This is a genomic window from Kitasatospora sp. NPDC058478, from assembly GCF_042720345.1.
GTDB lineage: Bacteria > Actinomycetota > Actinomycetes > Streptomycetales > Streptomycetaceae > Kitasatospora.
In genome coordinates this window covers 57,672-169,926 of record NZ_JBHXML010000005.1, presented here as the reverse complement: position 1 = coordinate 169,926, position 112,255 = coordinate 57,672, and the positions used below count along the sequence as shown (strand labels likewise).

Annotated in this window: 99 protein-coding genes and 2 pseudogenes (1 of these 101 running past the window's edge); 61 read left to right on the top strand and 40 right to left on the bottom strand. The window is 72.9% G+C overall.

The window, feature by feature from the left end:
• Window positions 1-106: 106 nt before the first annotated feature.
• On the top strand, window positions 107-508 hold the full coding sequence (locus ACFWPT_RS04610; protein ID WP_380479544.1) for a VOC family protein: 402 nt from the start codon (window positions 107-109) through the stop codon (window positions 506-508).
• On the opposite strand, the gene ACFWPT_RS04605 is transcribed toward ACFWPT_RS04610, so the two are convergent.
• Window positions 469-909, bottom strand: coding sequence for a DUF6191 domain-containing protein (locus ACFWPT_RS04605; protein WP_380479542.1), 441 nt, complete (start codon window positions 907-909; stop codon window positions 469-471). The genes ACFWPT_RS04610 and ACFWPT_RS04605 overlap by 40 nt on opposite strands.
• Before the next feature lie 39 nt (window positions 910-948).
• Here ACFWPT_RS04605 and ACFWPT_RS04600 point away from each other — a divergent pair, with 39 nt between their 5' ends.
• From ACFWPT_RS04600 to ACFWPT_RS04580, 5 genes are all read left to right on the top strand, one after another.
• Window positions 949-1,707: a dienelactone hydrolase family protein gene (locus tag ACFWPT_RS04600; protein ID WP_380337019.1), complete on the top strand. Its 759-nt coding sequence runs from the start codon at window positions 949-951 to the stop codon at window positions 1,705-1,707.
• A 336-nt stretch (window positions 1,708-2,043) separates the two neighbouring features.
• Window positions 2,044-2,994, top strand: coding sequence for an alpha/beta fold hydrolase (locus tag ACFWPT_RS04595; protein ID WP_380479540.1), 951 nt, complete (start codon window positions 2,044-2,046; stop codon window positions 2,992-2,994).
• 117 nt (window positions 2,995-3,111) lie between these two features.
• Window positions 3,112-5,298, top strand: a complete 2,187-nt coding sequence (locus ACFWPT_RS04590) for a serine/threonine-protein kinase (protein WP_380479538.1) — start codon at window positions 3,112-3,114, stop codon at window positions 5,296-5,298.
• Window positions 5,295-5,597: a glutaredoxin domain-containing protein gene (locus tag ACFWPT_RS04585; RefSeq protein WP_279634944.1), complete on the top strand. Its 303-nt coding sequence runs from the start codon at window positions 5,295-5,297 to the stop codon at window positions 5,595-5,597. The genes ACFWPT_RS04590 and ACFWPT_RS04585 overlap by 4 nt, the downstream gene beginning before the upstream one ends.
• 821 nt (window positions 5,598-6,418) lie before the next feature.
• Window positions 6,419-8,056 carry a M4 family metallopeptidase gene (locus tag ACFWPT_RS04580; RefSeq protein ID WP_380379857.1) on the top strand — a complete coding sequence of 546 codons (1,638 nt, stop codon included), beginning with the start codon at window positions 6,419-6,421 and terminating at the stop codon, window positions 8,054-8,056.
• Window positions 8,057-8,150: 94 nt separating this feature from the next.
• Here ACFWPT_RS04580 and ACFWPT_RS04575 read toward each other — a convergent pair whose 3' ends face one another.
• The 3 genes from ACFWPT_RS04575 to ACFWPT_RS04565 all read right to left on the bottom strand — a co-directional run bounded on the left by ACFWPT_RS04575 (window position 8,151) and on the right by ACFWPT_RS04565 (window position 11,684).
• Window positions 8,151-9,488: an MFS transporter gene (locus ACFWPT_RS04575; RefSeq protein ID WP_380479536.1), complete on the bottom strand. Its 1,338-nt coding sequence runs from the start codon at window positions 9,486-9,488 to the stop codon at window positions 8,151-8,153.
• Between the two features lie 343 nt (window positions 9,489-9,831).
• Window positions 9,832-10,836 carry an ABC transporter substrate-binding protein gene (locus ACFWPT_RS04570; protein ID WP_380479534.1) on the bottom strand — a complete coding sequence of 335 codons (1,005 nt, stop codon included), beginning with the start codon at window positions 10,834-10,836 and terminating at the stop codon, window positions 9,832-9,834.
• A 59-nt stretch (window positions 10,837-10,895) separates the two neighbouring features.
• A complete protein-coding gene (locus tag ACFWPT_RS04565) occupies window positions 10,896-11,684 on the bottom strand; it encodes a MerR family transcriptional regulator (protein WP_380479532.1) in 789 nt (262 codons plus the stop codon).
• A 332-nt stretch (window positions 11,685-12,016) separates the two neighbouring features.
• Here ACFWPT_RS04565 and ACFWPT_RS04560 point away from each other — a divergent pair, with 332 nt between their 5' ends.
• From ACFWPT_RS04560 to ACFWPT_RS04550, 3 genes are read left to right on the top strand one after another with little or no spacing between them, the layout of a single operon-like run.
• Window positions 12,017-13,579, top strand: coding sequence for a flavin-containing monooxygenase (locus tag ACFWPT_RS04560; protein WP_380379848.1), 1,563 nt, complete (start codon window positions 12,017-12,019; stop codon window positions 13,577-13,579).
• On the top strand, window positions 13,576-14,559 hold the full coding sequence (locus ACFWPT_RS04555) for an alpha/beta fold hydrolase (protein WP_380479530.1): 984 nt from the start codon (window positions 13,576-13,578) through the stop codon (window positions 14,557-14,559). Before ACFWPT_RS04560 ends, ACFWPT_RS04555 begins: the two co-directional genes overlap by 4 nt.
• A complete protein-coding gene (locus ACFWPT_RS04550) occupies window positions 14,556-15,461 on the top strand; it encodes an SDR family oxidoreductase (protein WP_380479528.1) in 906 nt (301 codons plus the stop codon). The genes ACFWPT_RS04555 and ACFWPT_RS04550 overlap by 4 nt, the downstream gene beginning before the upstream one ends.
• A gap of 114 nt (window positions 15,462-15,575) precedes the next feature.
• Here ACFWPT_RS04550 and ACFWPT_RS04545 read toward each other — a convergent pair whose 3' ends face one another.
• Window positions 15,576-17,015 carry a PLP-dependent aminotransferase family protein gene (locus ACFWPT_RS04545; protein WP_380479526.1) on the bottom strand — a complete coding sequence of 480 codons (1,440 nt, stop codon included), beginning with the start codon at window positions 17,013-17,015 and terminating at the stop codon, window positions 15,576-15,578.
• Between the two features lie 231 nt (window positions 17,016-17,246).
• Here ACFWPT_RS04545 and ACFWPT_RS04540 point away from each other — a divergent pair, with 231 nt between their 5' ends.
• Complete coding sequence (locus tag ACFWPT_RS04540) at window positions 17,247-17,843, top strand: LysE family translocator (RefSeq protein ID WP_363367350.1); 597 nt, start codon at window positions 17,247-17,249, stop codon at window positions 17,841-17,843.
• An 82-nt stretch (window positions 17,844-17,925) separates the two neighbouring features.
• Here ACFWPT_RS04540 and ACFWPT_RS04535 read toward each other — a convergent pair whose 3' ends face one another.
• The 4 genes from ACFWPT_RS04535 to ACFWPT_RS04520 form a co-directional block, all read right to left on the bottom strand.
• Window positions 17,926-18,930, bottom strand: a complete 1,005-nt coding sequence (locus ACFWPT_RS04535) for a serine hydrolase domain-containing protein (RefSeq protein WP_380479524.1) — start codon at window positions 18,928-18,930, stop codon at window positions 17,926-17,928.
• Window positions 18,927-19,859 carry a DUF6895 family protein gene (locus tag ACFWPT_RS04530; protein WP_380376941.1) on the bottom strand — a complete coding sequence of 311 codons (933 nt, stop codon included), beginning with the start codon at window positions 19,857-19,859 and terminating at the stop codon, window positions 18,927-18,929. The genes ACFWPT_RS04535 and ACFWPT_RS04530 overlap by 4 nt, the downstream gene beginning before the upstream one ends.
• Window positions 19,856-20,623: a hypothetical protein gene (locus ACFWPT_RS04525; protein ID WP_380479522.1), complete on the bottom strand. Its 768-nt coding sequence runs from the start codon at window positions 20,621-20,623 to the stop codon at window positions 19,856-19,858. Before ACFWPT_RS04525 ends, ACFWPT_RS04530 begins: the two co-directional genes overlap by 4 nt.
• Before the next feature lie 204 nt (window positions 20,624-20,827).
• The gene (locus ACFWPT_RS04520) at window positions 20,828-21,028 is read right to left on the bottom strand and encodes a hypothetical protein (protein ID WP_063349965.1); all 201 of its coding nucleotides are present in this window, start codon (window positions 21,026-21,028) and stop codon (window positions 20,828-20,830) included.
• Window positions 21,029-21,184: 156 nt separating this feature from the next.
• Between ACFWPT_RS04520 and ACFWPT_RS04515 the strand changes: the two genes are divergently transcribed.
• Both ACFWPT_RS04515 and ACFWPT_RS04510 read left to right on the top strand, forming a co-directional pair.
• Window positions 21,185-21,958, top strand: coding sequence for an SDR family oxidoreductase (locus tag ACFWPT_RS04515; protein WP_363367066.1), 774 nt, complete (start codon window positions 21,185-21,187; stop codon window positions 21,956-21,958).
• Window positions 21,959-22,121: 163 nt separating this feature from the next.
• Window positions 22,122-23,963, top strand: coding sequence for an ABC transporter ATP-binding protein (locus ACFWPT_RS04510; RefSeq protein WP_063349967.1), 1,842 nt, complete (start codon window positions 22,122-22,124; stop codon window positions 23,961-23,963).
• Window positions 23,964-24,050: 87 nt separating this feature from the next.
• Here the strand turns inward: ACFWPT_RS04510 and ACFWPT_RS04505 are convergent, their stop codons facing one another.
• Window positions 24,051-24,719, bottom strand: coding sequence for a 1-acyl-sn-glycerol-3-phosphate acyltransferase (locus ACFWPT_RS04505; protein WP_063349968.1), 669 nt, complete (start codon window positions 24,717-24,719; stop codon window positions 24,051-24,053).
• Window positions 24,720-24,893: 174 nt separating this feature from the next.
• Between ACFWPT_RS04505 and ACFWPT_RS04500 the strand changes: the two genes are divergently transcribed.
• Window positions 24,894-25,106 carry an EF-hand domain-containing protein gene (locus ACFWPT_RS04500; protein WP_063349969.1) on the top strand — a complete coding sequence of 71 codons (213 nt, stop codon included), beginning with the start codon at window positions 24,894-24,896 and terminating at the stop codon, window positions 25,104-25,106.
• A 148-nt stretch (window positions 25,107-25,254) separates the two neighbouring features.
• On the opposite strand, the gene ACFWPT_RS04495 is transcribed toward ACFWPT_RS04500, so the two are convergent.
• Window positions 25,255-27,465, bottom strand: coding sequence for a CDP-glycerol glycerophosphotransferase family protein (locus ACFWPT_RS04495; RefSeq protein WP_380479519.1), 2,211 nt, complete (start codon window positions 27,463-27,465; stop codon window positions 25,255-25,257).
• A gap of 774 nt (window positions 27,466-28,239) precedes the next feature.
• On the opposite strand from ACFWPT_RS04495, the gene ACFWPT_RS04490 reads away from it, so the two are divergent.
• Both ACFWPT_RS04490 and ACFWPT_RS04485 read left to right on the top strand, forming a co-directional pair.
• The gene (locus ACFWPT_RS04490; RefSeq protein ID WP_063349971.1) at window positions 28,240-28,506 is read left to right on the top strand and encodes a hypothetical protein; all 267 of its coding nucleotides are present in this window, start codon (window positions 28,240-28,242) and stop codon (window positions 28,504-28,506) included.
• Window positions 28,507-28,745: 239 nt separating this feature from the next.
• Window positions 28,746-29,192 carry a YjbQ family protein gene (locus ACFWPT_RS04485; RefSeq protein WP_380479517.1) on the top strand — a complete coding sequence of 149 codons (447 nt, stop codon included), beginning with the start codon at window positions 28,746-28,748 and terminating at the stop codon, window positions 29,190-29,192.
• Between the two features lie 87 nt (window positions 29,193-29,279).
• On the opposite strand, the gene ACFWPT_RS04480 is transcribed toward ACFWPT_RS04485, so the two are convergent.
• Window positions 29,280-29,870 carry a DUF1990 family protein gene (locus tag ACFWPT_RS04480; RefSeq protein ID WP_380479515.1) on the bottom strand — a complete coding sequence of 197 codons (591 nt, stop codon included), beginning with the start codon at window positions 29,868-29,870 and terminating at the stop codon, window positions 29,280-29,282.
• Between the two features lie 242 nt (window positions 29,871-30,112).
• Between ACFWPT_RS04480 and ACFWPT_RS04475 the strand changes: the two genes are divergently transcribed.
• Complete coding sequence (locus tag ACFWPT_RS04475) at window positions 30,113-30,331, top strand: hypothetical protein (RefSeq protein ID WP_363367075.1); 219 nt, start codon at window positions 30,113-30,115, stop codon at window positions 30,329-30,331.
• A gap of 133 nt (window positions 30,332-30,464) precedes the next feature.
• Here ACFWPT_RS04475 and ACFWPT_RS04470 read toward each other — a convergent pair whose 3' ends face one another.
• Together ACFWPT_RS04470 and ACFWPT_RS04465 are read right to left on the bottom strand one after the other, a co-directional pair.
• Window positions 30,465-33,518, bottom strand: coding sequence for an AAA family ATPase (locus ACFWPT_RS04470; protein ID WP_380479513.1), 3,054 nt, complete (start codon window positions 33,516-33,518; stop codon window positions 30,465-30,467).
• Window positions 33,515-34,684, bottom strand: a complete 1,170-nt coding sequence (locus ACFWPT_RS04465) for an exonuclease SbcCD subunit D (protein ID WP_380479509.1) — start codon at window positions 34,682-34,684, stop codon at window positions 33,515-33,517. Before ACFWPT_RS04465 ends, ACFWPT_RS04470 begins: the two co-directional genes overlap by 4 nt.
• A 361-nt stretch (window positions 34,685-35,045) precedes the next feature.
• Here ACFWPT_RS04465 and ACFWPT_RS04460 point away from each other — a divergent pair, with 361 nt between their 5' ends.
• The 4 genes from ACFWPT_RS04460 (at window position 35,046) to ACFWPT_RS04445 (ending at window position 39,056) form a co-directional block, all read left to right on the top strand.
• Window positions 35,046-35,327, top strand: coding sequence for a hypothetical protein (locus tag ACFWPT_RS04460; RefSeq protein ID WP_380479507.1), 282 nt, complete (start codon window positions 35,046-35,048; stop codon window positions 35,325-35,327).
• A 669-nt stretch (window positions 35,328-35,996) separates the two neighbouring features.
• Entirely contained in the window at window positions 35,997-36,866 is an 870-nt protein-coding gene (locus ACFWPT_RS04455) for a hypothetical protein (protein ID WP_380376915.1), read from the top strand.
• A gap of 205 nt (window positions 36,867-37,071) precedes the next feature.
• Window positions 37,072-37,770, top strand: a complete 699-nt coding sequence (locus ACFWPT_RS04450; RefSeq protein ID WP_380479505.1) for a hypothetical protein — start codon at window positions 37,072-37,074, stop codon at window positions 37,768-37,770.
• Window positions 37,771-38,258: 488 nt separating this feature from the next.
• Window positions 38,259-39,056 (top strand): SGNH/GDSL hydrolase family protein, encoded by a 798-nt coding sequence (locus ACFWPT_RS04445; protein ID WP_371520625.1) that lies wholly within the window; start codon window positions 38,259-38,261, stop codon window positions 39,054-39,056.
• Window positions 39,057-39,248: 192 nt separating this feature from the next.
• Here ACFWPT_RS04445 and ACFWPT_RS04440 read toward each other — a convergent pair whose 3' ends face one another.
• Window positions 39,249-40,139, bottom strand: coding sequence for a nitroreductase/quinone reductase family protein (locus ACFWPT_RS04440; RefSeq protein WP_380479502.1), 891 nt, complete (start codon window positions 40,137-40,139; stop codon window positions 39,249-39,251).
• A 292-nt stretch (window positions 40,140-40,431) separates the two neighbouring features.
• Between ACFWPT_RS04440 and ACFWPT_RS04435 the strand changes: the two genes are divergently transcribed.
• Entirely contained in the window at window positions 40,432-40,818 is a 387-nt protein-coding gene (locus ACFWPT_RS04435) for a hypothetical protein (protein WP_244293498.1), read from the top strand.
• An 82-nt stretch (window positions 40,819-40,900) separates the two neighbouring features.
• Here ACFWPT_RS04435 and ACFWPT_RS04430 read toward each other — a convergent pair whose 3' ends face one another.
• Together ACFWPT_RS04430 and ACFWPT_RS04425 are read right to left on the bottom strand one after the other, a co-directional pair.
• A complete protein-coding gene (locus ACFWPT_RS04430; RefSeq protein ID WP_380479552.1) occupies window positions 40,901-42,079 on the bottom strand; it encodes a polysaccharide deacetylase family protein in 1,179 nt (392 codons plus the stop codon).
• Window positions 42,080-42,351: 272 nt separating this feature from the next.
• Window positions 42,352-44,244 carry an AMP-dependent synthetase/ligase gene (locus ACFWPT_RS04425; RefSeq protein WP_380479499.1) on the bottom strand — a complete coding sequence of 631 codons (1,893 nt, stop codon included), beginning with the start codon at window positions 44,242-44,244 and terminating at the stop codon, window positions 42,352-42,354.
• Between the two features lie 553 nt (window positions 44,245-44,797).
• Here ACFWPT_RS04425 and ACFWPT_RS04420 point away from each other — a divergent pair.
• The 5 genes from ACFWPT_RS04420 to ACFWPT_RS04400 all read left to right on the top strand — a co-directional run bounded on the left by ACFWPT_RS04420 (window position 44,798) and on the right by ACFWPT_RS04400 (window position 51,106).
• Window positions 44,798-47,695, top strand: a complete 2,898-nt coding sequence (locus tag ACFWPT_RS04420; RefSeq protein WP_380479497.1) for a nitrate- and nitrite sensing domain-containing protein — start codon at window positions 44,798-44,800, stop codon at window positions 47,693-47,695.
• On the top strand, window positions 47,692-48,111 hold the full coding sequence (locus ACFWPT_RS04415; RefSeq protein ID WP_063349983.1) for a roadblock/LC7 domain-containing protein: 420 nt from the start codon (window positions 47,692-47,694) through the stop codon (window positions 48,109-48,111). The genes ACFWPT_RS04420 and ACFWPT_RS04415 overlap by 4 nt, the downstream gene beginning before the upstream one ends.
• An 8-nt stretch (window positions 48,112-48,119) precedes the next feature.
• Window positions 48,120-48,641 carry a DUF742 domain-containing protein gene (locus ACFWPT_RS04410; RefSeq protein ID WP_380479495.1) on the top strand — a complete coding sequence of 174 codons (522 nt, stop codon included), beginning with the start codon at window positions 48,120-48,122 and terminating at the stop codon, window positions 48,639-48,641.
• A 127-nt stretch (window positions 48,642-48,768) separates the two neighbouring features.
• Complete coding sequence (locus tag ACFWPT_RS04405; protein WP_380479550.1) at window positions 48,769-49,320, top strand: ATP/GTP-binding protein; 552 nt, start codon at window positions 48,769-48,771, stop codon at window positions 49,318-49,320.
• Between the two features lie 952 nt (window positions 49,321-50,272).
• Window positions 50,273-51,106, top strand: coding sequence for a winged helix-turn-helix domain-containing protein (locus ACFWPT_RS04400; protein WP_380479493.1), 834 nt, complete (start codon window positions 50,273-50,275; stop codon window positions 51,104-51,106).
• A gap of 81 nt (window positions 51,107-51,187) precedes the next feature.
• Here ACFWPT_RS04400 and ACFWPT_RS04395 read toward each other — a convergent pair whose 3' ends face one another.
• Window positions 51,188-51,970 (bottom strand): IclR family transcriptional regulator, encoded by a 783-nt coding sequence (locus ACFWPT_RS04395; protein WP_380479491.1) that lies wholly within the window; start codon window positions 51,968-51,970, stop codon window positions 51,188-51,190.
• Window positions 51,971-52,438: 468 nt separating this feature from the next.
• On the opposite strand from ACFWPT_RS04395, the gene ACFWPT_RS04390 reads away from it, so the two are divergent.
• From ACFWPT_RS04390 to ACFWPT_RS04365, 6 genes are all read left to right on the top strand, one after another.
• Complete coding sequence (locus tag ACFWPT_RS04390) at window positions 52,439-53,461, top strand: ABC transporter substrate-binding protein (protein ID WP_380479488.1); 1,023 nt, start codon at window positions 52,439-52,441, stop codon at window positions 53,459-53,461.
• A gap of 113 nt (window positions 53,462-53,574) precedes the next feature.
• Window positions 53,575-54,603, top strand: a complete 1,029-nt coding sequence (locus tag ACFWPT_RS04385) for an NrtA/SsuA/CpmA family ABC transporter substrate-binding protein (protein ID WP_380479485.1) — start codon at window positions 53,575-53,577, stop codon at window positions 54,601-54,603.
• Window positions 54,600-55,466 (top strand): ABC transporter permease, encoded by an 867-nt coding sequence (locus ACFWPT_RS04380; RefSeq protein ID WP_380479483.1) that lies wholly within the window; start codon window positions 54,600-54,602, stop codon window positions 55,464-55,466. The genes ACFWPT_RS04385 and ACFWPT_RS04380 overlap by 4 nt, the downstream gene beginning before the upstream one ends.
• Window positions 55,463-56,221 carry an ABC transporter ATP-binding protein gene (locus ACFWPT_RS04375; protein WP_380479480.1) on the top strand — a complete coding sequence of 253 codons (759 nt, stop codon included), beginning with the start codon at window positions 55,463-55,465 and terminating at the stop codon, window positions 56,219-56,221. The genes ACFWPT_RS04380 and ACFWPT_RS04375 overlap by 4 nt, the downstream gene beginning before the upstream one ends.
• A 63-nt stretch (window positions 56,222-56,284) precedes the next feature.
• Window positions 56,285-57,190 carry an ABC transporter substrate-binding protein gene (locus ACFWPT_RS04370; protein ID WP_380479478.1) on the top strand — a complete coding sequence of 302 codons (906 nt, stop codon included), beginning with the start codon at window positions 56,285-56,287 and terminating at the stop codon, window positions 57,188-57,190.
• A 3-nt stretch (window positions 57,191-57,193) separates the two neighbouring features.
• Window positions 57,194-58,267, top strand: coding sequence for an LLM class flavin-dependent oxidoreductase (locus ACFWPT_RS04365; protein ID WP_380479476.1), 1,074 nt, complete (start codon window positions 57,194-57,196; stop codon window positions 58,265-58,267).
• A 98-nt stretch (window positions 58,268-58,365) separates the two neighbouring features.
• Here the strand turns inward: ACFWPT_RS04365 and ACFWPT_RS04360 are convergent, their stop codons facing one another.
• Complete coding sequence (locus ACFWPT_RS04360; protein ID WP_063351537.1) at window positions 58,366-59,355, bottom strand: aldo/keto reductase; 990 nt, start codon at window positions 59,353-59,355, stop codon at window positions 58,366-58,368.
• A gap of 437 nt (window positions 59,356-59,792) precedes the next feature.
• Here ACFWPT_RS04360 and ACFWPT_RS04355 point away from each other — a divergent pair, with 437 nt between their 5' ends.
• The 6 genes from ACFWPT_RS04355 to ACFWPT_RS04330 all read left to right on the top strand — a co-directional run bounded on the left by ACFWPT_RS04355 (window position 59,793) and on the right by ACFWPT_RS04330 (window position 64,534).
• A complete protein-coding gene (locus ACFWPT_RS04355; RefSeq protein WP_380479473.1) occupies window positions 59,793-60,812 on the top strand; it encodes an LLM class flavin-dependent oxidoreductase in 1,020 nt (339 codons plus the stop codon).
• A gap of 239 nt (window positions 60,813-61,051) precedes the next feature.
• A complete protein-coding gene (locus tag ACFWPT_RS04350; RefSeq protein ID WP_380479470.1) occupies window positions 61,052-61,618 on the top strand; it encodes a TetR/AcrR family transcriptional regulator in 567 nt (188 codons plus the stop codon).
• A gap of 130 nt (window positions 61,619-61,748) precedes the next feature.
• Window positions 61,749-62,369, top strand: coding sequence for a DUF4865 family protein (locus ACFWPT_RS04345; RefSeq protein ID WP_380479467.1), 621 nt, complete (start codon window positions 61,749-61,751; stop codon window positions 62,367-62,369).
• Between the two features lie 17 nt (window positions 62,370-62,386).
• The gene (locus ACFWPT_RS04340) at window positions 62,387-62,935 is read left to right on the top strand and encodes a carboxymuconolactone decarboxylase family protein (RefSeq protein ID WP_380479465.1); all 549 of its coding nucleotides are present in this window, start codon (window positions 62,387-62,389) and stop codon (window positions 62,933-62,935) included.
• Window positions 62,932-63,927 carry a phosphotriesterase gene (locus tag ACFWPT_RS04335; protein ID WP_380479463.1) on the top strand — a complete coding sequence of 332 codons (996 nt, stop codon included), beginning with the start codon at window positions 62,932-62,934 and terminating at the stop codon, window positions 63,925-63,927. The genes ACFWPT_RS04340 and ACFWPT_RS04335 overlap by 4 nt, the downstream gene beginning before the upstream one ends.
• A gap of 97 nt (window positions 63,928-64,024) precedes the next feature.
• Window positions 64,025-64,534 (top strand): GNAT family N-acetyltransferase, encoded by a 510-nt coding sequence (locus ACFWPT_RS04330; RefSeq protein ID WP_380479461.1) that lies wholly within the window; start codon window positions 64,025-64,027, stop codon window positions 64,532-64,534.
• A 38-nt stretch (window positions 64,535-64,572) separates the two neighbouring features.
• On the opposite strand, the pseudogene ACFWPT_RS04325 reads toward ACFWPT_RS04330, so the two are convergent.
• The 5 genes and pseudogenes from ACFWPT_RS04325 to ACFWPT_RS04305 form a co-directional block, all read right to left on the bottom strand.
• A pseudogene (locus ACFWPT_RS04325) lies at window positions 64,573-64,752 on the bottom strand (hypothetical protein); the annotation flags it as partial.
• A gap of 224 nt (window positions 64,753-64,976) precedes the next feature.
• Window positions 64,977-65,741 carry an SDR family NAD(P)-dependent oxidoreductase gene (locus ACFWPT_RS04320; protein WP_063349995.1) on the bottom strand — a complete coding sequence of 255 codons (765 nt, stop codon included), beginning with the start codon at window positions 65,739-65,741 and terminating at the stop codon, window positions 64,977-64,979.
• A 104-nt stretch (window positions 65,742-65,845) separates the two neighbouring features.
• Entirely contained in the window at window positions 65,846-65,983 is a 138-nt protein-coding gene (locus tag ACFWPT_RS04315; RefSeq protein WP_380479548.1) for an HNH endonuclease, read from the bottom strand.
• 321 nt (window positions 65,984-66,304) lie between these two features.
• On the bottom strand, window positions 66,305-66,379 hold the full coding sequence (locus tag ACFWPT_RS04310; protein ID WP_380479546.1) for a hypothetical protein: 75 nt from the start codon (window positions 66,377-66,379) through the stop codon (window positions 66,305-66,307).
• 85 nt (window positions 66,380-66,464) lie between these two features.
• Window positions 66,465-67,613: pseudogene (locus tag ACFWPT_RS04305) on the bottom strand (reverse transcriptase domain-containing protein); the annotation flags it as partial.
• 794 nt (window positions 67,614-68,407) lie between these two features.
• Between ACFWPT_RS04305 and ACFWPT_RS04300 the strand changes: the two are divergent.
• Window positions 68,408-69,028 (top strand): TetR family transcriptional regulator, encoded by a 621-nt coding sequence (locus ACFWPT_RS04300; RefSeq protein WP_380479459.1) that lies wholly within the window; start codon window positions 68,408-68,410, stop codon window positions 69,026-69,028.
• A 211-nt stretch (window positions 69,029-69,239) separates the two neighbouring features.
• Window positions 69,240-70,382, top strand: coding sequence for an esterase family protein (locus ACFWPT_RS04295; RefSeq protein WP_063349997.1), 1,143 nt, complete (start codon window positions 69,240-69,242; stop codon window positions 70,380-70,382).
• 105 nt (window positions 70,383-70,487) lie between these two features.
• On the opposite strand, the gene ACFWPT_RS04290 is transcribed toward ACFWPT_RS04295, so the two are convergent.
• A complete protein-coding gene (locus ACFWPT_RS04290; RefSeq protein ID WP_063349998.1) occupies window positions 70,488-70,817 on the bottom strand; it encodes a MoaF N-terminal domain-containing protein in 330 nt (109 codons plus the stop codon).
• Between the two features lie 209 nt (window positions 70,818-71,026).
• Between ACFWPT_RS04290 and ACFWPT_RS04285 the strand changes: the two genes are divergently transcribed.
• On the top strand, window positions 71,027-72,361 hold the full coding sequence (locus ACFWPT_RS04285) for an esterase/lipase family protein (protein WP_380479457.1): 1,335 nt from the start codon (window positions 71,027-71,029) through the stop codon (window positions 72,359-72,361).
• Window positions 72,358-72,636, top strand: a complete 279-nt coding sequence (locus tag ACFWPT_RS04280) for a hypothetical protein (RefSeq protein ID WP_380378558.1) — start codon at window positions 72,358-72,360, stop codon at window positions 72,634-72,636. The genes ACFWPT_RS04285 and ACFWPT_RS04280 overlap by 4 nt, the downstream gene beginning before the upstream one ends.
• Window positions 72,637-72,655: 19 nt before the next feature.
• On the opposite strand, the gene ACFWPT_RS04275 is transcribed toward ACFWPT_RS04280, so the two are convergent.
• Both ACFWPT_RS04275 and ACFWPT_RS04270 read right to left on the bottom strand, forming a co-directional pair.
• Window positions 72,656-73,276, bottom strand: coding sequence for a hypothetical protein (locus ACFWPT_RS04275; RefSeq protein ID WP_159398545.1), 621 nt, complete (start codon window positions 73,274-73,276; stop codon window positions 72,656-72,658).
• Window positions 73,277-73,460: 184 nt separating this feature from the next.
• Complete coding sequence (locus ACFWPT_RS04270; protein WP_079136010.1) at window positions 73,461-74,258, bottom strand: IclR family transcriptional regulator; 798 nt, start codon at window positions 74,256-74,258, stop codon at window positions 73,461-73,463.
• Window positions 74,259-74,446: 188 nt separating this feature from the next.
• Between ACFWPT_RS04270 and aceB the strand changes: the two genes are divergently transcribed.
• Complete coding sequence (aceB, locus tag ACFWPT_RS04265) at window positions 74,447-76,099, top strand: malate synthase A (RefSeq protein WP_380479454.1); 1,653 nt, start codon at window positions 74,447-74,449, stop codon at window positions 76,097-76,099.
• Between the two features lie 153 nt (window positions 76,100-76,252).
• Window positions 76,253-76,639 carry a gamma-glutamylcyclotransferase gene (locus tag ACFWPT_RS04260; RefSeq protein ID WP_079136011.1) on the top strand — a complete coding sequence of 129 codons (387 nt, stop codon included), beginning with the start codon at window positions 76,253-76,255 and terminating at the stop codon, window positions 76,637-76,639.
• Window positions 76,640-76,928: 289 nt separating this feature from the next.
• Here ACFWPT_RS04260 and ACFWPT_RS04255 read toward each other — a convergent pair whose 3' ends face one another.
• From ACFWPT_RS04255 to ACFWPT_RS04225, 7 genes are all read right to left on the bottom strand, one after another.
• Entirely contained in the window at window positions 76,929-78,314 is a 1,386-nt protein-coding gene (locus ACFWPT_RS04255; RefSeq protein ID WP_380479451.1) for an 8-oxoguanine deaminase, read from the bottom strand.
• A 68-nt stretch (window positions 78,315-78,382) separates the two neighbouring features.
• Window positions 78,383-79,861, bottom strand: a complete 1,479-nt coding sequence (locus tag ACFWPT_RS04250) for a nucleobase:cation symporter-2 family protein (RefSeq protein ID WP_380479449.1) — start codon at window positions 79,859-79,861, stop codon at window positions 78,383-78,385.
• Between the two features lie 301 nt (window positions 79,862-80,162).
• Window positions 80,163-81,083 (bottom strand): factor-independent urate hydroxylase, encoded by a 921-nt coding sequence (gene pucL / locus ACFWPT_RS04245; RefSeq protein ID WP_380479447.1) that lies wholly within the window; start codon window positions 81,081-81,083, stop codon window positions 80,163-80,165.
• A 32-nt stretch (window positions 81,084-81,115) separates the two neighbouring features.
• Complete coding sequence (uraH, locus tag ACFWPT_RS04240; RefSeq protein WP_063350005.1) at window positions 81,116-81,451, bottom strand: hydroxyisourate hydrolase; 336 nt, start codon at window positions 81,449-81,451, stop codon at window positions 81,116-81,118.
• A 90-nt stretch (window positions 81,452-81,541) separates the two neighbouring features.
• Window positions 81,542-82,045, bottom strand: a complete 504-nt coding sequence (gene uraD / locus ACFWPT_RS04235) for a 2-oxo-4-hydroxy-4-carboxy-5-ureidoimidazoline decarboxylase (RefSeq protein WP_380479445.1) — start codon at window positions 82,043-82,045, stop codon at window positions 81,542-81,544.
• 274 nt (window positions 82,046-82,319) lie between these two features.
• Window positions 82,320-82,700, bottom strand: a complete 381-nt coding sequence (locus tag ACFWPT_RS04230) for a helix-turn-helix domain-containing protein (protein WP_380378546.1) — start codon at window positions 82,698-82,700, stop codon at window positions 82,320-82,322.
• The gene (locus tag ACFWPT_RS04225; RefSeq protein ID WP_079136014.1) at window positions 82,697-82,942 is read right to left on the bottom strand and encodes a thiamine-binding protein; all 246 of its coding nucleotides are present in this window, start codon (window positions 82,940-82,942) and stop codon (window positions 82,697-82,699) included. The genes ACFWPT_RS04230 and ACFWPT_RS04225 overlap by 4 nt, the downstream gene beginning before the upstream one ends.
• A gap of 234 nt (window positions 82,943-83,176) precedes the next feature.
• On the opposite strand from ACFWPT_RS04225, the gene ACFWPT_RS04220 reads away from it, so the two are divergent.
• From ACFWPT_RS04220 to ACFWPT_RS04165, 12 genes are all read left to right on the top strand, one after another.
• Window positions 83,177-84,013 carry a TIM barrel protein gene (locus tag ACFWPT_RS04220; protein ID WP_380479443.1) on the top strand — a complete coding sequence of 279 codons (837 nt, stop codon included), beginning with the start codon at window positions 83,177-83,179 and terminating at the stop codon, window positions 84,011-84,013.
• Between the two features lie 139 nt (window positions 84,014-84,152).
• Window positions 84,153-85,040, top strand: coding sequence for a 2-hydroxy-3-oxopropionate reductase (locus ACFWPT_RS04215; protein ID WP_380479441.1), 888 nt, complete (start codon window positions 84,153-84,155; stop codon window positions 85,038-85,040).
• Window positions 85,041-85,512: 472 nt separating this feature from the next.
• Complete coding sequence (locus tag ACFWPT_RS04210) at window positions 85,513-86,655, top strand: glycerate kinase (RefSeq protein WP_380479438.1); 1,143 nt, start codon at window positions 85,513-85,515, stop codon at window positions 86,653-86,655.
• 274 nt (window positions 86,656-86,929) lie between these two features.
• Window positions 86,930-88,333 carry an allantoinase AllB gene (gene allB, locus ACFWPT_RS04205; RefSeq protein WP_380479435.1) on the top strand — a complete coding sequence of 468 codons (1,404 nt, stop codon included), beginning with the start codon at window positions 86,930-86,932 and terminating at the stop codon, window positions 88,331-88,333.
• 9 nt (window positions 88,334-88,342) lie between these two features.
• Window positions 88,343-89,602: an allantoicase gene (gene alc, locus ACFWPT_RS04200; RefSeq protein ID WP_363367151.1), complete on the top strand. Its 1,260-nt coding sequence runs from the start codon at window positions 88,343-88,345 to the stop codon at window positions 89,600-89,602.
• Between the two features lie 123 nt (window positions 89,603-89,725).
• The gene (locus ACFWPT_RS04195) at window positions 89,726-91,186 is read left to right on the top strand and encodes a catalase (RefSeq protein ID WP_380479432.1); all 1,461 of its coding nucleotides are present in this window, start codon (window positions 89,726-89,728) and stop codon (window positions 91,184-91,186) included.
• 364 nt (window positions 91,187-91,550) lie between these two features.
• Window positions 91,551-92,330 carry an IclR family transcriptional regulator gene (locus ACFWPT_RS04190; RefSeq protein ID WP_063350013.1) on the top strand — a complete coding sequence of 260 codons (780 nt, stop codon included), beginning with the start codon at window positions 91,551-91,553 and terminating at the stop codon, window positions 92,328-92,330.
• Between the two features lie 272 nt (window positions 92,331-92,602).
• Complete coding sequence (locus ACFWPT_RS04185) at window positions 92,603-93,520, top strand: metal-dependent hydrolase (protein ID WP_380479429.1); 918 nt, start codon at window positions 92,603-92,605, stop codon at window positions 93,518-93,520.
• Between the two features lie 124 nt (window positions 93,521-93,644).
• On the top strand, window positions 93,645-94,730 hold the full coding sequence (locus tag ACFWPT_RS04180; RefSeq protein ID WP_380479426.1) for a PDR/VanB family oxidoreductase: 1,086 nt from the start codon (window positions 93,645-93,647) through the stop codon (window positions 94,728-94,730).
• A gap of 27 nt (window positions 94,731-94,757) precedes the next feature.
• Window positions 94,758-95,621 (top strand): M24 family metallopeptidase, encoded by an 864-nt coding sequence (locus tag ACFWPT_RS04175; RefSeq protein ID WP_380479424.1) that lies wholly within the window; start codon window positions 94,758-94,760, stop codon window positions 95,619-95,621.
• Complete coding sequence (locus ACFWPT_RS04170; RefSeq protein WP_380479421.1) at window positions 95,618-97,402, top strand: SDR family oxidoreductase; 1,785 nt, start codon at window positions 95,618-95,620, stop codon at window positions 97,400-97,402. The genes ACFWPT_RS04175 and ACFWPT_RS04170 overlap by 4 nt, the downstream gene beginning before the upstream one ends.
• A 115-nt stretch (window positions 97,403-97,517) precedes the next feature.
• Entirely contained in the window at window positions 97,518-98,138 is a 621-nt protein-coding gene (locus tag ACFWPT_RS04165; protein WP_380479419.1) for a LysE family translocator, read from the top strand.
• Between the two features lie 9 nt (window positions 98,139-98,147).
• Here ACFWPT_RS04165 and ACFWPT_RS04160 read toward each other — a convergent pair whose 3' ends face one another.
• The 5 genes from ACFWPT_RS04160 to ACFWPT_RS04140 form a co-directional block, all read right to left on the bottom strand.
• Window positions 98,148-99,440 (bottom strand): XdhC family protein, encoded by a 1,293-nt coding sequence (locus tag ACFWPT_RS04160; protein ID WP_380479417.1) that lies wholly within the window; start codon window positions 99,438-99,440, stop codon window positions 98,148-98,150.
• 268 nt (window positions 99,441-99,708) lie between these two features.
• A complete protein-coding gene (locus tag ACFWPT_RS04155) occupies window positions 99,709-101,226 on the bottom strand; it encodes an NCS2 family permease (RefSeq protein ID WP_380479415.1) in 1,518 nt (505 codons plus the stop codon).
• Between the two features lie 334 nt (window positions 101,227-101,560).
• Entirely contained in the window at window positions 101,561-103,930 is a 2,370-nt protein-coding gene (gene pucD, locus ACFWPT_RS04150) for a xanthine dehydrogenase subunit D (RefSeq protein WP_380479413.1), read from the bottom strand.
• Entirely contained in the window at window positions 103,927-104,415 is a 489-nt protein-coding gene (locus ACFWPT_RS04145) for a (2Fe-2S)-binding protein (RefSeq protein ID WP_063350020.1), read from the bottom strand. The genes pucD and ACFWPT_RS04145 overlap by 4 nt, the downstream gene beginning before the upstream one ends.
• Complete coding sequence (locus ACFWPT_RS04140) at window positions 104,412-105,299, bottom strand: FAD binding domain-containing protein (protein ID WP_363367168.1); 888 nt, start codon at window positions 105,297-105,299, stop codon at window positions 104,412-104,414. The genes ACFWPT_RS04145 and ACFWPT_RS04140 overlap by 4 nt, the downstream gene beginning before the upstream one ends.
• A 451-nt stretch (window positions 105,300-105,750) precedes the next feature.
• On the opposite strand from ACFWPT_RS04140, the gene ACFWPT_RS04135 reads away from it, so the two are divergent.
• On the top strand, window positions 105,751-107,343 hold the full coding sequence (locus tag ACFWPT_RS04135; protein WP_380340180.1) for a PucR family transcriptional regulator: 1,593 nt from the start codon (window positions 105,751-105,753) through the stop codon (window positions 107,341-107,343).
• 139 nt (window positions 107,344-107,482) lie between these two features.
• On the opposite strand, the gene ACFWPT_RS04130 is transcribed toward ACFWPT_RS04135, so the two are convergent.
• The gene (locus tag ACFWPT_RS04130) at window positions 107,483-108,631 is read right to left on the bottom strand and encodes an alpha/beta hydrolase (protein WP_380479409.1); all 1,149 of its coding nucleotides are present in this window, start codon (window positions 108,629-108,631) and stop codon (window positions 107,483-107,485) included.
• Window positions 108,632-108,943: 312 nt separating this feature from the next.
• On the opposite strand from ACFWPT_RS04130, the gene ACFWPT_RS04125 reads away from it, so the two are divergent.
• The 4 genes in view from ACFWPT_RS04125 to ACFWPT_RS04110 are tightly spaced (at most 2 nt apart) and all read left to right on the top strand, a layout consistent with a single transcriptional unit that may run on beyond the window.
• Window positions 108,944-109,963: a sugar ABC transporter substrate-binding protein gene (locus ACFWPT_RS04125; RefSeq protein ID WP_063350024.1), complete on the top strand. Its 1,020-nt coding sequence runs from the start codon at window positions 108,944-108,946 to the stop codon at window positions 109,961-109,963.
• Window positions 109,960-110,991 carry an ABC transporter permease gene (locus ACFWPT_RS04120; protein WP_063350025.1) on the top strand — a complete coding sequence of 344 codons (1,032 nt, stop codon included), beginning with the start codon at window positions 109,960-109,962 and terminating at the stop codon, window positions 110,989-110,991. Before ACFWPT_RS04125 ends, ACFWPT_RS04120 begins: the two co-directional genes overlap by 4 nt.
• Window positions 110,988-111,848: an ATP-binding cassette domain-containing protein gene (locus tag ACFWPT_RS04115; RefSeq protein ID WP_380479407.1), complete on the top strand. Its 861-nt coding sequence runs from the start codon at window positions 110,988-110,990 to the stop codon at window positions 111,846-111,848. The genes ACFWPT_RS04120 and ACFWPT_RS04115 overlap by 4 nt, the downstream gene beginning before the upstream one ends.
• A 2-nt stretch (window positions 111,849-111,850) precedes the next feature.
• Window positions 111,851-112,255: the 5' end (the start) of an ROK family glucokinase gene (locus ACFWPT_RS04110; protein ID WP_063350026.1), read on the top strand. Its footprint extends 702 nt past the window's final position; only the first 405 of its 1,107 coding nucleotides appear in the window; it begins with the start codon at window positions 111,851-111,853; the stop codon falls past the right edge of the window.

Genomic DNA, 112,255 nt, shown 5'->3' with positions numbered 1-112,255 from the left:
ACAACCGGAGGACAGCCCAGCAGGGCGTCAGTCAGTGGCAGAGCCACGACCACCAGGGACCCGGTTAGAACTATCAGTGTCAGTGGTATCGGCTAGGGTCGCGGCCATGATCGATTCGACGACGCGGGTCCGTATCGCCCGGCCCTCGCGCGACCTCGCGGCGGCCGAGCGTTTCTACGTCGGCGGCCTCGGCCTCGACGTGCTGTGGCGCACCACCGAGCGGGTGTCCGGCGAGCACGACCTGCTGATGGTCGGTCCGCCCGGCGGAGCCTGGCACTTCGAACTCACCCACGACCCGGAGAACCCGCTGGAGCCCACCCCGACGGTCGACGACCTGTTCGTCGTCTACCTCGGTGCGCCGGTGGACGACGCCCTGGTCGCCCGGCTGGAGGCCGCCGGCGGCACCCCGGTCCGGGCCCACAACCCCTACTGGGAGGAGTTCGGCGTGACGATATCCGACCCGGACGGCTACCGGCTGGTGCTCTGCTCCCGTGCCTGGGGGGCCTGAGCGCCTGTCCGACCCCGTCCGGTCTCACCGCCCGTCCCGCCCTTGCCGTGCAGCACCGCCACGCCCCGGTCCAGGTCCACGCCGAAGTGCGGTGGCGCTCCGACCTGGGCGTCGTCCCGCAGCGTCAGCTGTTCCCGCCGCTGTTCGACCTGCACCCGCTTGCCCGGACTGAACAGCGCCTGCAACTCCTCCAACCCGCCGCCCAGGCCCACCCCGGTGCTCCCGCCGCCCCGCCGCCAACGCCCCGACGACTCGCCCCGGATCTGCCACGCGATCAGGAGCATCAGCCCGATCGCCGCCGCCGCCACGCACGCCACATCTACGATCACACCCATGTACGCCCAACGCCGGGCGGTCGCACCCGCGTTCCCCGCGGGCGCCGCGTCGGTGGCGGCGTCCACCCGCTAACCTGCCGCGCGAACCGAAGGAGACCCCTCACCATGACCGTGCGCGGAACCACCGTGGACATCCCGACGGCGGACGGCACCGCCGACGCCTACCTCGCCCATCCCGACGACGGGCGGGCCCACCCCGGAGTCATCCTCTACATGGACGCCTTCGGGCTCCGACCCCAGCTGAAGGACATGGCCGACCGGCTCGCCCAGGCCGGGTACGCCGTGCTGGTCCCCAACGCCTACTACCGGAACGGCCGCGCGCCGGTCGTCGAACTGCCGCCGCTGATCGACCTGGAGAAGGACCCGACGATCTTCCAACAGATCGGCCCGCTGCTCCTCAGCCTCACCCCCGAGGTGACCGCCCGCGACGCGGACGCCTATCTGCGTTGGCTCGCCGACTCCCCGCTCGTCTCGGACGGCCCGGTCGGCCTCACCGGCTACTGCCGCGGTGCGTTGCTCGCCCTGTGGACGGCCGCCAGCCACCCCGACCGGATCGCCGCCATCGCCGGGTTCCACGGCGGCAACCTCGCCACCGATGCGCCGGACAGCCCGCACCTGGGCGCCTCCCGGATCACCGCCGAGGTGTACTTCGGCCACGCCGACGAGGATCCGTCCATGCCCGCCGAGCAGATCGAACGGCTCGCCGAGGCCTTCACCGCCGCCGGTGTCCGCCACCGGGAGGAGGTCTACCCGGGCGCCGCGCACGGCTACACCCAGGCCGACACCACCCGCTACGACGCCGTCGCCGACGCGCGCCACTGGGAGGCGGTGCTCGACCTGTTCAAGCGGACCCTGTCGGCCTGAGCCACCGGAGGGCCGGGGCGGCGGGCGCGGCGTGGCCCGGTCCGCCCCGGCCTGGTCCGCCCCGGCCTGGTCCGTGCAGGCGCGGGCCGGTGACGGCCTTGCGCCACAGCACCTCCTCTTCGTCCTCCAGTCGCGCAACGGACGCGAGGTGTTCGGGTCGGCGTGGAGCCGGGCGGTCAGGGTCTGGTGCCTGACAGTGAGTCCGGGCCCGGCCGTCGGCCGGGCCGCCGTGCGTCGGGGAGGTGCCCGGGACTCGTGGCAGTGGTGAGTAACGAACCCGCGTCACCCGGCACCACCGGCCGGGACCGGGCGGACGGATCCAGGGGGGAGCCGAACGTGCAGAAGACAGAGAACAGGCAGAACGCGCAGGAACCGTGGGACACGCAGGACACGCGGGACACGCGGGCCATGCGGGACGTGCAGGACGCCATCGGGCAGGCGCTGGCCGAGCGCGTCCCCGGCGGGGTCCGACAGGGCGAACTCGACCGTGGCGGGCGGGCATTGCGCTGGGTGGAGGCGGGGCGCGGCGGTCCGCCGGTGGTCCTGCTCGCGGGCTGCGGCACCTCGTCGCTGACCTGGGCGCCCGTGTTGCCCGAACTGGCCGCGCACAGCCGGGTCGTGGCGTACGACCGGGCCGGGCTCGGTGCCAGTGACCCCGATCGCGTCTCCGGCCCGTCGCTGGAGTCCCCGACCGGGGACCTGGCGGCCCTGGTGGAGCACCTCGGCGCCGGCCCGGCCGTCCTGGTCGGGCACAGCTGGGGCGGCCAGCTGGCCCAACTCCTCGCCTGGCGGCACCCGGAACTGGTGGCAGGCCTCGTCCTGGTGGACCCGGCGCACGAGGAGTTCCAGCCACCGACCGTCCGCGCCGCCGAGGCCGTCCTGTTGCGGGTGGGGCTACTCCGGGCGGCCTTGACGCCCGCCGCACGCCGTGCCGGGGGAGCTGTCGCGAGGGCCGAGGCGGCCGTCGAGGCACACCGTCACCAGCGGCTGACCGTCCTCGACGAGAACCGGCTGACGGTCCTCGCGGTCTCCGAGCTCCGGCGGCGGCGCGCGGCCGCGCGGCTGCCCGACGTGCCGGTGACCGTGCTGAGCGCGACCGACGGCCTGCCGGGGGCGATGCGCGCCCGCTGGACCGTCCTCCAGTCACACGTCGTCGCCGGCGCCGCGAAGGGGTCGCACATCGTCGTGCGCGGCGCCGGCCACCACGTCCACGCCGACCACCCGCAGGCCGTCGCCGCCGCCGTCCTGGAGGTGGTCGAGCACGCCCGGCAGGGCCGGGACAGCTGACGGCGGGGCCCTCAACCCCTGGCCGGACAGTGCCTGCTGACCGTTCGACCCCCTCTGGCACACTGGGGGGCCGAACGGCCCGCTGGGGAGGGTCATGACACACATGGGGGCGGGAGTATGAGGGGTCCGGGCGCCGTGCTCGGCGGGCGGTACACGCTGGTCGAGCGGATCGGCGGCGGGGGGATGGGTACGGTCTGGCGGGCCGACGACACGGTGCTGGCGCGGCCGGTGGCGGTCAAGATCCTGCACTCGGCGCTGTTCGAGGACGACACCTTCATCCAGCGCTTCCGCCGGGAGGCCCAACTGGTCGCCGCGATCGACCACCCGGCCGTCGTGGACGTCCACGACTACGGTGAGAGCGGCGGCGGTGCCGAGGGCCGGGAGGGCAGCGAGGGCGGCGAAGGCGGTGGCGCCGGGGAGCGCTGCGCCTACATCGTCATGGAACTGGTCGACGGCCGGCCGTTGGACCGGGTGCTCGCCGAGGAGGGCCCGATGCCTCCCGAGCGCGTCCTCGGTCTGGTCGCCGCCGCGCTGGACGGCCTGCACGCCGCCCACCGCCGGGAGATCGTGCACCGGGACCTCAAGCCGTCCAACCTGATGGTGCGTACGGACGGCCGGGTGACCATCACCGACTTCGGCATCGCCCGGGCGATCGCCAGCACCAAGATCACCGCCTCGCACGCGATCGTCGGCACCGCCCTCTACATGGCCCCCGAGCAGGCCGAGGGGACGGGCACCGGGCCGGCCTCCGACCTCTACTCGATCGGCGTGGTCTGCTTCGAACTGCTCACCGGGAAGCCGCCGTTCGTCGGCGAGAGCGTGTTGGAGGTCGCGCTCAAGCACGTCCGCCAGCCGGCGCCGGAGCTGCCGGGGGCCTTCCCGGCGGCGGTTCGAGAGCTGGTCGCGAAGGCGCTGGAGAAGAAGCCGGAGGACCGGTTCGCCGACGCCGCCGAGATGGCGGCCGCGGCCCGGGCGGCGATCGGCGCGAAGGACGCGGGCGCTGCGGCGGGTGCGGCCGGAGCCCCGGCCGACACCGGGACGGTCGACCTCAGAGCTGCGGCGGACGGGGGAGCGGCTGCGGGTGAAGAGGCCGGGGGTGGAGCGCCCGGGGGTGCCGGCGGGGCGAAGGCCGGTGCCGTGGTGCCGGTCGCGGACGGCGCCGACCAGCCCGCGTCGGGCGAGCGCCCGGCGTCGGGTGACGGCCCCGTGTCGGACGAGGTCGCGAAGGTGGGGCCGCAGCCGGTGACCGAGCCGGGCAAGCGCCGGTCACGTCGCGCACTGCTGGTGCCGGTGATCGTCCCCGTGGTCATCTCGATGGGCACGGCGACCGTCCTGCTGGTGGACCGCGGCCCCGGCCGGTCGGACGCGGCCGAGCCGCCCGCCGCCCAGCCGACCGTCGTCGTGACGGCCCCGGTGACCCCGGGCACGGGCACCCCGGCGGCCCCGGCCACGACGCCGCCCGCCACGCCGACACCCTCCGACACTCCGGTCGCGGCCCCGGCCGCCGACCAGCAGCCGAGCACCCAGAACCAGCCGGGCGCGCCCGTCCAGGCCCCCGCGCCGGGCGGCAACGGTGGCGCGGCGAGCCGGGGCACCGGCGCGGGCGCGGCAGGTGGCGGCAACGCGGCTGGTGGCGGTGGGGCTTCGGGCGGTGCCTCAGGCGGTTCTGCGGGAGGTGTCTCGGGCGGTTCCGCCGGCGGGGCTTCGGGCGGTCAGTCCAACCAGTCCGGCGGCGGGGGCGGGGGCGGCGCGGCAAACCAGCCCGCCAACCCCAATCCCAACCCGCAGCCCCCGGCCCAGAACGCGCCCGGTGGCTCCCCCGCCGGGGGCGGCTCCCCGTCCGGCGGCGGTTCTCCCTCGGGCGGCGGCAACCCGCCGGCCCCGCAGACCTCCACCCGGCCGCCGTCGTGCGGCGGCACCTCCTGGACCACCATCGTCAACGTGAAGGACGGCCGCCCGATCGGGATGGCCCGCGACGAACTGAGCGGCGACAACCCGATCGTGGTCGGCGGCGCGTCCCAGTACGGCTGGGTGCGGGCGACCAACCCCGGCTCCTGGATCAGTTTCAACGCCTGCAACAGCGGCGGGCCGCTGCTCGTCCAGACCATGGACGGCAAGGTCACCCTGAGCGGAGGCTTCAGCTTCCTGACCAACTGGACGGTGCGCAGCGGGTCCGCCCAGGGCTCCTACACGCTGGCCGACTACCAGAACCACAGCTGCATGACCGACAACGGCCCGGGGAACGCGGTCACCATGGTGACCTGCACCCCCGGCAACACGGCCCAGGAATGGCGGTTCCAGTGACAGCGACCGACGGAGCCGACGACGGCGTGGTCCTCTACTGGCGTCCGCTGTGCACGTTCTGCATGAACCTGCGCCTGGCGCTGCTCTTCACGCGCCTGCGCTACAGCCGGCGGTTCACCATGGTGAACATCTGGAAGGACCCGGACGCCGCCGCCTTCGTCCGCTCGGTCGCGGACGGCAACGAGACCGTGCCGACCGTCACCGTGGCCGGGCGACCGATGGTGAACCCGTCGATTCGCCAACTGCTCGCGGCGGTCCGGGAGTACGCGCCGGACGTGCTCCCGGGGAGGCCTCGCTGACCGGTCCGGGCGAGGAGCGGCACCCCTTTGCCCTCCCGACCTCGACCCCGACCCCGACGCTGCCGCTGCCGCTGCCACTGCCGCTTCTGCGACCGGACGGGCCCGGCGCCGGCGGCGGTTGAGCGCGTGTGCCGACCCGGCCCGGGTGTCCGTACGGGCAGGTCGCCCGGGAGTCGGGGCGGGCGAGCGGGGCGCCGCGGGAGCCGGGCGCCATCGCAGTTGTCGGTGGAGGAGGGGAAGTTGTGGGACACGGGGCCTTGTCGGCTCCGGTGCGCCCCAGGGTGTCGCGCTCAACTCACCGACTGCGCTGAGGAGTCGGGCGAACACGAGGTTCGGCGGCACTAGCAGATGGCCCGGCGGCGGGCAAGGGTGGCAGGTGGCGGGACCTCGCCAAGCGGATGTCAAGATTCCGTATGGGAAGTTCTACAGGGATGTAAAAGTCGATTCCGGCCCGCTCGGCTCCGCGCGCCGAATCGACGTTCGACGGTCGATCGGACATCGGCGCAGGCGGTCGGCCGTGGTTCGGGTGGGAACCCACTGCAAGGCGCGGTGAATTGCCCCGTTTTGCCCACCACTTGAGAGCCCCGGCGAGCTGGCGGGACCTGGCCAATCGCTGAAGTAAACCTGTCAATTCACCTGCTGGATTGTCATGCTTTTGGACAGCCCCGGCGGTAGCCCCCACCCCCACCCCTTGGTGGCTCGCCGCTCGACCGCCCGGGGTTTCAGCACGTCAGCGCCCATTCCGCCCCACAGGTGCCGACCCCGGCCCCCGGAACGCGGCGCGACCGCGTCCACACGCGGTTTCCCGGAAGGACTCGCACGTGAAGCGAAAGCTCGCAGCTGTCGCCGTACTGTCGGCCACCGCCCTGCTGACCGGTGTGATCCAGGTGAGCACCGCCGCCCAGGCCAGCCCCGTCGCCGGCCTCCAGACCCAGGCCGACCACCAGCACGCGGCCGTGCTCGCGCTGGCCGGCGGCCAGTCCGGCCCGCTCGCCAAGGCCCTCGCCCTCGGCGAGAAGGAGCGGCTCGTCGCCAAGGACGCCGTGGTCGACAAGGACGGCACCCGGCACCTGCGCTTCGAGCGCACCTACGCCGGCCTGCCGGTGCTCGGCGGTGACCTGGTCGTCCACCAGAAGGCCAACGGCTCGGTCAAGTCGGTCGACAAGGCGGTCTCCGCCAAGCTCGCGCTGCCGAGCCTGACCCCGCAGATCCCGGCCGACCAGGCCGCCACGCAGGCCACCGGCGCGGTCAAGGCCACCGTCGGGGTCACCCTCGACGCCGACGAGTCCCCGCTGGCCGACGTGCACCAGACCGGCAAGGCCGAACTGGTCGTCTGGGCGACCGACGGCAACCCGCGCCTGGCCTACCGGACCACCGTCGAGGGCGTGCGCGCCGACGGCACCCCGAGCAACCAGGTGCTCGTCACCGACGCCGCCACCGGCAAGGTGCTGTCCACCCACGAGAAGATCCAGACCGCCGCCGGCACCGGCAAGGGCGTCTTCGTCGGCCAGGTGCCGCTCACCACCGCGCAGAGCGGCTCCAGCTACTCGCTGAAGGACGACAGCCGCGGCGGCCAGTCCACCACCGACATGAGCAACGGAACCGCCGGCAACGGCTCGCTGTTCGCCAACACCTCCAACAACTTCGGCGACGGCACTGCCGGTAACCGCGAATCCGCCGCCGTGGACGCCCAGTTCGGCGCGGCCACCACGTGGGACTTCTACAAGAACACCTTCGGCCGCAACGGCATCCGCAACGACGGTGTCGGCGCCGCGAGCCGCGTCCACTACGGCTCCAACTACGTCAACGCCTTCTGGGACGACAGCTGCTTCTGCATGTCCTACGGCGACGGCAACGGCGACGCCGCCCCGCTCACCGAGATCGACGTGGCCGGCCACGAGATGAGCCACGGTGTCACCGCCGCCACGGCGAACCTCAACTACGCGGGTGAGTCCGGCGGCCTCAACGAGGCCACCTCCGACATCATGGGCACGATGGTCGAGTGGTACGCCAACCTGCCCTCCAACCCGCCGAACTACTGGATCGGCGAGCTGATCAACCTGAACGGCAACGGCACCCCGCTGCGCTACATGGACCAGCCCAGCAAGGACGGCCAGTCCGCCGACTCCTGGTCCGCCGACGTGGGCAACCTCGACGTGCACTACTCGTCGGGCGTGGCGAACCACTTCTTCTACCTGCTGTCGGAGGGCAGCGGCGCGAAGAGCATCAACGGGTTCGACTACAACAGCCCGACGGCCGACGGCTCCTCGCTCGCGGGCATCGGCCGGGACAAGGCCGCGCAGATCTGGTACCGCGCGCTGACCGTCTACTTCACCTCCACCACCGACTACGCGGGCGCCCGGGCGGGCACCCTCAGCGCGGCGGCGGACCTGTACGGCAACGGCAGCGCCGAGTACAACGCGGTCGCGGCCACCTGGACGGCGGTCAACGTCAACTGACAACCGCCTGAGTGGGCCCTGCCGAATCGTGGGTGCCGGCCGGCAGGGCCGTACGGCGGGGGCGACGGTGTGCGGACCACCGTCGCTCCCGCCGTCATGTGCGCGGGGCGCGGCGCACGGGCGCGGTGATGCGAGGTTGGGCGCCGGAACCGCCAGGCCGACCGTCAGATCGACCTTCGGTCGGAGCGGTCGGAGCGGTCGGAGCGGTCGGAGCGGTCGGAGCGGTCGGAGCGGTCGGAATATGGCGGCGGTAGCGCTGTTCGGTCGCGGTGCACGCGGCGAGCAGCAGGGCGGTCGCCGCCGCGGCCGCGGTGATCGCGAACGGCGCGGCGGCCGCGAAGTGCGTGGTCGCCCAGCCGCCCAGGAAGGTGCCGGCCGACTGAGCCAGGATCAGCGCGCTGACCAGCGCCGCCATCGCCTCGCCCAGCCGGACGGCCGGCACCGTCCGCTCGACCAGGCCGAACATCGTGATCATCTGCGGTGCGACCGCCACCCCGAGGAGGCCCACGGCGGTGGTCAGGCTCCACAGGCTCCCGGCGGAGACGAGCAGGACGCAGGCGGCGGCGAACAGCAGCACCGTGCCCGCCCGCAGCCGGGACGCCAACTCCCACCGGGCGGGCAGGCCCGCGGCGGCGATCCCGGCCAGGGAACTGGTGAACCCGATGAAGCCGTACAGCAGTCCGGCGGCGCCCGGCCGGCCCAGGGCCTCCGTGGTGGCGGTCACCCCGACCTGCACCGAGCCGAAACACGCGCCCAGCAGCGCCATCCCGGCCAGCAGCAGGACGTAGGGCACGGTGAGCAGCCGCTCGGCGGAGCGGGCCGGGGACTTCGGAATGCCGGGGGAGGCCGTCGGGTGCAGCGCGAACAGGGTCGCGCAGACGCCGGACAGCACGGCCGCCACGAGCAGGCCGACGGCGGGGGAGGAGACGGTGGCGAGGACCCCGACCAGTGCGGGCCCGGCGGTGAAACCGACCTCGTCGACGATCCCGTCCAGCGACAGCATGACGGAGGTCAACTCCGTTTCACCAGCGGCCAATCGGACCCACCGGCTGCGCGACAGCGGGCCGACCAGCGGGACGGACAGGCCGACCACGGCGGCAGGCGCGAGCTGCCAGCCGAGGGCCGACCCGCGTTGCGAGGCGGCCACCAGCGCCACCAGTGCCGTCGCGTTGACCAGCGCGGCGACCAGCCCGGCCGTCCGCTGCCCGCGGCGGTCCGCCAGCCGACCCACCAGCGGACCGCCGACCGCCTGGCCGACCGCCAGCGCACCGGCGACCAGGGAGCCGCGCCACACGCTGTCGGTGTTCCGGCTCACCAGCAGCAGGGTGCCGATCGGGCTCATCGCGTTCGGCAGCCGACCGAGCAACGACCACAGCAGCACCCGGCCGCCGGTCAGTTGCGCTGCTGTACGGAACTTCACGACCGCGGACATCGGTACGCCCCCACACGGAGCCGGCGCGGGCGCCCGCCTCCCGTCACCGGCCCGACCAGGCGACAGCGACCTGCGGGTGAGCCTCGACGGTAGGGGCGCGCCCGGGGGGTGGGTAATCGGTCGATCGACCAGTGGCGTCGGGGGCGGGGGCGGGGCGGGGTTGGAGGAGTGGACAGCGGGCGAGGCGTGAGAGGCCGCGGCGAACAGATGACAGATAACAGATTTCAACATCTGTTATCTGTTTTCTGTTATCTGTCGGCCGTCATCTGTTCGCCGTTGTCTGTCGGGTGTCCGCCGCCGTCGGTCCGTGCGCCGCCGTCGGTCTGTGCGCTGCCGAGCGCGCTCAGGTCGCGAGGTCCTTCCGGATCTGGTCCAGGATCAAGCCGGCCCCGGTGTAGCCGATCCCGAGCATCCACAGGTTGTCGTCGACCCGGAACACCCGGCCGGTGCGGACGGCGTCCAGGTTCTTCCACAGTGCGCCATCGGTGATCCTGCCCTGGTCGGACTTGGCCGCGTCCCCGTAGACCGAGTAGAAGATGACGTCGGCCGCCGCCTGGTCCACCTGCTCGGGGCTGATCTCGACCGAGAACCCGGGCTTGTCCTGGTTGGAGGGCCGGCCGAGCCCGAGGTCCTTGAACAGCGAGCCGACGAAGGTGTCGTTGAGGTACAGCCTGGTCGGCGCGCCCGCGAGGAAACGAGCCATCTCGACCCGGGTGGCGGCGGCCTTGGCCGGGCCGCCGAGTGCGGTGACGAGGTCCCGCGCCTTCGTCCGGTACGTCGCGTCGGCCGCATCGGCTTCGGCCTGCCGGCCCATCGCCTCGGCGTGCAGCCGGACGTTCTCCTTCCAGGTGGGCCCGGTGGTCTTGGACAGTACGGTCGGCGCGATCTTCGCCAGTTCGTCGTACCGCTTGTCGTCGCGCACCTGGTTGCTCAGGATGAGGTCCGGCCGCAGCGCCGCGATCGCCTCCAGGTTGGGCTGTCCGATGGCGCCGACGGCCTTCGTCGCGGCCAGCCGTTCGGCGGGCAGGTAGGCGGGGAAGGGTGCACCCTCGGTGACGGTGGTCGCGCCGACCGGCGTGAGCCCGAGCGTGACCACCGAGTCCAACGCGTCGGTGTCCAGCGCCACCACCCGGGTGGCCCGGGCCGGTACGGTGCTCTCGCCGCGAGCGTGCCGGACGGTCCGTGGGCCGGCCCCGCTGGATCCGCCGGAACCGCCTGGCCCGCCGGACCCGCCGGTCGAACCGGCGGACGGCGCCGGCGAGTTCGGGCCGCAGGCGGCGAGTGCGAGGCCCGGGGCGAGCCCGGCGGCGAGGCCGAGCGCGGCGCGGCGACTGAGGGGTCTGGGCATCGGCGGTTCCTCCAACGGGCGGGCAGGGCGCGGGAATCCCTGCCCTCCCGTTGGAGGGGTTACGCCTCGGTGTCGTTCTCCCGTCGCTGGCGCAGCAGTTCGTCGTACTCGGCGGCCACCCGCCGGTCCATCGCGAGGGCGAACTGCGCGTCGATGACCGTACGGGCCAGCGGCCGCACCCGCAGGATGCGTTCGGTGAGCCGGGCCGCTTCGCCGGGCGGCAGCGGGGCGTCGGCGGCGAGGGCGCCGAGCAGGTGCTCGCCGACCACGTCGATGAAGATCTCGGCGATGGCTTCCACGTGCTCCTGGGTGCGTCGGCTGGCGTCCAGCACCACGGAGAGCGGTACGCCCTCGGCGACGAGTGCGGTGGTGGCGTCCATCAGGCGGCGGCTGATGTGGGTGATCCCGTCGTCGTCGATCGTGATGTAGCCCTGGGCGATCGACTCGGCGGTGTTCTCCTCGGTGAGCTGGTCGTTGAAGACGGTCTTGAGTTCGTCCCAGTCCAGGCGCACCGGGGTCTCGTCCGACCAGGGGGCGACGATCGCGGCCTCCAGCCCGATCAGCTCGGCGACGTCCCGCCCGCTCTCGCCGGCGCCGATCAGTTCGGCGATGCCGCCCAGGGTGTGGCCGCGGTCCAGCAGTTCGCCGATCATCCGCAGCCGGGCCAGGTGCTCCTCGCCGTACCAGGCGATCCGGCCCTCTTTGCGCGGCGGCTGGAGCAGTTTGCGCTCGCGGTAGAAGCGCAGCGTCCGGCTGGTGATGCCGGCCGCCTCGGCCAGTTCCTCCACCCGGTACTCGCGTTTTCCGTCACCCGCAGCAGCTCTGACCTTGTCCACGGCGATCAGCATAGGTCCGCCACCTCCGAAGGCTCCCGGAATCCGGGTGGCCGCGCTTCTTCCATCCGGTGTCAGCAAGGGCTACCCTGCCAATCATGCCAGTGATTACTGGCGCGATTGGCGAGGCTCCGATGCCAGTCGCCGGGGGAGCCCTCTCGGCAGTACGGCAAGGCAGTACGGCAAGGCAGTACGCAGGGCAGTGCGCAGAGCATCATGCAGAGCAGCACCAGAGCGATACCGCGGCGTCGCCCGGGCGCATCAGGGCAACGCCAGGGCGGTGCGAGAGCGGTCGAGCACAGTACGGCAGCGCGAAGATCATCGCCCCACCCTCAGGAGGAGGCCGCATGGCATCCAGCAGCAAGCGCCCCCGCCCCGGCACGTCCGGTGCCCCCGCGGCGGACGAGGCCGTCCCGCACGTTCGGGTGGCGGTGATCGGCTCCGGCTTCGGCGGTCTCGGCGCCGCGGTCCGGCTGCGCCGCGCCGGGATCACCGACTTCGTCGTCCTGGAGCGCGCGGACTCGGTCGGCGGCACCTGGCGCGACAACAGCTACCCCGGCTGCGCCTGCGACGTTCCCTCGCACCTCTACTCCTTCTCCTTCGCGCCCAACCCCGCGTGGCCGCGCAGCTTCTCCGGCCAGCCGGACATCCGCGCCTACCTGGAGAAGGTCGCCACCGTCTTCGGCCTCCGTCCGCACCTTCGGTTCAACACCGAAGTTCTGGAGGCGCGTTGGGAGGTCGAGCAGGTCCGCTGGCGGATCACCACCTCGGCCGGCCAGTGGACCGCGGACGCCGTGGTCTCCGCCGCCGGACCGCTGGCCGACCCGCAGATCCCCGACCTGCCGGGGCTCGGCACCTTCCCCGGCAAGGTGTTCCACTCCTCCCGCTGGGACCACGACTACGACCTGACCGGCAAGCGGGTCGCGATCGTCGGCACCGGAGCCTCCGCCGCCCAGATCATCCCGTCGATCCAGCCGAAGGTCGGCAAGTTGACGGTCTTCCAGCGCACGCCCGCCTGGGTCCTGCCGCGCCGGGACCGCGAGATCAGCCAGCTGGAGAAGTGGCTGCACGACCGCGTGCCGGTCACCGGGAAGATCCGCCGCGGCACCCTGTTCGCCCTCCGGGAGCTCCAGGTGGACGCCTTCGTGCGCCGCCCGGGAATGCTGCGCGTGGTCCAGCAACTCGCCGAACGCCACCTCGTCCAGGGCGTTCCCGACCCGGCCCTGCGCGCCAAGCTCACCCCGGACTACCGGATCGGCTGCAAGCGCATCCTGCTCAGCAACACCTACTACCCGGCGCTCGCCGCGGCCAACACCGAGGTCGTCGCCTCCGGCCTGCGCGAGCTGCGCGGCTCCACCCTGCTCGCCGCCGACGGCAGTGAGCACGAGGTCGACGCCATCGTCTTCGGCACCGGCTTCCACGTCACCGACATGCCCATCGGAGCCCGGGTGTTCGGCGCCAACGGCACCAGCCTGGCGGAGGAGTGGAAGGACGGCATGGAGGCGCTGCGCGGTTCGGCCGTGCACGGCTTCCCGAACCTGTTCTTCGTGATCGGCCCCAACACCGGCCTCGGCAACAGCTCGATGATCCTGATGATCGAGTCCCAACTGAACTACCTGATCGACGCGTTGACCACACTCGGGTCGATCGGTGCCACCGCGATGCAGCCCACCGCCCGGGCCCAGCGGCAGTGGAACCTCGAACTCCAGCACCGGATGGACCGCACCGTCTGGACCACCGGCGGCTGCCGAAGCTGGTACCTGGATCCGAACGGCAAGAACACCGTGCTCTGGCCCGGCTCCACCACCGCGTTCCGCCGCGCCACCCGCAAGGTCGACCTCGGCGAGTACGAACTGATCATGCGCGCCGGCCAGGACGCCGCCCCTGCCGTGCAGGAGGTGTCCGCATGAGCGCCGCCGAGCTGCCCGCCGAGTACGTCCCGCCGACGCCTGTCGAGGAGTTGAGCATCCGATCGGCGGACGGGATCCGGCTGCACGCCGAGGTGCACGGCCAGCCCGGGGCGCCCACCGTCGTGCTCGCCCACGGCTGGACCTGCTCAACCGCCTTCTGGGCTCCGGTGATCCGCCAACTCGCCGACTGTTACCGAGTGGTGGCGTACGACCAGCGCGGCCACGGGCACAGCGAGATCCCGCCGAGCCGGGTCCGCTACTCCACCCGGGCGCTGGCCGAGGACCTCTCCGCCGTCCTCACGCGGACCGTCCCGGCGGGGGAGAAGGCCGTCCTCGCCGGGCACAGCATGGGCGGGATGACCGTCATGGCCGCCGGCGGCCGCCCGGAGATCGCCGACCGGACCGCCGCCGCCGTCCTGGTCTCCACCGGGCCGGGGGAGCTGGTGGCCGAACTCGCCGTGCTGCCCGAGGCGGTGCGTTCCCCGGGGCTGCGCCGCTTCCTGAACCGCCAGCTGCTGCGCTCCCGGCTGCCGCTCGGACCGGTCTCGCCGGTCAGCCGTGTCGCGCTCAAGTACGCGACCATGGGCCCGGGTTCGTCCGCCGGGCAGGTGGAGGCGACGGCCCGGATCGTGCACGCCTGCCCGACCGCCGTCCGCGCCAACTGGGCGGGCGTCCTCGACCGTCTGGACGTCCACGCCGGGCTCGCCCGGCTCGCCGCACCGACCGCCGTCGTGGTCGGCACCGCGGACCGGCTGACCCCGCCGGTGCACGCACACCGGATCGTTGCCGAACTCGCCGACCCGCAGGGGCTGTTGCTGCTTCCGGGGGTCGGGCACATGGCGCCGCTGGAGCGGCCGGTGGAGGTCGCGGCCGAGATCCACCGCTTGGCCGCCGCGTACCTGTCCGCCGCGCCCGCTTCCGTCTCCGCTCCTGCCTCCTCCGCCTCTGCGCCCGTTTCCGAGAGGACCGCCGCCGTATGAACGCCATCCCGCCGTTGTCCGCACAGGTCGTCGTCGTCACCGGGGCCGCCCGCGGGGTCGGGGCTTCGCTCGCTCGCACGCTCGCCCGGCGCGGGGCCAAGGTCGCCCTCCTGGGGCTGGAGCCGGACGAGCTCAAGGCCGTCGCGGCGCAGTGCGGCGCGGCCGCGACCAGTTGGGAGGTGGACGTCACCGACCTCGACGCGCTCGGCGACGCCGCCCGCCGGATCAAGGAGCACTACGGCCGGATCGACACCGTGGTCGCCAACGCCGGCATCGCCATCGGCGGGCCGGTGGCGGACAGCGATCACCGGGCGTTCAGCCGGGTGATCGAGGTCAACCTGCTCGGCAGCGTCGCCACGGCCAGGGCCTTCCTGCCCGCCCTCGTCGAGAGCCGGGGCTACCTGCTGCAGATCGCCTCGCTCGCCGCGCTCACTCCCGCGCCGCTGATGAGCGCGTACTGCGCCAGCAAGTCCGGGGTGGAGGCCTTCGCCCACTCGCTCCGCGCCGAGGTCGCCTACCAGGGGGTCAAGGTCGGTGTGGGATACCTGAGTTGGACCGACACCGACATGGTGCGCGGCGCCGACGAGGACACCGTGCTCAAGCAGATGCGGACCAGGCTGCCGTGGCCGGCCAACAAGACCTACCCGCTGGAGCCCGCGGTGGAGCGGATCGCCGCCGGCATTGCCCGGCGGTCCGCCCACGTCTACGCGCAGGCCTGGCTGCGCGGCATGCAGCCGGTCCGCTGGCTGCTGCCGAGCCTGATCGCGGCTGTCGGTTCGCGCGACGTCGCCCGGATCGCGCCCCAGCTCGCCGCCACCGCCGCCTCCCGGTTGCGCGCAGTCGGTGCCGGCGGGGCTGCGGACACGGCGGTGCGAGGCGGTCGGAGCGGCGCCGGCGACTGACGGCCGTCGACTGACAGCTGACAGATTTCAACTGACAGATAACAGATAACAGATTTCAACAGCTGTTATCTGTTATCTGTCAGTTGTTCGTCCGCCTGGCCGTCCGCCCGCCCGTCACTCCATCCACTCCTCCGCCGTCCCCCGCGCGATCCGCGCCAGCGTCTCCAGCGCTCTCGCCAGCACGGGCAGCGGCGGCGAGGCCAGGGCGACCCGGACGGCGGACGGGGAACGCCGGGGGCCGGCGGCGAACGCCGCCGCGGGTGTGACGGCGATGCTCGCCCGCGCCGCCACCGCGACGAAGGTCTCCGCCCGCCAGGCCGCCGGCAGCTCCCACCACAGGTAGTACGAGCAGGGGTCGGCCCGGACGCGCTGCCCCGCCAGCGCCTCGCGCGCCAGCAGCTGACGCGCGACGGCGTCGGCGCGCTTGGCCGCCGCGACCTCGGCCACGGTGCCGTCCCCGATCCAGCGCACGGCCGCCTCCAGGGCGAACCCGCTGGGCGTCCAGCCGCCCGAGCGCAGTGCGCCCGCGATCCGTTCGCGCAGCGCGGCGGGGACAACCGCGAACCCGGTGGTCAGCCCGGGCGCGAGCCGCTTGGAGAGGCTGTCGACGAGGACGGTGCGTTCCGGCGCGAGGCTGGCGAGGGCGGTCAGCTCCGGGCGGAGGAAGGACCAGATCGCGTCCTCGACGGCCGGCAGGTCGAGGCGGCGCAGCTCCTCGGCGAGGGCGGCCGTCCGCTCGTACGGCAGGCTCCCGCCGAGCGGGTTCTGCAGCCTCGGCTGGACGTAGACGGCGCGCAGCGGCGCGGCCCGGTGGGCGGCGGCCACGGCGTCGGGCAGCAGTCCGTGCTCGTCGACGGCCAGTGGCACGAGCGTGATGCCCAGTCGCTGGGCGACGGCCTTGACCACCGGATAGGTCAGCGCCTCCACCCCCAGTCGGTGGCCGGGCGGCACCAGCGCGGACAGTGCCGCGGCGATGGCCTGCCGTCCGTTGCCCGCGAACAGCAGCTCCTCCCCGGCGATCTCCGGGGTGACCTCCCGGGACCCGCCCGTCCGATCCCCGGCCGTCCGATCCCCAGCCGACGGGTCCCCGCCCGCCCGGTCCCCGCCCGTCCGGCGTTCGTCGGACAGCAGTGCCGCGAACGCCTGCCGGGCCGCGCCCGTCCCGGCCGCGCCCACCGGCGCGAGTGCGGCACCCAGCGCGTCCGCCCGGAGCAGCGGCGCCAGGCCGGCGGCCAGGAGTGCGGCCTGCTCGGGTACGGCGGGGTAGTTGAGTTCCAGGTCCACCGGCGCGCGGGCCGGTTCGGCGAGTGCCACCTGCCCGCCGGTTGCCCCGCCGTCGGCCCCCTGTCCGGCCCGGACGAAGGTGCCGCGCCCGACCTCCCCGGTGGTCAGTCCGCGCCGGGTCAGTTCCCGGTAGACGCGCCCCGCCGTGGAGTTGGCGATGCCCCGGCTGCGGGCGAAGGCGCGCTGGGTGGGCAGTTGCTGGCCGGGTCGCAGCCGCCCGCCGGTGATGGCGTCGGCGATCTCGTCGGCGATCAGGCGGTAGTCGTCCATCGGCGGGACCCCTCCACGCAAGGTGATGGCATTGCACGGCATCGCATCGGCATTGCACCGAGTGCAAAGTCATCATTGCATTGAGATCGACGCCGGGCCTAGCCTCCTCGCATGGAAGCACTGACCCCCGCCGCTCCCGTCGCATCCGCCTCGTTCGACCTGCCCGCCGCATCCGCCCTGTCCGCCGTGGGTGGGCATGCCGTGCTCGGGATCGCCGCCGTGGCGCTCGGGATGGTGCTGACGCCGGGGCCCAACATGATCTACCTGGTCTCCCGGTCGATCGCCCAGGGCCGCCGCGCCGGGCTGCTGTCGCTGATCGGGGTCGCGGCCGGCTTCCTGGTCTACCTGGCCGCGGTGACGGCGGGCGTGGCCGCCGTGTTCTCGGTGGTGCCCGCCCTCTACACCGCGATCAAGCTGGCCGGCGCCGGCTACCTGCTGTGGCTGGCCTGGAAGGCCGTCCGGCCGGGCGGTACGGCGGTGTTCGCCCCGCAGCAGCTGCCGCCGGACCCGCCGCGCCGGCTGTTCGCCATGGGCTTCCTGACCTGCCTGCTCAACCCCAAGATCGCCATCATGTACATCTCGCTGCTGCCCCAGTTCGTGGCGCCCGAGCGCGGTCACGTCGCGGTGCAGAGCCTGGTGTTGGGGCTGACCCAGATCGTGGTGGCGGTCACCGTCAACGGGCTGATCGCGGTGAGCGCGGGCGGCATCGCGTCCTTCCTCAACCGCCGTCCCGCCTGGCTGCGGTTCCAGCGCTATGCGATGGGGACGGTCCTCGGCGGCCTCGCCGTCCACATCGCCGCCGACCGCGCCAAAGCCGTGGCAGCCTAGGCCCGCCCGCCGCCCGCCGCCCGCCGCCCGCCGCCCGTCGCCCGCCGCCTGGGCCGCGGCGCCGCACCCCCCAGGTCGGGTCCTAAGCCGCCCGCAGCACCTCGTACGCCGCCTGTAGGAACCGTCCGTCCAGCGACGGCCCGGTGTTGGCCAGGGCCGCCACCGCGGCCGACGCCTGGGGCGAGAACCCGACGAAGGCGGTGAACCCCCGGGTCGCCCCGGCGTGGAAGTACAGGTCGCGCCCGCCCGGGCGGCGATGGTTCCACACCAGGCACAGCTCGTCCGTCGAGCGCGGCAGCCGCAGCCACGGCCGCTGGACCTCGCGCAGCGCGGCCGCCAACTCGCCGTGGCCGCCGTCGAGATGCGCCCTCAGGTAGCGCAACAGGTCGGCCCCGCTCGCCCGGAGCGCGCCGGCCCCCGGCAGTCCGGGGATGCGCCAGGGCGGAAGTTCCTGTCCGCGCCGGTACCCGACCGCCCGCCCCGGCGGGTCCGCCGTACAGGTGGTGGCACCGAGGCCCAGCGGTCGGAGGAACCGTTCGGAGAGCAGTTCCCCGTAGGGCAACCCGCCCGTCTCGGCGAGTGCCCGCCCGAGCAGCGCGACGCCGTAGTTGGAGTACCGGTACCGGCTGCCGGGCCTGCACCGTACGGTGGTTCGGGCCACTCCGGCCCTCAACTGCTCGTCCCCGAACGCGGCGTAAGGATTGCTGAACCAGGTCGGCACGGCGCGCGCGGCCAGTCCGGGCGGCAGCCGGGGCAGGCCCGAGGTGTGGGTGGCCAGGTGCAGCAGCCGGATCGGCTCGGGGGAGCGGACGGTCACCGGGCGCCAGCAGTCCGGCAGGCGGTGTTCGACCGTGTCGTGCAGGGAGACGTCTCCGCGCGCGGCCATCTGTGCCAGCAGCAGCGCGGTGAAGGTCTTGCTGACCGAACCGAGTTCGAAGACGGTGTCCGGCGAGCATGCGGCCGTCCGCCCGTGCCCGAGCCGCCCGTGGCAGCGCACCTCCTCCGCGTCCCCGCGCGTGACGGCCACGGTGGCGTACGGTCCGGCCGCGCGCACCGCCTCCGCGACCGCCGGACCCAGCCCGTTCACGCGACCGCCGCGGTGGCCCCGAGTGCCCGGGCGAGCGTGATGCCACCGGCCACCACCGCGACGACGGCGGTGTGCTGGTGGTCCTGGAACGTCCGCTCGCGGTCCTCGTCGACCGGGTCGGTGTCGCGCGGCAGCAGGCCGTCCTCGTGCTGGGCGGCGGCCAGCGCGTCCCAGCCCTGCCGTCCGGTGGCCGGTTCGCCGATGCAGGCGTCGACCACGAGGAGTTCGGCGGCGAGGTCCCACTGGCCGATCTCCAGCCAGATGTCGAGCCAGGCCGGCAGCCAGTCGCGCACGTGGTCGCGCATCGGCTCCGGCAGGCCGTCCGGGCGGGCGCCCCAGTCCGTGAGGTGGAAGACGGTGTGGGTGATGTCGTAGCCGGTCATCCAGTTGACGGCCCACGGTTCGGGCGTGGCGCCCAGCCAGGTGCCGACGGCGAGTGCGGCCCAGTTCGGCTGGTGGGCGAGCCCGACGACCCGTCGGGCGTCGGCGACCCCCAGGCGTCGGTTGGGGTGGATCTCCTCGGCGTGCGCGGCCCGCAGCCGGCTGAGCGAATCGAGCAGTTCCTCCAGCGCGGGGTGGCGGTAGCCGGCCCGGGCGAAGTGGGCGTAGGTCTCCAGCGGGTCGGTCATGGTGAAGTGGCGCAGCTGCCGCTCGTACAGCAGGTCGCCCTCGCGCAGTTGCCCCCAGGCGTGGTCGAGCAGCGCGCGTGCGGTGCGGGTCTCGGTGGGCCCGGTGACGCCGTCGCGCAGGATCAGCGAAGCGGCCAGCGCGATCTCGCCGAGCGGCTTGTAGGCGTCGTCGGGGTCGGAGAGGTCGACCACGGTGTTGTCCGGGATCCGGCCGAGGCCGTCGGCGTGGGAGGCGTGCAGCCAGGCCAGCGCGCGGGAGGCGAGCCGCTGCGCGGTGGCGAGGACGTGGGTGTCGGTCATCGGACCCGGCTCCGTCGGTCGGTCGGCGGACGGGAGGAACGGTCGAGCATCCGACGGGCGACGGCCAGCTCAAGTCCGGTGCGGGCGCTGCCGTTACCGGCCAGCCGGATGCGTTCCAGGACGGGCTCGACCTCCAGCCGCAGCGGCCGGCCTTCGGCACCGGCCCAGGCGAGCCAGCGGGCGAGCCGGGCGGCGGTGGGGAGGCCGCGACGCAGCATGGAGCGGACGGTGCCGCGGGCAAGGGCCAGGGTGTGCGTGCGGGCGGTGTCGTGCACCGGGCCGTCGAGCCCGGGCAGCGCCAGGACGGACAGCTGCGCCATCCGTACCGACCAGGTCTGCCAGCCGACGGCCTCCGGGCCCGGAGGCGGCACGGGCGGTGGGGCACCGGTTCCGTACGGCGTGCGGGCGAGCACCTGCCCGGCCGCCCAGTCCTGCCATGCGATCACCAGTGCGGCGTCGGCCGAGCCCGACACCGAGGCCGCTGCCGAGGCCGCTGCCGGGTCCGGTGCCGGAAAGGCCTGCCGGGCCTCGGCCAGGAGTACGGCGGTGGGCCCGTCGGGCGCGGCCCCGGTGAGTAGTTGCGGGGCGAAGAGGTCCGCGCCGAGCACCCGCAGTGCGGCCAGGGTCGGGCGCGGTACGGCGCCGTCCGGGTCCGCGAGCGCGGCTGCGCCCCCGTCGCCCCGGAGGGCGTCGAGGGTCCGGCGCGCCACCCGTTCGACGGCTGCGGCGTACTCGTCGCGCAGTGGCGTCTCGGCGAAGGGCATCGGTGGTGTTCCTCCTGGTCGGGGAGCCCCCGGCGGGCGGCCTCGCGGGAGTGGGCTCGCGGGCGCGGGTTCACGAGAACGGGCTCACGAGCCCTCGTCAGGCCCGCCGAGGCGCCGGGGAAGGGGTGGGCCGGTCCACGTCGGTGGACCGGCCCCGCGATCGGGTCGCCCGGCTACCGGGTCGGTGATCGGGTCGCCCGGCTGCTAGCGGGTCGACTTCTCCTTCGGCGGCTTCGGCGACAGCAACAGCGCCAGCAGCAGGAGTCCGAGGGCTTCGGGCGAGTACGTGGGCGCGTCGGACACGACGGCCTCGTCCTCCACCATCAGGCTCGCGAGTGTGTCCGCCTCGGCGCGCGTAGCGGTCGGCGTGGTCGTCGTCCGGTGGGTCCGGCAGTGAGTAAGCATCAGAAGTGCCTCCTCAGTTGAGCGTCACCACCCGGTCGGGCGATGCCCCCGTCCGAACGGTAAGGGCGCGGTCCGGTACCTGCATCCGTAGACGGCCGGGCCGGGATAGTCCATTCGGAGTGGGCGCGGCCGCGGTGAGTCGGTACCGTCGGGGGCATGACCACAGCCTTGATCACCGGCGCGACCGCCGGCATCGGAGCCGCGTTCGCCCGCCGGCTCGCCCGCAGCGGCTACCGGCTCGTCCTGGTGGCCCGGGACACCGAGCGCCTGGAGCGCGCGAGCGCCGACCTGCACGCCGAGTACGGAGTCGAGGTGGAGGTGCTGACCGCCGACCTCGCCACCGACGAGGGGATCGCGGCCGTCGAGGCCCGGCTCGCCGACTCCGCCCGCCCGGTGGACCTGCTCGTCAACAACGCCGGTTTCGGCAACAAGGGCGCGTTCGGGACCGTCCCGCTCCAGGACGAGCTGGACATGCTGAAGGTGCACATCGAGGCGATCCTGCGGCTGACCACGGCGGCCCTGCCGGGGATGCGCGAGCGCGGTCGCGGCGCGGTCGTGAACGTGGCCTCGGTGGCGGCGTTCCTGCCGCGCGGCACGTACGGGGCGAGCAAGGCGTGGGTGGTGAGTTTCACCCAGGGCGTGCTGCGCGACCTCGGCGGCACCGGGGTGCGGATGATGGCGCTCTGCCCGGGCTTCACCCGTACCGAGTTCCACCAGCGGGCGGGCATGGGCACCGGCAACATCCCGGCCTGGTCCTGGCTCTCGGCCGAGCGGGTGGTGGCGGAGGCGATGCGCGACCTGGCCCGGGGTCGGTCGGTGTCCGTGCCGGGCAAGCGCTACAAGGCGGTGGTGGCCCTCGCCCGCCTGTTGCCCTCCGGTCGGCTGGGCGGCCTGTCCTCGAAGGCGGCGCGCAGCTACCGGACGAACTGACGCGGTCGGGGCGGTCGGGGCGGCCGGAGTGGCCGAGCGGTCGGGCGGCCGGAGGGGCGGTCGCCATGGGAATAGATCCAGCCTCACTATTAGCTAGTCTAACTATGAGCTATTCTCGCTATGCTGGCGGCCGTCCGACCGCCCCACCCACGGAGGTTTGCCCTTGAGACCCACCACCATCAACTGGACCCCGCCCGAACGCGCCCAGGGCGAGCCCCGCCCGCCGGCCCAGTGGCGGCGCATCCTCGCCCTCTTCCGCCCGTACACGGGCCGCCTCACGGTCGTCGGGCTGCTGGTGGCGGCCTCCGCCGTGGTGTCGGTGGCCTCGCCGTTCCTGCTCAAGGCCGTCCTGGACACCGCGATCCCGCAAGGCCGCACCGGGCTGCTCAGCCTGCTCGCGCTCGGCATGGTTCTCGCGGCCGTGGTGAACAGCATCTTCAACGTCCTGCAGACGCTGATCTCCACCACCGTCGGCCAGCGCGTCATGCACGACCTGCGCACCGCCGTCTACAGCCACCTGCAACGGCAGTCGCTGGCCTTCTTCACCCGCACCCGCACCGGCGAGGTGCAGTCCCGGATCGCCAACGACATCGGTGGCATGCAGTCCACCGTGACGTCCACCGCGACCAGCCTGGTCTCCAACTTCACCGCGGTGATCGCCTCCGTGGTCGCCATGGTCGCGCTCGACTGGCGGCTCACCGTCGTCTCGCTGCTGCTGCTCCCGCTGTTCGTCTGGATCAGCCGGCGGGTCGGCAACGAGCGCAAGAAGATCACCACCGAGCGGCAGAAGCAGCTGGCCGCGATGAGTTCGGCGGTCCAGGAGTCGCTGTCGGTCAGCGGCATCCTGCTCGGCCGCACGATGGGCCGCTCCGACTCGCTCGCCCGTGAGTTCACCGGGCAGTCCGACCAGCTGGCCGACCTCGAAGTGCGGGCCAGCATGGCCGGGCGCTGGCGGATGAACACCATCCAGATCGTCATGGCCGCGATGCCCGCGGTCATCTACTGGGCGGCGGGGCTGTCCGCGGCGGGCGGCGCACCGATCGTCTCGGTCGGCACCCTGGTCGCCTTCGTCACCCTCCAGCAGGGCCTGTTCCGCCCGACCGTCAGCCTGCTCTCCACCGGAGTGGACGTGCAGACCTCGCTCGCGCTCTTCCAGCGCATCTTCGAGTACCTCGACCTGCCGGTGGAGATCGCCGAGCCGCCGAAGCCGCGGAACCTGACCGACATCCGCGGCGAGGTCCGCTTCGAGGACGTCGACTTCCGCTACGACCCCGCGCAGGAACGGCCGACGCTCTCCGGGATCGAACTCAAGGTCCCGGCCGGGAGCTCACTCGCCGTGGTCGGTGAGACGGGCTCCGGCAAGACCACGCTCAGCTACCTCGTCCCGCGGCTGTACGACGTCACCGGCGGCCGGGTCACCATCGACGGCGTGGACGTGCGCGAACTGTCCTTCGACACGCTGGCCCGCGCGGTCGGCGTGGTCTCCCAGGAGACCTACCTCTTCCACGCCTCGGTCGCCGAGAACCTGCGCTTCGCCAAGCCGGAGGCCACCGACGCCGAACTGGTCGAAGCCGCCCGGGCCGCGCAGGTCCACGAGACCATCGCCGCCCTGCCGGACGGCTACGACACCCTGGTCGGCGAGCGCGGCTACCGCTTCTCCGGCGGCGAGAAGCAGCGCCTCGCGCTCGCCCGGACGATCCTGCGCAACCCGCCGGTGCTGATCCTCGACGAGGCCACCAGCGCACTCGACAACCGCACCGAACAGGCCGTCCAGCAGGCCGTGGACACCCTGGCCGCCGGCCGCACCACCATCACCATCGCGCACCGGCTCTCCACCGTCCGGGCCGCCGACCAGATCGCCGTCCTCGACCGTGGTGAGGTGGTCGAACTCGGCACCCACGAGGAACTGGTGGAGCTGGACGGCCGCTACGCGGCACTGCTGCGCCGGGAGGCGCCGGAGCCGGCCGCCGTCGTACCGGAGGCGGCCGCGCTCGGACACGTGTGAACGGCTCGCCCCGGTGCGGCGCGGCGAGGCGTGATGCGGCGGGTGTGATGTGGCGCGGCGAGGTGTGGCGCGGTGCGCGGCCGGGGCCTACGCGGCCTTCGGCGCCTCGTTGTAGCGCTCCGCGACCTCCTGGCCGGAGAGCCGCTGGATCGCCGCCATCACCTCGTCGGTCACCTGCCGACGGGCCTTCAGCGAGCGGGCCTGCCCGTGCAGCTCGTCGAAGTGCAGCGGCTCGCCGAACCTGACGGTCACCTTCTTGATCCGCGGCACCCGCTTGCCCACCGGCAGGATCTGCTCCGGTCCCTCCAGCGCCACCGGCACCACCGGCACGCCCGCGGTCAGCGCCAGCCAGGCGACGCCCGTCTTGCCCCGGTAGAGCCGGCCGTCCAGCGACCGGGTGCCCTCGGGGTAGATGCCGAAGGCCTTGCCGTCCTCCAGGATCTCCAGCGCAGACTCCAGCGAGGCCTGAGCGGAACGGTAGGTGCCGCGCTCGACCGGCACCGCGCCGATCGCCTCGAAGAAGTCCTTGGACAGCCGGCCCTTGAGCCCCGTCCCGGTGAAGTACTCGGCCTTGGCGAGGAAGTGGACCCGGCGCGGGGCGGTGAGCGGGATCACCACGCTGTCGATGAAGGACAGGTGGTTGCTGGCCAGGATGACCCCGCCCTTGCGCGGCACGTTCTCGATGCCCTCGATGGTCGGCCGCCAGATGCCGCGTGAGACGGGTTTCAGCACCAGCCTGGTGGCGAGATCGAGCATGGTCCCTCCCTGGACGAACGATCGCCCGGGAGGAGCCCGGGCCTGCAATCAGATCCGCAGACTACGACAACCACCCCCGCGGCCGTCCACTCCCGGCGACCGTGGCGCGCACCACGGCCGGGTAGGGTACGCCCGTCCGAACAGAGCGCAACCCCGCAGTACCAGGAGGGCACGATGGAGACCACCGAGGCGATCAAGGCCATGTTCGACCGTTTCGACAAGAACGGCGACGGCAAGATCACTCCGGCCGAATACGCACTGGTCGCGAACGAGATGGGCGACCACGCCGTGACGCTGTCGATGGCCGAGGCCCTGATCCATGCCATGGACACCCGCCACCAGGGCTTCCTGACCTTCGACGAGTTCCTGGCCGCCCGCCAGCGCTGAGCGTGCCGACGGGTCCGGTCGCCGTACCGGCGGCGCCGGGCCCGGTGCCGCACGGCTCCTCAAGGCCCCTCAGGGCTCCGCACGGCTCCTCACGGCTCCTCACGGCTCCTCACGGCTCCTCAGGGCTCCGGGAGCGCCGCGGGGCGCCTCAGGACTCCACCGGGAACACCCGGCGCACCACCCGCTCCGCCGCCCCGCCGTCGTCCCACGGGCAGAACCGCGCCCGGAAGCGGGCCCGCGCGGCCGGCTCCGGATCGCCCGCCAGCAGCGCCTTCGCCAGCCCGTCCGGGTCCACCGTGACGGCCCCCGGCGGCTGCTCGAACAGGTCGAAGTAGACGCCGCGCACCCGCTGGTACTCCTCCCAGTCCGGCGCGAAGATCACGACCGGCCGGTCCAGCACCGCGTAGTCGAACATCATCGACGAGTAGTCCGTCACCAGCGCGTCCGCCGCGAGGTAGAGGTCCTCCACGGTCGGGTGGGCCGAGACGTCGACGATCGCGGCCGAACCCTCGCCCGCCGCCAGGTCGCCCGGGCCGCCGGTGTGGAAGTAGTGCGTGCGCACCAGCAGGGTGAAGTCCGGGCCCAGCCGCCGGGCCAGCTCCCGGACGTCCAGCAGCGGCACGTAGCCGCCCTGGTCGCCGCGGTGGGTCGGGGCGTACAGCACGGCCGTGGTGTCCGGCCGCAGCCCGAACCGCTCGCGCATGGCCCGCACCTCGTCCGGTGTGGTGTTGGCCAGCCGGTCGTTGCGCGGGTAGCCGGTGTCCAGCATCTCGTACCGGCCGGGGAAGGCGCGGGTGAAGTGCTCGCTGGTGTGCGGGTTGGAGGAGACCAGGAAGTCCCAGCGGTCGACGGCCTCCTGGAGCCGTTCGAAGTCCATCCCCTCGGCGGCCTCGGGGCGTTCGCGCAGGTCCATGCCCATCGCCTTGAGCGGGGTGCCGTGTTGGGTCTGCACGTGCACGGTGCCCGCCCGCTTCGCCATCGTGCGCGGGAAGTTGACGTTGTTGACGAAGTACTTGGCGGTCGCCATCGCCTTGAGGTAGGCGGGGGTGTTGACGATCACGTACGGCACGCCGGGCGGCATGGTCGCGGCCTGCTTGCGGTTCTCCACCACCCACACGCCCCGGATCTGCGGCGCCAGTTCCCTGGCCTTCTCGTAGATCGCCGCCGGGCTGCACGCGTAACCCCGGTGCCAGTACGCCGCGTAGACCGCCAGGTGTTCGTCCAGCGGCAGCCGGCGGAAGGCGTTGTACGCGGTGAACCGCGCGCCGCTGCGCACGCCCTTCTTCACGGCCGGGGCCACCGCCCTTGCCCCGCGCTTGAGTTCGCGCGGCAGCTGCCCGGTGCGGCGCAGCTCCGCGTACGCGATCCGGGCGTCGCGCGCGGCCAGCCGGTACTGCACGCCGCGCACGCCGCCGGGGTAGCGGTAGCCGGCGGGGCGGTGCCGGGCGAAGTGCCGGGCGATCTGGCGGAAGAAGTCCTTGCGCCGGTCGGCGGGGACCAGCCCGGGGGTGTCGTAGACGTTCAGCGCCTGTCGGACGGTCCGGTCGAAGACCAGGGTGCGCAGTGCGTCGGGGACGGGCCGGCCGGGGCGGTCAGGGCGGTCCAGGAAGGCGAAGATCGCGTCGTACTGGGCGAACACGTCGGCGTGCTTGGGGGAGGCGGTGGCGGTGATCGCGCCGTCCCGGCCGCGCCGGTAGAAGTAGCAGGGGCGGTCGAGGTAGCGCAGCCGCCCGGCGGCCAGCAGCGCGGGGTAGGTGACCGAGATGTCTTCGTAGTAGCCACGGCCGAAGGAGACGCCGAGGCCCTCCAGGAAGGCGCGGCGGAACACCTTGTTCCAGACCGACATCACGGTCTGGAACAGCGCCGGGTGTTCGGCCAGCGTGCACCCCTCGACCAGCGGGGAGTCGGCCAGCACGTGGCGCCAGGGGTTCGGCTCGGTCTCGCCGTCCGGGTAGACGTGGGTGAAGCCGGTGAGCAGGACGTCGGCGGGCGTCCCGGGCCCGCGCTCCCGCTCCTGCTCCAGCTCCAGTTCGTCCAGGATCGCGCCCACCGTCCGCTCGGGCAGCCAGTCGTCGCTGTCCACGAACCAGACGTACTCGCTGCGCACCTGCGCCAGGGCGGCGGTGCGGGCGCCGCCGAGGCCCTGGTTCTCGGTGAGGTGCAGGACCCGCAGTCGGGGGTCGCGGGCCGCGTAGGCGTCCAGGATCGCGCCGGAGCCGTCGGGGGAGAGGTCGTCGACCGCGATCACCTCGAAACGGGACTCCGTGGCGGGGGTGTCGCCGAGGATCGAGTCGAGGCAGCGCGGCAGGAACCGCTCCACGCCGTGGACCGGGAGCACGATGCTGAGGAGGAGGGGCACGCTGGCCGAGTCTACCGATCGACCGGGTGCGACCTGCGGGGACGTCCGACCGGGGTGATCGGCCGAGGTGGCGGGCCGGGCTGACCGGCCGCGGTGGAACCGTGGCCACGATCGCCGCTGGGCCCGGAACCGCCGGTGCCGGGCCCTGAACGGGGCGGCACCGGCAGCCTGGCGGCGGCCCGGCCGACCCTCTACGGCCGACCGCCTTTCCGGGCACCTCGCGAGCCTGGCCACCGCAGCGTCGAGGCGGCCGGGCAGTGGCTCGCGGGAGCCGGAGTTCTTCATCACTCGAACACGCACCCGGGTGCGATGCGGGCGCGGACGCGTTCTCACAGATATTGCTTGGAGGATTCCCCGGAGTCAATCCCTCGAATGTGTTCACTTCATGAAGCCTGGAGGTATCGACCGGTCGCTTTGTCGACGACCCCGGCTGTCCCCTATATCCACCGCGGTATCCGCGTCGTGTCCACCGCCGCATCCGCCGCGGCATCCCCCATGGCCGCCGGACCGCCCGCCGGGCCGCGTGCGGGTCGCGTGCGCCCGGCGCGCGCCGCGCGGCCGGGCGCCGGACCTGCGCCCCGGGTACTGCTGACAGATGGCCGGTCGTGCACCATCATTGATGCCTAGTCGTGATCGCCCTGGTGGCCCCTGGTGCATCGTCAGTTGACGCCGCACGGTACGGTGGCACAACACCAAGGACGGTTGCGCGAAGGCCGTCCATCGCGGATAGTCTTCGCCTCACGGCCCTGGCGCCTCGTAGGGGTGGGAAAACTGATGGAACACATGCAAGTGCGGACTCGGCCCCGCGTGCCGGCGATCCAGTGCGGTGTCGGCACGACCGGCCGTCGGATCGACCGACACCTGGCCGTGCTCGGCGCGCCCGCGCTCCCGGCGGTGGACACCGCCGAGGCGCTCGGGTTGATAAGGGAGCTGACGCCGCGCGGCGCGGACGCCCCGACGGCCAAGCGTCGTCACGCGCGGATCTCGCTGCTGACGCCACTGCGCCGGCTGCGGCGAAGCCTCTTCGGCGGGCGCGGCTAGCGCCCGTCGGCCGGGGCCTACGGCTCCGCGGTCCGGGCCTCCCGGGCCACCCGGTGCGGATCGGGACCCCGACCCGGCGGACCACACGGACCGTCGGGTCTTCGGCGTGCCCGGATCCGGGCCCGCCCCGGCCGGGCCGATGTGGTCTAAACCTTTCAGCCTAGTGCACCTCACCGCCCCCACAGGCGGAGTCGGCGAGGTGCTGCGCGGGGCCCGCCGAGGTGGGTCAGGATGGCGCCATGGCGGACAACATCCACTCCACCCACCAGGGCCTCTTCCAGACCACCACCATCGAGATCACCACCGGCAGCCGAGAGGTCGCGCTCGACATCACCGACCGCTGTGCCGCGTTCCTCACCGAGCGGGCCGCCGGCCGCGACGGCCTGCTCAACGTCTTCGTCCCGCACGCCACCGCCGGAATCGCCGTCCTGGAGACCGGCTCCGGCAGCGACGACGACTTCCTCTCCACCCTGCGCGAACTGCTCCCCGCCGACGACCGCTGGCGCCACCGGCACGGCAGCCCCGGCCACGGGCGGGACCACGTGGTGCCCGGCCTGGTCGCCCCGCACGCCACCCTGCCGGTGATCGGCGGCCAGCTGGCGCTCGGCATCTGGCAGTCCGTGGTGCTGATCGACACCAACGGCGACAATCCGCGCCGGACGGTGCGGCTCTCCTTCTTCGGCTGACCCGACTTCTGCGGCCGGGACTCCCTCGGGCGGGGCTCCTTCGGCAGGGACTCCTTCGGCCGACATTCCTTAGGCCGACTCGACGCGCTACTCGACGGCGGGATCGGCCGGGCCCGCGGGCCCGGCCGGCTCGGCCACGGCGGCGGCCACCGCTGCCAGGTAGCGCTCGATCGCCAGGTACTGGCAGAGCAGCGCGACCGGCCGGCCCAGCCGCGCGTACCAGGCGGTCAGCCGGGAGAACGCCGACACCTCGAACCACACCTCGCCGGCGGCGTCCATGGACACCAGGAACGCCTCCTCGCCGCACTCCGGGTGCCCGGGGAGCGTGCCGTACGCGAAGCCGATCCGGTCCGGCTCCTCTACCGTCCACACCACCCGGCACGGGATCACCAGCCGGGGCCACCGGCTGCCCGGCAGGCTCAGTCGCAGCAGCACCGTCGACCCCGGCTCGGCCGGCGCATGCGGGTACACGGCGAAACCGGTGCCCAGCTGGCTGCCCCAGCCGAGCACGTGCCGCCCGGCCCGGGCCAGCACCTGAGGCCCTCGGCCCAGGTGCACCCGCCGCCGCAGGTGCGCGTAGCCGTCCGGCAGCGGGCCTCCGCGGGTGGCGCCGACCTCGGGGTAGGAGGGCGCGCTGGCGCGGGCGGCGAGCAGGCGCCGCTGGAGGTCGGTGGCCATGCGGTCACCGTAGCCGGGCGTTGCGGGCCCGCCGTCGGCGGGTCGCCCGGGGGCGGGGTGCACACGGGCGGGGCGGGGGCGGCCGGCCCGGTTCGGGCTGCGCCCGCTCCTGGACGGCGCCGCCGCCCTGATCGAGGAGTGCGGGGACCGGGTCAGGCTGGGTCAGGGCGGGCCGGCGCTCGGTTCGGGCTCGGGTCGGCGGCGCCTTGCGGCGGGGGCCGGGGGCGGAGTAGGAAGGCGGCATGAGCGACAGCGCGAGGAACGAGGACACGGCGGTCTGCGAGTTCGCCCCCGACGGCGGGGCGCAGGCGGCGCTGGTGCGCGATCCGGCGTCGACCGGGCCGCGGGCCGACTGCGTCCTGTGCGGGGAGCCGACCGAACTGCCCGCCGACCACCCGGGCAGCACGCTCTGCCCGGTCTGCGCCTGGCAGCAGGCCCAGCGGGTGGCCTGTTCGGGCTGATGCGAAGCAGCGCGCCCTAGCCGCGATGCCACCGGCTTGACAGCGTCCGCAAGCCGTTGACCTGCGGCGATTCTGGGGGCAGAAGGCCCCGGAAGGCCGCCTCAAAGCCGCTGGCAGTGTCCCTGGGCGGTCCCTAGGCGTCCTCCCTCCCGGCCAGGGCCAGGGTCGAGCCGCGTCGCCCCTTGCGGACCAGGAGCTGGGCGGGGATGCGGGTGCGCAGGTCGGCGACGTGACTGACGATGCCGACCGCCCGGTCGCGTTCACGCAGGCCGTCGAGGACGTCCATCACCTCCTCCAGGGACTGCTCGTCGAGCGTGCCGAAGCCCTCGTCGATGAACAGGGTGTCCAGCGGCATGCCGCCGGCCTCGTCGGTGACCACGTCGGCCAGGCCCAGGGCCAGGGCGAGGGAGGCGAAGAAGCTCTCGCCCCCGGAGAGCGTCGCGGTGTCCCGCTCGGTGCCCGTCCAGGCGTCGACCACCCGCAGGGCCAGGCCCGAGCGCTTGTTGCCGGTGCCCCGGTCGTCGCTGTGCACCAGGGTGTAGCGGCCGCCGGACATCCGGACCAGCCGGTCGCTGGCCGCCGCCGCGACCTGCTCCAGCCGGGCCGCCAGGACGTAGGACTCCAGGCGCATCCGGAGCCGGTTCTCGGTGGAGGTGCCGGCGGCCAGCGCCGCGAGCCGGTTGATCCGCCCGTACCGGGCCAGCGCCGGGGCCAACTCGTCCGCGAGGTCGGCCAGTTGCCGACCGATCGAGGCCAGTGCCGCGCACCGTTCGTCGGCCGCCGAGCGGTCGGCGTGGGCCCGGCCCAGCCGGTCGGTGGCGGCGCCGAGCGCGGCCGCGGCGGCGGGCAGGTCGACCGGCGGACGGGCCGCGGCCTCGGCCAGATCGGGCAGCGCGAGTTCGTGCCGGACGGCGGCGGACTCCGTCCGGTGCCGCTCCAGTCGGGCTGCCAGCCGCTCGCGCTCCGCGCGGGGGAGCAGCACGGCCAGGGCCTCCTCGGGGCTCGGGAAGCCCGCTGCGGCGGCGGCCTCGGCGAGCTCGCCCTCGGCGTCCCCGAGCCGGGCCAGCGCCTGCGCGCAGGCCCGCGCGGCCTCGGCCACGGCGGCGACCCGCTCGACCAGCCGCTCCAGCGCGGCCGCCCGCGCGGCGACGGAGGCCGCCTCGCCCCGGGCCGCGGTCACCCGTGCGGCGAGCTCGCGCTGTTCGTGCCGGAGCGCCTGGAGCCGGTCGGTGCGGACGGCGGCGCGCTCCCGGGCCTCGCGCAGCTCGGCGAGCCGGCGGTCCCGGTCGGCCGACAAACGGGCGATCTCCTGTTCGACCCGGCCGAGCGCCTCCGCCGAGTGCAGTGCCTCGCGGTGCTCGCGGTCCAGCTCGGCGAGGGCCTGCGCGAGCGCGTCGGCGCCCTCCGGCCCGGCTGCGCCGGTGGCGGTGGCCTCGCGGACCCGCAGCGCGGTGAGGGCCTGGTCCGCTGCCGTCCAGGCCTGTTCGGCGGCGGCCTGGGCCCGGCGGGCACGCTCCTCGTCGTCGGCGCCGACCCGGCCGTCGGCGGTCTCGGCGGGTGCCGGGTGTTCGGGTGAGCCGCAGACCCGGCACGCTTCGCCCGTGCGCAGTTGCTCGGCCAGCTCGGCGGCCATGCCCGCCAGCCGCCGCTCGCGCAGGCCGAGGCCGTACTCGCGGGCGTCCAGCGCGGCGGTGCGCAGGGCGGCGGTGCGCGGCTCGGCGGCGGCGATCTCGGCCCGCAGGCCGTCGCGCTCCCGGGCGGCGTCCAGGCGGGTGCTCAACTCGGACCGGCGGCCGTCGAGTTGCTCGACCAGCGCGCCCGCCGCCCGGGCCCGGTCCTGCTGCTCCTGGAGGCCGCCGAGCCGCGCGTCGTACTCGGCCAGCCAGTCCTCGGCCTCCTCGGCGAGCTCGTCGGCCCGCCGGCGCTCCTCGTCCAGGCTCCGCTGCTCGCGGGCGAGTTCGGCGCAGCGCCGCTCCTCCGCCCCGGCGGCCTCCAGCCGGACCAGCCCGGCCCGCAGTTCGCGTTCGGCCTCGGCCAGCTCGGCGGTCCCCGCTTCGGCGAGTGCCGGGCCCCCGGCGGCAGCGCTGCCCGCGCCGCCGGCGCCGGCCAGCACCTCGCGGTGCCGTCGCTCGGCCTCCCGGGCCCGCCGGTGCGCCTCGGCCGCGCCCTCGTGCAGCCGCAGCGCGGACTCCACCCCGACGGCCGCCTGCGCCACCGCCAGCCGCCGGCCATCCCGGGCCGCCTCGGGCTCGAACGCGGCCAGCCGGTCGGCCTGGAACAGCGCCTGCCGGTGGCGGTGCTGCCGCCCGGCCAGCTCCTCGGCGGCCGCGCGCTCGCCCTGGGCGGCGCGTTGCGCCTCCTCGGCGCCTGCCAGCGCGGCCCCGGCGACGGTGCGCTGTTCGGCTGCGCCGCTGCGCAGGATCGCCGCCCAGCCGAGCACCCTGGCGGTCAGGTCGGCGGCGTCCTCCTCGGCCGGCACCCAGCCCTCGGCGGGCTCGGCGCCCGGGCCGGCCGCCTGCTCGGCCTTGCTGGCGAGATCCCGCAGACGGCGACGGCCGGCCTGGACAGCGGCCTCCTGGACGCGCCGCTGCTCCGCGAGCCACCCCTCGACGTGCTGGAACCGTTCGGTGTCGAACAGCCGCCGCAGCAGCTTGCCGCGCTCCTCCGAGTCGCCCTTGAGGAAGCGGGCGAAGTCGCCCTGCGGCAGCAGCACCACCTGGCAGAACTGCTCCCGGTTCATGCCGATCAGCCGGTGGATCTCCTCCCCGGCCTCCTGGTGCGACTTGCTCACCGCCCGCCAGCCGGGCGTGCCGTCCCCCGCGTCGGCGGCCCACTCGCGCAACAGGGTCTGCGGTCGCTCGACGGTGGTGCCGGTGCCGACCTTCTTCGGCCGCCGCTGCTCCGGCAGCCGGGTGATCTGCAGCCGCCGCCCGCCGAGCGTCAGCTCCAGCCGGACCTCGGTCAGCCTGCGCGGCTCGGCGTGGTCGCTGCGCAGCCGGTTGGCCCGCCGGGTGCCGGGGACGTCGCCGTAGAGGGCGAAGCAGACCGCGTCCAGCACGCTGCTCTTGCCCGCGCCGGTGGCGCCGCGCAGCAGGAACAGGCCGCCGGCGGCGAGCGCGTCGAAGTCGACGCTCTCGCTGCCCGCGAACGGGCCGAACGCGCTGACGGTGAGCCGGTGCAGCCTCATCGGGGCAGGTCCGCCTTCCGGTCGGTGGTCTCCCGGACGCTCTCGAACCCGGCGCGCAGCCAGCCCAGCTCGTCCGGCTCCGGCTCGGCACCCGGGCGCACGTGCCGCAGGAAGCCCTCCGCGATCTCCAGGTCGGCCCGGCCGCTGACCCGGGCCGCGTACGACCGGGAGGGTTCGGCCTCGCTCTCCTCGGGGTCGAAGAGCAGTTGGAGGGTGTGCGGGAAGCGGCGGCGCAGCTTCTCCATCGGCTCGCTCGGGCGGGCCGCGTCGGTGAGCGTCGCCTGCACCCAGGCCTGCTCGTACGGCGCGTACCCGTCCTTGGTGAGCAGCGCGTCGAGGCTGTCGCGCAGGGTGGCGAGCGGGCGCGGGCGCGGGCAGTCGACGCGCTCGGCGGCGACCGAGCCGTCGGCCGCGAGGTCGACCAGCCACATGGTCTTGCGCTGGTCCACCTCGGAGAAGGAGTAGGCGAGCGGCGAGCCGCTGTAGCGCAGGTGCGGGGCGAGGGTCTGGCAGCCGTGCAGGTGGCCGAGCGCGGCGTAGTGCACGCCGTCGAAGACGGAGGCGGGCACCGAGGCGACGCCGCCGACCGCGATGTCCCGCTCGCTGTCGCTCGCCGTGCCGCCGGTGACGAAGGCGTGCGCCAGCACCACCGCGCGGGTGCCGGCCGGGCGGGCCGCGAGATCGGCCCGGACCAGGTCCATCGCCGCGCCGAGCACCGCCGCGTGCCCGCCGCGCTCCAGCCCGAACCGCTCGCGCACCAGCGTCGGCTCCAGGTACGGCAGCCCGTACACCGCCACCGGCCCGTGCTCGTCCGCCAGCAGCACCGGGGCGGCGCACTCGCCCGGGTCGGTGCGCAGGTGGATGCCGGCCCGGCCGATCAGCCCGGCGCCGACGCCGAGGCGGCGGGCCGAGTCGTGGTTGCCGCTGATGAACACCGTCGGCACGCCCAGCCCGGCCAGCCGGTGCAGCACGTCGTCGAACAGGGCGACCGCGTCCAGGCCCGGCAGCGCCCGGTCGTACACGTCCCCGGCGACGAGCACGGCGTCCACGCGCTCGGCCCGGACCACGTCCACCAGGTGGTCCAGGAAGGCGCGCTGGGCGTCGTGCAGGCTCTCCCGGTGGAAGGAGCGGCCCAGATGCCAGTCGGAGGTATGCAGCAGTCGCACTACAGCGCCCCTACCTGCACGTTTGCCACTTCCATGTCCTCCGAGTCAGCGCCGAGTCGGCACCGGTCACGCGGCCGGCGCCTGGTCAGTACCGAGTATCACAGGACCCACCGACAGAGCTCCGTCCATCACAGCCCTCAGCCTCTCACCCGCATCAGGGGACAGGCGGCCGCAGACGTCGGCGGTGATCCGGATCGTGGATCCCAAGGAAAATGGGCCGGGCCCCGCCTTCTCGGGTGGGGCCCGCTTTCCTTGTTTCACGAGGCCCCCGAGATTCGCCGCACAACTGGCGTTGATCGAATGTCTACTGGCCGCTGGTCCACTGTGAGAACTGACCCCTTCGAGTCCTTGGACAACCATAGTGATCAAGCGTGTAGTAGTTGGCGTAGCGGCAACTGCGCTGTTCAGCCTCGGTACCGGTGCGGCGCTTGCCCAGGCGGGTGCGGAAAGCACGGCAGTCGTCACGGCTTTCCCTGCGACGGGTGCGGCCGTTCCGGTCGGCACCGAGGAGGCCCACGCTCAGGCCTCCGTGCCCGGACGGACCGGCGAGGCCAGCACCGCCAACTGGCACTGGGTCAACGGCGGAGCACGCAACACCGTTGTGACTCCGGCGGGCTGGAGCGGCAAGCGCTTCGAGGAATGATATTTCGGGACTGCCCGCTGGTGCCCCTGCACCGGCGGGCATTTGCCGTAGTACGGCGCACCCGTTCACAGCTGGATCGTCGTCCAGAAGTGGTCCATCCAACTCGCTGCTTTTGCGGCCAGATCTACTGGTGCGCCCAAAGCTGCCGCCTATGGGGCTGTGTCTCCATGCGGCAGTCGCATGGTTCCCGACCTTAACGTCCGGTACTGACAATCCCGTCCGGATCGGGAGGCCCGGGGTCCTGGGGCGCGCGTGTTCGATTACTTGGGGTGGATTGTCAGTGGCTCTGTGTATGTTCCTCGACGTCGGCGGTTCCGGGGTCGGAGCGGTCGGCGGTGTCCGGTGCTGGGCTAGTCGGTGGGAGGAACCATGCGGGTGTGGTCGTTGGGTCGTGAGGGCTCCGGGGTTGCGGAGCGTTGTGCGGGGCGTTGTGGGGGCTGCCGGGGTTCCGGGGCCGTCGATGTCTTCGGGCGGTCGCGGGTCCGCCGGCGGGTGCTGCTGCGCGCCGGGCGGCGGGCCGGGGCGGACGGCGGACCGGGTGCTCCCGGCGGGGCCCGGCCGTCCGGTGGTGACCGGCCGCCGGGAGGGCGTGCGGGCGGGGCCGGTGCGCGGGGGCGCCGTGGCGGGCGGGCCCGGGGTGCTCCGCCGCCGCAGCCGGTGGCGGTCGCGGTGGCGGCGGCTGCGTCCGACTTCGCCGGCCTCGCGCGGTACGGGTTGTTCGGCCGGCTCGCCCACCAGGAGTACCTGCGGCGCTCGGAGGAGCAGCTGAGGGTCCTGCACGCGCAGGGCCTGGAGGTGCACCTGCGGGTCCTGGAGGCGGGTGACTACGAGGACTACTGCACGGCGCTCGGCCTCGACCCCCGGACGCCCGCCGCCCGGGTCGCGTACGCGGGCGATCCGGAGCTGGCCGGGGAGCCCTTCGTCTACGCGGGGGAGCGGCTGGCCGAACTGCTCCCGGTCCTGCTGGACGACCACCGGGCGCGGGTGCGGATGTCCGTCGCGGGCGTGGCCCTGCTGGAGGCGGTCGGCGACGACCCGGACGGGCAGCGGCGGCTGGCGGCGGTGATGGGGTACGTGACGTCGGCCTACCTCGCGCTGGCCGAGGGCGCGGGGGAGGGCTGCCACCTGCTGACGCTGCGCTGCCACGGCCCGGAGGACGGTGAGCAGCTCAGCTCGGCGGTGGAGGTCTGCGTGGAGGCGGGCGGCCTCTACCCCGCCGGGCGGGACACCGAGGCGTTCTGCGTGACGCTGGCGGCGGGGGTCGCCGGCGGCGGGGCGGGGGCGCTGCTGCTGCACGGTGATCCGGGTCTCCCGGCGCCCGGGGCCTCGGCCTCGGACGGGCCGTGGGTGCGCGGTTGGGCGCTGGCCGGCGGGCGGTTGCGGCCGATGACGGTGCACGAGGTGTTCGACGAGCTGGCCGACGACGCCGCGCGCGGGCTGCCGTTCCCGCCCGGGGTGGTCCCGCGACCGGGCTTCCCGCTGCCGGGCTTCCCGGAGCCCGCTTCCCCGTCGGAGGAGGGGGGTGGGCCGCTGGGGTGATCAGGGGGTTTCCACCCCTGCCATCCACCATGCGGCGCTGGGGACTGTTCATCGACCGCCTGTTCGGGGAAGATTCGGAGAAGATCAACAGCAGGAGCGTGCGGTGCCCCACGCCGCCGCTCCGGCCGCTCCGCTCCGTACCGTGCTCCGCAGGTCCGTCCCGCGCACTGCCGGTCCGGCGAGCCCGACAGCGAGAGGGGGACGCATGAGCCGGATCGAGTACAGCGCGGAGATCGCCGAGCTGCTCGGCAGGGTGCGCCGGCGTCCCACGGCGGGGTGGCCGTGGCGGCCGGGCGAGCAGGTGCCCGAGGGGCTGCCGGTGAAGCAGTCCTGGGGGTGGCTGTTCGCTCCGGACGGGCGGGTGCTGACCCTGGTCAACCCCAGGGACGGGATCTGCTCGCTCCCCGGCGGCTCGCTGGAACCGGAGGACGCCGGGGATCCGGCCTCCGCGCTGGCCCGGGAGGCGGCCGAGGAGGCCCAGGCCGTGATCGGCCGACCGTACTACCTCGGTTACCTCTACGACCGGGTCGGCTCGGCCAACGGCGGGCACGAGTGTGCGCGGGTCCGGATGGCGGCGGCGCTGCGCGCGGTCGGCCCGAGCGCGGCCGACCCGGCCTCCGGCCGGCACTACCGGCGGCTGCTGGTCGCGCCCGGACTCGCCGTCGAACTGCTCGGCTGGGGCGCGCCCGGGCTGCGCCAGGCCCGGGTGGCGGTCTCCACCGCCGCCCGTCGGCTCGGCGTGCCGGTCGCCGCGAACGAGGCGATCGAGGAGCTGCCGGTGGAGGGCTGCGTGGTCTTCCCCGGCGCCGTCTACCCGGATGCCGTGTGTCCGGACGCCGGTTACCCGGAGGCCGTCCACCCGGATGCGGTGTGCCCTAGCGAGCCTCACCCGGGCCTCGCGTAGCCGGAGGAGGGGCTGCCGGGTGACGGTGCCGTCCGCGTGATCCACGGTCAGGGCTTCGAGCTGGAGCCCGCGTGCGCCGGAGCCCGCGCGCGCTGACGCCCTTGCGTGAGAAGTCGGTTCGCGCGGAGTCGGGTCGTGTCGTGCCGGTTCGTGCCGGTTCGTGCCGCGCTGTGCCGTGGCGAGCCCCGGCGCGACGCGACGCGTCGTACGGCGGGGGTGGCCTGGCGATGGCCGTGCCGTAACGGTGTCCTGGCCGCGCCCTGACTACCAACTGACCACTCGCTGACTTTTTCACCGACCACTGTCTACGCGCGATGACCGACGTCGGTCGGCGTACACCGGCGCTGACCAGCGCCAACTCACGTCCTGTGGCCGATGGTTCACTTCTGCGTTGTCGGACTGCCCGTCAATGTCCTTGGCATGACCGCTTCCCGGTTCACCTACTGCCTGGTATCACTTCTGTGACCCATACCACACCAGGAGGTGCCATGCTCCGTCCAGCGCGCGCCATGTCCGTTGCCGCGATAGCGGCTCTGCTCACTCTGACCACGTTGTTCACCGCTTCATCCGCGAATGCGGCGAGCGTCAACTACGTCGCCCTCGGGGACTCCTACTCCGCCGGTGTCGGTGCCGGCAGCTACCTGAGCGACAGCGGCAACTGCAAGCGAAGCACCAACGCCTACCCGTACCTGTGGAAGAACGCGCACTCGCCGTCGTCCTTCTCGTTCGTCGCGTGTTCCGGCGCCAGAACCGGAGACGTCCTCAGCAACCAGATCTCCGCGCTGAGCTCCAGCACCACGCTGGTCAGCCTGTCGGTCGGCGGCAACGACGCCGGCTTCGCCGACACCATGAAGACCTGCGTGCTGGAGTCGGACAGCACCTGCCTCAGCGCCGTCAGCGCGGCCCAGAACTACGCCCGCAACACCCTGCCCGCCCAGCTGGACAAGGTGTACTCGACGATCCACAGCAAGGCGCCGAACGCCCACGTGGTGGTGCTGGGTTACCCGCACCTCTACAAGATCGGCGGCAGCTGCATCCTCGGCATCAGTGACACCAAGCGTGCCGCGATCAACGGCGCCGCCGACACGCTGGACGAGGTCATCGCCAAGCGGGTCGCCAACGCCGGCTTCAGCTTCGGCGACGTGCGCAGCATCTTCACCGAGCACGAGATCTGCGGCTCGCAGACCACCTGGCTCAACAGCGCCACCCTGCCGGTCGACGAGAGCTACCACCCGAAGGCCGCCGGCCAGTCCGGTGGCTACCTCCCGGTCTTCACCCAGTCGTAACGGCTTCGCGCCGGTAGGCCGTCGCATCGGCAGGCCCGTCACATCGGCAGGCCCGTCACATCGGCAGGCCTGTCACATAGGTGGGACCGTCGCGTCGGTAGGCCGTCGCTCCAGGACGCCGCCGAACCGGCTCGTGGGCCGTCGGCCCCCCTCCCCGAGCGTGGGGAGAGGGGCCGACGGCATTCGTGCGTCTCAGTCCCGGGCCGGACCGGGCCGGAGCGGCGGGAACGGGATCCCGGCGAGCGTCGGGAGCAGTTCCGCTTCCTCGTAGTCGAGGTGCGCCTCCAGCTCGGCCGACATCCGGTCCAACTCGGCCCGGAGCCGGTCCGGTTCGGTGACCTCGATCCCGGCCAGCAGTGCCACCAGCTCCTCCTTGATCCGCCCGATCACCAGGTGCTGTTCGCCCAGCTGTTCCAGCACCCCGGCCAGCTCCGGGTGGTTGCGCGCGAGCGCGGGGAAGATCGCAACGTCCTCGCCGCTGTGGTGGTGCGTCAGCCCCTCGCAGAAGGCGAGGCAGTGCTGGCGCAGTTGGAGCCCGAGGCCGGCCGGGCGGCCCGCGACGTGCGAGTGCGTCTCCTCCCGGACGTGGCGCAGCTGCGCACGCAGCCAGGTGTGGGCCTCCAGCAGCTTGTCGGCGAGGCTGCGCACCTCGCGCGCGGGTGTCTCGGGTCGTTCCAGGACGACCACCGGCAGTTCCCGGTCGGTGTTCGCCTGGTAGTCGCCGTACCCGGGTGCCTGCCGGACGACGGCCGCGAACAGTCGTTCCCGGCGGGCGCCTTCGGCGGGTACGGCGATCACGTCGAACGCCTCGGAGCCGAGTTCGACCCGGACCACCGGTCGGGCGAGCAGGTTGCGGTACCACTGCGGGTGGTCCGGCGCCCCGGCGGCGGAGGCGACGACCAGGAGCAGTCCCTCGGCCCGGACGTACCCGAGCGGCACGGTGTGCGGCTTGCCCGACCTGGCCCCGGCGGTGGTGAGCAGCAGCAGGTCGCCGCCCTCGAACGGGCCGCCGACCCGCCCGCCGTCGGCCCGGAACTCCTCGATGACGCTCTGGTTGAACTGGTTGACATGGTTCGTGGACATGGACATAGGTGTGGGTGAAGTCTCCTGCAGGGGTTGGGAGTCACGGCCACACGCGGTGCACGGGCGCGCACGCGGACACCACGGTGACCGCCTACGTCAGATCAGGGCAGCGGAGAAAGTGCTCATCGCGCATCGTCCCTCGGATAAAGGTGCTCGCTCGGCTGCCGGCCGGCCCACTACTCTGTGGCCGGCGCCGCGCTGCACGCCCCCATTAGAGCCACGCGCGGACGCCCTGTCAACGAGCAAGATCGCCGCCGAAAGATCGCCGACGCGGGATCGCCGATGAAGGGAAGTGAACGCCGTCGTGGAGCGCATCGTCGACCTCGACCACGCTGCCGAGCGGATCGCCGCCCGGGCCGTACGCTGGCGGGCCGCCGGTCTGACGGTCGGCGCGCTCACCTGGCGCGACGCCCTGGCCCCGTGGCCGCAGCCGCTGGAGACGGACCGCGCCCGCGTCACGGACCCGGACTCCGTCGGCGTCCAGGTCGTGGACCCGCTGTCCGGTGGCGAACTGCACGTGGTGCTGTTCCGTGGCGGCTGGGCCGATGTCGAGTACCTCGCCGCCGGCTGGGAGGAGCAGGACGACGCCGAGGGCGGCGTGATCCCGGCCAACGATTTCACCGGCGCCGCCGACTTCGACGAGCGCCTGCGCGGCTGGATGGCGCACGTCTTCGGCTGAGCCCGGCCGCCGGTGGACGGGAGCCCCGCGAGTGGGTGCCCCCGTCGGCGGGCTCCCTGGGGAGCCCGCCGGCGGCGACGCGTCAGCGCAGGTAGTCGACCAGGCCGGCCGGCTTGAGCCCGGCCGCGTCGGCAGCGGCGAGGGCGCGCTGGAGATCGGAGGCGAGGGTGTCGGTCCAGTGCATCAGGACGACGTCGCCCGGCTGCAGCAGGCCCGGGTGCCAGATGTTGGACGCGCCCCAGCTGAAGTCCGCGTCGGCGGTGAGCACGGTGCGGATGCCGCAGTTGGCGGCGGCCTGAAGGGTGTCGGCGTTCCAGGCGAAGTACGGCGGGCGGAAGGCCACCGGTGTGGTGCCGAACTGGCGGGTCAGGGCGTCGCGGGCGTCGCAGATCTCGATCTGCTGCTGCTCCAGCGGCAGTTTGCTGAGGTCGGAGTGGGAGACGCTGTGGTCCTGGATGGAGGAGCCGGGTACGGCCGTGACGCGCCGGAAGAAGTCGGGGTCGGTGCCGGCCGGCATCGGCAGCGGGAATGCGGTGATCGGCAGCCGGTGGTCGGCGATGACTTTCTCCGCCTCGGGGGTGCGCTGCCAGCCGTCGTCGACGGTGAAGAAGACGACCTTGTCGCTGGTGGGCACGGATCCGGCGGCTACGGCCGGGGCGGGTGCGGGGCCGTCCACCCGGACGTCGTCGACCGAGAACGGGCCCTGCTGGTACCAGCCGTGGACGTAGAGCCGGACGCTGTGCGCGTTCGGGCCGGTGGTGAACCGGGTGGTGAGCTGCTGCCAGCCGCCGCCGGTGGTCTCGGTCCAGGCCGGGGCGACGTCCCTGCCGGTGCCGGTGGCGCCCAGGTAGACGAAGGCGCCGCGGACCCAGGCCGAGGCGGTGTAGGCGGTGTTGGGCTGGACGGCCACGGTCTGCGCGCACTCGCCGGTGGAGTCGGCGGTGGCCGGCGTGACGGTGAGCGCGGAGGTGCCGGAGTGCGCGGCGGTGGTGGTGACGGCGGCTTCGGCCGGGCCGCCGGTGCAGTTCCAGCCGGGGACGGCGCCCCAGGCGGAGAGGTCGGGGGCGGGCAGTTCGAAGCCGGGGTTGGTGGCCAGGTTGACGGTCGGGCCGCTCGGGGTGTTCGGGCCGCTCGGGGCGCCGGCTGGGGCGGGCCCGGGGGCGGCGGAGGCCGCCGGGGCGGCGAAGGCGGTGAGCAGCGCGACGGAGGCGGCCAGCGCGGACAGGCGCGCGGACAGGCGCGCAGACGGGCGCGTGGACATCGACACGAGAGGACTCCTGCGTGTGGGGGACACGCCCGTGGGGAGGGCGTGGCGGAATCGGAACCCTGGAACCGGAACCCTGGAACCGGGCCCGTGGGGCGGGCCTCTGGAACCGGGCTCGCGGGACCTGGGTGCTCCCGGAGGGGCGGGAGCGGATGGTGCGCCGCACTCGGACCGAGGAGAAACAATGGACTGGACCAATCAGCCCGTCAAGGGAACGGCCGGTGAACCGAAGCCCACCGCACCTGCCACAAAAGGGACGAGACGATGCGTCAGGGGACGTACAACTCCGCGATGTCATCGGCGTAGTACTCGGCGATCGCCGCCCGGCGCAGCTTCAGGGAGGGTGTCAGCAGCCCCTGGTCCTGGCTGAACTCGCGGGGCAGCAGCCGGAACGCGCGGATCGACTCGGCCCGCGACACCGCCGTGTTCGCCGCCGCCACCGCGCGCTGGACCTCGGTGTGCAGCTGCTCGTCCGCGAGCACCGCCCACGGGTCCAGCTGCTCCAGCCCGTGCGTCTTCAACCAGTGTGCCAGCGCCGCCGGGTCGAGCGTGATCAGCGCGGCCACGTACGGGCGGTCGTCGCCCACCACCAGGCACTGGGAGACCAGTGGGTGCGCGGCCACCCGCTCCTCCAGCGCCGACGGGGCCAGGTTCTTGCCGCTGCTGGTGACGATCAGGTCCTTCTTGCGGCCGGTGATGGTCAGGTAGCCGTCCTCGTCCAGCCGGCCCAGGTCGCCCGTCCCGAACCAGCCGTCGATCAGGGACTCCGCCGTGCACTGCGGGTGGTTGAGGTAGCCGCCGAAGACCGAGCCGCCGCGCACCCAGACCTCGCCGTCGTCGGCGAGGGCCACCGACGAGCCCGGCAGCGGGTGCCCGACCGTGCCCAGCTTCTGCCGCCCGATCGGGTTGGCCGTGATCGCGGCGGACGTCTCGGTCAGCCCGTAGCCCTCGTACAGGTGCAGGCCGGCGCCGGTGAAGAAGAGGCCGAGTTCACGGCGCAGCGCGGAGCCGCCGCACATCACGCTGCGCACCCGGCCGCCGAGTACGGCCCGCAGCCGCTGGTAGACGGTCCGCTCGTAGGCGAGGTGGCGCAGCCGCAGCTTGGGGCTGGGCCCGGGCCCGCGCCCGAACGCCTTCTGCTCCCGGGCGGCGGCCCAGTCGACGGCCACCTGCCGGGCCTGTTCGAAGAGTTCGCCGCGCCCGGCGTCCTCGGCGGCCCGCCGGGCCTGCTGGAAGATCTTCTCGAAGACGTACGGGACGACGTGCAGGAAGGTCGGCCGGAAGGACTCCATCGCGGGCAGCAGGGCGTCGGTGGAGACCTCGGGGACGTGCCCGATCCGGAAGCCGCCGCGGATCGCCGCGACCTGCACGGCCCGTCCGTAGACGTGTGCCAGCGGCAGGAACAGCAGGGTGGACGGCTGTCCGCCGCCGGTGTCGTGGAAGGCCTCCCGCCAGCCGCCGAGCAGCGCGTCGGCCTCGGCGGCCAGGTTGGCGTGGGTGATCAGGCAGCCCTTGGGGCGGCCGGTGGTGCCCGAGGTGTAGACGACCGTGGCGACGTTCCCGGCCGTGACGCCGAGCCGCTGGCGGTGGACGAGCGAGTCGGGCACGTCACGGCCGTCCTCGGTGATCGCGGCGACGCAGTCGCGGTCCAGCTGCCAGATGCCGGTGAGGTCGGGCAGCGCGTCGCAGACCGCGCCGACCGTCATCGCGGCGTCCTCGTCCTCGACCAGGCAGGCCACGGCCTGGGTCTCGGCGAGGATCCAGCGCACCTGCTCGGCCGCCGCCGTGGGGTAGACCGGGACGGTGATCGCGCCGATCGACCAGAGCGCGTAGTCGAACAGCGTCCACTCGTAGCGGGTGCGGGACATCAGGGCGACCCGGTCGCCGTAGCGCACGCCCCGGGTGAGCAGGCCCTTGGCGAGGGCGAGCACCTCGTCGCGGAACTCCCGCGCGGTGACGCCCCGCCACTCGTCCCGCCACTCGTCCCGGTGCCCGAACCGGTGCCCGTCCCGGTGCTCGGCGGGGTCGGCGGGGCCCGGCGGGCCGACGCGGCGGGCCAGCTGCACCAGGTCCGGTGTGCGTTCGGCGGTGTCGTACAGCGAGTCGGCGAGTCCACCGGTGGCCTCGGGCCCGGCCACGGCGGGGGTGGTGAACTCGCGCACATTCCCCCCGTTGGCGTCTCGCGGCGGCACTGCCCGCGCCGGTGCCGGAACCGGTGTCGGCGCCGGAGGCCGTGGCGGCGGTGCCGGGCCGCGCAGGTGGAGCGAAACTATCGGATCGGCCTGTCACTGCCCAGGGTTGTGACCGTGACGCGACGAGATCGGCACCGGTCCCTGCGGAAGGTGTCGCCGCCGAGGAGGAACCGCGTGCGTTCGGTGACCGGGCAAACCGGGCGGCGGTGGATGATCCGGACGCGAGCCCGCAGTGACCGGGAGTCGATCCTGACGTGTGCGGGGCAAGCCGGGGAAGTGGACTGGTACGACCCTCGAACGAGTGGTCAGGGCGTAGTAGGCTCTCGCAGACCTGCGACCGGGGGCCTCCCGGCCAGGCCCGATCCGACGACGCACCATCCACGCCGACCAGCCCCGAAGCCGATTCCCGAAGCCCGCACCCGAACTCTTTCCGAAGCCCTTTCCCAAGCCTTTTCCGGCCGAGCCCCGCGGCTCCTCCGAACCGCTCCCCGTCCGCGCCTGGCACTTCCCGACCGAGGACTCCATGCGTCTGCGCAGCAGCTCGATCCGCGCGAAGATCATCGCGCTGCTCCTGGTGCCCATCGTCGCACTCACCGCGCTGTGGGTGTACGCGACCTTCGCCACCACCGGAGACGTCTGGGGCCAGCTGGAGATCAGCCGTACGTACAAGGAGTTCGGGACCCCGGTCGACCGGTACGCCGACGATCTGCAGAACGAGCGTCGCGCGGCCGTCCAGCGACTGGCCGTCCCGAACTCGCAGGTCGCCACGGACGCCTACGAACACGCCAAGGCCGCCACCGACCGCAGCCTCGACGTCCTGCGGCAGAAGAAGGACCACGCGGGCGGCAAGCTCTCCAGCTCCCAGCGCGGCCGCTTCCTGCAGATCATCGCCGCCGCCGACCAGATCGGACCGCTGCGCGCGCAGGTCGGCCGCTCCGCGCTCAACTGGGAGTTCGCGCTGGGGCAGTACAGCGACCTGGTCAAGCCGGTGTTCGGCTTCCGGTCCGCCTACGTCGCCCGGCAGACCGGCCAACTCCCGCGGCAGGGGACCATCCTGATCGAGCTGGTGCGCGCCCGCGAGTACCTCGCGCAGGAGGACGCGGCGATGGAGGGCCTGCGCGGCGGGGCGGCCAAGCCCACCGCCGAGCAGTACCAGGTCGCCCTGGACGCCCTGCACAACCAGCAGGCCCTGTTCACCGTCTACATCGCCGAACTCGAACCCGCGGACCAGTCCGACTACATCGCCCTGCGCGGCGGCGAGGCCTGGGCCGCGCTGGCCCGCGCCGAAGCGGACTTCGTCGGCGCCGGCGGCCCCGAGCGGGTCGCCCAGGCGATCAACGGCGACTCCTGGCGGGAGACCGCCGACCGGGCGCTCGGCGACCTCACCTCGATCAACACCCGGATCGCCAACGGGATCGGCGAGCGCGAACGGTCCGCCGCGATCGGGCTGCTCTGGCGCGGCGGCATCGCCGGTGCGATCGGCCTGGTCGCGGTCGTCCTGTCGGTGCTGATCTCCTTCCGGATCGGGCGCGGCCTCGCCCGCGAACTGATCGGACTGCGCAACGCTGCCAACGAACTGGCCGGCGCCCGGCTGCCCTCCGTCATGCTGCGGCTGCGCCGCGGCGAGGCGGTGGACGTCGCGGCCGAGGCACCCGAACTGCGCTTCGGGGCGGCCGAGATAGGCCAGGTCGGCCAGGCCTTCAACGCCGTCCAGCGGGCCGCCGTCGAGGCCGCCGTCGAACAGGCCGAACTGCGGCGCGGCGTCTCGGCGGTGTTCGTCAACCTGGCCCGGCGCAGCCAGGTGCTGCTGCACCGCCAGCTCACCCTGCTCGACACCATGGAGCGCCGCACCGAGAACCCGACCGAGCTGGCCGACCTCTTCAAGGTCGACCACCTCACCACGCGCATGCGGCGGCACGCCGAGGGCCTGATCATCCTCGCCGGCGGCTCGCCCGGGCGCGCCTGGCGCAAGCCCGTCCGGATGGTGGACGTGGTCCGCGCGGCGGTCGGCGAGGTCGAGGACTACGCCCGGGTGATCGTCCGGCCGTTCCCCGGCACCGGCCTGCTCGGCAGCGCCGTCGCGGACGTCACCCACCTGATCGCCGAACTCGTCGAGAACGCCGCGGTGTTCTCCCCGCCGACCACCCAAGTCACCGTCCAGGGTGAGGTGGTGGCGCACGGATTCGCGCTGGAGATCGACGACCGCGGGCTCGGGCTGAGTGATCAACTCCTCGCCGAAACCAACGAACGCCTCGCCGTGGAGCAGGAGTTCGACCTCGCCGACACCGACCGGCTGGGCCTGTTCGTGGTCAGCCGGCTGGCCCGGCGGCACGGCATCCGGGTCCACCTGCGCCCGTCCCCGTACGGCGGGACGACGGCGGTCGTGCTGATCCCGCGCGAACTGCTCGCCGAGGCGCCGGACGGCCTGCCCGAACCGCCGCCCACCGGACAGCGCTCCGCCCCGGTCCGGCGCGGACAGCGCGACCTGGTCGCCGTGCCCGCGCTCGGTGGTGGCGGTGGTGGCGGCGGTGCGGCGGAGGGCGCGGCTCGGGCCGCTGCCGGCTCTGCCGTCGGTGTCGGTGCCGGTGCCGGTGCCGGGTCTGCGGCCGGTTCCGTCGCGGGGGAGGACGAGCGGAACCGGGGCAGCGGCGGTCCACGGCCGTCCACGCCCGAGCCGGCCCGGACACCGGGCGGGCTGCCGCGACGGGCCTCGCGGACCAAGAGCGGGCCGGTGCTGGTGCCCGCGCCGCCCAGGGACGCCGAGGACGGTGCGGGGACGGGGCGCCACCGTCGGGACGGGCCGACCACGGCCGCTCCCGTCGTCGACGGGCCCGCGGACCTGCCGTTGGTCGCAGGCCCGCGGACCGAGGGCGGGCTGCCCCGGCGGGTCCGGCAGGCGAACCTCGCGCCGCAGCTCAAGGAGCAGCTGAAGGAGCGCCTCCGGGAACGGGCCGACAACGGGCCCGAGGACGAGGCCGCCCTCGCCGCCCGACGGGCCCGGGAGGCCCAGGAGGCCGAGCGGGCGCGTGAGCGCTCGCCCGAGGAGGCGCGGGCCACCTTCGCCTCGTTCCAGCGCGGCTTCACCCGAGGGCGCGGCGCCGCCACGCCCAGGTCGGCCCCGTCGAGTGCCCGGCCCGCCGCCGTACCCGCCTGGCAGCCGCCGGACCCCGCCCGGCGGGCGATCAGTCCGGCACCCGCCCCGGCGGCGCTGTCCGCGCCGCCGGACGGTGCGCGGGCACCGCTCGCCCGTCGGGTGCCGGCCGGCTCGCCCGTCCGGCGGAACCCGGCAAACCCTGCACCATCGGCAACACCTGCACCATCGACAACACCCGTACCAACAGCACCACCTGCACCATCGACAACACCCGTACCAACAGCACCACCTGCACCACCCGCTCCATCGGAAGGAACTGATTCATGACCACTTCGACGCAGCCGTCCGGGGACCTCAACTGGCTCCTGGACGACCTGGTGGGGCGCGTCGCGGCCCTGCGGCACGCCGTGATCCTCTCCAGCGACGGCCTGGCCACCGGAGCCTCCCGCGACCTCGACCGCGAGGACGCCGAGCACCTGGCGGCCGTCGCGGCCGGATTCCACAGCCTGGCCAAGGGCGCCGGCGGGCACTTCAAGGTCGGCGGAGTCCGCCAGACCATGGTGGAACTGGACGAGGCGTTCCTGTTCATCACGGCGGCCGGTGACGGCAGCTGCCTGGCCGTGCTGAGCGAGGCCGAGGCCGACATCGGCCAGATCGCCTACGAGATGGCGCTGCTGGTCAAGCGGGTCGGCGAGCACCTGGCCGCCGAGCCGCGCACCGAAGCCGCGCCGCCGGGGAGATGAGCGGTCCGATGGCGGATCCGAAGGCTGAGGCGGCGGGGCCGCCCGAGTCGTCCGGCTCGGGCGGCTCGGACGTGTCGGCCGGGGCGGTGGTGGAGCAGGTGGGCCAGGACGGGGCCGAGTCCGACCTGCTCCACCCGCGTGCCCCTGCCGACGACCGTTGGTTCGACGACGAGGCCGGCCCGGTCGTGCGGCTCTACTCGATGACCCGCGGCCGCACCCGGCCGGTCGAGGACGGCCTGTTCGACCTGATTTCGCTGATCACCGCCGCCGAGCCCGGACCGAACGCGGGGGCCGTGCCCGCGCACGTCCTCGACCCGGAGCACCAGACCCTCCTCGCCTGGTGCCGCCGCGAGCCGCTGTCCGTCGCCGAACTCGGCTCCTACACCGACCTGCCGGTCAGCGTCGTCCGGGTGCTGCTCGGCGACCTCTACGACGCCGAGCTGATCAGCGTCACCCGACCCGTTCCGCTCGCCGAGCTGCCGGACGAGCGCCTGCTGCGAGACGTGATCAATGGACTCCGTGCGCTCTGACCACGACGGCCGCGCCGCTGCCGGCGGCACCTCTGCCGGCAGTACCCCTGGTGGCGGCACCCCCGGCGGCCACGGCTCCGGCGGTCGCGCCAACGACCCGCGCTGGCGCGGCGGCCCGGCCGTCGCGGTGAAGATCCTCGTCGCGGGCGGCTTCGGCGCGGGCAAGACCACGCTGGTCGGCTCGGTGAGCGAGATCCGGCCGCTGCGCACCGAGGAGGAGCTCAGCGAACTGGGCCGCCCGGTGGACGACACCTCGGGCGTGGAGGCGAAGCGCACCACCACCGTGGCGATGGACTTCGGCCGGATCGACCTGCGGCCCGGACTCGCGCTGTACCTGTTCGGCACGCCCGGGCAGGACCGGTTCTGGTTCGTCTGGGACGAGTTGGCCCGCGGCGCGCTCGGCGCACTGGTGCTCGCGGACACCCGGCGGCTGGCCGACTGCTTCCCGTCGGTCGACTTCTTCGAGCAGCGCGGCATCCCGTTCGTGGTCGCGGTGAACTGCTTCGACGGCACCGAGCGGTTCTCCCCGGACGAGGTCCGCGACGCGCTCGACCTCGACCCGGACATTCCCGTGCTGCTGTGTGACGCCCGCCTGCGGGAGGACGGGAAGGAACTCCTGGTCGCGCTCGTCGAGCACGCCGCCGCCCGTCGCCACCGCGGCGCCCCGGCCCGAATCTGACGCCGCCACACCCCGGGCCGGGCGCTGCCGTGACCCGGTCTGACGACACCGCGTCCGGGTCTGACGCCTCCGCGCCCCCGGTCTGACGACACCGCGCCCCCGGTCTGACGCCGCCGCACCATCGGTCCGGCACTGCACCCGCACAGAGGCTTCACAGAGCCTCCGAGCCTCCCGACGTCTCATTCGGTTGTCCGCATCCCGGACGTTCGGTGTGCCGAAGGTTGCCTAGACCGGCCCGGCGTGGAAGGCTCTGGGCACGAAAGCCGCCCGGCCATGCCGTCGGGAGGGCCGGAAACGTTCCGTTCACGAAGGCGCGCATCGACGACGACGCGCCGTCGTGCAGAGCAAGGGGGAGGGCAGCAGGATGACCGTCGGCCAGCAACGCGCCACGACCGATCCCGCCCCCGTCACGCCGGTGCTCACCGTCCGTCGCTACATCGACCAGGCGCTGATCTGCAGCGCCTGTTGTCGGTGACCGGCCGGCCCCTTCCCGGTACGTCCCCGACGCTCCCGGCCCACCCGGCCGCCGTCTGACGCACCGCCAATCCCGTCGACCAGGCCGTAGCGGACCCGCCTCATCCGGCGTGCCCGCGACCGCCGATCCGGCCCCGCCTCGCGGAGAGACCACCAGTGAACATCGCCTGCACCAGCCCCGCCCCCGGCATCGCCGGCCGTCCCCGCTCGACCGGGGCGGCCTCCGCGATGTGCGCGGGTGGACCGGCCAGGCGGTGGAACGGGCGCGCGAACCGCGCCGGGGACAGCCACCAGGGTCGCCTCGACCTTGAGCCGTTCTGGCCGTCCCGGCAGCCGCACCTGTTCGATCAGACGTGTCCGGGCTCGCCCGGCGCGTCCCGGCCCTCCGCAGGCTGATTCCGGATCAGCCCGGCAGTACGCCCGGTCGACGCGCAGACGACTCCACCCCGTCCGTCACGCGCGAAATGAGCGGCACACCATGTCTTCTTCATCCACGGCCACCCTGCCCCTGCCCTCCGCGACCCCGCATCTGCGCGCGGTCCGCTCCGTCCCGGGCGTCGCCCCGGTCGGCTCCGGCGTCTCCGGCGCGCCGGGCTCCTCCGCCTCCCCGCTCTCGCACGGCTCGCCGGCCGCCGAGCGATGGCCCGGGGGAGCGGTCCGGCCCTCTCACGCGATCCCGTCCCGGCCGGCGGGCGCGGGCGTCGTGCCCCAGCCGGGCGCGGTCCTCCCGGCCGCGCCGGCGGCCCTGCTCGCCGCGCTGCCCGAGGGGGCGACCGTCGTCGCCGCGCTGCCGCAGGGCGCGCTGCCGCAGGGTCTGCTCGCCCAGTACGGCACGCAGTTCGGCGCCGGTACCGGGAATCCGATGGTCGGGTACCTGGTGCTCGTGCCGGCCGACAGCCCGGTGGCGGCGGTGCCCGCCGGCGCGCCCCTCGGCGGGCCCTCGGGTGTACAGCACGTCGGTGCGCACGCCGGTGTGCACGTGAGTGTGCCCGCACAGGCCGGTGTTCGCCCGGTCCGACCGGCCGGGCGCGGCATCGCCGTCGACGCCGAGCGGCGCAACGCCTACGTCGACGGGCGGCTGCTCGACCTCACCTACCTGGAGTTCGAGCTGCTCGCCCACCTCACCGAGCACCCGCAGCGGGTGCACACCCGGGATCACCTGGTCTCGGCGGTCTGGGGTTACGGCCACGTCGGCGACGGCCGCACGGTCGACGTGCACGTCGCCCGGCTGCGCCGCAAGCTCGGACCGGGCTACCGCGACACGATCGTGACGGTCCGTCGGGTCGGATACAAGTACACCCCGGCCAGCTGATCGGCCACCGAACTTCCTGCCGCGGCGGGTTGCCCGTGCCATCGCGCAACGGGCAGCCCGCTGCGGCATTGTGACGTGACGTCAGGCACGCTGATCGGGCGGCAGCAGCAGGACGGCGAGCGCGTCGGCGCAGGTGCGGGCGTGGCCCAGGAACCAGTCGAGGCGGTCGTCGGTCAGGTGCGCCGGGGTCGAGCGGACGGCCAGCGCGAACCGGGCCTGCCCGGTGCCGTCCAGGACGGGCACGGCCGCCGTCCGCACCCCGGCGGCCGACTCGCCGTCGTTGAGCGCGTACCCGGAGCTCCGGACCTTCGCCAACTCCTCGTCGAGCCGGGCCGGTTCGGTGATCGTCCGATCGGTGAACGACGGCAGCGGGCCGAGCGCCGACACCGTCGGCTCCCCCGGGCGCGGCCAGGCCAGCAGTACCTTGCCGAGCGCCGTGGAGTGCAGCGGCCGGCGCAGCCCGAGGCCGGTGTCCGGGCGGACGGAGGCCCCCACCAGGATGACCGCGTGCGGACCGCTGCGGATCGCGAGGTCCGCGGTCGCCCCGGTGCGTCGGGACAGCCGGTCCAACTCGGGTGCGGCCAGGTGCAGTCCGCGCTGGTGGAAGGTGAGTTGGCCGAGTTCGGCGACCGCCGGGCCGAGCCGGTAGCGCGCGGTCTGCTCGTCCTGCTCCAGGAAGCCGGCGCTGACCAGCGTCCGGGCCAGCCGGTGCGCGGTGGAGACCGAGAGGTCCATCCGGCGGGCCAGGTCGGAGGCGCTCAGGTCGGGGCCGTTGTCGTGGAAGCAGTGCAGCAGCCCCAGCGCACGCTGGACGGCCTGCGCACCGGCCGGCGGGCCCTGGACGGCGGTGGCGGCCTCGGCCATGGCACCTCGCGTTTCGGTTCGGGAATCCGGCTGGATCACCGGGAGGAGTCTCAGCGTAGGGCAGCGAGTGCTGCGGGATTGTGTCGACGACGTTGCAATGGAATGGCGTTGATGAACAAGTGATCCCACCATGTGGCAAAACCTTGCCTCCGGCTCGATCGTCGTGGAACGCTCCTCCCATCGCGCCGGACGCCCGCCGTCCGGCGCACCACCCGCAACCCCGACCCGCAGGAAGGAGCGACGCCGTGACGATCCACCGGTTCCTCGCCTCCTGCGCGTGTTGTCGCTGACGCTCCCCTCGCGTCGCACCGTCCGGCGTTCCCCGCCTCGCGCGACCCACCGCCCCGCCCGACTCGCCACCTCGTGCAACTCCCCGACGCCCCGGGCCCCGTGACCCGCGCGGCGTGCCCAGACCCGCAGCCTTCCGGCGCCCGCCGAACCCGCCCCCTCCGCAGAGGACCACACCCCGTGCCCAGCCCTTCCCCCAGTGCCCCCGACACCCTCTGGTTCACCCGCTGCCCGGTGCCCACCGCCACCGGGATCGCCGCCGACCAGGGGTGGCTCGCCCGCGAGTTCGCCGCCGACGGGATCGCCGTCCGCTCGCTCCAGGACGCCCCGCCGGAGGTGGCCGCCGACCACCACTACACCCACGCGCTCACCGGACTGTTCCGCGAGGGCGGCAACGTCCCGGCGCTGTGGGCCCGTTCGCGCGGCGAGCGGACCCGGCTGATCGGCCTCACCTGGATCGAGGAGCGCCAGGTGGTCCTGGTCCGGGCCGGCAGCGGCATCACCGGCCCCGGCGACCTGCGCGGGTTGCGGCTGGCGGTCCCACATCATGGCATCGGCATCGACTTCTGGCGGGCGATGGCCCTGGCCGGCTTCCGTGGCGCCCTCGGCCTCGCCGGGCTCACGCTGGACGACGCCGAGCTGGTCGACGTCCCGGGCCTGCCCGGCGGCGGGCAGTGGGCCGGCGAGCTGGCCGCGCTGCGGGACGGTGTGGTGGACGCCGTGTACGTGAAGGGGGCGCTCGCCGTCGAGGCGGCCCGCAGGGTCGGGGCGGAGGTGGCCGTGGAGCTGGACGCGGCGCCGGACCGCCGGGCCCGGGTCAACAACGGGACGCCTCGGCCGGTCACCGTCCACCAGCAACTGCTGGACGAGCAGCCGGAGCTGGTAGCCCGCTTCCTCGCCGTTCTGCTGGAGGCCGCCGACTGGGCGGCCGAGCGCCCGGCGGAGGTGGTGCGGATCCTGCGGGCCGAGACCGGCGCGGGCGCCGAGGGCGTGGCCGGGGCGTACGCGCCGGGCAGTCACCGCACCCTGCACCTGGACCTCTCGGCGGAGCGCCTGGAGCTGCTGGCGCAGCAGGAACGTTTCCTCGGGGACCGGGGATTCCTCGCCTCCCCGGTCGACATCCCCGGCTGGGCCGACCCGGAACCCCTGCGCGCCGCCCACGAGCTGCTGCGCGAACGGCGCCGCGCCGCGGTGGGCAGCTGAGCGCCGCCCGGCCGCCGGCTGACAGATCACAACTAACAGATTTCAGCAGACAGATTTCAGATAACAGATTTCGAAAGTTGTCACTTGTCAGCTGTCCTTCGTTTGGAGACCCCGTGACGACCCCCCGCCTCGCCCTCGCCGCCACCGCGCTGCTCGCCTCCACCGCACTGGCCGCCTGCGGCTCGTCCGCCGACGGGGCCAAGGCCTCCGCCGACGGCGGGGCCGGCGGCAAGGCCGACGTGGTGCTCCGCCTGCCCGACCCCGGAAACAACGGGTTCCTCGCCCGCGGCAAGAAGGACGGCTCGCTGGACAAGGCGCTGGCCGCTGTCCACGCCAAGGTCGCCTGGACCGGCAGCGCGGGCCCGTTCGCCCCGGCCGCGCAGGCCCTGTCCGCCGACCAACTGGACGTCGCCCTGGGCTCGATCACCTCGGCCGTCGCCGCGCTCGCCCAGAAGCCCGGCTTCAAGCTGTTCGCCCAGACCGCGCCCGACGGCGTCGGCGAAGGGATCCTGGTGAAGAACGACTCGCCCATCAAGTCCGTCCAGGACCTGGTCGGCCGCAAGGTCGCAGTCTCCCAGGGTGGCACCAGCGAGTACCTGCTGCTCAAGGCGCTGGAGAAGAACGGCGTCCCGGCCGACAAGGTCGAGCGGGTCTACCTGCGCGCCGACCAGACGGCCGGTGTCTTCAACTCCGGCCAGGTGGACGCCTGGGCGACCTGGAACACCTTCTCCACGCCCACCATCGCCAACGCCGGGGCGCACTTCCTGGCCAACGGCAAGGAGGTCGGCTCCGACAACTACGCCGTCTGGGCCGTCCGCAACGGCTTCGCCGACAAGCACCCCGAGGTGGTCAAGACCTTCTACACCTACCTGCGCGAGAACGGCCTCAAGGAGAAGGCGGACCCGGCCGCCTACCTCAACGTCTTCACCGACTCCGGCCCGACCGCCGTCACCCCCGCCGAGAAGGACATCGCGGTGAACGTCAGCGGGCAGGGCGCCGCCGCGGAGGCCATCTCCGACGCCGACACCGCCCGCTTCGGCACCGTCGCCCGGTTCTTCGCCGACCAGAAGGTCACCAAGCAACTCGTGGACGTCAAGCCGTACCTGATCGACATCAACAAGCTCGGGGACGGTGCCAAGTGACCACCGCCGCCCCCGAACGCACCACCGACGAGACCCGTCTCGCCCTCGACGCCGGACTCGTCACCCCGCACACCAGGCGGCAGCGGCCCCGCCCGCGCGCCCTCGCCGTGATCCTGCGCACCCTGGGCCCGCTCGCCCTGCTCGGCGGCTGGGCGCTCGCCTCCGCCACCGGCGCCCTCACCCAGGACGTCCTCGCCTCACCCGCCCAGGTCGCCGGAGCCGTCGGCGAGTTGTGGGGCAACGGCCAGCTCACCGATGCCCTCGGCGTCTCCCTCACCCGGGCCGGCCTCGGCCTGCTCTTCGGCGCGACCACCGGTCTGGTGCTCGGCGTGGTCACCGGCTTCACCCGGCTCGGCGAGGAACTGCTCGACTCCGCGATCCAGGTGCTGCGCACCGTCCCGTTCCTGGCGCTGGTCCCGCTGTTCATGGTGTGGTTCGGCATCACCGAGACCGCGAAGGTCGCCCTGATCGGCGTCGCCACCAGCTTCCCGATGTACGTGTCCGCCTCCGGCGGCGTCCGTAACACCGACCGCAAGCTGGTCGAGGCGATGCGCAGCTTCGGGCTCGGCCGCTGGGCCATCGTGCGCACCGTCGTCCTGCCCGGCGCGCTGCCCGCCCTGCTGTCCGGTCTGCGACTGTCGATGACGCTCAGCGTGATCGCCCTGATCGCCGCCGAGGAGATCAACTCCACCGAGGGGATCGGGTACTTGATGGCCCAGGCCCAGAACTACTCGCGCACCGACATCCTCGCCGTCTGCATCCTGATCTACGGGCTGCTCGGCCTCACCGCCGACGCGGTCGTCCGGGTCCTGGAACGCCTCCTCATGCCGTGGCGCCAGGCCGTCCAGGGAGCAGCCCGATGAGCACCGCCACCTCCGCCACTTCCGCCACTTCCGTGCCTGCGACCGCCGCTCCCGCGGCCGCCGCTCCGGCCGTCCATCTGCGGGGCCTGCGCCGGGTGTTCGGCACCCGGGCCGTCCTTGATGGCGTCGATCTCTCCATCGCCCGGGGCGAGTTCGTCGCCCTGCTGGGCGCCAGCGGCACCGGCAAGACCACCCTGCTGCGCATCCTCGGCGCGCTCGACCGGGCCGACGAGGGCACCGTGCTCGTCCCGCCGGTGCGTACGGTGGTCTTCCAGGAGCCCCGACTCGTCCCGTCCAAGCGGGTGTTGGCCAACGTCACGGTCGGCCTGCCGCGCGGTGCCGCCACCCGGGAGACCGGACTCAAGGCGCTCGCCGAGGTCGGCCTGGACAAGCACGCCGACGCCTGGCCGGCCACCCTCTCGGGCGGCGAGGCGCAGCGCGTCGCCCTCGCCCGGGCCCTCGTCCGCGAACCCCAACTGCTGTTGCTCGACGAGCCGTTCGCCGCACTGGACGCGCTCACCCGACTGCGCATGCAGGACCTGGTCGGCGACCTCGTCCGCCGCCACCGCCCCGCCGTGCTGCTGGTCACCCACGACGTGGAGGAGGCCGTCCGGCTCGCCGACCGCGTCGCCGTCCTGCGTGACGGCTTGCTCGTGCGCGACGAACCGGTCGCCGTCGACCACCCCCGCGACCCCGCCGACCCGGCCTTCGCCGACCTGCGCCGCCGACTGCTGGCGGACCTCGGCGTCCACTGACCCGTAAGCGGCCCCACCGAACCGTCCTCAAGACCGCCCGCCCGCACCACCGGAGTTGAACAGATGACCGTGACCCTCGGCGTCCACGCCAGCAACCCCTCGCTCTACTACCTCGCCCGACTGCCCTACCTGGACGAGGAACTGGCCCCGCTCGGCGAGACCGGCGCCTTCCACCACTATGCCGACGGCACCCGCACCGGTGCGCTGCTCGCCGACGGCACCATCGACTTCGGCGGGACGGGCTCGACCCCGCCGGTCACCGCCCAGGCGGCCGGCCACGACCTGGTGTACGCGGCGGTCTCCGCACCCCGGCATGACCACGGCGCCCTGCTGGTGCTGGACGGCGGCCCGGTCCAGGCGGTGGCGGACCTCAAGGGCGGCACCGTCGTGTTGGGCATCGGATCCTGGCAGACCCATCTGCTCGCCAAGGCCCTGCACGCGCAGGGGCTTTCGTACGCCGAGGACGTCACCCCGGTGCGCCCGGCGGCCGGCGAGGACCAGGCCCAGCGGCTGCGCGACGGCGAGATCGCGGGGTGGATCGCCCAGGGCGCCGAACTGGCCGCCGCCCGCCGGAGCGGGGGCTTTCGGGAGCTGATCCGCACCGGCGACGTCATCACCGACCGCTCGGTGTTCTTCACCCGCCGGGACTTCGCGACCGGGCGCCCCGAGGTGGTCGCCGCGATCGCCGCCGCGCTGCGCCGGGCGGACGCCTGGGTGGCCGCCCACCCGGCCGAGGCGGCCGCGATCGCGGCGGAGCAGCTGGGCGGCTCGGCCGTCGACTGGCAGACGGCGCTGGTCGCACTGCCGTGGCAACTGGAGCCCGCCACCGCCGGGTTCATCGCCGAGCAGCAGGAGGCCGCGGACATCTTCCACGGGGTCGGGTTCATCGACCGGGTGCTGACCGTCGCCGACGCCCATCTGCCCGCGCTGGAGGCCCCGGTGGCCGCCGCGCTCGCCAAGGCGGTCTGAACCGTGGCCTCCGAAGTCCTCTGGTACATCATCCCGCGCGAGGGCCACTACCCGTGGGAGCCGGCCGGCCGCCGCCCGGTGGATCTCCGCTACCTGCAGCAACTGGCGGGAAGCGTCGAGCGGTTGGGCTACACCGGCGCCCTGCTCGCGACCGACCTCTACGACGTGTGGACGCTCGGCAGTGCGCTCGCGGCCGCCACCACCCCGGCGTTCAAGCCGCTGCTGGCCGTCCACCCGGGGCTGGTCTCGCCCACCCTGCTGGCAAAGATGGCGCTCAGCTTCGACCGGATGCACGGCGGCCGACTGCGGTTCAACGTGGTCAACGGCTCGACCGCGCAACTGCGCGAGTACGGACTGGACGTCGAGCACGACGACCGCTACCGGCTCAGCGCCGAGTACTGGTCGATCGTCAAGCGCCTGACCGCCGGCGAAGTCTTCGACCACAAGGGCGAGTTCTACGAACTGAAGAACGCGGGCGCGAGCCTGCGGGAGCTGGCGCCGGTCCAGCCCGGTGGCATCCCGCTCTGGTTCGGCGGCAGTTCGGTGGCCGGCATCGAGATGGCGGCCGAGCGCGTGGACGTCTACCTGACCTGGGGCGAGCCGCCGCACCTGCTCAAGGAGAAGTTGGACCTGGTCCGGGCGCGGGCCGCCGCCCACGGCCGGACCCTGCGGATCGGGCTGCGGCTGCACCTGATCGTCCGCGATACCGAGGACGAGGCCTGGGCGGCCGCCGACCGCCTGCTCGACGTCACCAGCGAGGCCACGTACGCCCGCCAACTGGGCGGCGCGAAGGGTGAGGACGGGGTCGGCTGGCAGCGGCAGTTCCGCCAGCACGGCGGCAAGGTGCCCGCACGGGCCCGGGAGCTGGAGGCCTACCCGAACCTCTGGCCGGGAATGAGCCTGTTCCGCCCCGGCCCCGGTACGGCGGTGGTCGGCTCTACGGCCCAGGTGGTCGAGCGGTTGCAGGAGTTCGAGTCGCTGGGCGTCGACACCTTCATCCTCTCCGGTAACCCCCTGCTGGAGGAGGCCCACCGGGTTGCAGAAACGGTACTGCCCGCCCTGGGCATCCGCCGCTGACGGCTGACGGCTGACAGGTGACAACTAACAGCTGACAGATGATGAAATCTGTCAGCTGTTAGTTGTTCGCCCGTTCCGGCGGCAAGCCCCCTACCCGCTCAGAGGCTGAGTCGGTCGATCTCCGCGAGCTCCTCCGCGGTCAGCGGACCGCCCGCGAGCGCGTCGATGTTCTGGTCCAGCTGGGCGACGCTGCTCGCCCCGATGATCACCGAGACCACCCGCGGGTCCCGCAGGACCCAGCACAGCGCGAGCTGCGCCAGCGTCTGCCCGCGCCGCTCGGCGACCTTGTTGAGTGCCCGCAGCTGCTCCAGCTTCGGCCCGCTGAGCGCCTCCTCGGTCAGGAACCGCCCGACCGACATCCGCGAACCGGCCGGCACCTCGCCCGACAGGTAGCGATCCGTCAGCAGGCCCTGGGCGAGCGGCGAGTAGGCGATGAGGCTGGTCCGGGTCTCGCCCACCGCGTCCAGCACGCCCTCCTCCACGTACCGGTTGAGGATCGAGTACGCCGACTGGTTCAGCAGCACCGGCGTGCCCAGCTCGCGCAGGATCGCCACCGCCTCCCGGTGCTGCTCCGCCGGGTAGTTGGAGATCGCCGCGTACAGCGCCTTGCCCGAGCGCACCGCGCTGTCCAGCGCGCCCATCGTTTCCTCGAGCGGGGTGTCCGGGTCGTAGCGGTGGGAGTAGAAGACGTCGACGTAGTCCAGCCCCATCCGGTCCAGCGACTGGTCCAGGCTGGCCAGCAGGTACTTGCGGCTGCCGCCGTTGCCGTACGGGCCCGGCCACATGTCCCAGCCGGCCTTGCTGGCGATGAACAGCTCGTCGCGGTACGGGCGGAAGTCCTGGGCGAACAGGTAGCCGAAGTTGCGTTCGGCGCTGCCGTACGGCGGACCGTAGTTGTTCGCGAGGTCGAAGTGGGTGATCCCCCGGTCGAAGGCGCGGCGCAGCACCGCGCGCTGGACCTCCAGCGGCTGGGCGTCACCGAAGTTGTGCCAGAGGCCGAGCGAGACGGCCGGCAGCTGAACGCCGCTGCGGCCGGCCTTGCGGTAGGTCATCGAGGCATAGCGGTCATCCGCGGCGAGGTAGCTCATGCCGGACATCTTGCCAGTCGTCGCGGGCGGATCAAGCCCTTGCCCCGTTTCTGACCGGTGCTTATGCTCGCGGGGGATCGTACGCGTGCGAGGCGAAGGGGGAGTCACGATGACCGTCCAGGCTGTGACCCCACCCGCGACCGCACCCGAGATCGCAACCGTGTTCGCTGCCACGGCCACGGCCACGGCCACGGCCATGACCGCACCCGCGATCGCGACCGCCGTGCCCCGCTGTTGTCGTCGCCGCCGCTGCACCTCGCGCTGACGCCGCCCCAGAGCCGCTCCGCCGCGATCCCCTCCCGGTGCCGCCCGCGTGAGCGCAGCCCGTACCCGGGCGTTCCGCGCGGGCCGCCGCCGCCCCTCCTCGGCAGCCGTGCCCGCGCCTCGGGTCAGGGCGTCGCGCCGAGGCCCCATCGAGCGCCCCCAAGGAGACCGCCGTGCGGTTCACCGTCTCGTCCCTCGTCGCCAACGGACCCGATCCCGTGACCGGCGTCCAGCGCACCCCGCAGGAGAAGCTGTGGAACGTCATCGACCAGGCGGTGGTGGCCGAGCAACTCGGTTACGACGGCTACGGCGTGGGGGAGCGGCACGGTGAACCGTTCCTCTCTCCGGCGCCGCCGGTGCTGCTCAGCGCGATAGCGGCCCGCACCTCCACCATCCGGCTGTTCACCACGGTGACGGTGCTGAGCATCCTGGATCCGGTCCGGGTCGCCGAGGACTACGCCCTGCTCGACCAGCTCTCCGGAGGCAGGGTCGAGTTGATCATCGGCAAGGGCAACGACCCGCGGCACTTCGACCTGTTCGGCCTGCCCGAGGAGCGCCAGTGGGACGCGCTCGCCGAGAACTACGGCCTGTTGCGCCGACTCTGGCGTGAGGAGAGGGTGACCTGGGAGGGCTCGACCCGCCCGCCGCTCAAGGACACGGCCGTGTCGCCGCGCCCGTTGCAGGACCCGATCCCGGTGTGGCACGGCAGCGCGACCAGCACCCAGTCCACCGACCTGGCCGCCCGTTACGGTGACCCGCTCTTCTCCGCCAACTCCTTCCACCCGCTGGCCAAGTACCGCTCCCTGGTGGAGCACTACCGCGAGCGCTGGGCGCACTACGGGCGCGATCCGAGGGAGGCCAGGGTGGGCGCGAGCTTCGGCGGGCTGTACGTCGCCAAGCGCTCGCAGGACGCGGTCGAGGGCTTCCGTCCGTACTGGGACGCGATGTTCAGTTCGGCGGCCGGCCGGCACAACAAGTCGCCGTTCACCTCGCTGGAGGACGCGTTGGAACACGGTTCGGCCCTGGTCGGAAGCCCGCAGCAGGTGATCGAGAAGATCCACCGCTATCACGAGGCCTTCGGCAACGAGGTGGTCGGGATCGGAGTCGACGCCCTGACGGAAGGGGCGCAGCGGGAGCAGTTGGAGCTGTTCGCGGCCGAGGTCGCCCCGGTGGTCAGGCGCGAGCTTCCGTGAGCGCCCGCCCGACGTGACGCGCGCCACCGGCCGCGGTGGAGTGCCGCCGGTCGGGGCGGGGGAGACGAGCGGGCGAGGGGCCGTGGCCGCCGGGGGGCGGCGCACGGCCCTCGGCCGTCCCCGGCGCGAACCCGTCGGCCCGCCTCGTCCCCGGCGCGAACTCGTCCGCCCGCCCCGCGTCCGCGTCGAGCTGGGAAATTCCTGGCCTTCTGTACCTACTGGTATGTACAGTGGTTCGCATGACCACCCAGGACCGCCTCATCGAGAGCACCCAGGAACTCCTCTGGGAGCGCGGCTACGTCGGCACCAGCCCCAAGGCCATCCAGCAGCACGCCGGTGTCGGCCAGGGCAGCATGTACCACCACTTCGCCGGCAAGCCCGACCTCGCCGCAGCCGCCCTGCGCCGCAGCGCCGAGCAACTGCGGGGAGTCGCCGCCGCCGACCTGTCCGCCCCCGGCGGCGCGTACGACCGCATCGCCGCCTACCTGCACCGCGACCGTGACGTGCTGCGCGGCTGCCGGATCGGCCGGATGGCCCAGGACCCGGACGTCATCGCCGACCCCGAACTGCGCGCCCCCGTCGAGGAGACCTTCGACTGGCTGCGCGCCCGGATCGCCGAGTTGGTGGCCGAGGGCCAGGCCGCGGGCGAGCTCGTCCCCGGTGTCGACCCGGCCGACACCGCCGCCGCCGTGGTCGCCGTCGTCCAGGGCGGCCACGTCCTGGCCCGCGCGGCCGGCCGGGCCGAGCCCTTCGAGCAGGCCGTACGCGGCGCCCTCGGCCTGCTCGCCGCTCAGCGCACCGCCTGACCCGCGCCGCGCACGGCTGAGCGGCCGCGTGACCGACTGGCCGCGTGACCGCGTGACCGGCCGCGAGACCGCGCGCGTGACCGACTGGCCGAGCGATCCCCGCTCGACGATCCGACCGAGGAGACCCGCCGTGCACGCCATGCAGTACGAGATCACCCTCCCCGCCGACTACGACCTGGGGATCATCCGCAAGCGCGTCGCCGACAAGGGCCATCTGCTCGATGCGCACCCGGGCCTCGGGCTCAAGGCGTACCTGGTCCGCGAGCGGGGCCGCGACGGGTCGCCCGTCAACCAGTACGCGCCGTTCTACCTCTGGCGCACCGCCGAGGGCATGAACAGCTTCCTCTGGGGACCGGGCTTTCGCGGCCTGAGCGCCGACTTCGGCCGCCCGGCCGTCCGTCACTGGCTCGGCGCCGGTCTGGCCCACGGCGCCGTGCCGGACGCTCCGGCGACCTCGACCTCGACCTCGACTGCGACCACAACCGCGACCGCGATCACGGCTACCCGGCACATCGTCAGGCTCCCCGAGTCCGACGATCCCGCCGAGGCGGTCGAGCGGGCCCTCGCCGAGTCCCCCGCGCACCCCGCTCTGCACACCGCCGCCGTCGCGGTGGATCCGAGCCGCTGGGAGCTGGTCCGCTTCGCCCTCTGGTACGGCCCGGCCCCGGACGACGTGCCGGGCATCCGCTACCAGGTGCTGCACCTGTCCCGTCCCGAACTCGACCGGCTGCCCGGCGGCCGACACTGGTGAAAGGTTTCGCCACTTCCATGACCAGCCCCATGACCGCGACCGTCACCCCCGCGACCGCCCCCGTCACCCCCGCGACCGCGACCGCCGTCCCGGCCCCCGCCCCGATGACACCGGCCGACCTGACCCCCGCGCCGCTCGACCGCGAAGCCGGCTACGCCCTGCTCGCCGACCTCGCCGGCCCGGTCGCCGCCGCGACCCTCGGCGGCCTGGACGGTCTCGCGCCCGGCTTCCCCGACTGGATCGTCACCAGTCTCTTCGGCGGCACCTACCAGCGCCCCGGCCTCGCCCTGCGCGACCGGCAGGTGGCCAACCTGGCCGCGCTCACCGCCCTCGGCGGCGTGGAGCCGCAGCTCGCCGACCACGTCCGCAACAGTCTGCGGATCGGCCTGACCAGGGAGGAGATCACCGAGGTCATCGTCCACCTCGCCCCCTACGTCGGCGTCCCCAAGGCCCTGGCCGGCCTGCGCGTCGCCACCGCCACCTTCGCCGAGGCGCCCCCGACCGAGGCGCCCCCGGCCGCCGCAGACCCGACCCCGGCATCCCCGATCGAGGAGGACCGGGCATGACCCCCACGATCCGTACCGTCCTCGGCGACCTCGACCCCGCGGAACTCGGTGCCACCGACTCCCACGACCACCTCTTCATCCGCAGCCCCCTGCTCCCCGGCGAGGAACTGGACGACCCGGCCGCCGCCGAGGGAGTCCTGCGCGCCTTCGCGGCGTCCGGCGGACGGTCGTTCGTCCAGTGGACCCCGTACGGCATGGGCCGCGGAGCGGACTCCCTCGCGAAGCTCTCCCGCGTGACCGGAGTCCACGTCCTCGCCGCCACCGGCCTGCACCAGGCGGCCCACTACGACCCGGACACCCTCCCCGTCCTGTACGACGGGCTGGCCGAACGCTTCATCGCCGAACTCACCACCGGGCTGACGGCCGAACCGGCCACCGAACCGGCCACTGAACCGCTTGGACCGCCTGGACCGCCCGCAGCCCCCGAGGCCCCCGAAGCGCCCGCGTCGCCCGCGGCCGTCCGGGCGGGCCTGATCAAGGTCGCCTGCGACCCCGGGACCACCACGGCGCACACCCGCCGGGTGATGGCCGCGGCCGCCGACGCGCACCGCGCCACCGGTGCCCCGATCGCCGTTCACCTCGAACCCCGAGCCCACCCGCACCTCGTACTGAACCGGCTGCACGTTCGACACGGCGTCCCGCCCCACCGGATCATCCTCGGCCACCTCACCCGGCTGCCGGATGTGCGGGTGCACCGCGAACTCGCGGCGGAAGGCGTCTACTTCGCGCTGGACAGCCCCTCCCGGGCCGGCCACCCGGCCGACCACCAGGCCTTCGACGTCATCGCCGACCTCGTCGAGGCCGGCCACGCCTCCCGACTCCTCCTCGGCGCCGACACCACCACCCGCACCGCCCGTCGGGCCGGCGGCCCGACCGAGCTGCTCAACGACCTCGTCCCACGGCTCGCCCGCACCTTCGGCCCCGAACTGCCCGGCCTCCTCCTCACCGCCAACCCGGCCGCCGCCTTCGCCACCGACTGGCGCACGCCCTGAACCGTCCCTGCTCGGCTCGCCCCGGTCTCGACCCCGGCCGCAGGCCGACCCCGGGCCTTCGGCGAAGGCCCGCCGCCCACGCCCTACCGTGACGGCCATGGTGACCCTGCGCATCCTCACGACCGACGACTGGCCGCTCTGGCGCGACCTGCGCCTCGCCGCCCTCTCCGACGCGCCGCACGCCTTCAAGGCCCGCCTGGCGGACTGGCACCACGGCGGCGAGGGACGGTGGCGCGCCCGGTTGCACCTGCCGGGCGCCCACCACGTCGCGGCGCTGCTGGACGGTCCGGCCGGTTCGGATGGTCCGGACGCCACTCCCGTCGGCCTGGCGGACGGCCTCCCCGGAGCCGACGGCGTACGGGAGTTGCGCTCGGTATGGGTCGGACCGAAGGCGCGCGGCAGGGGCGTCGCCGACCGCCTGCTGGAGGAGGTCGAGCGCTGGGCCCGCGCATCCGGTGGCAGCACGCTGCGCCTCGCGGTGCTCCCCGGCAACGAACCCGCGATCACGCTCTACCGCCGGCACGGCTTCACCGTGCTCGCCGAGCCCGGCGGGCCGCTCGCCGACAGGGTCGCCCGGGAGCTCGTGATGGCGAAGTCGCTGCGCTGACGGTTGCAGCTGACGGCCGGACGGGCCGGGCGGGCCGGTCACCCGCCGATCCACCCCGCCACTCGCTCGACGGCCGCGAACGCACCGAAAGCGAGCAGCCGCGTCAGCTCCCCGTCGCCGGCCGCGGGCCGAACGGCGCGCCAGGCGGCCACGTCGGCCTCCGTGAGCCGGTACGGCGCGAGGGCGGTGAGCAGGGCGAGCCGGGCGGCCGGACGCTCGGGTGCGGCGAGCCCGGCCAGGTGCGGGCCGGCGGCGACACCGCCGTCCTCGCCGCGGCCCGCAACGGCTGCCTCGGCTGACCCGAGCGGCCTTCACGAGCCAGCGGCCTTCACGAGCTCGGCGCTCGTCATGAGCCCGGCCCCGCCGTCCGCGACGTGACGGTGGGGCCCGTGTCACCGGGGGGAGTGGCTGGGGCCCCACCGTCGTGCTGCCGTCCGGCGGCTCACATGTGGGTGCCGCCGTCGATGCGCAGCTCGGTGCCGGTGACGAACGCGCCGTCGTCGGAGGCCAGCATCGCGATCACCCCGGCCACCGTCTCCGGACCCGCGAAGCCCTGGCCGAGGGCCGGGGCGAGCTTGGCGAGCAGGCTGAAGTCGGCGTCGGCGGGCAGCCCCGGGTTGTGGGTCATGCCGCTGTCGATGCTGCCCGGCGCGACGCAGACCGCACGCAGGCCCTGCTTCGCGTACTCGGAGGCGATGGCGTGGGTGAAGGACTGGATGCCGCCCTTGGTCGCGGCGTACGCGGCCATGTAGGGGTGGGCGAAGCTCGCCGAGGTGGAGCTGAAGTTGACCACCACGCCCCTGCCGCCCGCGAGCAGCGCGGGGAGCGCCTCGCGGGTCATCAGGAAGGTGCCGGTCAGGTTGACCGCGAGGAGCTTGTTCCAGAACTCCAGGCTGGTCTCGTGGGTGTGCGAGGAGCGGAGGATGCCGGCCGCGTTGACCAGGGCGTCCAGCCCGCCGAGGTCCGTGATCGCCGCCGCGACGCCGGTGACGACGGCTGCCTCGTCCGAGATGTCCAGGACCTGGATGGCCAGGCGGTCCGCGGTGCCGTCGACGGTCGCGCGGTCCAGGGTCGTCTTCAGACCGTCCTCGTCGACGTCGACGGCGACGACCTTCCCTCCCTCGGCGAGGATCCGGTGCACGGTCGCCTGGCCGATGCCAGAGCCGCCGCCGGTGATCAGGACGTTCCGTCCGCTGAAGCGCTCCAGTCGGGTAGCCGGGGTGCGTTGCCGCACCCCGGCCCCCTCAGAACCGGACGTGCGGGTCGTCCCCGCATCCGGCTCAAGCGGACCCTGCTGGCTGCTTTGGATGGTCATGCGTCTATGGCCCTTCTATGGTCGCCAGCGTGATGCTGGCGGTGACATTCGGCGTGTACGAGGCGAAGGTTCGTTCGTGTGTCCGGCCCGTCGTCTCGTCGATAGATGAAGTGGTGTTTGTGCAACGGCTTCATCGATGCCGCGAACCATGCGGCCCACTCTCGCGGGCTGTCGGGTTCGTATTCGGCACCGGAGATCAGCGGCTGTTTGCACAGCGGGCAAATCCCCTTCTGACGTGCCGCCAGGGCGATCGATGTCTTATCGACCGTCGAAGGCAGACTGCGGCGTCGGCGGGCCGCCCAGTACTCGATCAGGGACGGGTCGTCAGGGGAATTCGCCCCTTTGACCATGACGTGCCTGTCGATCCTGGTCCAGGCGGACTTGTAGAGGTAGGCCCCGGTCTCCCGGTCACCGAATATCCACTTGTCACGCCTGGTCGAGTTGAACTGGCCGAATTACCTGGCTAAGCACCAGGGCACTGGCTTCTTCGGGTGTGTGTGCCGGACCCACTTGTAAGTGAGCTTCCACACGTAGTGGTCCAAGGATTGGAAGGTCTTCTTGGACACGAGTCCGGTAGTAGGTTGCCCAGCCTCTGATGATGGGGTTGAGCTTTCTCGTCACCGCACCGGCGTTTGCCCCTCTGAGAGCGAGCATCTCGTCGCGGAGGCGTTTACGGACCCTCTTGACCGCGCTTTTGCTCGGCATGATCAGCAGCTTCCCGCTGTAGCGGCGGATGTTGAATCCGAGGAAGTCGAATCCTTCTTCCAGGTGGACGACTTGCGTCTTCTCCTCGTTGAAGGCGACTCCCCGGCTGGCCATCCACCGAGCGAGATCCTCCTTGGCCCTGTGCGCTTGTTCTTCGCTGTGACAGAACACTGCAAAGTCGTCCGCGTACCGGACCGGAATCGAGGCGTCTCGCCGAGTTGTTCCATTCTTCTCGGAGAGACAGCCTGCGGCTTCTTCCATACCGTGCAGAGCAACGTTCAACAGCAGCGGGCTGATCACGCCACCTTGAGGAGTGCCCTCAAGAGTTGGCGCGAACCGGCCGCGATCCATCGCCCCGGCCCTCAGCCAGCCTCGGATGGCTTCCCTGGCAGGGAAGGTTCCCAGGCTGCTGATCAGGTGGTCGTGAGAGATCCGGTCGAAGGCCGCTGTCAGGTCGGCATCGAGCACCCACAGCCGCCGGGCGTTCTTCTTCCCTGCGGCGATGAAGATCTGCGCGATGGCGTCATGACAGCCCCGGCCCGGACGGAAGCCGTAGCTCCTGTGCTCGAACCGGGCTTCCCACTCCGGCTCCAGCGCATTTTTCACGCGGGCCTGGCGAATCCGGTCACGAATGACCGGGATTCCGAGTGGGCGCTGCTTCCCGTTGGCTTTGGGAATGTACACGCGCCGAACAGGTCTGGCGCGACCAGGATTTGTCTCTGAAGAGATCTGTGCGGCCACCATGCCCCGCTCACGCGGAGTCAGGATGACCTCCTGGTCGATGCCGGCCGTCCGGCGGCCTTGGCTCTGCTGTGTCACCCTCTTGACGCTCACGAGCGTGTTCGAGTGCGATCGCAGCATGAGCTTCTGCAAGTTCCGGACCTTCTTGAGGTCCCCTTCCTTCGCTGCCGTGAAGATTCGCTGCCTCAGTCGCCGTACTGTCGCCTCGGTCTTGGCCCAGTCGATGCCGTGCCATGCCTGCGCGTAGTCCTCGGGTCCGTTCACGGGAGCGGGAGACCCCGACGTCACTGCCTTCGTTGCCACACCTGCCTCCGGCATCTAACTTGTCCTTCGGTTCCGGCTTCCTTGCCGTTTCACTTCACAGGTCCACCTGATCCGCGTGGGCTCCCTTTCGGGCCGGGAAACTGAGTCCCGTATCCGGCGAGTTATGCAGGGTGAGTGAGGAGGCCCACCCTGTTTTCCTCCGGGCTTTCGCCCTACCAGCATTCGCTTCTCGGATCATCCTGTCCCGCTGAAGAGTTGGGCCTTCGTTGCCTCCGGCTTACCGGCTAGTGCCGGACTCCAACGGGGTTTCCACGTTCCGCTTCGTCAAGATGCGGCCGGGTTGGGCTCCCTCTTAACCCCGGGACAATCGGTGTCCTATCCCGCATCTCCCAAGGACGCGAGACCGATCGGCGCCTTTCATCGCCAGGTCCTACCAGTCGCCGAGTACGTCGCCATCGACGCGACTTCGGAGTAACGGGACGTCATCAAGGGTTCATTTTCATTAGCCCGTCCGGCCTTCCCCTTCGCCTGTTGCCACCCGATGGCGCGGGTCGCTCTTGGGCTTAACCGGCTCGGCTTCACACCCCGCCGTTGCCAGCGACGCATGCGAGCCTGGGGACGGACCCTGGACACTGGTCCGAGACGGCCTACCTGTTCACTCCTTCCTCTTGCAGGTCGTCTGCTTGGGCGAAGCGACTTCGTGTCGCACTGGTGGTACTCCGTTCGTTCGTGGCCTCTCGACCTCAAGAGGCACGGTACGCCTTTATGGCATGACGTGCCAATAAGTCTTCTGAGTGCCACTTCGGCGCACCACGCCACAGTGGCACCGGCCCGCGTACGCTGACCCTGTGACCGGACGCCCCACCCTGAACCAGCGCCGCCGCGACGCCACCCGGCTGGACATCGCCCGCACCGCCGCCGCGCTCTTCGCCGAGCGCGGGGCCGAGGCGACCACCGCCGAGGAGATCGCCCTCGCGGCGGGCATCTCGCTGCGCACCTTCTACCGGTACTTCTCCGTCAAGGAGGACGCCGTCGCGCCACTGCTGGCGGCCGGTGGGCGCCGCTGGGTCGACCAGCTCGCCGAGGCCCCGGCCGATCTGCCGCTGCGCGAGGCGTTGGAGCGCTCGGCGGTCGCCTCGCTGACCCCGCCCGACGGCGAGGCGGTCGAGGCGATGGAGTGGACTCGAAGCCTGCTGCGTGACCCGCGCCTCGACGGCACGTGGCAGCGCGTCCACGCCGACTCCGAGGAGCGGCTGCGGACGGTCCTCGCGGCCCGCTGTCCGGGTGGCACCGACCCGCTGGAGATCCGACTGGCCGCCGCTGCGGCGACGGCCGCGATCCGGGTCGCGCTGGAGGAGTGGGCCGCCTCGGACGCCCCCACGGCCGGCCCGGGCTCCCCGCGGGAGCTCGGTGCGCGTTGCATGCGCGAACTCACGGCGGGGCTGCGGCTCTACGGGCGGGAGGGCTGAGCCCGTCAGGCCGCGAACAGATAACAGCTGACAGATTTCGTTATCTGTTATCTGTTATCTGTTATCTGTCGGCTGTCATCTGTCACCCGTTCCTCCTCCCAGGCCCCGTTAGGGTGGGTGATCGCGCGCCCCGGCGGGGGAACCGGGGTGACCACCTCGGATGTCCTGGACGGAGGGGGCGGGGAGTTCGAGGCGTGGGAGCAAGTAGGACATGGGTCTGACGAGCCACAAGGTGTTGGCGCTGGCCGTATTGATCGCCGTCGTGATGACGGCCGGCACGGTCTGGCTGTGGCCAAGACTCGCCAAGCAGACCTGGCAGGCGGTGCTCGGCCGGATCGGCGCACTGCTCGCCACCCAGCTCGCGGTGCTGGCCGCGCTCGGCCTGGTGGCGAACAACTACTTCGCCTTCTACAGCAGTTGGGGCGACCTGCTGGGCACCGGTGACACCGGCCCGGTGGTGATCCACAACAAGGCGGACGCGTCCGGCCGGCTGCTCGTGGAGACGATCGGCCACGCCTCCGTCAAGGGCGGCGGCGCGATGGGTCGCGAGCCCAGCCAGTCCGGCGAGATCCGCAAGGTGCGGATCGACGGCGCGGCCAGCCGGCTGTCCACCGAGGGGTACGTCTTCCTGCCGCCGCAGTACTTCCAACCGGAGTACGCACAGCGGCAGTTCCCGGCGGTGATCGTCAGCACCGGCTTCCCCGGGATCGCCGAGAACCTGATCACCCGGTTCAACTACCCGGGCGCAGCACTCAAGTTGCTCCAGGACGGCAAGATGCAGCCGACCGTCATGGTGCTGATGCGCCCCTCGCCGGCCCTGCCGCAGGACACCGAGTGCGAGGACATCCCGGGCGGCGCGCAGTCCGACACGTACTTCACCAAGGACGTCCCCTCAGCGATCCAGGCGAGCTTCCGGGTCTCCTCCGACCCGCAGGCCTGGGCCTTCATGGGCAACTCGACCGGCGGCTACTGCGCCCTCAAGCTGGCCATGCGCCACCCGGACGTCTTTCCGACCGCCGTCGCGCTCTCCGCCTACTACGACGCCGCCGACGACCCGACCACGGGCGACCTGTTCGGCGGCAGCAAGCAGCGTCGTGACGAGGCCAACCTGATGTGGCGGTTGAAGAACCTGCCGCAGCCCAAGGTGTCCGTGCTGCTGGCCGGCACCAAGAAGGGCGACGGCGACTACCGGCACGACACCGAGGCCTTCGTCGATGCCGCGCAGTCCCCGATGAAGGTCTCCTACAGCATGCTGGAGAACGGCGGCCACAACTTCGAGACCTGGAGCGCGCTGCTGCCGTCCTCGCTGGAGTGGCTGTCCCAGCACCTCAAGGTCCCGAACCAGACCGCCTGAGCAGACCGCCTGAGCAGGCCGTCTGAGCGGACCGTCTGAGCAGGCAGTCTGCTCAGACGGCTTGAGCGAGCCGGCGGACAGCGAGGGGCGCGGGAGCGGCGAGGCTCAGGCCACCCGCTCCAGCGTCCCGGTGTGCAGCTCGCCGACGCGGCCGCCCTCGCCCTCGTACGTCCAGAAGGCGCGCACCGTCAGCCGGCCGAGGTCCATCACGTGGCTGACGGTGATCCCGCTCTCCTCGGTCCAGCTGATGAAGTAGATCTCCGGTGCCACCTCGGCGACGTGCAGCCGCACGTCCTCCCACTGGCCCGCCGACTCGCCGAGGCCCTCCCAGCGCAGCCGCCTGCCGTCGGCCGAGTAGGTGTTGCGGAAGGCCGCTCCGTTGTCGGCCCGGAAGAGGTAGGTGCGGCCGGCGAAGGCGGGCAGGGGCGCGGTCATGGTGGGGCGGTACCTCGTTCCTGTGAGGCCGTGCACGGCGGTCTTGTGCACTGCGGAAGATGTCGGAGCTCCAATTTATCCGACCCGGTGAGCCGGGTGGGCGCACCCGTGGGCGGTGCGCCACGGCACCGGCCGCCACCGCGCAGGCCTGCGGGGTGTGCGACCGGCACCTGGGAGCCCGCCGACGGCCGGTCCTACCGTCCACCCCTATGAGACGCACCCCCACTCCCGTGCGGCACACCCCCACCGCCATCAGACGCACCCCTGCCGGGCTGTCCGCCCTCCTGCTCACCCTCGCCGCGCTGCTCCTCGGCACCCCCACCCCCGCCGAGGCCGCCGCCCAGGCCGCCCCCGCCCGGACCGCCGCCCAGGCGGTCACCGCCCCGCTCACCCTCGAAGCCGCCTTCCCCGCCCCCGGCAACGGCTGGGCCAAGGTCGAGCGCTACCTCGACACCACCCCCGGCTTCCGCGCCGAGCAGTACCCGGCCGACGGGCGTGGCGACCAGGACGGCGCCCGCCGGACGTACTTCGGCGGCACCGGCCAGCCCTCCTCCAGCCGCTTCCTGCTGTACTCGGCGACCGGCTGGGACACCGGTAGCCGCCCGACTCCCGTGCTGCTGGTCCACGGCGCCAACGACAACGCCGACCGCGCCTGGGCGAACCCGGGGGAGAGCGGCACCTGCGGTGCCTCCGCCTGCCCGTCCACCGGCCTCGCCCAGTACCTCGCCGGCACCGGCCACCGGGTGTTCGCCATCGGTTTCGCCCACAAGCAGGGCGACAACCTGCTCCAGGCGCAGGCCGTCGGCGACGCCGTCGCGCTGATCCGGGCCCGCCTCGGCGTCCCCCAGGTGGACGTGGTGGCGTGGAGCAAGGGCGAGGTCGCCGCCCGGGCGTACGTGTCCTCGGTGCGCCCGTCCTGGGGGCGGGCCTACGCGGGCGACGTGCGCCGCCTGATCACCCTCGGCGGTCCGAACGGCGGGCTCGACTACGTGTACGCGCACGGCTGGTCGTTCGACCTCGCGAGCTGGCCGGCCTGCGGCGGCACCGCCAACGCGCCGTCCCCGCACCTGTACATGACCTGCTACGGCACGTACACCGCGCAACCCTGCCTCGGCGTGCTGCCCACCGGCGGCTACGACTGCTACCCGGGCCAGCGCCAGCTGCTCGCCCGCTGGGACGGCCGGTACGGGGTGGACGGCACCGCCCAGGACTGGTGGACCACCTACTACGGCGGCCAGGGCTTCTACACCTCCGGCCAGGGCATCCAGGCGGCGATCGACGCCGGTTCGCTGATCGCGCCGCTGCAACAGGCGGGTGTCCCGGCGTCGGTGCGCACCTACCTGCTCGCGGGCGGGTCCGCCGACATCCCGGGCGTGCTCAACGAGAACCGGGGGCCCAGCGACGGCATCGTGTTCACCGCGAGCGCACTGGACACCACCGGCATCGCGACGATCGGCGGCACCCGGCTGCTCACCGGCCTCAACCACCTGGAACTCGCCTGGGCACCGGAGGCCGAGAGCCAGGTCGACAACTGGCTCGCTTGACCCGTGGGCCCGTGGACAACGGGGAGGTCGACTCCTTCGAGTACCACCCCGACAATCCGAACCTGCTGGAGCCGACCAACCACGTCAGCCCCGGCAACCCCAGGTACTACACCGACGCGAGCGCCAAGGTGTTCTCGGACGGCAAGGGTGTCGGCGCCAACTGGTCGGCGTACCTGATCCGCAACCTGTCGGTCGGTGCGGGGAAGTACCACCCGGCGCCGCAGGGCATCGCCCCGATCACCTTCGCCGCCGACTGCGTCCGCGTGTACCGGTAGGGCCTTCGGGTCTTTCGGGTCAGGAACCGGGAGCCGTCTCGACCACCGTGATGTCGAACGGCTGCCGGTTGTTCCCCTCGTCCGGGTCGTCCACGTCGCGCACCGCGACCGAGCCGCCGGTGAGCCTGCCGATCGGCAGGTCAGGGGACAACCTCACCGGCACCAGTGCGGTCGCGCTGCGCAGCGGGGGCAGTCCGGCTGGGAAGACACAGCGCACCTGTCGGCCGTTGAGCCGCACCTCGCAGTCCTCCGGGTAGTACGGGCCCTCGGGGGTGACCCCGGGTGGCAGCGTCACCAGCACGGTGAACGGTGCGGCGGTGGTGTCCGGGCCGCGGTTGGCGATGAAGGCGTGGATGGTGGTGGTGCCGCCGGGCGGGGCGGCGTCCGGGTCGAGCCGGACCACCTCCAGATCGGAGCGGGACGCCGCGGGGGCTGCCGTGTCCACCGCCGGCCGGGGCTCGGGCCGCCGCAGCGCCCAGGACGGGCCGGCGGCCAGCGTCGCCACCGAACAGCCGGCCGCCACGGCCGCGACCAGCGAGGCCGCGCGGAATCCGCAGAGCCTGCCGCCCTGCCCGGACCCGCCCTGCCCGCGCCCGCCCTGGTTGGACCCGCCCCGCGCTGCCGAACGCCTGTACGTCATCGTCGTCCACCCTGTCCCTGTGCTCCGGCCGCCCGCGCCGTTGCGGGCCGCGTCCGCACCAGGGTGGCGGAGCCTGCGTCGGGGCCCGGTGCAACCCGCTCGGCGTCCGCTCGAACGGGGGAACGCGCGCACGGGAAGTCGGCGGGACCGACTTCCCGTGCGTGAAACGGGTGCTGACGATGAGTCAGGGAGCGAGGACCTGCCCCAGCCGGGTCGCGATGTGGTGCATCACCGGCACCAGCGAGGACGCGCCGGTCTGCTCCTCCAGGGCCCGGATGCGGGCCTCCGGGCCGGACACCGACAGGGCGGTGGGCGTCGGTGCGCCCGGTACGGCGAGCGCGATGCAGCGGACGCCGATCTCCTGCTCCTGGTCGTCGACCACGTAGCCGCGCTCGCGCGCCTCGGCGAGCTGGTGCAGCAGTTCCTGCGGATCGGTGACGGTGTACTCGGTGTGTGCGGGCAGCGGGTTGGGGCCCAGGATGGCGCGCGCCTCGTCCTCGGGGAGCTGGGCGAGCAGCGCTTTGCCGACGCCCGTGCAGTGCGGCTGCACCCGTCGGCCGACCTCGGTGAACATCCGCATCGAGCGCCGCGACTGCACCTGCCCGACGTACACCACCTCGCCGCCCTCCAGCACCGCCAGGTTGGCGGTCTCGCCGGTGGCCTCCATGAGTTCGGCCAAGTAGGGGCGGGCCCAGCTGCCGAGCAGTCGGCCGGCCGTCTCGCCGAGGCGGATCAGCCGCGGGCCGAGGGTGTAGCGACGCGCGGTGTCCTGGCGTACATAGCCCTGCTGGACGAGGGTACGAACCAGGCGGTGGATGGTCGGCATCGGCAGGCCGGAGCTGGCGGAGAGCTCGCTGAGGGTGGCCACGCCGCCGGAGTCGGCCAGCGCCTCCAGGAGTTGGAAGGCGCGCTCGACGGACTGCACACCGCCGGTCGCGCGGTCCGTGCTGGTCGTCGGTGCTGTGTCGGGGGTCGAAACCACCGGCGTTCCCTTCGCTGTCGGGGAGGAGTAGAGTCCCGGCGATCACATCAACAAACCGTTGAAATTCTGTATCGCGGAAACTAGTCTCCACCTTACAGAATCGAACTCGCCGACAGGCGGGTTCCGATCAAGGAAGTTCCCACCGGAGCTCCCTCCGCCAGGCTCAACCGCTTAGGAGTGTCCTGCCCATGGCTACAGAACAGGGACCCGTCGGCGCCTCCCCCGCTGCTCCGGTCGTCACTGTCGCCGGTCCGCGCGTTCACCGGGCGGAGGAGGTGCTCACTCCGGAGGCGGTCGCCTTCGTCGTCGGCCTCCATCGCGCTTTCGAAGGGCGCCGACAGGAGCTCCTGGCCGGGCGGAAGGCCCGCCGGGCGGAGATCGCCAGGGCCGGCACGCTGGACTTCCTCCCCGACACCGCCGACGTCCGGGCCGGCGACTGGAAGGTCGCCGAGGCGCCCCGCGCCCTCCAGGACCGCCGGGTCGAGATCACCGGCCCCACCGACCGCAAGATGGTCATCAACGCCCTCAACTCCGGTGCGCGGATCTGGCTCGCCGACTTCGAGGACGCCACCTCCCCGACCTGGGAGAACGTGGTCAGCGGCCAGATCAACCTGATCGACGCCTTCGAGGGCCGGATCGACTTCACCACCCCCGCCGGAAAGGCGTACGCCCTCAAGCCCGCCGCCGAACTCGCCACCGTCGTGGTCCGCCCGCGCGGCTGGCACCTGGACGAGAACCACCTGCTCGTCGACGGCACCCCGGTCGCCGGAGCCTTCCTCGACTTCGGCCTGTACTTCTTCCACAACGCCGCCCGGCTGCTCGCCAAGGGCGCCGAGGACCCCAACTCCGGCCCGTACTTCTACCTGCCGAAGACCGAGAGCCACCTCGAAGCCCGGCTCTGGAACGACGTGTTCACCCACGCCCAGGCCGCGCTCGGCATCCCGCACGGCACCGTCCGCGCCACCGTGCTGATCGAGACCATCACCGCCGCGTTCGAGATGGACGAGATCCTCTACGAGCTGCGCGACCACGCGGCCGGCCTCAACGCCGGGCGCTGGGACTACCTGTTCTCGATCGTCAAGAACTTCCGCGACGCCGGCGAGCAGTACGTCCTGCCGGACCGCAACAGCGTCACCATGGCCTCGCCGTTCATGGCCGCCTACACCCGCCTGCTGGTGCAGACCTGCCACAAGCGCGGCGCCCACGCGATCGGCGGCATGGCCGCGTTCATCCCCAGCCGCAGGGACCCGGAGGTCAACGCCGCCGCCCTGGAGAAGGTCAAGGCGGACAAGGACCGCGAGGCCGGCAACGGCTTCGACGGCTCCTGGGTCGCCCACCCGGACCTGGTGCCGGTCGCCCGTGCCTCCTTCGACGCGGTGCTCGGCGAGCGCCCCCACCAGAAGGACGACCCCGGGCCCTCCGAGCCGGTCACCGCGACCCAGCTGCTCGACATCGCCGGCGCCGACGGCACCTGCACCCGCGCGGGGCTGCACAACGCCGTCCAGGTCGGCATCCGCTACATCGAGGCCTGGCTGCGCGGCCTCGGCGCGGTCGGCATCTTCAACATGATGGAGGACGCCGCCACCGCCGAGATCTCCCGCTCGCAGATCTGGCAGTGGATCCACAACGGCGTCGTCCTGTCCGACACCGGCGAGAAGGCCACCGCGGACCTCGTCCGCGCCCTGGTCGCCGCGGAGTTGGCCGAACTCCTGGCCGAGCTGGGTGCGGACGCCTACGCCGGCGGCCGCTGGCGCGAGGCCGCCCAGCTCTTCGAACAGGTCGCCCTGGCCGAGGAGTTCGCGGACTTCCTGACCCTCCCCGCGCTTCCCCTGCTGGGCTGAGCCCCAATCTATCCGCCGGCGCCGCCGCTGCTGCCTGCCAGGCTGTAGCAGTCCCGCCGGCCCATTGCTCCGTTCCGTACGGCGACGATTCCACCTGTCCTCTCGTCGCCGTGCGGAACGGCCTTTTCCCGGTACCCGGTAAGGAGTTCAACCGTGCCCCGCATCTTCTTCAACGGCCAGGCCATGGTCGGCGGACCGTTCCACGCCAAGGTCGCCGACTCGCTGATCGGCCCGGCCCGGACGGCCCCCGGCTACCGCTTCTTCTCGATCGACGACGTCTGCCCGGGCCTGCTCGCCGATCCGGCGGTCGACACGGCCATCGAGGGCGAGCTCTACGAGATCACCCTGGAGCACCTGCGTGACGTCATCCTCCCCGGCGAGCCGCGGGAGTTGGAGCTCGGCGTCATCGAGCTCGACGACGGCTCCGCCTGCCTGTCGATGCTGCTCGCCCGCGGTGAGGTGGAGCGGGGGGTGCACCGCGAGATCACCCACCACGGCGGCTGGCGCGCCTACCTCGGCTCGCTCGGGCGCACCGCCTGAGACCGGGCGCGTAGCAGCGGACGCACCACAGCGGACGGATCACAGCAAGCGAATCACGGCGAACAGATTTCAGCGAACAGATAACAGATGACAACTTTCGTCATCTGTTATCTGTTCGCTGTTGTCCGTCACTTGTCACCCACCCCCGGGAACGCCGCAGCCCGGACCCTCGCCGTGGGTCCGGGGCTGCGGTCCGCGCGCCGGCCGGGAAGGCCGGGTTGCGGAGTCCGGGTCACGCACCGTCCCTGGGCGGCCCGGAGTTCAGGGGTGGAGGAGCAGCGGCGGGGCGTCAGAGCGGCCGGGCGGCGAGCTCCTTGGCGGCACGGGCGCAGGCGCGGGCGATCCGGTCCTCGTTGACGGTGGTCAGCTGGCCCTTCTCGACGACGGCGTTGCCGTTGACGAACAGCACGGCCAGCGGCGGCAGGGCGCCGAAGGTGAGGGCGGCGACCGGGTCGGCGATGGAGGAGTGCAGGATGCCGTCGATCTTCCACAGCGCCAGGTCGGCGAGTTTGCCGACCTCGATCGAGCCGATCTCGTCCTGGCGGCCGAGCACCCGGGCGCCGCCCATGGTGCCCAGCCGCAGCGCCTGGCGGCCGGTGAGGGCGGCCGGGGAGCCGTGCAGACGGTTGATCAGCAGGGCGTTGCGCAGCTCGGTGCCGAGTTCGCCGGACTCGTTGGAGGCGGTGCCGTCGACACCGAGGCCGACCGGGACGCCGGCCCTGAGCATGTCGGGGACGCGGGCGATCCCGGCGGCCAGCCGGGCGTTGGAGGAGGGGCAGTGGGCCACGCCGGTGCCGGTCTCGGCGAACTTGGCGATGTCGGAGTCGTTCATGTGGACGCAGTGCGCCATCCAGACGTCCTCGCCGAGCCAGCCGACGGACTCGAAGTAGTCGGTCGGGCCCATGCCGAACAGTTCCTTGCAGAACTGCTCCTCCTCGGCGGTCTCCGAGCCGTGGGTGTGCAGCCGGACGCCCTTGCGGCGGGCGAGTTCGGCGGACTGGCGGAGCAGGTCGGTGGAGACCGAGAACGGCGAGCAGGGCGCGATGGCGATGTGCAGCATCGAGCCGAAGGAGGAGTCGTGGTAGGTGTCCACGGCGGCCTCGGAGGCGGTGAGGATGTCGTCGAGCTCCTCGACCGCGTGGTCCGGCGGGAGGCCGCCGTCCTTCTTGCTGCGGTCCATGGAGCCGCGCAGCGCGGTGAACCGCAGGCCGAGCTCCTGGACGGCCTCGATGGAGGCGCCGAGGACGTCGCCGCCGTCCTTGGGGAAGACGTAGTGGTGGTCGGAGGCGGTGGTGCAGCCGGACTTGAGGAGGGCGGCGGCGGAGCCCTGGCTGGCGGCGTGGACGAGTTTCTCGTCGATCCGGGCCCAGGTCGGGTAGAGGGCGACGAGCCAGTCGAAGAGGATGTCGTCCTGGGCGAGGCCGCGGGTGATCCACTGGTAGAAGTGGTGGTGGGTGTTGACCAGGCCGGGGGTGATCAGGTGGCCCCCGCCGTTGATCCGGCGCACCACGTTGTCCAGCCACTGCGGGGCGGGTCCGTCGCCGACCGACTCGATCGTGTTGCCGAGGATGACCACGTGGCCGCGGGCGTACTCGGTGTCGTGGGCGTCGACGGTGGCGATCGCGACGTTCTCGATGACGATCCGCTGGTCGGCGGGTGGGGGCTGGACTGCCATGGTGTCACTCCTATGGGGGAGGGCCGGGAGGGGCGTGCGCCACGCGGCGTGCGCCCCTCCCGGGCCGGTCAGGACGGTGTCGCCGTCGGCACCGTCGCGCCGGAGGCCTGGCCGGTTCTGGTCCGGCGGGCGGCTCCGACGTGGTGGAAGAGCAGGTTGAGCAGGACGGCCATCACGCAGCCGGCCGAGATCCCGGAGTGCATCAGGGTCCGGACGGCCTCCGGGAAGGAGTCGTAGAAGGTCGGCACCGCGATGGGGACGATGCCGACGCCGAGCGACACGGACACCAGGATGGTGTTCGAGCTGGACTCCATCCCGGCCTCCGCGAGGGTGCGGATGCCACTCGCCGCGACGGTGCCGAAGAGCACGATCCCGGCGCCGCCCAGGACGGGCTGCGGTACCAGGGAGACGAGCGACCCGAGCACGGGGAAGAGCCCGAGCAGGATCAGGATGCCGCCGCCGGCCGCGACCACGAAGCGGCTGCGGATCCTGGTCAGCGCCACCAGCCCGATGTTCTGGGCGAAGGCGCTGGCGGCGAAGCCGTTGAAGACGGGGCTGAGCGCGGTGGCCAGTCCGTCGGCCCGCAGGCCGGCGGCGAGCGTGGGTTCGTCGGCCTCGCGCTCGACGATCTTGCCCAGGGCGAGCATGTCGGCGGTGGACTCGGTCATGGCGACCACCATGACGATGCACATCGAGACGATCGCGGCGGCGTCGAAGACGGGCGCGCCGAAGTGGAAAGGGGAGGGGAGCGCGAAGACCTTCGCGTCCTTGACCGCGCCGAAGTCGGCCAGGCCCAGCGGGAAGGCGATCAGGGTGCCGAGCGCCAGGCCGATGAGCAACGAGAGCTGCTGCCAGAAGCCGCGCAGCAGCCGGTTGCAGAGCACCACCGCGACGAGGGTGATCGCGGCGAGCCCGACGGCCCGCATGGAGCCGTATCCGGGGGCGCCCGGCGAGCCGCCGCGCGCCCAGTTGACCGCCACCGGAAGCAGGGACACCCCGATGAGGGTGATCACGGTGCCCTGGACGACCGGGGGGAAGAACCGGATGAGCTTGCAGAAGTACGGTGCCGCGAGGAAGCACAGGATCCCCGCGACGATCACCGCTCCGAAGATCACCGGGAGGGCGTCCTTCGGGCCCCCCGTTCTTTCGATGGAGCCCTTGGCTATGGCGATCATGGGCGCGACTCCCGCGAAGGAGACGCCGTTGACGAACGGCAGTCGCGCGCCGATCTTCCAGATGCCGAGGGTCTGGAGCAGGGTGGCCAGTCCGGCGGTGAACAGGCTGGCCGATATGAGCAGGGCGAGTTCGGCGGGGGAGAGCCCGACGCCGGCGCCGACGATGAGCGGGGGTGCGACGACTCCCGCGTACATCGCGGCGACGTGCTGGAGTCCGGTGGAGAAGAGCTTCACCGGGGGCAGCAACTCGTCCACGGGGTGGGTTCCGGGCCCGGACGGCTCACCGGGGAGGTGTGCCGACGTGCCGTCCGGGCCAGGGGTTCTTTCCGGGGTGGAACCGCCGTCTTTACTGCTGGTGTCGCTGGGTGCCATGTCGAGCCCCTCTTGTGCCCGTGACTCCCGGCGCGCCCGCGGCGCTGGAGCTGCCCCGAGGGCGGGACGGCGGTGCAGGAGTCCCTCGGGGCGCTTCTCCAGTGCCCCGGGCCGGCCGCCGCGAGGCAGACACGAACTCCGGTGGGTGGGGGTGGAGAAACTGGTGGAACGGGTGGCGCTGGTGGGGCAGATCGTGCTGGTGGGGCTGGTGGTGCGGGTACTGCGGCCCGCCCGGACGCGGCCGGCGTTCGGGGGCCGGCGGGTGCGGCGATTCCGGGCGGTGTCCATGGGGGTGGGGCGGTCAGGCGACGGGGATGACCGGGGCGACGCCCTCGCGGTGCACGGTGCCCTCGATGAGGCCGTACATCCGGTCGGCGGCGTAGTAGACCTCGTTGTCGTTCTTGAGGCCGAAGGGCTCCAGGTCGACGAGGAAGTGGTGCTTGTTGGGCAGCTCCAGGCGGACTTCGTCGACCTCGGCGCGGTTGTTGAGGACCCGGGTGCCCATCGAGTGCAGGGTCTGCTGCAGCGAGTAGGAGTAGGTCTCGGCGAAGGCCTCCAGCAGGTGCCGCCGCACGTGGGTGTAGGAGCGGTTCCAGTTGGGCTGGGCCTGGTCGTCCCGGCCGTCGTAGCCGTACTTCCAGCGAGCAGTGACCTGGGTGGCGAGGATGCGGTCGTACGCCTCTTGCAGGGTGGTGTACTTGTCCTTGATGTAGCCCCAGAACTCCGAGTTGGTGGAGTTCATGACGATGAGGTCCTTGAGGCCGGAGACGACCTGGACGGTCTCGCCGTCGTAGACGATCTCGGTGGTGCGGGTCTCCTGGCCGTTGCGGACGAAGGAGTGGCCCACCTCCTCCGAGCCGATGAAGCGGGCCGAGTTGTCCGGCGTCTTGATCCGGTCCCAGGCGTACTCCTCGATCCGGATCCGGGCGCTGTGCACGACGCCGCGCTCGGTGTCGTCGACGAAGTGGCGGGCCAGGATGATGCCGAAGGCCTCGGCCGACTCGATCCCGTGCTCCTTGGCGAAGGCGTACACGGTGTTCTTGGTGGTGTCGGTGGGGAGGCAGTTGGCGTTCGACCCGGTGAGGTGGACGTCCTCGAACTCGCCCCGGAGGGAGACCGAGACGTTCAGGTCCTTGATCTCGTGCCGGGTGGAGTCGCGGTAGACCCGCACGATGCGGTTCTCCGCCTTGCCGTACTGGTTCTGACCGAGCACGTGGGCCATGACGTGGCTCCTAGGGCTTCCAGGTCGGTCTACTAGCTTCCGCGGTAGACCGAGTATCCGAACGGGTTGAGCAGCAGCGGCACGTGGTAGTGGTGCTGCGCGGGCGCGACCGTGAAGACGATCGAGACCTCGGGGAAGAACGGCGGCTCCGCGGACTTGAGCGCGTGGTAGGCGCGGGTGTCGAAGAGCAGCCGGACGACCGAGCCCGCCTCCACGGCCGGCAGGTCCTTGGCCCGGCCGTCGGAGTCCGTGGCGGAGGTGCCGAGCACCTGCCAGCCACCCTCGGTGTGCAGTGCGAGCTCGACCGGGACGCCCTCGGCCGGGCGGCCGAGGCTGGTGTCGAGCACGTGGGTGGAGATGCCAGTCATGGGTGAAGTGACCTTACTGATGGCAGAGGTGATCATTCGTCAGCAGATTCTAACGATCCGTCAGGATCTGTCGGGGTTCGCCAGGTCCAGTCAGGATGCGTCGAGCAGGCGATTGAGCCGAATGTCGTTGATCTTGCGCAGTTCGCCCCGGACGATCTCCGCCTCGGTGGCGGCGTCGTTGGGGTGGCGCTCGCGCAGGGCGGCGAGCATGGTGGCCGCGGTGAGGCCGGTCGCGCAGATCAGGAACACGTGGCCGAACTTGGCCTCGTAGGCGGCGTTGGCCTCGTGCAGTTCGTCGAGGAGGGCTCGGTCCGCGCCCTGGACGCCGGCCTGCTCCCGCTGCGAGCTGGCGTCGCCGGTCCTGGGCTTGCCGATCCGGGCGTGGCCGGCCATCGCGTCGTGCAGGTCGGCGACCGTCAGCCCGGCCATGGCCGCCGCGTTGGCGGTGAGCAGGGACTCCCGGTCGGGCCAGGGCCTGGCCCGCGCGACGGCGGCGGCCCAGTGGGGGCTGGAGCAGACCTCCAGCAGAACGGCTTCCAGGTCCGCGGCGTCGGCCGCGGCCAGGGCGTCAAGGGTGTGGGGGTGGTTGGTCACGGGTGGACCTCCTGAAGAGTGGTGCCACCCGCACAAGCTAGATCCACCCCACCCGGCCGTCAACACTTTGTTGAACGGTTGGTGGTTACGTTTTGAACCGGCCGCCGTTGCCGGCGCGATTCGTGTGCGATTCGCCAAGTGCGCCCCGCCGGGGGCTGGTTCAGGCTGGCCGCGCCGGCGGGGTCCGTCCGTTCGGAAGGTTTCCGTCAGGAGGAAGTCCTGGCGGAGGTCCTGGCGGAAGTGCTGGAGGAATCGACCGGGGGATCGACCGGGGTCAGGAGGGCTTCGAGCCGTCCTGGCGGTTGAGGTAGTTGTACACCGTGAACCGGCTGACGCCGAGTGCCGAGGCGACCGTCTCGACCCCGTGGCGGACGGTGAAGGCGCCGCGCTCCTCCAGGAGGGCGACGACCCGCTGCTTCTCCCCGCGATCCAGCTCGGCCAGCGGGCGGCCGTCGAACTGGCGGGCCATCTCGGCCAGCAGCCGGTCCAGGGCGCTGCTCAGGTGCGGCAGCCGGACGGCGAGCGCCGGGGCGCCCTCCCACTCCAGGACGACGTCCTCGGACTTCGCCTCGTCCAGTCGGACGGGCGCCGCGCCGACGGCGTCCAGCAGCGGCTTGATCGCCAGGGCGAGCGGGTGTTCCACGTGCTCGGTCACGGCGTACCGCCCTCCTCGCCGAGCACGCTGACCTGGACCGAGATCCGGGTCGCGCCCGCGGTCAGGGTCTCCCGGAGCAGCTTGGTCACCGCGGCGAGCACCTGGTCGGCCTCGCCCTCGGCGCCGGTCCCGAAGGGGCCGACCGAGACGGCCAGGCCGGCCTCGTCGACGACCTGGCGGGCCGCCGCGGCGTGCTCGGGGAACGTGTCCAGTTCGAACGGTTCTGTCGTGAACTCCACCATCAATCGCACGTGCTCACTGTAGCGAGCGCCGGTGCGGGCGGGCAGGGGCCGGTCGATCCGACGGCCGCGGTGCCGGCGGGAGGGGGTTTCCGGGTTCGCGTCCGGGCTTCTTCAACAAAATGTTGCGGCGGTCTTGACACCTGCTCGCCGAGCCGGAGATGCTTCCACCAAGCAGAATCCCTCTTCCGGATCGTGGAAGTTGCGGATCTCGGAAGAGAGTGAGAGGTGAGTGACGTGACGGCCGCTTCCCGACACAGCTTCACGGTCAACCTGTCGATCCTGTTCGGCGAACTGCCGCTGCTGGAGCGTCCCGCCGCGGCCGCCGCCGCCGGTTTCACCGCCGCCGAGCTGTGGTGGCCCTTCGGCGCCGAGCCCACCCCGTCCGAAGCCGAGCTGGACACCCTCCGCAAGGCCTTCGGCGACGCGGGCGTGCGGCTCACCGGCCTCAACTTCCTGGACGACCTCACCCTCGGGGCCCGCGGCACCGTCTCGGTGCCCTCCGAGAAGGACCGCTTCCGGGCCAACGTCCCGGTCGCCGCGGGGCTCGCCGCCTCGCTCGGCGCCAAGGCGCTCAACGCGCTGTACGGCAACCGGATCGAAGGCGTCGAGGCCGCCGAGCAGGACGCCCTCGCGCTGGAGAACCTGGTGCTCGCCGCCGGGGCCGCGCACGAGATCGGTGCGATCCTGCTGATCGAGGCCCTCAACACGGCGGAGTCCCCGGACTACCCGCTGGTCTCCGCGGCCGCCGCGGTCGAGGTGGTCGACAAGGTCAACGCCGCCACCGGCCTGGGCAACGCGAAGTTCCTCTGCGACCTGTACCACCTGGCCAGGAACGGCGAGGACCTGCCGGCCGTCATCGACGCCTACGCCGACCGGTTCGGCCACGTGCAGATCGCCGACAACCCGGGCCGCAACGAGCCCGGCACCGGCGGGCTGGACTTCGAGGACCTCTTCGCCCGGCTCACCGCCGCCGGCTACACCGGCCCGATCGGCCTGGAGTACCGCCCCTCCACCGGCGTCAGCGCCGACAGCTTCGGGTGGCTGCCGCGCGAGCACCGCGCCGCCGAGTAGCCGCCGAGCAGTCGCCGAGTAGGCGAGCACCGCCGCCGTGTGAGCGGGCACGGCACCGCTGCGTAGGCGGGCCACACGCCGCCGAGCAAGCCCGGCCCACCACCCTCCCCACCCCACGAACGACGTAAGGAACGACGCGATGAGCCGCAAGATCGCCTTCATCGGCCTCGGCATCATGGGCAGCCCGATGGCCGCCAACCTGGTCAAGGCCGGCCACCACGTCACCGGCTACAACCTCACCCAGCCGCAGATCGACGCCCTGGTCGCGGCCGGCGGCCACGGCGCCACCAGCATCGCGGACGCGGTGAAGGACGCCGAGGTCGTCATCACCATGGTTCCGGCGGACCCGCACGTCGAGCAGGCCGTCCTGGGCGAGGGCGGCGTGCTGGAGAACGCCAGGCCCGGCACCCTCGTGATCGACATGTCCTCGATCACCCCGCAGACCTCCCAGAAGGTCGAGGCGGCCGCCAAGGAGAAGGGCGTGCGCACCCTGGACGCCCCGGTCTCCGGTGGCGAGGCCGGTGCCGTCGAGGCGGTGCTGTCGATCATGGTCGGCGGCGCCGCCGAGGACTTCGCCGAGGCCAAGCCGCTGTTCGACGTCCTGGGCACCACGGTCATCCACGTCGGCCCGTCCGGCGCCGGCCAGACCGTCAAGGCCGCCAACCAGCTGATCGTCGCCGTCAACATCCAGGTGCTCGCCGAGGCCGTGGTGTTCCTGGAGAACGCCGGCGTCGACCTGCCCGCCGCGCTGGACGTGCTCGGTGGCGGCCTGGCCGGTTCGACCGTGCTGAACCGCAAGAAGGCGAACATGGTCGACCGCGAGTTCGCCCCCGGCTTCCGGATCGACCTGCACCACAAGGACATGGGCATCGTCACCGACGCCGCCCGCGCCGTGGGCGCCGCGCTGCCGGTCGGCGCCGTGGTGGCCCAGTTGGTCGCCTCCGCCCGCGCCAACGGCGACGGCTCGCTCGACCACTCGGCGCTGCTGCGCGGTGTCGAGCGCCTCTCGGGCCGCGAGGTCAAGTAGGCCCCGGGGCTCCTCGGGCCTTCGTGAACTCCTCCTGGTGGCGTGTACCTCATCCGGTCGTGCCCGCGCCGCCAGGAGGCCAGACCCGACCGGCGGCCGGGACCGGGGCTCATCCGCCCGCCCGCCGGTCGATCCAGCCGGTGAGGCGTACTCCCCTGTCGGGGGCACTTCGGTCGTGCCGGTACGCCTCGCCTGGCCCCCTCCCCGCCGAGGGGAGCCTCTCGTACGTCGGAAGCGGGACGAGGGGAACGGCGGGGAGGGGGTCGCACCTCCCGACGGGAGTCGCACCCTCCCGGCGGGAGGCGTATCTCCTGACCGGAGGCGTATCTCCTGACCGGGGGCGTATCTCCCGAGTCTCCCGAGCGGGGGCGTTTCTCCTGACGGGGGGTCGCACCCCAGGTGCACCCGGGCCCATGCTTGGCACAGGCTGTCGAAACATCGCCAGACCCCGTACGGAAGTGAGGACCGCACCATGCCCGTCACCCCCCACCAGGGCCATGTGGTCGTAGCTCCCGACAAGTTCAAGGGCACCCTGGAGGGCGCCGAGGTCGCCGCCCGGATCGCCGCCGGCGTCCGGCGCGCCGCGCCCGGCGTCGAGGTGCGCGAACTGCCCGTCGCCGACGGCGGCGAGGGCACCCTGGCCGCCGCGCTCGCGGCCGGCTTCACCCGCGTCCCGGCCAAGGTGGCCGGCCCGACCGGCCTGCCGGTGGACGCCGCGCTGGCCGTGCGGGAGGACACCGCCGTGGTCGAGCTCGCGCAGTCCTCCGGTCTCGCCCGGCTCCCCGGCGGCCGCACCGCCCCGCTCGCGGCCGGCTCCTACGGCGTCGGTCAGCTGATCGGCCGGGCCGTGGCGCTCGGCGCCAAACGGATCGTGCTCGGCCTCGGCGGCAGCGCCTGCACCGACGGCGGCGCGGGCATGGTCCAGGCCCTCGGGGCCCGCCTGCTCGACGCCGAGGGCGCCGAACTGCCCCCCGGCGGAGCCGCGTTGCGCAGGCTCGACCGGATCGAGCCCGGCCCGCTGGCCGACGTGCTGGCCGGCGTCGAGATCGTCGTGGCCTGCGACGTGGACAACCCGCTGCTCGGCCCGCGCGGCGCCACCGCCGTCTACGGCCCGCAGAAGGGCGCCGACGGCGACGACCTGGTGATCCTGGAGGAGGGCCTGACCCGCTTCGCCGACCAGGTCGCCCTGGCCACCGGACGGGACGTGCGTGACGCCCCCGGCGCCGGGGCCGCCGGCGGGGTGGGCTTCGCCGCCCTCGCGCTGCTCGGCGCCACCATGCGACCCGGTATCGAGCTGCTGCTCGAACTGCTGGGTTTCGACGAGGCCGTGCGTGGGGCACGCCTCGTCGTGACCGGCGAGGGCTGTCTGGACGCGCAGACGCTCCACGGCAAGGCCCCCGCCGGCGTTGCCGCGGCGGCCGCCCGGGCGGGGGTTCGGGTAGCTGCCGTGGCGGGGCGGCTGGAGCTGTCCGAGCCCGAGTGGCGGGCCGCCGGGTTCACCGCCGCGATCGCCCTCACCGACCTCGCCGAGCGGCCGGGGGACAGCATGACCAAGGCCGGCGAGCTGGCCGAGGTCGCGGGGGAGCGGCTGGCGGGCGAGCTGCTGGCCGGCTGATCCCTCGTGCCGATCCGCCGCACCCCGGTCCCGCACGCCGATCGGTCGGGCCGATCCCTCATGCCGATGGGGCGTGCGGATCCCCCGTACGTTTCCCTCGCACGTTCCTCCATTGACGTTTTGTTGAAGGCGGGCCTAGGCTCCCGGCAATCCTTCGCTTCCCCGCCCGGTTCCCTCCCGGTTCCCCGCCCGGTTCCCTCCCGGTTCCCCGCCCGGTTCAAGCCCGGTTCCTGCCCGGCGCCCACCCCCAACTTCCAGGTTTCGGAGGTCTCCCATGCCTTTCAGCCAGCCAGCGGTGATCCGCTCCCGACGGGTGCTCCTGCCCGACGGTGAGCGCCCCGCCGACGTGCTGATCCGGGACGGGAAGATCGAGCAGGTCGCCGCGTACGGCTCGCTCCTCGCGGGCGACCGACCCGGCGGCGACGGCGGCCTCGCCGACCTCGGCGACACCGCCCTGCTGCCCGGCCTGGTCGACACCCACGTGCACGTCAACGAGCCCGGCCGCACCGAGTGGGAGGGCTTCGCCACCGCCACCCGGGCCGCCGCGGCCGGCGGCGTCACCACGATCATCGACATGCCGCTCAACTCCGTCCCGCCCACCACCACGCTGGACGGCCTGGCCGCAAAGCGGAAGGCCGCGGACGGCCAGGCCTGGGTCGACCTCGGTTTCTGGGGCGGCGCCGTCCCCGGCAACGTCCCGGACCTCGCGCCGCTGCACGAGGCCGGCGTGTTCGGCTTCAAGAGCTTCCTCGCCCCCTCCGGCGTCGACGAGTTCCCGCACGTCGAGGCCGCGGACCTGGAGGCCGCGCTGGCCGAGCAGGCCCGGCTCGGGGCGCTGGCGATCATCCACGCCGAGGACCCGGCCGTGCTGGCCGCCGCCCCGCAGCAACCCGGCGTCCACTACCGCGACTTCCTCGCCTCCCGCCCCGCCGACGCGGAGACCGCCGCCGTCGCCGTCCTGCTCGACACCGCCCGGCGCACCGGCGCCCGCGTCCACATCCTGCACGTCTCCTCCGCCGCCGTGCTGCCGCTGCTGCGCCAGGCCCGCGAGGACGGCGTCCAGGTGACCGCCGAGACCTGCCCGCACTACCTGACCCTGGCGGCCGAGCAGGTGCCGGACGGCGACACCGCCTTCAAGTGCTGCCCGCCGATCCGCGACGAGACCAACCGCGACCTGCTCTGGCAGGCCCTGGCGGACGGCGAGTTCATCGCCGTCGTCTCCGACCACTCGCCCTCCACCCCCGACCTCAAGCTGCTGCCCGAGTACGGCGGCAGCGGTGACTTCGCGGCCGCCTGGGGCGGCATCGCCTCCCTGCAACTGGGCCTGCCGGCGATCTGGACGGAGGCCCGCCGCCGCGGCCACGGCCTCGCCGACGTGGTCCGCTGGATGTCCGCCGGACCGGCCGAACTCGCCGGCCTCACCGGGGTCAAGGGCGCCATCGCGGCGGGCTGCGACGCCGACCTGGTCGCCTTCGACCCCGACGGCGAATTCGCCGTCCACCCCCGCGAGTTGCACCACCGCAACCCCGTGACCCCGTACGCGGGCCGGACGCTGACCGGCGCGGTCCGCACCACCTGGCTGCGCGGCCGCGCGGTGGACGTCTCGACCGAGCCCTTCGGCCGCCCGCTCACCCGGCCCGCCGCCGCCCCCACCACCCCGTCCGATCGCCCGTCCTGAGGAGACTTCGTGACCACTGCCGACACCCCGAGCGCTCCCTTCACCGAGCTGGTCAACCTGGCCTCGCGGCTGCTCGGCGCGGGCGTCGTCGCCACCAACGAGGACACCTTCGCCGACGCCGAGAACCTCCTGGTCGCCAAGCCTGCCGAGTTCCGCCCGCACACCTTCGGCCACAAGGGCCAGATCATGGACGGCTGGGAGTCCAAGCGCCGCCGCGGCGTCTCCGCCGACCAGCCCCACCCCACCGACCAGGACCACGACTGGGCGATCGTCCGGCTCGGCGCCGGCGGTGTGGTCCGCGGCCTGGTCGTGGACACCGCCCACTTCACCGGCAACTACCCGGAGAGCGCCTCCGTCGAGGCCGCCTCCGTGCCCGGCCACCCCTCGCCCGAGGAAGTGGCGGACGCCGAGTGGACCACGCTGGTGCCGCGCACCCCGCTCCAGGGCGACACCGCCCACGAGTTCGCCGTCGAGGACGCCAACCGCTACACCCACATCCGCCTCAACATCTTCCCGGACGGCGGCGTCGCCCGGCTGCGCGTCCACGGCGAGGTGCTGCCCGACCCGCGCGAACTGGACGGCCTAACCTTCGACCTGGCCGCCCAGGAGTACGGCGGCGTGGCCGAGGCGGCGTCCGACCGCTACTTCTCCTCCCCGCACAACCTGAACGCTCCCGGTCGCGCCTCCGTCATGGGCGAGGGCTGGGAGACCCGGCGTCGGCGCGACAAGGCCAACGACTGGGTGCAGATCGCCCTGGCCGGGGGCGGTGAGGCCCTGGCCGCCGAGGTGGACACCACCCACTTCGTCGCCAATGCCCCCGGCTGGGCCGACCTCGTCGGCTTCGACGCCTCGACCGGGGCGGACCCGGCCGACGGCGAATGGTTCGAGATCCTGCCCCGCACCCGCCTGCAGCCCGACACCCGGCACCGCTTCCGGCTCGACGCCGGCCGCCCGGTGACCCACGTGCGCATCAACGTCCACCCGGACGGCGGCCTCGCCCGCCTCCGGCTCACCGGCCGTCTCACCGAGGCCGGCCGCGCGGCCCTCGCGCTGCGTTGGTTCAACGCCGTCCCGGCCGCCGAGGCCGCTGCGGCCCTCACCGAGGCCGGCCTGACCGCCGACGAGGCCGCCGCGCTGACCGCCGCCCGCCCGCTGGCGGACCAGGCCGCGGCCGCCGGCGCCGTCGCCGCGCTCCGGCCCGCCGACGGCCCCGACGGCGAGCACTCCTCCCGCCGCCGCTCGGCGGTGTGGCGCCTGCTGGGCGCCTGACGCCCGTTCGGCGATCCGGCGCCCGTTCGGCGATCAGGCGGAGCCCTGCGCGCGCCGAGAAACTGACGACACGTCACATCACTCTCCACGCACCGCTTTTATCGACACCTGAAGGACCCCTCCATGTCCAAGATCCTGACCACGGAGTCCGGCGCCCCGGTCGCCGACAACCAGAACTCGGCCTCGGCCGGCGAGTACGGTCCGCTGCTGATCCAGGACCAGCAGCTGCTGGAGAAGCTGGCCCGCTTCAACCGCGAGCGCATCCCGGAGCGCGTCGTGCACGCCCGCGGCTCCGGTGCGTACGGCTACTTCGAGGTCACCGACGAGGTGTCGCAGTACACCCGCGCGGACTTCCTCGCCGAGGTCGGCAAGCGCACCGAGGTCTTCCTGCGGTTCTCCACCGTGGCCGGCAACCTGGGCTCCAGCGACGCGGTGCGCGACCCGCGCGGCTTCGCGCTGAAGTTCTACACCGCGCAGGGCAATTACGACCTGGTCGGCAACAACACCCCGGTGTTCTTCATCAAGGACCCGCTCAAGTTCCCCGACTTCATCCACTCGCAGAAGCGTGACCCGTACACCGGCGTGCAGGAGGCGGACAACGTCTGGGACTTCTGGGCCCACTCGCCCGCCTCGACCCACCAGATCACCTGGCTGTTCGGCGACCGCGGCATCCCGGCCTCCTACCGCCACATGAACGGCTACGGCTCGCACACCTACCAGTGGGTCAGCGCCGAGGGCGACGCCTACTGGGTCAAGTACCACTTCAAGACCAACCAGGGCATCCGCTCGCTGGACGGCGACCAGTCCGCCGAGGTGCTCGGCGCCGACGCCGACTCGCACCAGCGCGACCTGCACCAGGCCATCGAGCGCGGCGTGTTCCCGTCCTGGACCCTCTACGTCCAGCTGATGCCGGTGGCCGAGGCCGCGGACTACCGCTTCAACCCGTTCGACCTCACCAAGGTGTGGCCGCACGCCGACTACCCGCTGGTCAAGGTCGGCCGCCTGGTGCTCAACAGGAACCCGGAGAACGTCTTCGCCGACGTCGAGCAGTCCGCGTTCTCGCCGAACAACTTCGTGCCCGGCATCGGCCCCTCCCCGGACAAGATGCTCCAGGGCCGCCTGTTCGCCTACGCCGACGCCCAGCGCTACCGCCTCGGCGTCAACCACACCCAGCTGCCGGTGAACGCCCCGCGCGCCACCGAGGCGGACAACTACGGCCGCGACGGCCTCCACGCCGTCAACAAGTCCGGCCGCGGCAAGAACTACGAGCCCAACTCGTACGACGGCCCCGCCCAGACCGACACCGCGCTCGCCGCGCCGGTCCGGCTGGACGGCTACACGGGCACCTACACCACGCCGGCCCACACCAAGGACGACGACTTCTTCCAGGCCGGCGAACTGTACCGGCTGATGTCCGCGGGCGAGAGGACCCGGCTGATCGACAACATCGCGGGCTTCCTCGCCAAGGTGAGCCGCGACGACGTGGTCGAGAAGAACCTCGCCCACTTCCACGCCGCGGACGAGGAGTACGGCGCCCGCCTGGAGGCGGCCGTCGCCAAGCTGCGGGCGGGCGACGAGGGCTGAGCCACCTCGCTATGGCGTGCCACGTGCAACGAGGGCTGAGCCATCCCGCTATGGCGCGCCTCGCGCAACGAGGGCTGGGACACCCCGTCGTGGCGCGCCACGCGTGACGCCCCGCTGACCGACTGACCCGCCCCCACCGGCCGCCGGGGCCCCGCAACCCGGCGGCCGCGGGACGGGCTCCTCTCCGCGGGCAGTGGGGGAGGGGCCCGTCGTGCTGTCCTCCACTACCGTTCTTCCAGGCGATCGGTGGGTGCTCCACGGAATGTTCACGGATATTCACGGACGGCAGTCGCCGGGCCCGCCGGGTCGATAGGCTGGAGGGCGCCCGCGGTCGCTCCGTGGGGGGACATCGGAAGGGGACGACATGTCGACACCAGCCCCGGGTCGCCACGCCGCGCTGGACCAGGGCCTCGCCGGCCCGTTCACCTCCCTGCAGCACGCCCTCAGACTGCTGGAGGCCGTCGACCGGCACCCTGACGGTGCCACCCTGGTCGCCCTCGCGCGGGAGACCTCGCTCGGCCTGCCGACCGTCCGGCAGCTCGCGGAGATCCTGGAGATCGAGGGCTACCTCCAGTGCCAGGACGGCGGTTGGGTGCTCGGCGGCACCTTCGCCCTGCTCGGCCAGCACAACCGGGAGCAGCTGGTGAAGGCCCGGCTGAACCGCAAACTCGCCGAGCTGCGCGACGAGTTGGGTGCGGCAGTGTACTTCACCCGCTACCACGACGGCGAGTTGTCGGTGGAGGCGGTGTCCGCGGCCGAGTATGCGCCGGCCGTGCAGGAGTGGGTGGACTTCCGGGCCACCGCGCACGCCAGCGCGATCGGCAAGTGCCTGCTCGGCCAGCTCGACGCGGACGCCCGCTGGGACCACCTCTCCCGCCACCCGGTGGCCCGGCTCACCTCCCGGACCGTCACCGACGCCGACCAGCTGATGCACCGGCTGGAGCGGCAGCCGGCCACCGTGCCGGTGCTGGACATCCAGGAGTACGCGCTCGGTACGGTGTGCGCGGCCGTCCCGATCACGGCGGGCAGCACGGTCGGCTGCCTGGCCACGTCGATGCCGGTGGACAACGTGCACAAGCTGAAGGCCGCCGCCGAACTGCTGGCGGCCCGGGCGGCGCCGCTGATGCTGGCGATGGCGGTCTGACGGCCGGTCGCTCCCGTGGGCCCCGCCGGATCCGAGTGATCCGGCGGGGCTCGCGTGTTTGTCCGCGGGCGTGTTGGTTCACGGACATGACGGTTCGCAGGCGTGTTCGTTCACGGGCGCGTCCGTTCGCAAGCGTTTCCGGTGACGGCCCCGGAGTGCGTCACTTATTAGACTCGATGTCGATAAGAGTCGCCGAACCCCTTGTCCCGGCCGCTACCCGCGAGTACGTTTCCCTGAGTCGAGCCGCCGCCCCGAGGTCAGGAGGGCCTGCCGTGCCCCGCTCAACCCCCGTACCCGCCCTTGCCGTCCCCGCCGCGCGCGTCCACGACAGCCTCGTCCTCGAACCCCGGGACGTCCGCTTCGACTGGGACCGGCTGCCGCTGCACTGGATCCCCGACGAGCCGATGGCCACCCACGTCATCAACGTGCTGCACCTGCTGCTGCCCGAGGGCGAGCGCTGGTTCGTCAAGGTTTTCAAGGAGGCGCTGCCGCTCATCCGCGACGAGCAACTGCGCGAGGAGGTCCTCGGGTTCATCGGCCAGGAGGCCATCCACGCCGAGGCGCACCAGGAGGTCCTCGACCACCTGCTCGGCCAGGGGCTCGACCCGCGCCCGTACGTCCGGCAGATCGCCTGGCTGTTCCAGCGCGTCCTCGGCGACAAGCCCGGGCTCAGCCCCGCGCGGCGACGCGAGAACCTCATCGAGCGGGTCGCCTTCGTGGCGGCGATCGAGCACTTCACCGCCTTCCTCGGCAACTGGGCGCTCAACTCCCCTGGCCTGGACCGCGCCAAGGCCGACCCGACGATGCTCGACCTGCTGCGCTGGCACGGCGCCGAGGAGGTCGAACACCGCAGCGTCGCCTTCGACCTGATGGTCCACCTCGACCCCGGCTACCTGCGCCGGGTCCGCGGCATGGCGGTCTCCGGGCCGCTGCTCGTCCACCTCTGGGTGCGCGGCGCCCGCTTCCTGCTCGCCGCCGACCCCACCCTCGGCGGACGGCTCAAGCCCACCTGGCGCGAGGCCGGCAAGATCGCCAAGCGTGGTCTGCTGCCCGATCCGATCCGGTCGATCCGCTCCGGCCTGCGCTACCTGCGGCCCGGCTACCACCCCACCCAGGAGGGCTCCTCCAGCCAGGCCCTCGGCTACCTCGCCGCCTCCCCGGCCGCCCGCGCGGCGGCAGGGGGCCACTGACAGAGTTCAGACGACAGATTTCAGATAACAGATAACAGAAAACGTTATCTGTTATCTGAAATCTGAACTCTGAAACTTGTCACCCGCCGCCCGCGCCCCCCTCCCAGACGCCAAGGACCGCCGGATGGACCTGCTCGACCCGCCCCCCGACCTCTACGGCCGCCCCCGCGCCGACGCGTTCATGCGCCGGCTCACCGCCTTCGGCGACCGCTACACCCCGGCTCTCGGCAGCCCCCTGCTGCGCCGCAACCCCCGCCGCCCGCTCAGCCGCCCCACCCCGCCGCTCCAGCTGGTCGTCGCCGCCCGCCGCCAACTCGCCTCCGACGTCGTCGAATTGCGACTCGCCGACCCCTCCGGCGGCCCGCTCCCCGGCTGGCAGCCCGGCGCCCACCTGCGCCTCGCCCTGCCCTCCGGCCGCGAACGCCACTACTCGCTCTGCGGCGACCCCGCCGACCGCGCCGCCTACCGGATCGCCATACGGCGACTGCCCGAGGGCGGCGGCGGCTCCGTCGAGATCCACGACACCCTGCACCCCGGCAGCCGCCTCACCGCCCGCCGCCCGCGCAACGGCTTCGCCTTCTGCGCCGAGCCCGCCGTCCTGCTGCTCGCCGGCGGCATCGGCATCACCCCGCTGCTCCCGATGGCCCGCGAGGCGCAGCGGCACGGCCTGGACTGGCGCCTGGTGCACGTCGGCCGCAGCGCCGACACCCTCCCGTACGCGGACGAGCTGCGCGCCCTCGACCCGCGCCGGGTGGTGCTGCGCACCGACGACGAGCACGGCGTGCCGACCGGCGCCGACCTGCTCGCCCACGCCCCGCACGGCGCCGCCGTCTACTGCTGCGGCCCGGCCCCGATGCTCACCGCCGTGCAGCGCGCCCTGGACGAATCCCCGTCCACCGCCCTGCACTTCGAGCGCTTCGGCGCCGCCCCGATCATCGGCGGCGAGCCCTTCGCCCTGCGGCTGGGCGTCGACGGCCCGGCGCTGGACGTCCCCGCCGACCGCTCCGCCCTGGACGTGCTGCGCGAAGCCCGCCCCGACCTCCCGTACTCCTGCCACCAGGGCTTCTGCGGCACCTGCGAGGTCCGCCTGCTGGCCGGTACGCCCGAGCACCGGGACCGCAGGCTCACCCCCGAGCAGCGTGCCGCCGGCGCCGTGCTGCCCTGCGTCTCCCGGGCCGCCGAGGGCGAGACCCTGGTGCTCGACCTGTAGCGTGCTCGACCTGTAGAAGGAGCCCCGATGGCGAACCCCCCGACCTTCCCCTACGACGAGCGCGACCTCGCCCGCTTCCGCGAGACCCAGCAACTCGCCTACGACTGCGCCGAACAGGTCGCCGCCTGGATCGAACCGGGCGTCACCGAGCGCCAGGCCACCGCCGAACTGCGCCGCCGCCTGGTCGCCGCCGGGGTGCAGGACTTCTTCCACGTCCCGTTCGCCTGGTTCGGCGACCGCACGGCCTTCCGGCACTTCCACACCCCGCTCCAGTTCTTCGCCGGCAACCGCCGCCTGGAGGAGGGCATGCCGTACGTCCTGGACTGCGCGCCCATCGTCGACGGCTACACCGCCGACATCGGCTACGGCGGCAAGGTCGGTGAGAACCGGGTCTGGGACCGCCTGGCCGCCGACCTCCAGGTGTACCGCGAGCTGATCCTCGCCGAGGTGCGCGCCCGCCGTCCGCTCGACGAGGTGTACGCGGCCGTGGACGCGCAGATCGCCGCGCACGGCTACGACAACCGCCACCAGGTCTACCCGGGCCGGGTGATCGGCCATCAGGTCACCCGCACCACCGTGCGCGGCCCGGCCGGGGTCAACGTCCTCGGCTTCGGCGTGCGCACCCTGCAGACCCTCGGGCGCGAGCTGATCTCCGAGCGCCTGCAAGGCCGTTCACCGCTCTGGGCGGACGGCCGGTCGTCCCGGCACGCGCCCACCCCGGGCCTGTGGGCGGTCGAGCCGCACATCGGCTTCCGCGGCGTGGGCATCAAGTTCGAGGAACTGCTGGTGGTCACCGAGGACGACGCCCACTGGCTCGACGACGACCTGCCGCACGTCCGCCGCTGGACGGCGGGCGCCGCCCACGACGTTGCCCTGGAGGCCGCCCGATGACCACCCCCGCCGCAGACGCCCCGAAGGCCGCAGCTGCCCCGAAGGCGCCGGCCGCCCCGCCCGCGCGCCGCCGCACCGTGCGCTCCGACGGCCTCCCGCTCGCCGTCTTCGAACAGGGCGACCCGGCCGCCCCCACCGTCCTCCTGGTGCACGGCTACCCGGACACCCACGCGGTCTGGGACGACGTCGCCGCCGACCTCGCCCGCGACCACCACGTGGTCCGCTACGACGTGCGCGGCGCCGGCGAGTCCGGAGTACCCGCCACCCGGGACGGCTACCGGCTGCAGCACCTGGCCGCCGACCTGTTCGCGGTCGCCGACGCCGTCAGCCCCGACCGCCCGGTGCACGTGGTCGCCCACGACTGGGGCTCGCTGCAGTCCTGGGAGGCCGTCACCGAGCCCGGCTCCGAGCGGCGGATCGCCTCGTACACCACCATGTCCGGCCCCTGCCTGGACCACATGGGCTACTGGCTGCGCCACCGGATGCGCCGGCCCACCCCGCGCCACCTGCGCCAACTCCTCCACCAGGGCCTGCACTCCTGGTACATCACCGCCTTCCACCTGCCCTTCCTCGCCCCCGGCGTGTGGCGCCTGGGCCTGGCCCGGGCCTGGCCGCGGGTGCTGCGCGACCTGGAGCAGGTCACCCCGCGGCCCGACCACCCGCAGCCCGGCCTGCGCCGCGACGCCGTCCGCGGCATCGAGCTGTACCGGGCCAACTTCCGTCCCACGCTGCGCAGTCCGCGCGAGCGGCCGACGCAGGTGCCGGTCCAGCTGATCACCCTCACCCGGGACCGCTACGTCGCCCCGTTCCTCTCCGAGGGGCTGGAACGCTGGGTGCCCGAGCTGACCCGACGGACGCTGCACGCCGGCCACTGGTCGGCGCTGCTGGAGAAGGGAGCCACCGTGGCCGAGATGGTCCGCGAGTTCACCGCCCGCATCGAATGCGGGACCGCCGAGCCCGCCCAGGAGCAGGGCGACGGCCGGCTGGTCGTCGTCACCGGCGGCGGCAGCGGCATCGGCCGGGCCACCGCGCTCGCCTTCGCCGAGGACGGCGCCCGCGTCGTGGTCTGCGACCTCGACCTCGCCGCCGCCGAGCGCACCGCCGAACTCGCCTCGCTGCTCGGCCCGCAGGCGCACGCCTACCGGGTGGACGTCGCCGACGGCGCTGCGGTGGACGCCTTCGCCCAGACGGTCGCGGAGGAGCACGGGGTGCCCGACGTGGTGGTCAACAACGCCGGCATCGGCCACTCCGGGACGTTCCTGCAGACCACCGAGAAGGAGTGGCAGCGCGTCCTGGACGTCAACCTCTGGGGCGTCATCCACGGCTGCCGCGCCTTCGGCACGCTGATGGCCGACCGCGGCCGCGGCGGCCACCTGGTCAACGTCTCCTCGGCCGCCGCCTACCTGCCGTCCAAGGCGCTCACCGCGTACGCGACCAGCAAGGCCGCGGTGTTCATGCTCTCGGACTGCCTGCGCGCCGAACTCGCCGGGCACGGCATCGGCGTCTCCACCATCTGCCCGGGCATCGTCAACACCAACATCACCCGCACCTCCACCTTCTCCGCGACCACCGCCGACCAGCAGGCCGCCAAGCAGGCCCGCGCCGCCAGGCTCTACGCCCGCCGCGGCTTCCCCCCGGAGAAGGTCGCCACCGCCATCCTCACCGCCGTCCGCACCGGCAAGCCGGTCGTCCCCGTCACCCCCGAGGCCAAGGCCGCCCGCTTCCTCTCCCGCCTCAGCCCCGGCCTCCTGCGCCTGGCAGCCCGCCTCAACGTCACCTGAGCGGCCCATGCGGGCCTGCGGTATCGGCCAGACTTGCTCCCGTATATCGCAGGCCCGCTTCGCTCCGGGAGGTTGACCCGAGGGCCCCATCGGGCCTGTGAGAGTATCGAGGCCCATGGAGATGACAACGGCTCTGTGGTCCTTCGCCCTCGTCGTGGGGCTGCTCACGCTCACACCCGGGCTCGATACCGCGCTGGTGCTGCGCACGTCCGCGCTCGGGCGGCGGCGTCAGGCGTGGGGGGTGGTGCTGGGGATCCAGACCGGGACGCTGGTCTGGGGGACGCTGACCTCGGCCGGGGTGACGGCGCTGCTCACTGCCTCGCAGGTGGCGTACGAGGTGCTGCGCTGGGGCGGGGCCGCGTACCTGGTGTGGATGGGCGTCGGCATGCTGCGCAGCCGGGGCGGGGAGGCGGCGGCCGAGGAGGAGCCGGCCGAGGGCGGCTTCGGGTACGGCTGGCGGCGCGGCACGCTGACCAATCTGCTGAACCCGAAGGTCGGGGTGTTCTACGTGGCCGTGCTGCCGCAGTTCATCCCCACCGGGGCCCCGCACTTCGCCGCCGGGGTGGCGCTCACCTGCGTCCACGTGGTGGAGGGCGTGCTGTGGTCGGCGGTCCTGGTCGGCTTCGCCCAGGCGCTGCGCGGCTGGTTGCGTCGCCCGGCTGCCCGGAGGCTGATGGACCGGGTGACCGGCGCGGTGGTGGTGGGCTTCGGCGTGAAGCTGGCGCTGAGCGACTGACCGCCGGCCTCAGGCGGCGTGCGTCCGTCGCGTGCGTCGTGCCTGTCGCGCCGCCCGGGGTTCCTCGGGGGTGGCCGGTGCCTCGTGGTGGATCGGGCCGTCCCCGGCGTTGAGCGGCAGGCAGCTGCCGCCGCGCCGGTGGGCGATGATCTCGGCGGCGACGGACACGGCCGTCTCCTCGGGGGTGCGGGCGCCGAGGTCGAGGCCGATGGGGGAGCGCAGCCGGCCGATCTCGGCCTCGGTGAGCCCGACCTCGCGCAGCCGCGCCTCGCGGTCGCGGTGGGTGCGGCGCGAGCCCATCGCGCCGACGTAGCCGACCGGCAGCCGCAGGGCGCGTTCCAGCAGCGGGATGTCGAACTTGGCGTCGTGGGTGAGCACGCAGAGCACGGTGCGCCCGTCGATCCGGTCGAGCTGGGAGTCGAGGTAGCGGTGCGGCCAGTCGACGACGACCTCGTCGGCCTCGGGGAAGCGCTGCTTCGTGGCGAAGACGGGCCGGGCGTCGCAGACGGTGACGCGGTAGCCGAGGAAGCGGCCGATCCGGACGACGGCGGCGGCGAAGTCGATGGCGCCGAAGACGAGCATCCGCGGTGCGGGCACGTAGGACTCGACGAAGCAGGTGACGGTGCCCTGGTCGCGGTCGTCGCAGGGGCGTCCGTCGAGGCCGAGCACGATCCGGCCGGTGCGTCCGGCGTCGAGCATGGCCCGGGCCTCGGTGACGACCGCCTGTTCGAGCGCGGCCAGGAGGTGTCGCGCGGGGCGCGTCGCCGCAGGGGCGGCGGCGGGCGACGGCTGGGCCGTCGAGGGGGCGGGAGGGAAGGCAGGGGGGAGGGCGGGGGAGAGGGCGGGGGAGAGGGCGCCGTGGTGGGTGTCGGCGGTGACGGCGACGGTGGCGCCGACGAGTCCGCCGGGCCCGGCGATCACCCGGGCGAGCGCGACCGGGGTGCCGGAGGCGATGTAGGCGATGCCGGCGTCGAGCCCGTCGTCGGCCCCGGGCCGGATCGGCTGGACGAACACGTCGAGGACGCCGCCGCAGGTCAGGCCGACGGCGAAGGCGTCCTCGTCGCTGTAGCCGAACCGTTCCAGCACGGGTTCGCCGGACTCGATGGCGGCCTGGCACAGCTCGTAGACCGCGCCCTCGACGCAGCCCCCGGAGACGCTGCCGATCGCCTCGCCGGCCGCGTCGACGGCCAGGGCCGCCCCCGGGTCCCGGGGCGCGCTGCCGGAGACGCCGACGACGGTGGCCACGGCGAAGGCGCGCCCGGCCGCGTGCCAGGCCTGCAACTGCTCGGCGATGTCCTGCATGTCGGAGAGCTCCTTACACAAGCGAGGGTAGACGGGAGGTGCCGCCGTACGGGAAACGATTCCCGCACGGCGGCGGTGCGGCCAGGTCCTGTCCGGCCGGGAGGGTCTAGGGGCTCTCTTTCGGATCACGCCGGGCGCGCGACGCCGGAGCACGCACCTCGCCGCGTTGTCGTCGGTCGCCGATACTCCGCATGGACTCCCTCCTCCGCCTTGCGATGCACGCACTCCGACGCCGCGCGCTGATCCGACGTGATCCGAAAGAGAGCCCCTAGTGCACGCCCAGCCAGGACTTGATCGGGGTGAGCGCGAAGTAGACCACGAAGACCCCGGTGAGGATCCACATCAGCGGGCCGGGCTCGCGCCACTTGCCGGTGCCCGCCTTGATGACCGTGTACGAGATGACGCCCGCGGCGACACCGGCGGTGATGCTGTAGGTGAACGGCATCAGGGTGCAGGTGAGGAAGGCCGGGATGGCGACCTCGCGGTCGGACCAGTCGATGTGCCGGGCCTGGCTCATCATCATCGAGCCGATCACGACGAGGGCGGCGGAGGCCACCTCGGTCGGGACGATCGCGGCGAGCGGCGAGAAGAACAGCATCAGCGCGAACACGCCGCCGGTGACGGTCGAGGCGAGGCCGGTGCGGGCGCCGTCGCCGACACCGGTGGCGGACTCGACGAACACGGTCTGGCCGGAGGCGCCGGACAGGCCGCCGATGGCGCCGCCGGCCCCGTCGATGAACAGGGCCTTGGAGAGGCCGGGCATCCGGCCCTGCTTGTCGGCCAGTCCGGCCTCGGTGCCGACGCCGATGATGGTGGCCATCGCGTCGAAGAAGCCGGCCAGTACCAGGGTGAAGACGGCGACCGAGGCGCTGATGGCGCCCAGGCCGTGGCTGCCGAAGGCACCGAAGAGGTCGACGTGGCCGAAGAGGCCGAAGTCGGGCGCGGAGACCGGACTGCCCGGCCACACCGGGGCGGAGCTGACCCAGGTCTTCGCGGGGAGGTCGGCGACCGCGTTGATGACGAAGGCCGCCACGGTGCCGCCGGCGATGCCGATCAGGATCGCGCCGCGGACGTTGCGGGCCAGCAGGACGAAGATCGTCAGCACGGTGAGGCAGAAGACCAGGACGGGCCAGCCGGCCAGCTCGCCGAAGGAGCCGAGCGCGAGCGGCGTGGGGCCGCCGGTGTGCACGAAGCCGGCCTTGACCAGGCCGATCAGTGAGACGAAGAGGCCGATGCCGATGGTGATGGCGTGCTTGAGCGGCAGCGGGATGCCGTTCATGATCTTCTCGCGGAGCCCGGACACGACCAGCAGGACGATCAGCAGGCCGTAGATCACGCACAGGCCCATGGCCTGGGGCCAGGTGGTGTGCGGCACCACCAGCGCGGATATCACGCCGGAGACCGAGAGCCCGGCGGCGACCGCCAGGGGGACGTTGCCGACCACGCCCATCAGGATCGTGGTGACGGCGGCGGCGAGCGCGGTCGCGGTGGTGAGCTGCGCGTGGTCCAGCTCGAGGCCGTTGACGTCGGCGCCGCTCAGGATGATCGGGTTGAGCAGCACGATGTAGGCCATCGCCATGAAGGTGGTGAGGCCGCCGCGGATCTCGTTGCCGAAGGTCGATCCCCGGGCCGTGATCTTGAAGTACGCGTCCAGTGCGTTCTTCGGCGCGCGGGCGGGGGCGGGGGCCGGCGTGGCGGTGTCGTCCTCGGCGGGTCTCTCTTCCGTGGGGCCGGGTTCCGTGGGGCTGTGTTCTGTGGGGCTGTGTTCCGTGGGGATCTGGGTCATGTCCACTCCCAAGTGTCAAAGGGGGTTGGGGTGGGCGAGCCGACCTGACTGCCAGTCAACGAGGTTGGCGCAGGGGGACTGCTCGACTCACTGGGCGCACTGTGGCGGTGCCTGCGGTGCGTGGGTGGTGCGCACCGCTGCAGAACCCCGGCGTGGGAGAGGCAGCGGGATGGTGCGGTCGCGTGCCGGTGGGTGGTGCACGCGAGTGGGGGTGGCGCGGTGGAGCGGCCCCGGGGCGGCGGGGAAGACGGTCGCCGCCCCGGGGAGGTTCTCCTGCACCCCGGCCGTGCTCCCCGGGCCCGGAGCCCGGGGGAGCTTGCGCGCTCCGGGGGCGTCAGGCCCCGGGGGCCTCCGTGGTCAGGTGCTCGGGCCGGACCGGGATCCGGTTGAGGGCCAGGCCGGTGGCGTTGCGGATGGCTGCCACGATCGACGGCGTCGCCGACACGGTCGGGGCCTCGCCGACGCCGCGCAGCCCGTACGGGGCGTGCGGGTCGGGGAGTTCGAGGATCTCCACCGGGATCGGCGGGGTGTCGAGGATGGTGGGGATCAGGTAGTCGGTGAAGGAGGCGTTGCGCACCTTCCCGTCCCGCACGATGATCTCCTCCATCACGGCGAGGCCGAGCGCCTGGGTGCAGCCGCCCTGGATCTGGCCGACGACGGAGAGCGGGTTGAGCGCCTTGCCGACGTCCTGGACGGCGGTGAGCTCGACGACCTTGACCAGGCCCAGTTCGACGTCCACGTCGACCACCGCGCGGTTGGCGCAGAAGGTGTACTGGACGTGGCCGAAGCCCTGCCCGGTCTCCTTGTCGAAGGGGACGGTCGGGCGGTGGTGGTGTTCGCGGGTGAGGTCGACGGCCTCCTCGCCGAGCAGGTCGACCATGGGGACCAGCACGCCGGCGCTCTCCGAGACGACCTTCCCGGCGATCAGCGTGATGTCGCCGTGGGTCCAGCCGTAGCGGCGGCGGCCCTTCTCGATCAGCGCCCGCCTGACCGCCTCGGCGGCGAGCTTCACGGCGCCGCCGGTCATGTACGTCTGGCGCGAGGCGGAGGTCGATCCGGCCGATCCGACCTCGGTGTTGGCCGGGTGGATGGTGACCAGTTCGACGCCCAGTTCGGTGCGGGCGATCTGGGCGTGCACGGTGACGCCGCCCTGGCCGACCTCCGCCATCGCGGTGTGCACCATGGCGACGGGCTCGCCGCCGATCACCTCCAGGCGCACCCGGGCGGTGGAGTAGTCGTCGAAGCCTTCGGAGAAGCCGACGTTCTTGATGCCGACCGAGTAGCCGACGCCGCGCACGATGCCCTCGCCGTGCGAGGTGTTGGACAGCGCCCCGGGGAGCTGGCGCACGTCCGGGTGCTCGGTGTCCAGCGGCGGCGGCAGCGGCATCTCCTTGGCGCGCCGCAGCAGTTCGGCGACCGGGGCGGGCGAGTCGATCTGCTGGCCGGTGGGCATGCGGTCGCCCTCCGACATGGCGTTGAGCTGCCTCAACTCGACGGGGTCCATGCCGAGTTCGGCGGCCAGCTTGTCCATCTGCGACTCGTAGCCGAACGCGGCCTGGACGGCGCCGAAGCCGCGCATGGCGCCGCAGGACGGGTTGTTGCTGTAGAGCGCGATGGCGTGCATCCGTACGTTCGGGATCACGTACGGGCCGTGCCCGAGCGAGGCCGCGTTGCCGACCACGGCGGGCGAGGCGGAGGCGTACGCGCCGCCGTCCAGCACGATCCGGCAGTCGGCGAAGACCAGCTTGCCGTCGCGGGTGGCGCCGTGCTCGTAGTGCATCCTGGCGGGGTGGCGGTGCACGTGGCCGAAGAAGGACTCGTCGCGGGCGTAGACGATCTTGACGGGCTTGCCGGTGTGCTGGGCCAGCAGGCAGGCGTGGATCTGCATCGACAGGTCCTCGCGGCCGCCGAAGGCGCCGCCGACGCCGGCCAGGGTGAGCCGGACCTTCTCCTCGGGCAGGTCGAGCACCGGGGCCATCTGCTGGCGGTCGACGTGCAGCCACTGGGTGGCGATGTAGAGGTCGATGCCGCCGTCCTCGGCGGGCACCGCGAGGCCGGACTCGGGGCCGAGGAAGGCCTGGTCCTGCATGCCGACCTCGTAGTCGCCGCTGACGACGACGTCCGCGAGCGCGCGGACCTCGTCGGTGACGCCGAGGCCGGAGACCAGCCGCTGCTCGTGGCAGATGTTGCCGTACCCGTGCGACTTGTACTCGTGCGGCTCGTGCACGTAGCCGTGGGTGGCGGGGTCGAGGCACTGCTCCTCGGTGACGATCGGGGTGAGCACCTCGTACTCGACCTTGATCTTCTTCACCGCGCGGCGGGCGGTCTCCGGGTGGTCGGCCGCGACCAGGGCGATCGCCTCGCCGTGGTAGCGGACCTTGTCGATGGCCAGGGCCGGCTGGTCCTGGATCTCCAGGCCGTAGTACTTCGCGCCGGGGATGTCCTGGTGGGTGAGGACGGCGTAGACGCCGGGCACCTTGAGCGCCTCGGAGATGTCCACCGACAGGATGGTGGCGCGCGGGTGCGGCGAGCGCAGCGCCGTGCCCCAGAGCATGTCCTCGTGCCACATGTCGGAGGAGTACGCGAACTCGCCCTTGACCTTGAGGTGGCCGTCCGGGCGCAGCGGTGAGCCGCCGATGCCGTCCTTGCTGGCCTGCCGGATGTCCTGGAGGTTCTTCTGCCCCTGGATGGTGCGGGTGGTCATTGCGAAACGGCCTTTCCGGCGCACGTGCGGGCGGACGCCAGCCGCACCGCGTCCATGATCTTCTCGTAGCCGGTGCAGCGGCAGAGGTTGCCCGACAGCGCCTCGCGGATGTCGTTGTCGCTCGGCTGGGCGTCCCGCTCCAGCAGCGCGTCGGTCTGCACCAGCAGGCCGGGGGTGCAGAAGCCGCACTGGACGGCGCCGGCGTCGATGAACGCCTGCTGGACGAGGCCCAGTTCGCCGTTCTCGTCGGTCAGGCCCTCGACCGTGCGCACCTCGCGGTCCTGCACCTGGCCGGCCGCGACCAGGCAGCTGCAGACCGGCACGCCGTCCAGGTAGACCGTGCAGGAGCCGCACTCGCCCTGCTCGCAGGCGTTCTTGGAGCCCGGCAGGCCGACCCGCTCGCGCAGCACGTACAGGAGGCTCTCGCCCTCCCAGACGTCGTCCGCCTCGACCGGCTTGCCGTTGGCGGTGAAAGTCACCCTCATGCCGCGCTCCTGATCTGCTTGCTGTAGTCGTTCCAGGTCCAGGTGAGGGTGCGGCGGGCCATCACGGCCAGCGCGTGCCGGCGGTAGTCGGCGGTGCCCCGGACGTCGTCGATCGGCGAGGCGGCGGCCTTGACCAGCTCGCCGAAGCGCTGGACCACCTCGGCGCCCAGCAGGTCGCCGGACTCCCAGAGGCCGCGCTCGGCGAGCACGCCCCCCAGGTACTCCTCGGCCTCGACGGCGCGGCGCGGCGTGGGGGCGGCCGAGCCGATGCCGGTGCCGACGGTGCCGTTCTTCGGGTGGAGGGCGAAACCGAAGGCGCAGACCGCGATCACCATGGCGTTGCGGGTGCCGATCTTCGAGAACTGCTGCGGGCCGTCCGCCACCGGGATGTGCACGGCCCGGATCAGCTCGTCGGCCTCCAGGCTGTTGCGCTTCACGCCGACGTAGAAGTCGTCGATCGGGATCAGCCGGGTGCCGCGCACGGAGGCGGCCTCGACCAGGACGTCCCGGCCGGCCGCCAGCAGCGCCGGGTGGGAGTCGCCGGCCGGGGAGGCTGCGCCGAGGTTGCCGCCGACGCCGCCGCGGTTGCGGATCTGCGGCGAGCCGACGGTGTGGGCCGCCAGCGCAAGCCCGGGGAGCGGCCCGGACAGCTCGTCGATGATCCGGGAGTAGGGGACGGAGGCGCCGAGCCGGACGACGCCGCCGTCGTTCGACCACTGGGTGAGCTCGGTGATGCGGTTCAGATCGAGAATCGCGGATGGCCGGTGCACGTCGAAGTTCAGCTCGACCATGACGTCCGTACCGCCCGCGATGGGCAGTGCGGTCGGGTACTCGGCCTTCGCCGCGAGTGCCTCGTCCCAGGTAGCGGGCCGAAGGAACTCCATGCGGGTGTCTCCTCAAGTCGTCGCCTGCCGGACGGGTGGGCACAGTGCCCGGAACTCGGTGTTCGGACCTCTCGACCAACCGCTTCGTCGCCTCCGCGTCGGGCCCCGGTCACCGGGCTGCGTCCGGCGGCGTGTCGCCCAGTGAACCGCCGCGACGGGGCCCACAGGCAGTCACCGATGGCATGAAGCCCCGGCTGTGCTCCCGCCCGGCATCCTGTACGTTCCTCTAAGGAGAGGAATGCGCAGCCCAGGTGTTCACCAGGTGCTACCTACGACCGTAATCCGGCCGTGATTCGCAAGCGACGGGCCCGTGATCCGGTCGCCCGCCCGGACGTGACGACAAGTACGGATGTTCGGGCACACTGTGACCCCCGACCGAACGCTCGGGCCTCCCCCGTTCGGCCCACCCCCTCAGCCCCATCCCACCCTCAGCCCCGTTAGGAGTCCGCGGATGCGTGTCCGTGACCTGCTCGCCCCCGGCGCCCCGCGACTGCGCCTGCTCGCGGCCGAGGACGAGCTGGACCGGCAGGTCAGCGGCGTCATGACCACGGACCTGCACGACCCCGGCCGCTACCTGCACGGCGGCGAGCTGGTGCTCACCGGCATGCTGTGGCGCACCGCCCCGGCCGACTCCGAGCGGTTCGTGCGGACCATCGTGGCCGGCGGCGCGGTCGCCCTGGCGGCCGGCGAGGCCGAGGTCGGCCCGGTGCCCGAGGACCTGGTGGAGGCCTGCCGGCGGCACCGGATGCCGCTGCTGGCCGTCCCCGACGACATCGCCTTCGGCACCGTCACCGAGTTCATCGGCCGCCAGGTCTCCGCCGACCGCGCCGCCGACCTCGCCGCCCTCGTCGACCGGCACCGCCTGCTGGTCTCGGCGGCCGGCGGCGGCGGGCTGGACGCGGTGCTGGACCTGCTCGGCGGCGACCTCGACCTCGACTGCTGGGTGCTCACCCCCACCGGCGCGGTGATCGCCGGCCCCGCCGACCGCCTCCCGGCCGAGGACCGCGACCAGCTGGTCCGCGCCCACCTCGGCGCCCAGCGCCAGCGCCGCCGCCCCCCGCACCGGGCCCGCCTGGCCGGCGGCTCCTACTCGCTGCTGCCCGCCCCGGCCTCGGCCGACCACCAGGCGCCGCTGGCCGACTGGGTGCTCGCGGTGGCCGGCGACGTCACCGAGTGGACCGCCAAGCGCCAGCAGCTCGCCGAGAACCTGGCCCGGCTGGTCGCCGCCGAGCGCCACCGCCGCGACGAGGGCCGCCGGCTGCGCCGCCGCCTCGCCGACGAGGTGCTGGCCCTGCTCCAGCGCGACGCCGACCCGGCCGAGATCAGCCGCACCCTGTACGCCTCCACGGCGATGGCCGCCCGCTACGAGAGCGTCGAGCCCAAACCCCAGGCCCAGGACGGGTCCTGGCTGGTGCTCAGCGCCGAGGGCACCGGCCTGCCCGAGGGCGTGGTGCGCGCCGTCCTGGAGGAGGCGCTGGGCGGCACCACCGACCGCGCGCTGGTCGCCGGGGCCGGCTCCGGCGCCGTCGTGGTGCTGCCCGCCCTGGACGGCCCGGTGCCCGCCGAGACCCTGCGCGACCTGCTCGCCCCGCTGGAGGCGGGCCTCGGCTCGGAGGGCCGGATCACCCTCGGCGTCTCCGCCCCCGCCTCCGAGGCCGGCGGCCTGCGCGGCGCCCTGGAGGAGGCCCGGCACGCCCGCCGGATCGCCGCCGCCCGGGTCGGCCGGGTCTGCGTGGCGGGCCCCGAGGAGCTGGCCTCGCACGTGCTGCTGCTGGCGGCCGTCCCGGACGAGGTCCGCCGCGCCTTCCGCAGCCGGCTGCTGGACAAGGTGATCGCGTACGACATCGAGCACCAGGCGGACCTGGTCCGCACCCTGGAGGCGTTCCTGCGCTCGGACGGCTCCTGGACGCGCTGCGCCGCGCAGCTGCACGTCCACGTCAACACCCTGCGCTACCGGATCGGCCGGATCGAGGAGCTGACCGGCCGTGACCTCTCCCGGCTGGAGGACCGGGTGGACTTCTACCTGGCGCTCGAACTGGCCTGACGGGTCGGGACGGCCGGGTCCGAGGGCTGGGCCTGACGGCCGGGCCTGAGAGCCGTGCCGCATGCAGGAGGGGCCCGCCGCGAGTGCTTGCGGCGGGCCCTCCTGCATGATCGTTACTGCGTGGGACTACTGCGTGGGACTACTGCGGCGGGATGACCGAGGTCATCCACTCGAAGATGCTCGGCACCATGGTCTTCCACAGCTCGGTGGTGTGCGGGCCGTTGCTCTCCTGGACCTGCACCTTGGTCGGCTCCTTGGCCGCCGCCGCGATCGCCTGGCCGTCCTCCAGACCGTCGCCCTTCTTGCCGCTGATGTAGAGGCTGACCTTCGGCGGCTGCTGGGCGCTCTTGAGGATGTTGACCGGGTTGTTGGCCTCGCGCAGCTTCGGGTCCTTGCCGACCAGGGAGTCGTTCTCGGACGCCGGGTCGTTGTAGCCGGACATCGAGATCGCGGCCCGGTACCGGTTGGGGTGCGCCAGGGACAGCTTGGCCGCGCAGTGGGCGCCGGCCGAGTAGCCGGCGATGCCCCAGCGGTCCGGGGACGGGTCGGCGCGGAAGTTGTCCATGATCATCTGCGGGACGTCCCGGGTGAGCCAGGCGTCGGCGTTGATCTTGCCGGGGATGTCGGTGCAGCCGGCGTCCTGGTGGTTGCCGAGGAGCAGGGTGCGCGGCGAGACCAGGATGAACGGGGAGACCTTGCCCTGCTGCATCAGCGGCTTGAGCTGCTCGGAGACCTTGAGGGTGCCGTACCAGGTGGAGGAGGAGCCCGGGTAGCCCGGGATCAGCTCGACCACCGGGAACTTCTTGTCCTTGAACGCCGGGTCGTTGTACTGCGGCGGCAGCCAGACCAGGACCTCGCCGTCGACCCCGGACACCTGGCCCTTGAGCTCGGTCTTCTGGACGTCGCCGGGCACCGCCGGGTCGCCCACGCCGGCGAACTTCTGGAGCGCCTTCGGCGGCTGCTTGGCCGCGTCGCCGCCGCCCTGGCCGGCGCCGTCCTTGCCCGCGGCGCCGCCCTGGTCGGCCGGCGCCACCTGCGGCACGGCCCGGACGTGGTCGCCGGTGCCGAGCAGGTCGTCCCAGTTGCCGTAGATCAGGTTGGCGTTGTTGACCATCACGAAGACCATCAGCACGGCCGTGATCTGGCAGAACATGATCATGACGAGCCTGGACAGGATCCGCACCGGGTTCGGCCCGCGGACCTTGCCCCAGTACAGGAGCGCCACCGCGATGGACACCGGCACCAGGATGACGGTGAGGATGAAGAATGGCGTACCTGTCAGTTGCATCAAGTTCTCGTATCCGGGTTGCTGGCCGCCCGAGCCCCACTCGCCCGAACGCACTCCAATGGCATTGGACGGCGCTGAACCGATGATCGGTTGCCATCCGAATCTGTGCGGAACCTGAGAGGAACATCACGTTTCCTGTGATGTTCCTGTTTCGGGTCGGCGCTAAGTCTGCCACCCGGACGGCCGTCGTCCGGACGAGATGTCCAGCGAACTTCCAGGAAGGTCCCCCGGGGCACCTTACCTCCCGCGTCGCGGGCGCCGCCGGGCGAGGCGGTGTCATCCACGTGCCGCCCGGCCAGAGAGACTAGGGGGATGAGCACAACCCGCTTTCGCCCGTCCCGCCGCTTCTGGCCCGTCTGCGCCCTCCTGGCACTCGCGGTCACAGCGGCCGGTTGCAGCAGTACCGGAGGCCGCCGTGCCGAGGAGGCCCGCGCCAAGGCGTCGGCCGCCGGCGGCAGTGCCGTCACCACCCCGCGCTGGAAGGTCGCCATGGTGACCCACGCCGGGGCCGGCGACGCCTTCTGGGACAGCGTGCGCAAGGGTGCCGAGCAGGCCGCCGCCAAGGACAACATCACCTTCCTGTACTCCAACGACGCGCAGACCCAGAACCAGGTCCAGCTCGTCCAGGCCGCCATCGACCAGAAGGTCGACGGCCTGCTGGTCACCCTCGCCAAGGGCGACGCCATGGCCGACGTCCTCGGCAAGGCCAAGGCCGCCGGCATCCCCGTGATCACCGTCAACTCCGGCCAGGAGTACTCCGCCAAGTTCGGCGCGCTCACCCACATCGGCCAGGACGAGTCCACCGCCGGCCAGGCGGCCGGCACCGAGCTGGCCGGCCGCGGCCGCAAGAACGTGCTCTGCGTCATCCACGAGCAGGGCAACATCGGCCAGGAGCAGCGCTGCTCCGGCGCCCAGTCCAAGGCCGGCGGCGCCTTCCAGGTGCTGTACGTGGACGGCGTCAACATGCCCGACGCCCGCGCCGCGATCTCCGCCAAGCTCCAGGCCGACCCGGCCATCGACACCGTGCTCACCCTCTCCGGCCCGATGGCCGCCACCGGCCTCCAGGCCGTCCAGGACGTCCACCGCGCCGTCGAGCTCGACACCTTCGACCTGGGACCGCAGGTGGTGGCCGGCCTCAAGTCCGGCTCCGTCGGCTTCGCCGTCGACCAGCAGCCCTACCTCCAGGGCTACGAGGGCGTCGACCTGCTCTGGCTGTACAAGTCCAACCTGGACATGCTCGGCGGCGGCAAGCCCGTCGCGACCGGCCCGCAGATCCTGACCAAGGACGACGCCGACGCGCTCGCCGAGTACGTCGCGAGGGGGACCAGGTGAGCACCACCGACGTCCTCGCCCAGGACCGCCCGGCCGCGCTGCGCCGCCTCCTCGCCCGCCCCGAGCTCGGCTCGCTGATCGCCGCCGTCGCGGTGTTCACCGTCTTCGCGGTGGCCGCCGAACCCTTCCTGCGGGTCTCCTCGCTGGGCACCGTGCTCTACGCGGCGTCCACCATCGGGATCATGGCCGTCCCGGTCTCGCTGTTGATGATCGGCGGCGAGTTCGACCTGTCGGCGGGCGTGCTGGTCACCACCGCCGCGCTGACCTCCTCGATGGTCTCCTACCAGTTCACCGCGGTGACCTGGGTCGGCGTGCTGGTCTCGCTCGCCGTCACCCTGGCCGTCGGCGCCTTCAACGGCTGGATGCTCGGCCGCACCCGGCTGCCCAGCTTCATCGTCACCCTCGGCACCTTCCTGATGCTGACCGGTGCCAACCTCGGCGTCACCAAGCTGGTCTCCGGCACCGTCTCCACCAAGCCGATCTCCGACATGGAGGGCTTCGCCGCCTGCCGCTGGCTGTTCGCCTCCGAGGTCACCGTCGGCGGACTGACGATCAAGGCCACCGTCTGGTGGTGGCTCGGCCTGCTCGCGGTCGGCAGCTGGGTGCTGCTGCGCACCCGCTTCGGCAACTGGATCTTCGCCGTCGGCGGCGACGCGGACGCCGCCCGTGCGGTCGGTGTGCCGGTCGCCCGCACCAAGACCCTGCTCTACCTCGGCGTCGGCTTCGGCGCCTGGGTGCTCGGCCAGCACCTGCTGTTCTCCTTCGACACCGTGCAGTCCGGCGAGGGCGTCGGCAACGAGCTGATCTACATCGTCGCGGCCGTCATCGGCGGCTGCCTGATCACCGGCGGCTACGGCTCGGTGGTCGGCTCCGCGCTCGGCGCGCTGATCTTCGGCATGGCCAGCAAGGGGATCATCTACGCCCAGTGGAACCCGGACTGGTTCAAGTTCTTCCTCGGCGCGATGCTGCTGCTCGCCGCCCTGCTGAACGCGTACGTCAAGCGCCAGGCCGAACGGGGGCCCCGATGAAGACCGAACTGCTCGCCCTGGAGGGCGTCGGCAAGAGCTACGGCACCGTCCGCGCCCTCCAGGACGTCTCGCTCACCCTGCACGCCGGCGAGATCAGCTGCGTGCTCGGCGACAACGGCGCCGGCAAGTCCACCCTGATCAAGATCATCTCCGGGCTGCACCGGCACGATGAGGGCACCTACACCGTCGGCGGCGAGGAGGTCCGGCTCGACTCCCCGCGCCAGGCCCTGGACCGCGGCATCGCCACCGTCTACCAGGACCTCGCCGTCGTCCCGCTGATGCCGGTCTGGCGCAACTTCTTCCTCGGCTCCGAGCAGGGCCACCGCCGCTGGGGCGGCCTGCGCCTGGACGCCGAGGCGATGCGCGCCACCACCCGCGAGGCGCTCGCCCGGATGGGCATCGACCTGCACGACGTGGACCGCCCGATCGGCACCCTCTCCGGCGGCCAGCGCCAGTGCGTGGCGATCGCCCGGGCCGTGCACTTCGGCGCCAAGGTGCTCATCCTGGACGAGCCGACCGCGGCGCTCGGCGTCAAGCAGTCCGGAGTGGTGCTCAAGTACGTCACCGCCGCCCGCGACGCCGGGCTCGGGGTCGTCCTGATCACCCACAACCCGCACCACGCGTACCTGGTCGGCGACCACTTCACCCTGCTCAAGCGGGGCCGGATGGCCGGCAGCCACCCGCGCACCGAGATCGGCCTCGAACAGCTCACCACCGAGATGGCCGGCGGCTCCGACCTCGCCGAACTCTCGCACGAGCTGGCCCGGCCCACCGAGCCTGAGCCCCGCACCGAACCCCAGCCCCGCACCGACCCCGAGCCCCGTCCTGACCCCGAGCCCCGTGAGGAGCGTCCGTAGCCGTGACCAGCCCCCAAGGCAGCACCCGGCCGGCCGTCCTGCCCACCCTGCTCGGCCTCGGCCCCCGCGCCGAGCGCCGCCGCCGCGCCCTGCCCGCCGGGATACTGCGACTGCCCACCATCGGCGTCGACATCGGCGGCACCAAGGTGGTCGCCGGAGTGGTCGACGGCGAGGGCACGGTGCTGGAGAAGCTGCGCACCGACACCCCCGACAAGAGCAAGAGCGCCAAGGTCGTCGAGAACGTCATCGTCGACCTGGTGCTGGAGCTCGCCGACCGGCACGACGTCCACGCCGTCGGCATCGGCGCGGCCGGCTGGGTCGACGCCGACCGCTCCACGGTGCTGTTCGCCCCGCACCTGAACTGGCGGGGCGAGCCGCTCCAGCAGGCGCTCAGCGAGCGGCTGCGC

Coding starts and splice junctions, on each gene's coding strand:
- ACFWPT_RS04610 (WP_380479544.1), top strand. CDS start 107: ATGATCGATTCGACGACGCGGGTCCGTATCGCCCGGCCCTCGCGCGAC.
- ACFWPT_RS04600 (WP_380337019.1), top strand. CDS start 949: ATGACCGTGCGCGGAACCACCGTGGACATCCCGACGGCGGACGGCACC.
- ACFWPT_RS04590 (WP_380479538.1), top strand. CDS start 3,112: ATGAGGGGTCCGGGCGCCGTGCTCGGCGGGCGGTACACGCTGGTCGAG.
- ACFWPT_RS04575 (WP_380479536.1), bottom strand. CDS start 9,488: ATGTCCGCGGTCGTGAAGTTCCGTACAGCAGCGCAACTGACCGGCGGC.
- ACFWPT_RS04570 (WP_380479534.1), bottom strand. CDS start 10,836: ATGCCCAGACCCCTCAGTCGCCGCGCCGCGCTCGGCCTCGCCGCCGGG.
- ACFWPT_RS04565 (WP_380479532.1), bottom strand. CDS start 11,684: ATGCTGATCGCCGTGGACAAGGTCAGAGCTGCTGCGGGTGACGGAAAA.
- ACFWPT_RS04560 (WP_380379848.1), top strand. CDS start 12,017: ATGGCATCCAGCAGCAAGCGCCCCCGCCCCGGCACGTCCGGTGCCCCC.
- ACFWPT_RS04555 (WP_380479530.1), top strand. CDS start 13,576: ATGAGCGCCGCCGAGCTGCCCGCCGAGTACGTCCCGCCGACGCCTGTC.
- ACFWPT_RS04550 (WP_380479528.1), top strand. CDS start 14,556: ATGAACGCCATCCCGCCGTTGTCCGCACAGGTCGTCGTCGTCACCGGG.
- ACFWPT_RS04545 (WP_380479526.1), bottom strand. CDS start 17,015: ATGGACGACTACCGCCTGATCGCCGACGAGATCGCCGACGCCATCACC.
- ACFWPT_RS04540 (WP_363367350.1), top strand. CDS start 17,247: ATGGTGCTGACGCCGGGGCCCAACATGATCTACCTGGTCTCCCGGTCG.
- ACFWPT_RS04530 (WP_380376941.1), bottom strand. CDS start 19,859: ATGACCGACACCCACGTCCTCGCCACCGCGCAGCGGCTCGCCTCCCGC.
- ACFWPT_RS04525 (WP_380479522.1), bottom strand. CDS start 20,623: ATGCCCTTCGCCGAGACGCCACTGCGCGACGAGTACGCCGCAGCCGTC.
- ACFWPT_RS04520 (WP_063349965.1), bottom strand. CDS start 21,028: ATGCTTACTCACTGCCGGACCCACCGGACGACGACCACGCCGACCGCT.
- ACFWPT_RS04515 (WP_363367066.1), top strand. CDS start 21,185: ATGACCACAGCCTTGATCACCGGCGCGACCGCCGGCATCGGAGCCGCG.
- ACFWPT_RS04505 (WP_063349968.1), bottom strand. CDS start 24,719: ATGCTCGATCTCGCCACCAGGCTGGTGCTGAAACCCGTCTCACGCGGC.
- ACFWPT_RS04500 (WP_063349969.1), top strand. CDS start 24,894: ATGGAGACCACCGAGGCGATCAAGGCCATGTTCGACCGTTTCGACAAG.
- ACFWPT_RS04490 (WP_063349971.1), top strand. CDS start 28,240: ATGGAACACATGCAAGTGCGGACTCGGCCCCGCGTGCCGGCGATCCAG.
- ACFWPT_RS04485 (WP_380479517.1), top strand. CDS start 28,746: ATGGCGGACAACATCCACTCCACCCACCAGGGCCTCTTCCAGACCACC.
- ACFWPT_RS04480 (WP_380479515.1), bottom strand. CDS start 29,870: ATGGCCACCGACCTCCAGCGGCGCCTGCTCGCCGCCCGCGCCAGCGCG.
- ACFWPT_RS04475 (WP_363367075.1), top strand. CDS start 30,113: ATGAGCGACAGCGCGAGGAACGAGGACACGGCGGTCTGCGAGTTCGCC.
- ACFWPT_RS04470 (WP_380479513.1), bottom strand. CDS start 33,518: ATGAGGCTGCACCGGCTCACCGTCAGCGCGTTCGGCCCGTTCGCGGGC.
- ACFWPT_RS04450 (WP_380479505.1), top strand. CDS start 37,072: ATGAGCCGGATCGAGTACAGCGCGGAGATCGCCGAGCTGCTCGGCAGG.
- ACFWPT_RS04445 (WP_371520625.1), top strand. CDS start 38,259: ATGCTCCGTCCAGCGCGCGCCATGTCCGTTGCCGCGATAGCGGCTCTG.
- ACFWPT_RS04440 (WP_380479502.1), bottom strand. CDS start 40,139: ATGTCCACGAACCATGTCAACCAGTTCAACCAGAGCGTCATCGAGGAG.
- ACFWPT_RS04430 (WP_380479552.1), bottom strand. CDS start 42,079: ATGTCCACGCGCCCGTCTGCGCGCCTGTCCGCGCGCCTGTCCGCGCTG.
- ACFWPT_RS04420 (WP_380479497.1), top strand. CDS start 44,798: ATGCGTCTGCGCAGCAGCTCGATCCGCGCGAAGATCATCGCGCTGCTC.
- ACFWPT_RS04415 (WP_063349983.1), top strand. CDS start 47,692: ATGACCACTTCGACGCAGCCGTCCGGGGACCTCAACTGGCTCCTGGAC.
- ACFWPT_RS04410 (WP_380479495.1), top strand. CDS start 48,120: ATGGCGGATCCGAAGGCTGAGGCGGCGGGGCCGCCCGAGTCGTCCGGC.
- ACFWPT_RS04400 (WP_380479493.1), top strand. CDS start 50,273: ATGTCTTCTTCATCCACGGCCACCCTGCCCCTGCCCTCCGCGACCCCG.
- ACFWPT_RS04395 (WP_380479491.1), bottom strand. CDS start 51,970: ATGGCCGAGGCCGCCACCGCCGTCCAGGGCCCGCCGGCCGGTGCGCAG.
- ACFWPT_RS04375 (WP_380479480.1), top strand. CDS start 55,463: ATGAGCACCGCCACCTCCGCCACTTCCGCCACTTCCGTGCCTGCGACC.
- ACFWPT_RS04370 (WP_380479478.1), top strand. CDS start 56,285: ATGACCGTGACCCTCGGCGTCCACGCCAGCAACCCCTCGCTCTACTAC.
- ACFWPT_RS04360 (WP_063351537.1), bottom strand. CDS start 59,355: ATGAGCTACCTCGCCGCGGATGACCGCTATGCCTCGATGACCTACCGC.
- ACFWPT_RS04350 (WP_380479470.1), top strand. CDS start 61,052: ATGACCACCCAGGACCGCCTCATCGAGAGCACCCAGGAACTCCTCTGG.
- ACFWPT_RS04340 (WP_380479465.1), top strand. CDS start 62,387: ATGACCAGCCCCATGACCGCGACCGTCACCCCCGCGACCGCCCCCGTC.
- ACFWPT_RS04335 (WP_380479463.1), top strand. CDS start 62,932: ATGACCCCCACGATCCGTACCGTCCTCGGCGACCTCGACCCCGCGGAA.
- ACFWPT_RS04330 (WP_380479461.1), top strand. CDS start 64,025: ATGGTGACCCTGCGCATCCTCACGACCGACGACTGGCCGCTCTGGCGC.
- ACFWPT_RS04315 (WP_380479548.1), bottom strand. CDS start 65,983: ATGAAGCCGTTGCACAAACACCACTTCATCTATCGACGAGACGACGGG.
- ACFWPT_RS04295 (WP_063349997.1), top strand. CDS start 69,240: ATGGGTCTGACGAGCCACAAGGTGTTGGCGCTGGCCGTATTGATCGCC.
- ACFWPT_RS04290 (WP_063349998.1), bottom strand. CDS start 70,817: ATGACCGCGCCCCTGCCCGCCTTCGCCGGCCGCACCTACCTCTTCCGG.
- ACFWPT_RS04285 (WP_380479457.1), top strand. CDS start 71,027: ATGAGACGCACCCCCACTCCCGTGCGGCACACCCCCACCGCCATCAGA.
- ACFWPT_RS04275 (WP_159398545.1), bottom strand. CDS start 73,276: ATGACGTACAGGCGTTCGGCAGCGCGGGGCGGGTCCAACCAGGGCGGG.
- aceB (WP_380479454.1), top strand. CDS start 74,447: ATGGCTACAGAACAGGGACCCGTCGGCGCCTCCCCCGCTGCTCCGGTC.
- ACFWPT_RS04255 (WP_380479451.1), bottom strand. CDS start 78,314: ATGGCAGTCCAGCCCCCACCCGCCGACCAGCGGATCGTCATCGAGAAC.
- ACFWPT_RS04250 (WP_380479449.1), bottom strand. CDS start 79,861: ATGGCACCCAGCGACACCAGCAGTAAAGACGGCGGTTCCACCCCGGAA.
- pucL (WP_380479447.1), bottom strand. CDS start 81,083: ATGGCCCACGTGCTCGGTCAGAACCAGTACGGCAAGGCGGAGAACCGC.
- uraH (WP_063350005.1), bottom strand. CDS start 81,451: ATGACTGGCATCTCCACCCACGTGCTCGACACCAGCCTCGGCCGCCCG.
- ACFWPT_RS04225 (WP_079136014.1), bottom strand. CDS start 82,942: ATGGTGGAGTTCACGACAGAACCGTTCGAACTGGACACGTTCCCCGAG.
- ACFWPT_RS04215 (WP_380479441.1), top strand. CDS start 84,153: ATGAGCCGCAAGATCGCCTTCATCGGCCTCGGCATCATGGGCAGCCCG.
- ACFWPT_RS04210 (WP_380479438.1), top strand. CDS start 85,513: ATGCCCGTCACCCCCCACCAGGGCCATGTGGTCGTAGCTCCCGACAAG.
- allB (WP_380479435.1), top strand. CDS start 86,930: ATGCCTTTCAGCCAGCCAGCGGTGATCCGCTCCCGACGGGTGCTCCTG.
- ACFWPT_RS04195 (WP_380479432.1), top strand. CDS start 89,726: ATGTCCAAGATCCTGACCACGGAGTCCGGCGCCCCGGTCGCCGACAAC.
- ACFWPT_RS04190 (WP_063350013.1), top strand. CDS start 91,551: ATGTCGACACCAGCCCCGGGTCGCCACGCCGCGCTGGACCAGGGCCTC.
- ACFWPT_RS04180 (WP_380479426.1), top strand. CDS start 93,645: ATGGACCTGCTCGACCCGCCCCCCGACCTCTACGGCCGCCCCCGCGCC.
- ACFWPT_RS04175 (WP_380479424.1), top strand. CDS start 94,758: ATGGCGAACCCCCCGACCTTCCCCTACGACGAGCGCGACCTCGCCCGC.
- ACFWPT_RS04170 (WP_380479421.1), top strand. CDS start 95,618: ATGACCACCCCCGCCGCAGACGCCCCGAAGGCCGCAGCTGCCCCGAAG.
- ACFWPT_RS04165 (WP_380479419.1), top strand. CDS start 97,518: ATGGAGATGACAACGGCTCTGTGGTCCTTCGCCCTCGTCGTGGGGCTG.
- ACFWPT_RS04160 (WP_380479417.1), bottom strand. CDS start 99,440: ATGCAGGACATCGCCGAGCAGTTGCAGGCCTGGCACGCGGCCGGGCGC.
- ACFWPT_RS04155 (WP_380479415.1), bottom strand. CDS start 101,226: ATGACCCAGATCCCCACGGAACACAGCCCCACAGAACACAGCCCCACG.
- pucD (WP_380479413.1), bottom strand. CDS start 103,930: ATGACCACCCGCACCATCCAGGGGCAGAAGAACCTCCAGGACATCCGG.
- ACFWPT_RS04145 (WP_063350020.1), bottom strand. CDS start 104,415: ATGAGGGTGACTTTCACCGCCAACGGCAAGCCGGTCGAGGCGGACGAC.
- ACFWPT_RS04140 (WP_363367168.1), bottom strand. CDS start 105,299: ATGGAGTTCCTTCGGCCCGCTACCTGGGACGAGGCACTCGCGGCGAAG.
- ACFWPT_RS04135 (WP_380340180.1), top strand. CDS start 105,751: ATGCGTGTCCGTGACCTGCTCGCCCCCGGCGCCCCGCGACTGCGCCTG.
- ACFWPT_RS04130 (WP_380479409.1), bottom strand. CDS start 108,631: ATGCAACTGACAGGTACGCCATTCTTCATCCTCACCGTCATCCTGGTG.
- ACFWPT_RS04125 (WP_063350024.1), top strand. CDS start 108,944: ATGAGCACAACCCGCTTTCGCCCGTCCCGCCGCTTCTGGCCCGTCTGC.
- ACFWPT_RS04115 (WP_380479407.1), top strand. CDS start 110,988: ATGAAGACCGAACTGCTCGCCCTGGAGGGCGTCGGCAAGAGCTACGGC.